General features: G+C 53.5%; 109 protein-coding genes and 2 pseudogenes (1 of these 111 running past the window's edge). 62 read left to right on the top strand and 49 right to left on the bottom strand.

The features are described from left to right. Positions 1-364: 364 nt before the first annotated feature. Together ODJ80_RS02305 and ODJ80_RS02310 are read right to left on the bottom strand one after the other, a co-directional pair. On the bottom strand, positions 365-1,669 hold the full coding sequence (locus tag ODJ80_RS02305) for a sensor histidine kinase (RefSeq protein ID WP_263040745.1): 1,305 nt from the start codon (positions 1,667-1,669) through the stop codon (positions 365-367). Next, positions 1,666-2,388, bottom strand: a complete 723-nt coding sequence (locus ODJ80_RS02310; RefSeq protein ID WP_263040746.1) for a LytR/AlgR family response regulator transcription factor — start codon at positions 2,386-2,388, stop codon at positions 1,666-1,668. The genes ODJ80_RS02305 and ODJ80_RS02310 overlap by 4 nt, the downstream gene beginning before the upstream one ends. A 177-nt stretch (positions 2,389-2,565) precedes the next feature. On the opposite strand from ODJ80_RS02310, the gene ODJ80_RS02315 reads away from it, so the two are divergent. From ODJ80_RS02315 to ODJ80_RS02330, 4 genes are all read left to right on the top strand, one after another. Then, positions 2,566-2,790: a hypothetical protein gene (locus ODJ80_RS02315; RefSeq protein WP_263040747.1), complete on the top strand. Its 225-nt coding sequence runs from the start codon at positions 2,566-2,568 to the stop codon at positions 2,788-2,790. A gap of 86 nt (positions 2,791-2,876) precedes the next feature. Then, positions 2,877-5,519: an S-layer homology domain-containing protein gene (locus ODJ80_RS02320; RefSeq protein WP_263040748.1), complete on the top strand. Its 2,643-nt coding sequence runs from the start codon at positions 2,877-2,879 to the stop codon at positions 5,517-5,519. A gap of 268 nt (positions 5,520-5,787) precedes the next feature. After that, entirely contained in the window at positions 5,788-6,150 is a 363-nt protein-coding gene (locus ODJ80_RS02325; RefSeq protein ID WP_263040749.1) for a helix-turn-helix domain-containing protein, read from the top strand. 941 nt (positions 6,151-7,091) lie between these two features. Next, the gene (locus ODJ80_RS02330) at positions 7,092-8,309 is read left to right on the top strand and encodes a tyrosine-type recombinase/integrase (protein ID WP_263040750.1); all 1,218 of its coding nucleotides are present in this window, start codon (positions 7,092-7,094) and stop codon (positions 8,307-8,309) included. A gap of 20 nt (positions 8,310-8,329) precedes the next feature. On the opposite strand, the gene ODJ80_RS02335 is transcribed toward ODJ80_RS02330, so the two are convergent. Next, positions 8,330-8,947: a transglutaminase-like domain-containing protein gene (locus tag ODJ80_RS02335; protein WP_263040751.1), complete on the bottom strand. Its 618-nt coding sequence runs from the start codon at positions 8,945-8,947 to the stop codon at positions 8,330-8,332. Between the two features lie 635 nt (positions 8,948-9,582). On the opposite strand from ODJ80_RS02335, the gene ODJ80_RS02340 reads away from it, so the two are divergent. From ODJ80_RS02340 to ODJ80_RS02355, 5 genes are all read left to right on the top strand, one after another. Then, a complete protein-coding gene (locus ODJ80_RS02340) occupies positions 9,583-9,864 on the top strand; it encodes a hypothetical protein (protein ID WP_263040752.1) in 282 nt (93 codons plus the stop codon). Between the two features lie 190 nt (positions 9,865-10,054). Continuing rightward, the gene (gene tnpA, locus ODJ80_RS02345; RefSeq protein ID WP_263040753.1) at positions 10,055-10,507 is read left to right on the top strand and encodes an IS200/IS605 family transposase; all 453 of its coding nucleotides are present in this window, start codon (positions 10,055-10,057) and stop codon (positions 10,505-10,507) included. 171 nt (positions 10,508-10,678) lie between these two features. Further along, positions 10,679-13,843 carry an S-layer homology domain-containing protein gene (locus ODJ80_RS02350; RefSeq protein WP_263040754.1) on the top strand — a complete coding sequence of 1,055 codons (3,165 nt, stop codon included), beginning with the start codon at positions 10,679-10,681 and terminating at the stop codon, positions 13,841-13,843. 321 nt (positions 13,844-14,164) lie between these two features. Next, positions 14,165-14,278, top strand: coding sequence for a helix-turn-helix domain-containing protein (locus tag ODJ80_RS14135; protein ID WP_442863886.1), 114 nt, complete (start codon positions 14,165-14,167; stop codon positions 14,276-14,278). After that, positions 14,275-14,487: a hypothetical protein gene (locus tag ODJ80_RS02355; RefSeq protein WP_263040755.1), complete on the top strand. Its 213-nt coding sequence runs from the start codon at positions 14,275-14,277 to the stop codon at positions 14,485-14,487. Before ODJ80_RS14135 ends, ODJ80_RS02355 begins: the two co-directional genes overlap by 4 nt. A 650-nt stretch (positions 14,488-15,137) precedes the next feature. Here ODJ80_RS02355 and ODJ80_RS02360 read toward each other — a convergent pair. The 4 genes from ODJ80_RS02360 to ODJ80_RS02375 all read right to left on the bottom strand — a co-directional run bounded on the left by ODJ80_RS02360 (position 15,138) and on the right by ODJ80_RS02375 (position 19,325). Further along, entirely contained in the window at positions 15,138-15,875 is a 738-nt protein-coding gene (locus tag ODJ80_RS02360; RefSeq protein ID WP_263040756.1) for an alpha/beta fold hydrolase, read from the bottom strand. Positions 15,876-16,756: 881 nt separating this feature from the next. Then, positions 16,757-17,656 (bottom strand): magnesium transporter CorA family protein, encoded by a 900-nt coding sequence (locus ODJ80_RS02365; protein ID WP_263040757.1) that lies wholly within the window; start codon positions 17,654-17,656, stop codon positions 16,757-16,759. Between the two features lie 103 nt (positions 17,657-17,759). Then, on the bottom strand, positions 17,760-18,197 hold the full coding sequence (locus ODJ80_RS02370) for an Hsp20/alpha crystallin family protein (RefSeq protein ID WP_263040758.1): 438 nt from the start codon (positions 18,195-18,197) through the stop codon (positions 17,760-17,762). Between the two features lie 228 nt (positions 18,198-18,425). After that, positions 18,426-19,325 carry an AraC family transcriptional regulator gene (locus tag ODJ80_RS02375; protein ID WP_263040759.1) on the bottom strand — a complete coding sequence of 300 codons (900 nt, stop codon included), beginning with the start codon at positions 19,323-19,325 and terminating at the stop codon, positions 18,426-18,428. 179 nt (positions 19,326-19,504) lie between these two features. On the opposite strand from ODJ80_RS02375, the gene ODJ80_RS02380 reads away from it, so the two are divergent. From ODJ80_RS02380 to ODJ80_RS02395, 4 genes are all read left to right on the top strand, one after another. Beyond that, a complete protein-coding gene (locus tag ODJ80_RS02380) occupies positions 19,505-20,779 on the top strand; it encodes a S1C family serine protease (RefSeq protein ID WP_263040760.1) in 1,275 nt (424 codons plus the stop codon). Positions 20,780-20,915: 136 nt separating this feature from the next. Continuing rightward, positions 20,916-21,407, top strand: coding sequence for a UvrB/UvrC motif-containing protein (locus tag ODJ80_RS02385; protein ID WP_263040761.1), 492 nt, complete (start codon positions 20,916-20,918; stop codon positions 21,405-21,407). A gap of 57 nt (positions 21,408-21,464) precedes the next feature. Further along, positions 21,465-23,921 carry an ATP-dependent Clp protease ATP-binding subunit gene (locus tag ODJ80_RS02390; protein ID WP_263040762.1) on the top strand — a complete coding sequence of 819 codons (2,457 nt, stop codon included), beginning with the start codon at positions 21,465-21,467 and terminating at the stop codon, positions 23,919-23,921. Positions 23,922-24,265: 344 nt separating this feature from the next. Then, the gene (locus tag ODJ80_RS02395) at positions 24,266-24,583 is read left to right on the top strand and encodes a helix-turn-helix domain-containing protein (RefSeq protein ID WP_263040763.1); all 318 of its coding nucleotides are present in this window, start codon (positions 24,266-24,268) and stop codon (positions 24,581-24,583) included. A 631-nt stretch (positions 24,584-25,214) separates the two neighbouring features. Here the strand turns inward: ODJ80_RS02395 and ODJ80_RS02400 are convergent. Continuing rightward, on the bottom strand, positions 25,215-25,547 hold the full coding sequence (locus ODJ80_RS02400) for a winged helix-turn-helix transcriptional regulator (RefSeq protein WP_022335470.1): 333 nt from the start codon (positions 25,545-25,547) through the stop codon (positions 25,215-25,217). Between the two features lie 122 nt (positions 25,548-25,669). On the opposite strand from ODJ80_RS02400, the gene ODJ80_RS02405 reads away from it, so the two are divergent. Beyond that, complete coding sequence (locus ODJ80_RS02405; protein WP_263040764.1) at positions 25,670-26,236, top strand: flavin reductase family protein; 567 nt, start codon at positions 25,670-25,672, stop codon at positions 26,234-26,236. Between the two features lie 269 nt (positions 26,237-26,505). Next, positions 26,506-27,723, top strand: coding sequence for a tyrosine-type recombinase/integrase (locus ODJ80_RS02410; protein ID WP_263040765.1), 1,218 nt, complete (start codon positions 26,506-26,508; stop codon positions 27,721-27,723). Positions 27,724-28,231: 508 nt separating this feature from the next. On the opposite strand, the gene ODJ80_RS02415 is transcribed toward ODJ80_RS02410, so the two are convergent. The 13 genes and pseudogenes from ODJ80_RS02415 to ODJ80_RS02475 all read right to left on the bottom strand — a co-directional run bounded on the left by ODJ80_RS02415 (position 28,232) and on the right by ODJ80_RS02475 (position 37,901). Beyond that, positions 28,232-28,480, bottom strand: a complete 249-nt coding sequence (locus ODJ80_RS02415; protein ID WP_263040766.1) for a hypothetical protein — start codon at positions 28,478-28,480, stop codon at positions 28,232-28,234. Between the two features lie 2 nt (positions 28,481-28,482). Beyond that, on the bottom strand, positions 28,483-28,755 hold the full coding sequence (locus tag ODJ80_RS02420; protein WP_317619852.1) for a helix-turn-helix domain-containing protein: 273 nt from the start codon (positions 28,753-28,755) through the stop codon (positions 28,483-28,485). A gap of 154 nt (positions 28,756-28,909) precedes the next feature. After that, positions 28,910-30,139: a HipA domain-containing protein gene (locus tag ODJ80_RS02425; RefSeq protein WP_263040768.1), complete on the bottom strand. Its 1,230-nt coding sequence runs from the start codon at positions 30,137-30,139 to the stop codon at positions 28,910-28,912. 62 nt (positions 30,140-30,201) lie between these two features. Continuing rightward, positions 30,202-30,954, bottom strand: a complete 753-nt coding sequence (locus tag ODJ80_RS02430; RefSeq protein ID WP_263040769.1) for a hypothetical protein — start codon at positions 30,952-30,954, stop codon at positions 30,202-30,204. Positions 30,955-30,970: 16 nt separating this feature from the next. Beyond that, positions 30,971-31,123 carry a hypothetical protein gene (locus ODJ80_RS02435; protein WP_263040770.1) on the bottom strand — a complete coding sequence of 51 codons (153 nt, stop codon included), beginning with the start codon at positions 31,121-31,123 and terminating at the stop codon, positions 30,971-30,973. 14 nt (positions 31,124-31,137) lie between these two features. Beyond that, a complete protein-coding gene (locus tag ODJ80_RS02440; protein ID WP_263041020.1) occupies positions 31,138-31,929 on the bottom strand; it encodes a phosphoadenosine phosphosulfate reductase family protein in 792 nt (263 codons plus the stop codon). Further along, positions 31,926-32,136: pseudogene (locus ODJ80_RS02445) on the bottom strand (MobA/MobL family protein); the annotation flags it as partial. The pseudogene ODJ80_RS02445 and the gene ODJ80_RS02440, both read right to left, overlap by 4 nt. 191 nt (positions 32,137-32,327) lie before the next feature. Further along, the gene (locus ODJ80_RS02450; RefSeq protein ID WP_004613237.1) at positions 32,328-32,651 is read right to left on the bottom strand and encodes a hypothetical protein; all 324 of its coding nucleotides are present in this window, start codon (positions 32,649-32,651) and stop codon (positions 32,328-32,330) included. A 292-nt stretch (positions 32,652-32,943) separates the two neighbouring features. Beyond that, entirely contained in the window at positions 32,944-34,578 is a 1,635-nt protein-coding gene (locus ODJ80_RS02455) for a recombinase family protein (RefSeq protein ID WP_263040771.1), read from the bottom strand. Beyond that, positions 34,575-35,429, bottom strand: coding sequence for a recombinase family protein (locus tag ODJ80_RS02460; protein ID WP_263040772.1), 855 nt, complete (start codon positions 35,427-35,429; stop codon positions 34,575-34,577). The genes ODJ80_RS02455 and ODJ80_RS02460 overlap by 4 nt, the downstream gene beginning before the upstream one ends. Then, on the bottom strand, positions 35,426-36,949 hold the full coding sequence (locus tag ODJ80_RS02465; protein ID WP_263040773.1) for a recombinase family protein: 1,524 nt from the start codon (positions 36,947-36,949) through the stop codon (positions 35,426-35,428). Before ODJ80_RS02465 ends, ODJ80_RS02460 begins: the two co-directional genes overlap by 4 nt. A 77-nt stretch (positions 36,950-37,026) precedes the next feature. Continuing rightward, on the bottom strand, positions 37,027-37,173 hold the full coding sequence (locus tag ODJ80_RS02470) for an SHOCT domain-containing protein (protein WP_263040774.1): 147 nt from the start codon (positions 37,171-37,173) through the stop codon (positions 37,027-37,029). A 461-nt stretch (positions 37,174-37,634) separates the two neighbouring features. After that, a complete protein-coding gene (locus ODJ80_RS02475; protein ID WP_263040775.1) occupies positions 37,635-37,901 on the bottom strand; it encodes a helix-turn-helix domain-containing protein in 267 nt (88 codons plus the stop codon). A gap of 689 nt (positions 37,902-38,590) precedes the next feature. Here ODJ80_RS02475 and ODJ80_RS02480 point away from each other — a divergent pair. From ODJ80_RS02480 to ODJ80_RS02535, 12 genes are all read left to right on the top strand, one after another. Further along, positions 38,591-39,223 (top strand): GNAT family N-acetyltransferase, encoded by a 633-nt coding sequence (locus ODJ80_RS02480; RefSeq protein ID WP_263040776.1) that lies wholly within the window; start codon positions 38,591-38,593, stop codon positions 39,221-39,223. 2 nt (positions 39,224-39,225) lie between these two features. After that, complete coding sequence (locus tag ODJ80_RS02485; RefSeq protein WP_263040777.1) at positions 39,226-40,032, top strand: class I SAM-dependent methyltransferase; 807 nt, start codon at positions 39,226-39,228, stop codon at positions 40,030-40,032. A gap of 30 nt (positions 40,033-40,062) precedes the next feature. Then, entirely contained in the window at positions 40,063-40,953 is an 891-nt protein-coding gene (locus tag ODJ80_RS02490; RefSeq protein ID WP_263040778.1) for a helix-turn-helix transcriptional regulator, read from the top strand. A gap of 202 nt (positions 40,954-41,155) precedes the next feature. Continuing rightward, positions 41,156-41,419: a DUF6110 family protein gene (locus tag ODJ80_RS02495; RefSeq protein WP_442863882.1), complete on the top strand. Its 264-nt coding sequence runs from the start codon at positions 41,156-41,158 to the stop codon at positions 41,417-41,419. A gap of 57 nt (positions 41,420-41,476) precedes the next feature. After that, positions 41,477-43,585: a heavy metal translocating P-type ATPase gene (locus ODJ80_RS02500; protein ID WP_263040779.1), complete on the top strand. Its 2,109-nt coding sequence runs from the start codon at positions 41,477-41,479 to the stop codon at positions 43,583-43,585. Positions 43,586-43,602: 17 nt separating this feature from the next. Beyond that, a complete protein-coding gene (locus ODJ80_RS02505; protein ID WP_263040780.1) occupies positions 43,603-43,863 on the top strand; it encodes a hypothetical protein in 261 nt (86 codons plus the stop codon). Positions 43,864-44,016: 153 nt separating this feature from the next. Next, positions 44,017-44,634 (top strand): TetR/AcrR family transcriptional regulator, encoded by a 618-nt coding sequence (locus tag ODJ80_RS02510; protein WP_263040781.1) that lies wholly within the window; start codon positions 44,017-44,019, stop codon positions 44,632-44,634. Between the two features lie 57 nt (positions 44,635-44,691). Continuing rightward, positions 44,692-46,485, top strand: a complete 1,794-nt coding sequence (locus ODJ80_RS02515) for an ABC transporter ATP-binding protein (protein WP_263040782.1) — start codon at positions 44,692-44,694, stop codon at positions 46,483-46,485. A gap of 16 nt (positions 46,486-46,501) precedes the next feature. Next, positions 46,502-48,244: an ABC transporter ATP-binding protein gene (locus ODJ80_RS02520; protein WP_263040783.1), complete on the top strand. Its 1,743-nt coding sequence runs from the start codon at positions 46,502-46,504 to the stop codon at positions 48,242-48,244. A 325-nt stretch (positions 48,245-48,569) separates the two neighbouring features. Further along, complete coding sequence (locus ODJ80_RS02525; RefSeq protein ID WP_263040784.1) at positions 48,570-50,330, top strand: ABC transporter ATP-binding protein/permease; 1,761 nt, start codon at positions 48,570-48,572, stop codon at positions 50,328-50,330. Further along, on the top strand, positions 50,323-52,017 hold the full coding sequence (gene cydC, locus ODJ80_RS02530) for a thiol reductant ABC exporter subunit CydC (RefSeq protein WP_263040785.1): 1,695 nt from the start codon (positions 50,323-50,325) through the stop codon (positions 52,015-52,017). Before ODJ80_RS02525 ends, cydC begins: the two co-directional genes overlap by 8 nt. Beyond that, complete coding sequence (locus ODJ80_RS02535) at positions 52,014-52,931, top strand: M14 family metallopeptidase (protein ID WP_263040786.1); 918 nt, start codon at positions 52,014-52,016, stop codon at positions 52,929-52,931. Before cydC ends, ODJ80_RS02535 begins: the two co-directional genes overlap by 4 nt. Before the next feature lie 203 nt (positions 52,932-53,134). Here ODJ80_RS02535 and ODJ80_RS02540 read toward each other — a convergent pair. Then, a pseudogene (locus ODJ80_RS02540) lies at positions 53,135-53,191 on the bottom strand (recombinase family protein); the annotation flags it as partial. A 180-nt stretch (positions 53,192-53,371) separates the two neighbouring features. Between ODJ80_RS02540 and ODJ80_RS02545 the strand changes: the two are divergent. The 4 genes from ODJ80_RS02545 (at position 53,372) to ODJ80_RS02560 (ending at position 57,071) form a co-directional block, all read left to right on the top strand. Beyond that, the gene (locus ODJ80_RS02545; protein ID WP_263040787.1) at positions 53,372-53,980 is read left to right on the top strand and encodes a TetR/AcrR family transcriptional regulator; all 609 of its coding nucleotides are present in this window, start codon (positions 53,372-53,374) and stop codon (positions 53,978-53,980) included. 87 nt (positions 53,981-54,067) lie between these two features. Then, on the top strand, positions 54,068-56,230 hold the full coding sequence (locus ODJ80_RS02550) for an ATP-binding cassette domain-containing protein (RefSeq protein WP_263040788.1): 2,163 nt from the start codon (positions 54,068-54,070) through the stop codon (positions 56,228-56,230). A 52-nt stretch (positions 56,231-56,282) separates the two neighbouring features. Then, positions 56,283-56,858 carry an MptD family putative ECF transporter S component gene (locus tag ODJ80_RS02555; RefSeq protein WP_263040789.1) on the top strand — a complete coding sequence of 192 codons (576 nt, stop codon included), beginning with the start codon at positions 56,283-56,285 and terminating at the stop codon, positions 56,856-56,858. A gap of 21 nt (positions 56,859-56,879) precedes the next feature. Beyond that, positions 56,880-57,071: a hypothetical protein gene (locus ODJ80_RS02560; RefSeq protein WP_263040790.1), complete on the top strand. Its 192-nt coding sequence runs from the start codon at positions 56,880-56,882 to the stop codon at positions 57,069-57,071. On the opposite strand, the gene ODJ80_RS14140 is transcribed toward ODJ80_RS02560, so the two are convergent. The 6 genes from ODJ80_RS14140 to ODJ80_RS02585 all read right to left on the bottom strand — a co-directional run bounded on the left by ODJ80_RS14140 (position 57,028) and on the right by ODJ80_RS02585 (position 63,721). Next, complete coding sequence (locus ODJ80_RS14140) at positions 57,028-57,207, bottom strand: hypothetical protein (RefSeq protein WP_442863883.1); 180 nt, start codon at positions 57,205-57,207, stop codon at positions 57,028-57,030. The genes ODJ80_RS02560 and ODJ80_RS14140 overlap by 44 nt on opposite strands. Then, the gene (locus tag ODJ80_RS02565) at positions 57,162-60,473 is read right to left on the bottom strand and encodes a VaFE repeat-containing surface-anchored protein (RefSeq protein WP_317619854.1); all 3,312 of its coding nucleotides are present in this window, start codon (positions 60,471-60,473) and stop codon (positions 57,162-57,164) included. Before ODJ80_RS02565 ends, ODJ80_RS14140 begins: the two co-directional genes overlap by 46 nt. Continuing rightward, the gene (locus ODJ80_RS02570) at positions 60,367-60,816 is read right to left on the bottom strand and encodes a hypothetical protein (RefSeq protein WP_076779351.1); all 450 of its coding nucleotides are present in this window, start codon (positions 60,814-60,816) and stop codon (positions 60,367-60,369) included. The genes ODJ80_RS02565 and ODJ80_RS02570 overlap by 107 nt, the downstream gene beginning before the upstream one ends. 19 nt (positions 60,817-60,835) lie before the next feature. Next, the gene (locus ODJ80_RS02575; protein ID WP_263040792.1) at positions 60,836-62,275 is read right to left on the bottom strand and encodes a response regulator transcription factor; all 1,440 of its coding nucleotides are present in this window, start codon (positions 62,273-62,275) and stop codon (positions 60,836-60,838) included. A 291-nt stretch (positions 62,276-62,566) separates the two neighbouring features. Then, positions 62,567-63,082 (bottom strand): hypothetical protein, encoded by a 516-nt coding sequence (locus ODJ80_RS02580; protein WP_140401244.1) that lies wholly within the window; start codon positions 63,080-63,082, stop codon positions 62,567-62,569. 141 nt (positions 63,083-63,223) lie between these two features. Then, on the bottom strand, positions 63,224-63,721 hold the full coding sequence (locus tag ODJ80_RS02585; RefSeq protein WP_263040793.1) for a hypothetical protein: 498 nt from the start codon (positions 63,719-63,721) through the stop codon (positions 63,224-63,226). A gap of 50 nt (positions 63,722-63,771) precedes the next feature. On the opposite strand from ODJ80_RS02585, the gene ODJ80_RS02590 reads away from it, so the two are divergent. From ODJ80_RS02590 to ODJ80_RS02655, 14 genes are all read left to right on the top strand, one after another. Then, a complete protein-coding gene (locus ODJ80_RS02590) occupies positions 63,772-64,110 on the top strand; it encodes a hypothetical protein (protein WP_143256409.1) in 339 nt (112 codons plus the stop codon). Positions 64,111-64,294: 184 nt separating this feature from the next. Then, positions 64,295-64,834, top strand: a complete 540-nt coding sequence (locus tag ODJ80_RS02595; RefSeq protein WP_007048424.1) for an FHA domain-containing protein — start codon at positions 64,295-64,297, stop codon at positions 64,832-64,834. A gap of 3 nt (positions 64,835-64,837) precedes the next feature. Further along, positions 64,838-65,770 carry a PP2C family protein-serine/threonine phosphatase gene (locus ODJ80_RS02600; protein ID WP_263040794.1) on the top strand — a complete coding sequence of 311 codons (933 nt, stop codon included), beginning with the start codon at positions 64,838-64,840 and terminating at the stop codon, positions 65,768-65,770. After that, the gene (locus ODJ80_RS02605; RefSeq protein ID WP_263040795.1) at positions 65,770-67,086 is read left to right on the top strand and encodes a trypsin-like peptidase domain-containing protein; all 1,317 of its coding nucleotides are present in this window, start codon (positions 65,770-65,772) and stop codon (positions 67,084-67,086) included. The genes ODJ80_RS02600 and ODJ80_RS02605 overlap by 1 nt, the downstream gene beginning before the upstream one ends. A gap of 6 nt (positions 67,087-67,092) precedes the next feature. Beyond that, a complete protein-coding gene (locus ODJ80_RS02610) occupies positions 67,093-67,419 on the top strand; it encodes a hypothetical protein (RefSeq protein WP_007048427.1) in 327 nt (108 codons plus the stop codon). A gap of 119 nt (positions 67,420-67,538) precedes the next feature. Further along, positions 67,539-67,937 (top strand): hypothetical protein, encoded by a 399-nt coding sequence (locus ODJ80_RS02615; RefSeq protein ID WP_263040796.1) that lies wholly within the window; start codon positions 67,539-67,541, stop codon positions 67,935-67,937. Positions 67,938-68,001: 64 nt separating this feature from the next. Continuing rightward, positions 68,002-70,302: a serine/threonine protein kinase gene (locus ODJ80_RS02620; RefSeq protein ID WP_263040797.1), complete on the top strand. Its 2,301-nt coding sequence runs from the start codon at positions 68,002-68,004 to the stop codon at positions 70,300-70,302. A 5-nt stretch (positions 70,303-70,307) separates the two neighbouring features. Then, complete coding sequence (locus ODJ80_RS02625; RefSeq protein WP_263040798.1) at positions 70,308-70,853, top strand: DUF3592 domain-containing protein; 546 nt, start codon at positions 70,308-70,310, stop codon at positions 70,851-70,853. A gap of 81 nt (positions 70,854-70,934) precedes the next feature. Then, positions 70,935-71,378: a DUF3592 domain-containing protein gene (locus ODJ80_RS02630; RefSeq protein ID WP_263040799.1), complete on the top strand. Its 444-nt coding sequence runs from the start codon at positions 70,935-70,937 to the stop codon at positions 71,376-71,378. Between the two features lie 77 nt (positions 71,379-71,455). Next, positions 71,456-71,590, top strand: a complete 135-nt coding sequence (locus ODJ80_RS02635; protein WP_263040800.1) for a hypothetical protein — start codon at positions 71,456-71,458, stop codon at positions 71,588-71,590. After that, a complete protein-coding gene (locus tag ODJ80_RS02640) occupies positions 71,587-73,737 on the top strand; it encodes a serine/threonine protein kinase (protein WP_263040801.1) in 2,151 nt (716 codons plus the stop codon). The genes ODJ80_RS02635 and ODJ80_RS02640 overlap by 4 nt, the downstream gene beginning before the upstream one ends. A gap of 35 nt (positions 73,738-73,772) precedes the next feature. Further along, positions 73,773-74,084 carry a hypothetical protein gene (locus tag ODJ80_RS02645; protein WP_087161955.1) on the top strand — a complete coding sequence of 104 codons (312 nt, stop codon included), beginning with the start codon at positions 73,773-73,775 and terminating at the stop codon, positions 74,082-74,084. 13 nt (positions 74,085-74,097) lie between these two features. Further along, positions 74,098-74,715, top strand: a complete 618-nt coding sequence (locus ODJ80_RS02650; RefSeq protein WP_087242500.1) for a zinc ribbon domain-containing protein — start codon at positions 74,098-74,100, stop codon at positions 74,713-74,715. A 68-nt stretch (positions 74,716-74,783) separates the two neighbouring features. Then, positions 74,784-75,872 (top strand): hypothetical protein, encoded by a 1,089-nt coding sequence (locus ODJ80_RS02655; RefSeq protein ID WP_263040802.1) that lies wholly within the window; start codon positions 74,784-74,786, stop codon positions 75,870-75,872. Here the strand turns inward: ODJ80_RS02655 and ODJ80_RS02660 are convergent. Beyond that, positions 75,839-75,964, bottom strand: a complete 126-nt coding sequence (locus ODJ80_RS02660) for a hypothetical protein (RefSeq protein ID WP_263040803.1) — start codon at positions 75,962-75,964, stop codon at positions 75,839-75,841. The two genes, ODJ80_RS02655 and ODJ80_RS02660, sit on opposite strands and share 34 nt — an antisense overlap. A 46-nt stretch (positions 75,965-76,010) precedes the next feature. Next, on the bottom strand, positions 76,011-76,337 hold the full coding sequence (locus ODJ80_RS02665) for a transposase (RefSeq protein WP_263040804.1): 327 nt from the start codon (positions 76,335-76,337) through the stop codon (positions 76,011-76,013). 311 nt (positions 76,338-76,648) lie between these two features. On the opposite strand from ODJ80_RS02665, the gene ODJ80_RS02670 reads away from it, so the two are divergent. The 4 genes from ODJ80_RS02670 to ODJ80_RS02685 all read left to right on the top strand — a co-directional run bounded on the left by ODJ80_RS02670 (position 76,649) and on the right by ODJ80_RS02685 (position 85,219). Further along, positions 76,649-81,358 carry a DUF6273 domain-containing protein gene (locus ODJ80_RS02670; protein WP_263040805.1) on the top strand — a complete coding sequence of 1,570 codons (4,710 nt, stop codon included), beginning with the start codon at positions 76,649-76,651 and terminating at the stop codon, positions 81,356-81,358. 113 nt (positions 81,359-81,471) lie between these two features. Beyond that, positions 81,472-81,897 carry a helix-turn-helix domain-containing protein gene (locus ODJ80_RS02675; RefSeq protein ID WP_263040806.1) on the top strand — a complete coding sequence of 142 codons (426 nt, stop codon included), beginning with the start codon at positions 81,472-81,474 and terminating at the stop codon, positions 81,895-81,897. Positions 81,898-83,024: 1,127 nt separating this feature from the next. Beyond that, positions 83,025-84,242 carry a tyrosine-type recombinase/integrase gene (locus tag ODJ80_RS02680; RefSeq protein ID WP_263040807.1) on the top strand — a complete coding sequence of 406 codons (1,218 nt, stop codon included), beginning with the start codon at positions 83,025-83,027 and terminating at the stop codon, positions 84,240-84,242. Positions 84,243-84,358: 116 nt separating this feature from the next. Next, positions 84,359-85,219 (top strand): MerR family transcriptional regulator, encoded by an 861-nt coding sequence (locus ODJ80_RS02685; RefSeq protein ID WP_317619855.1) that lies wholly within the window; start codon positions 84,359-84,361, stop codon positions 85,217-85,219. Positions 85,220-85,865: 646 nt separating this feature from the next. Here the strand turns inward: ODJ80_RS02685 and ODJ80_RS02690 are convergent. Beyond that, positions 85,866-87,098 carry an MFS transporter gene (locus ODJ80_RS02690; RefSeq protein WP_263040808.1) on the bottom strand — a complete coding sequence of 411 codons (1,233 nt, stop codon included), beginning with the start codon at positions 87,096-87,098 and terminating at the stop codon, positions 85,866-85,868. A 1,556-nt stretch (positions 87,099-88,654) separates the two neighbouring features. Here ODJ80_RS02690 and ODJ80_RS02695 point away from each other — a divergent pair. Then, positions 88,655-89,872, top strand: coding sequence for a tyrosine-type recombinase/integrase (locus tag ODJ80_RS02695; RefSeq protein WP_263040809.1), 1,218 nt, complete (start codon positions 88,655-88,657; stop codon positions 89,870-89,872). Between the two features lie 692 nt (positions 89,873-90,564). On the opposite strand, the gene ODJ80_RS02700 is transcribed toward ODJ80_RS02695, so the two are convergent. From ODJ80_RS02700 to ODJ80_RS02770, 15 genes are all read right to left on the bottom strand, one after another. Then, positions 90,565-91,293 carry a hypothetical protein gene (locus ODJ80_RS02700; RefSeq protein ID WP_263040810.1) on the bottom strand — a complete coding sequence of 243 codons (729 nt, stop codon included), beginning with the start codon at positions 91,291-91,293 and terminating at the stop codon, positions 90,565-90,567. Positions 91,294-91,309: 16 nt separating this feature from the next. Then, the gene (locus ODJ80_RS02705) at positions 91,310-91,471 is read right to left on the bottom strand and encodes a hypothetical protein (protein WP_263040811.1); all 162 of its coding nucleotides are present in this window, start codon (positions 91,469-91,471) and stop codon (positions 91,310-91,312) included. A 635-nt stretch (positions 91,472-92,106) separates the two neighbouring features. Then, entirely contained in the window at positions 92,107-92,598 is a 492-nt protein-coding gene (locus ODJ80_RS02710; protein ID WP_442863884.1) for a DUF7659 family protein, read from the bottom strand. After that, the gene (locus ODJ80_RS02715) at positions 92,558-94,192 is read right to left on the bottom strand and encodes a recombinase family protein (protein ID WP_263040813.1); all 1,635 of its coding nucleotides are present in this window, start codon (positions 94,190-94,192) and stop codon (positions 92,558-92,560) included. The genes ODJ80_RS02710 and ODJ80_RS02715 overlap by 41 nt, the downstream gene beginning before the upstream one ends. After that, complete coding sequence (locus ODJ80_RS02720) at positions 94,189-95,043, bottom strand: recombinase family protein (protein WP_263040814.1); 855 nt, start codon at positions 95,041-95,043, stop codon at positions 94,189-94,191. Before ODJ80_RS02720 ends, ODJ80_RS02715 begins: the two co-directional genes overlap by 4 nt. After that, entirely contained in the window at positions 95,040-96,572 is a 1,533-nt protein-coding gene (locus ODJ80_RS02725; RefSeq protein WP_263040815.1) for a recombinase family protein, read from the bottom strand. The genes ODJ80_RS02720 and ODJ80_RS02725 overlap by 4 nt, the downstream gene beginning before the upstream one ends. A 62-nt stretch (positions 96,573-96,634) precedes the next feature. Beyond that, a complete protein-coding gene (locus tag ODJ80_RS02730; RefSeq protein ID WP_263040816.1) occupies positions 96,635-96,781 on the bottom strand; it encodes an SHOCT domain-containing protein in 147 nt (48 codons plus the stop codon). Between the two features lie 84 nt (positions 96,782-96,865). Next, positions 96,866-97,285: a putative toxin-antitoxin system toxin component, PIN family gene (locus tag ODJ80_RS02735; RefSeq protein WP_263040817.1), complete on the bottom strand. Its 420-nt coding sequence runs from the start codon at positions 97,283-97,285 to the stop codon at positions 96,866-96,868. Next, on the bottom strand, positions 97,282-97,632 hold the full coding sequence (locus ODJ80_RS02740; RefSeq protein WP_263040818.1) for a type II toxin-antitoxin system RelB/DinJ family antitoxin: 351 nt from the start codon (positions 97,630-97,632) through the stop codon (positions 97,282-97,284). The genes ODJ80_RS02735 and ODJ80_RS02740 overlap by 4 nt, the downstream gene beginning before the upstream one ends. A gap of 465 nt (positions 97,633-98,097) precedes the next feature. After that, the gene (locus ODJ80_RS02745) at positions 98,098-98,523 is read right to left on the bottom strand and encodes an ECF-type sigma factor (RefSeq protein WP_263040819.1); all 426 of its coding nucleotides are present in this window, start codon (positions 98,521-98,523) and stop codon (positions 98,098-98,100) included. A 285-nt stretch (positions 98,524-98,808) separates the two neighbouring features. Further along, positions 98,809-98,928 (bottom strand): cyclic lactone autoinducer peptide, encoded by a 120-nt coding sequence (locus tag ODJ80_RS02750; protein ID WP_263040820.1) that lies wholly within the window; start codon positions 98,926-98,928, stop codon positions 98,809-98,811. Beyond that, positions 98,925-99,509 (bottom strand): accessory gene regulator B family protein, encoded by a 585-nt coding sequence (locus tag ODJ80_RS02755; protein WP_263040821.1) that lies wholly within the window; start codon positions 99,507-99,509, stop codon positions 98,925-98,927. The genes ODJ80_RS02750 and ODJ80_RS02755 overlap by 4 nt, the downstream gene beginning before the upstream one ends. Before the next feature lie 87 nt (positions 99,510-99,596). Then, positions 99,597-100,925: a sensor histidine kinase gene (locus ODJ80_RS02760; protein ID WP_263040822.1), complete on the bottom strand. Its 1,329-nt coding sequence runs from the start codon at positions 100,923-100,925 to the stop codon at positions 99,597-99,599. After that, complete coding sequence (locus ODJ80_RS02765) at positions 100,922-101,647, bottom strand: LytR/AlgR family response regulator transcription factor (protein ID WP_263040823.1); 726 nt, start codon at positions 101,645-101,647, stop codon at positions 100,922-100,924. Before ODJ80_RS02765 ends, ODJ80_RS02760 begins: the two co-directional genes overlap by 4 nt. 12 nt (positions 101,648-101,659) lie before the next feature. Then, on the bottom strand, positions 101,660-102,160 hold the full coding sequence (locus ODJ80_RS02770) for a hypothetical protein (protein WP_263040824.1): 501 nt from the start codon (positions 102,158-102,160) through the stop codon (positions 101,660-101,662). A 121-nt stretch (positions 102,161-102,281) separates the two neighbouring features. On the opposite strand from ODJ80_RS02770, the gene ODJ80_RS02775 reads away from it, so the two are divergent. The 12 genes from ODJ80_RS02775 to ODJ80_RS02830 all read left to right on the top strand — a co-directional run bounded on the left by ODJ80_RS02775 (position 102,282) and on the right by ODJ80_RS02830 (position 112,467). Then, the gene (locus ODJ80_RS02775; protein WP_263040825.1) at positions 102,282-102,617 is read left to right on the top strand and encodes a helix-turn-helix domain-containing protein; all 336 of its coding nucleotides are present in this window, start codon (positions 102,282-102,284) and stop codon (positions 102,615-102,617) included. A 230-nt stretch (positions 102,618-102,847) separates the two neighbouring features. After that, positions 102,848-103,951, top strand: a complete 1,104-nt coding sequence (locus ODJ80_RS02780) for a hypothetical protein (RefSeq protein ID WP_263040826.1) — start codon at positions 102,848-102,850, stop codon at positions 103,949-103,951. An 11-nt stretch (positions 103,952-103,962) separates the two neighbouring features. Further along, entirely contained in the window at positions 103,963-104,805 is an 843-nt protein-coding gene (locus ODJ80_RS02785) for a hypothetical protein (protein ID WP_263040827.1), read from the top strand. After that, complete coding sequence (locus tag ODJ80_RS02790) at positions 104,756-105,598, top strand: hypothetical protein (RefSeq protein ID WP_263040828.1); 843 nt, start codon at positions 104,756-104,758, stop codon at positions 105,596-105,598. Before ODJ80_RS02785 ends, ODJ80_RS02790 begins: the two co-directional genes overlap by 50 nt. Continuing rightward, positions 105,595-106,338, top strand: coding sequence for a hypothetical protein (locus ODJ80_RS02795; RefSeq protein ID WP_263040829.1), 744 nt, complete (start codon positions 105,595-105,597; stop codon positions 106,336-106,338). The genes ODJ80_RS02790 and ODJ80_RS02795 overlap by 4 nt, the downstream gene beginning before the upstream one ends. Then, entirely contained in the window at positions 106,331-106,978 is a 648-nt protein-coding gene (locus ODJ80_RS02800) for an ABC transporter ATP-binding protein (protein ID WP_263040830.1), read from the top strand. The genes ODJ80_RS02795 and ODJ80_RS02800 overlap by 8 nt, the downstream gene beginning before the upstream one ends. A gap of 98 nt (positions 106,979-107,076) precedes the next feature. Beyond that, a complete protein-coding gene (locus ODJ80_RS02805) occupies positions 107,077-107,460 on the top strand; it encodes a hypothetical protein (RefSeq protein WP_263040831.1) in 384 nt (127 codons plus the stop codon). Between the two features lie 129 nt (positions 107,461-107,589). Continuing rightward, positions 107,590-108,795, top strand: coding sequence for a hypothetical protein (locus ODJ80_RS02810; RefSeq protein ID WP_263040832.1), 1,206 nt, complete (start codon positions 107,590-107,592; stop codon positions 108,793-108,795). Positions 108,796-109,475: 680 nt separating this feature from the next. Continuing rightward, positions 109,476-110,579, top strand: coding sequence for an FtsX-like permease family protein (locus ODJ80_RS02815; RefSeq protein ID WP_263040833.1), 1,104 nt, complete (start codon positions 109,476-109,478; stop codon positions 110,577-110,579). 65 nt (positions 110,580-110,644) lie between these two features. Beyond that, positions 110,645-110,872, top strand: a complete 228-nt coding sequence (locus ODJ80_RS02820) for a hypothetical protein (protein ID WP_263040834.1) — start codon at positions 110,645-110,647, stop codon at positions 110,870-110,872. A 21-nt stretch (positions 110,873-110,893) separates the two neighbouring features. Then, positions 110,894-111,790 (top strand): hypothetical protein, encoded by an 897-nt coding sequence (locus ODJ80_RS02825; RefSeq protein WP_263040835.1) that lies wholly within the window; start codon positions 110,894-110,896, stop codon positions 111,788-111,790. Continuing rightward, complete coding sequence (locus ODJ80_RS02830; RefSeq protein WP_263040836.1) at positions 111,787-112,467, top strand: ABC transporter ATP-binding protein; 681 nt, start codon at positions 111,787-111,789, stop codon at positions 112,465-112,467. The genes ODJ80_RS02825 and ODJ80_RS02830 overlap by 4 nt, the downstream gene beginning before the upstream one ends. Before the next feature lie 441 nt (positions 112,468-112,908). Here the strand turns inward: ODJ80_RS02830 and ODJ80_RS02835 are convergent, their stop codons facing one another. The 3 genes from ODJ80_RS02835 to ODJ80_RS02845 form a co-directional block, all read right to left on the bottom strand. Then, positions 112,909-113,196 (bottom strand): helix-turn-helix domain-containing protein, encoded by a 288-nt coding sequence (locus tag ODJ80_RS02835; protein ID WP_263040837.1) that lies wholly within the window; start codon positions 113,194-113,196, stop codon positions 112,909-112,911. Continuing rightward, positions 113,183-115,033 carry a VirD4-like conjugal transfer protein, CD1115 family gene (locus ODJ80_RS02840; protein WP_263041023.1) on the bottom strand — a complete coding sequence of 617 codons (1,851 nt, stop codon included), beginning with the start codon at positions 115,031-115,033 and terminating at the stop codon, positions 113,183-113,185. Before ODJ80_RS02840 ends, ODJ80_RS02835 begins: the two co-directional genes overlap by 14 nt. A 305-nt stretch (positions 115,034-115,338) precedes the next feature. Further along, positions 115,339-115,343, bottom strand: the final stretch of a protein-coding gene (locus tag ODJ80_RS02845; RefSeq protein ID WP_263040838.1) for a DUF3991 and toprim domain-containing protein. Its footprint extends 937 nt past the window's final position; only the last 5 of its 942 coding nucleotides appear in the window; its start codon lies off the right edge, out of view; the stop codon is at positions 115,339-115,341.

Genomic DNA, 115,343 nt, shown 5'->3' on the forward strand with positions numbered 1-115,343 from the left:
CGAACAGGATGGGGGAAAAGTGTAGCTGTTGTTTTGATGCTTTTTCCGTTTCCGCTTTCGTTTCCAAGCAAAAAACCTGCTCTGGCTTAATTGCCGGAGCAGGTTTTTCTACAGGCTGAGGTACCGCAGAAGCGATACCTGACTTTTTTGGCAGGGGCAGAAGGACTTGAACCCTCGGCACGCGGTTTTGGAGTGGATGTGGGAGAGCGCTCCAGGGAGCAGGTGTGGGCCGGTGTTGCCCCGCTCTACCGGCCAAGTCGCCAAAAGGCGGTGCTGATTTGGTGCTTTTCGGTTCTCCCGTTCCAAAACATAAAATGAAAGTCCGTTGGAAATCTCTCTCAGAATGAATTCGCTAAAAATACAGCTATATCTGCACATACACGGAGGAGTGAAACACGTTGCCGTCTGTTTCAAAACGGGCATCGCCGCCCCGCTTCCGGGCCACCACTTGGATGGAGGTGAGCCCCACACCGAAGTCGTTCCGCTTACTGGAACGGAACTTCCCGTTCTCCTGCCTTACCTGCCCGTCGAAACTGTTGTCCATGACAATGGTCAGCAGGCCCATGTGGACCCGACTGCCCAGGTGGAGAAATTTCCTCCCCTCGCCCATGCGATCACAGGCCTCCAGGGCGTTTTCCAGTAGATTCCCAAAGATGACGCACAACTCCGCGTCTGTGGTCTGCTCTGTCCGCGTTGGAACTGACAGTCGGATATCGGTTTCAATGCCTTGCTCCCGGCACAACGCGGCGTAGTGGGAAACAATGGCGTTGACGGCTTGATTATCACAATACTCCTGGGGCGCGATGGGGATGGTGTCCAGCAGGTCATCGATGTACCTGCGTAGCTGCGGATTGCCATCACCTGCCAAGCCTCGTATAGCTGTCAGTTGATGGCGCAGGTCATGGCGTTGCTGCTTTAATTCGGCCATGTGCTCCACCATCAGCTGATTGTGCCTTTTTTGCTCGGAGATCTGTGTTTCCAGCAGATGGGACTCAAATCGCAGTTGTTCCTGGAGAACGGCTTGCTTCTGAATCCCCTCCAGAGCACTCAGAAGCACCCAATAGACCACCACTACGCACAACAGCAGGCTGGTTCGTGTCAAGATGAATTGCCAGGTTCCCACCAGGTCCTCCTGGAGGTTTCCGGTGAATATGGTAACGATTCCGCTCATCATGGCGGGGATCAGCCAGATGACTCGCCATAGCCGAGGAGCGTCGATACGATAGACCTGCTGGGCGGCGTAGCGGAACAGCCGGTACATGGGAAATCCTGCCAGTATGCACAGCGCCAGGCAGAGCACGCCGCTTTCCCAACTGCGGGGGGCGGCATGAAAGAATCGGGCTGCCAGAAAGGAAGCCGCACCCAGGGCAATGTTCTGGTAGTTGACCAGCAACACATAAGTGAACAACAATTTTGCGGGGGGCAGCTTGACATTCAAAAAATACAGCGCCAGAGAGATGGGCACCATGGCCATTCCAACCGCCATCACCAGGTCAGGTTTTCCGGCGGACATCACCCAGGCCACACCTGATAGATGAATCAGCAGATTGACCGCTACAGTGACTGCCATCCATCGCTTTCCGAAGCGCAGCAGATCGAAGAAGGGCAGGTAGGCCAGCAAATGGATGGGCAGATAAGCGCAGAATGTGTACAGAATGGTTTCCATCATCCAATCCCCCTTGTTTGGGCAAATAAGTAGTCCTCAAACTCTTTTTTTGCTGCTTTGCGGTTGGTTCGGCTGATGGGGACGTTTTTGCCGTCTGACATTTTATAGCACTGGTACTCTTCATTGATGCCGACCACAAAAGCCACATTCACGCAGTAACTTTTATGGGGGCAGAAAAAGGGCTGCCCCTCCAGCTGGGGCAGCAGGTCGGACAGCTTGCCGTAAAGTTGAATGGTGCTGCCTCCTTTTAGGAAAAGCGTCACATGGTGCCCCTGCTGCTCCAGAACCATCAATTCAGAAAGTGGGAGCTTTTGTGTCTTGCCGTTTTGCTGGATGGCCAGCTGGGGAGCGCTGTCCTTTTGCAGCTTCACCAGCCGCAGCAGGTCATCTATTTCCTTCTGCTGGACAGGCTTTTCCAGGTATTTCAGAACAGAAAGGCGGTAACTTTCCAGAGTGTGATCGGTACTGGTGGTGGTAAAGGCGATGGGGATGGCTTTGTCCATCTCCCTTATTTTTTGCACAGCCTCCACGCCGGTCATGCCGTCCATGTAGATGTCCATCAGCAACAGATCGAATTTGTCGGGGCGGAAGGCTTCCAGCAGTTCCTCACTGCTCCCGAACTGGGTGCAGACCGTGGCAATGGGGGCCTGCTCCAGCAGGGCCAGCAAGGTATCCCGCTCACCGGGTAAGTCGTCACAAATGGCTACTCGAATCGGTTCCATCCAACCCCTCCTTTGGGGATTTTCCTCTATTATATGGCCTATGCACAAAAAAGTCAATTTGTCAAGTACCAGTTATGCCGTAGGCTGCGGCATCTCTCGTACTGGAAAGAGGGGCAAAAATTCAATAAAATATACTTGACAGCAAAAAATCTGCTGCCATCGGAGAAAGGAAAAGCCATGGTCAAAGCATACTTTGCGGCCTGCGAGCCGTTTTTTCCTCAGCAGCGTGGGGAACTGCGGCGCGTTGCCTTGGCCTTGTGCCGGGGCGGTGTAGACACCATGGAGCAGCTGTGCGCCCTCCAGCGGGCCGGGCCGAAGGGGCTGCTTGCCATCCGCTCCATCGGGGAAAAGAGTCTGCCGCTCATTGCGGCGGTCTGCGCCCGGTACAAAAACGTTTTATGAACATCGCAAGGGGGTACCCCCTTGCGGCGGACAGATCTCTGTCCGCCGCAGGAATGCCCTCCTGCCCAAGCAAAAGGAGGAACCGTATGAAAAAACGAATTTTGAGTATCTTGACCGCCCTGGCCCTGTGCCTGGGGCTGCTGCCCACGGCGGCATTTGCGGTGGACGGCGACAAGGCCATCATGCTGGGGACAAACGGGATCTCGGGCTATGACGACAGCACGAACAGCTATGACTATATCTATTTTGGGAACTGGAATGCGCCGGATCAATATACCACTCCCGGCCCGATCAAATGGCGGGTGCTGGACGACCAGACCAACACAGGAGGAGACGGCCTTTTCCTGCTCTCCGACGGGCTGTTTGGACAAGGCAACAAATATGGCGGCGGTGTGTGTTTCAACCAGGACAGATCAAGCAATGTATGGCAGGGCAGCGCCGCCCAGAAGTGGTGCAACACCTTTTACACCAATTCTTTTTCCGAAGGGGAACAGGGCGCAGTATTTGCAACCACAAAAACCGATGCGGAGTATAATGCATCCAGTGGAGACCTTCCCCCCAAATATGGAGAGTCTGAATTAAAGGGGGACACGGTATTTTTCCTCTCGGCAGAGGAAGTGGAAAACAAAGCATACGGTTTTATCGATAATGCCGCGCGTCGGGCTTATTTTGGAAACACTGGCAATTGGGGTGCGTGGTGGCTCCGCTCGCCGGACAAGCAGACTTCGACCGTTGCGGGCACTATTACCCGCTCACCTACTAGCTCAGCTGGTAGTTTGAACGGCAATTATGTGGACAATAATTCCTACTCGGCTCGCCCCGCTTTTAATTTAGATCTGGACGCTGTCCTCTTTACCTCTGCCGCTAAAGACGGCAAATCCGCAAGCGGCATGGAGAGCGGATTAACGGAGGTAGGCGCTTATGACGGCAGCGAGTGGAAATTGACGCTTTTAGATAATAGCCGCAATTTTTCCATTTCCAGCGCAAAAATTGAAGAAAGCAAGATTGACTTTTCCTACTCCGGCGCACAGACGGGGGCGAATGAGTACATTTCCGTTGTAATCGAGGAAGGCGGCGCGATCACCTACTACGGGCGCATTTTGCAGCTGGACGATACGACGGGCGGCGCAAGCGGCGAGGCAAGCCTTACGCTCCCTGCGGATGTAACATTTAGCGATACGACTAAGCTGTACATATTCAACGAGCAGTACAACGGCGGAAAAAAAGACGATACCAAGCTGACCGACTACGCCAGCCAAATGATTGAAGTTGACACCACCGCCCCGACACTGACCGCTGGCACGGCAACCCGCACCAGCGAAACCGCCGCAACGGTGAAGTTTACCAGCAGCGAGGCGGGCACCTGTTACTATGCAGTCGTGGAAAGCGGCGAAAAGGCGCCGTCCATCGATACCAACGGGGCGGGAACTTCCTGCGATACCACCGAGCAGACCATATCTCTTAATAACCTTTCGGGTGCGGGCGCAAAGGATATTTACATTGTGGCAAAAGACGCGGTGGGGAACGTCAGCCAACCGCTGAAAATCACCATACCCGCCTATATCGCGCCGGTCTATGATATTTCTGCCGATACCCAGAGTTTGGACTTTGGAACCGTGACCGAGGGCTATGAAGCCCCGGCGGAACAAACTGTGACCATCATCAATGACGGTAACCAGCCGCAGACCCTGACCCAGCCTGTCTCCACCAGCAGTTTTGAGGTGGGTACTCTCTCCAAGACGGAACTGCCTGTGGGAGAAACTGTCACCTTTACGGTGCGGCCCAAGGTAGGACTGCCGGTGGGAAGTTACAGTGAGAAGATTGTTGTTTCCGGTCTTGAAAACACAACCGTGTCTGTCACTGCCAACTTCACCGTGAAACAGTTCAGCAGCGGCGGCGGTACAACCACTTATCCCGTTCAGGTGGAAGAGAACAGTCAAAACGGCGGTGTGCAAGTGTCACCTAAAAACGCCGTCCCGGGCACTTTGGTAACGGTTACCCCCCAACCTGCCCCCGGCTACGAACTGGCAACGCTGACTGTTTTAGACCAGTATGGGAATGAAGTGGATGTGAATCCCCTGGGCAACGGCAACTATTCCTTCAAGATGCCCAGAAGCAGGGTCAAGGTGGAGGCCACCTTCTACTGCACCGGCAGCGAGTTGTGCCCCACCCATCACCTTGCGGACGTCTTGGTGAAGGCATGGTATCACGACGCGGTGGACTATGTGGTGGAGCACGGCATCATGACCGGTACCAGCGCCACCACCTTCGAGCCCAACACCACGTTGAGCCGGGCCATGGTGGCGCAGATCCTCTACAACCTGGAAGGCCAGCCCACTGCGGATGGGAAAAGCTCTTTCACCGACGCGAGCGGCCATTGGGCAGCGAATGCCATCGCCTGGGCTCAGAAAACCGGTGTGGTTTCCGGCTACGGGAACAACACTTTCCGGCCCAATCAGGCTGTGAGCCGGGAGGAATTGGCACAGATGCTGTACAATTACGCCGCACACATGGGTTATGACCTGACGGCTGCTGGGAATCTCACCGCCTTCCCTGACGGGAGCAAGGTGAGCGATTGGGCACAGACCGCCATGAGCTGGGCCAACGGCTTGGGTGCCATCAACGGGTACGAAGACAATACTCTCCGTCCCGGCGGAAACACCACCCGAGCGGAAGCGGCCTCCATGATTATGGGGTTGGCCACAAAACTAGTCAGTATTCCAGCGTAATATAAGCGAAAAAAGGGCCGGGAGAGATCCCGGCCTTTTGCTTACCTCAAAGCAAGAGTGTGGTCACCTCAAAATTTGCGGGACAGGAAACAAGGAAAAGGGCTTCGCAAAAAGGTTTTTGGAGGATGCTTGCAAGAATATACCTGTGTACAAGCTGTAAAGTTTAATTTCTCTATGGACATAGGTTAGAACATAGGTGTAAAATCTTGGAAAAGATTTTGGAGGTAACACCACGGAGATTAAAAATACTTACACGAAGCGAAGCACATTGGGCCATTATTTTCTTCTGCCCAATGAAGTTTTTACGCTGGGATTAAGTCCTGGCGAACTGTCGGTTTATGCTTACCTGATGTTCTGCGAGGACAGGGAAACGCATCAATGCTGGCCCAGTATCGGGAGGATTTGCCAGCACACAGGCATGAGCGCTAACACGGTTGCAAAATACATACGGCAGTTGGAAGAGAAGCGGCTGATCGACACAGAACCCACGAAGGTAAAAACTAAGGCAGGCTTGGTGCGCAATGGGAACTTGCTCTACACGATCCGCCCCATCCAGGAGGCGGTGAATTACAAGCTGGAGAAGGACTTGTCAGCACTGCCAAACCCAAAGCGCACCAGGAAAAGACGATGAAAACCAAACTTGGCCTTGTGAGAGCCTGTGTGCGGTTTTTGGAGGCCGGGTAGGGGAACGACACCAGCGAAACGGGTTACCCGCCCTGTTGGAGCCGTGTGGGGCAGTTGTGAGCAAATCCGGGAAATAGCACTGAACCCCAGTGGGAGAAAACCGTTTTCACCTCCACTTAGGGAGAAGTGACTGAGAAAAGCTGGGATAAGCAGAAAAGGAAAAAGCAGGCCCAGCCGGGCCTGCAAGGGCAGCACATGGAAGCACGGGATGGCCTCGATAGAAAACGGAATTTTCCTCCACTTAGAGGACTGGTTTGGAGAAAGCTGAGGGCAGCGAACATAACCCAAACATTAAGCAGTGGAGAGAGGGTGTGAAAAAAGAGCAGGTTAAAGGGTGTGGGTCGGTAAACCGCCCCACACCCGGTTCACAGCGTCCGGCAGAGCCGGTCGCTACGGGATTTTTGGAAGGGGTCAAAATCTCAAAAATTAGGGGTCAGATTTCGGGCCTTGGCGTCAAACTGGGTGTCGTGAATGTCAGATTTTCCCAGTGTTGAGCCATTCTCTACGGTGTCAAGATAGGGGTTGTGACAGTTTCCTGCCTTCAGCAGGGCAAGCAGAGCGCTCGGCTGGGCACATTTCGCGGGGCTGTCTCGCCTGCCGGCTCGGTCGGCTCAGAACGGTCCCCACTGGGGACCTTCGCCCCCGAACCTCCTTTTTGAAATCCCCTTCTTTTCCTCTGCATTAAGGAGGGTACCCCACCTCAAAAACTGCGCCGCATAAACAAAGAATAGGCCAAAGAGAAATCCCCCGCCCCAGGCAGGTGTAAATCCACCAAAAGGCGGGGCGGTTTTTCTCCGCACGGTTCGAAAACTAGGGGTGGACATAGACAAACGCTATGAGGTAGTGTTGGTGGTTGAGCAAAACACCCGAAGGGAGGAACCACCAACCATGCCAAAAAAGAGATTAACCACTAACGGCAACGTCTTTCGCCGCACAGACGGCCGCTGGCAGAGTGTCATCTGGTATTTTGATGAACAGGGAATCAAGCGCCGCAAAGTGTTCTCTAGCAAAACTAAGACGGAGGCCCAGCAGAAAATCACCAACTACATCGCCCAGTTCAACGAGGAAGTGCGTAACTCGGATGAATCTCAAAAGACCATTAAAGAAAGCCTAACCCATTGGCTGCAAGTTTTCAAATATCCCTCGGTGGAGCGGACAACATACGACCGGCTGGAATGCACCGCCCAGCACCAGGTGTATCCGCTGATAGGAGAGAAAATCGTGGGGGACATTACCGCAGCGGATTTGAAATCCGTGCTCAACCATTGGATGGAGCAGGGCTACGCTTACACCACAGTGAAGAAAGTCCACATCCTGCTGAACGAGTATTTCCGCTATCTCACGGAAGAAGGCTTTATTCAGAAGAACCCCATGCAGAGCGTGCCTATGATGAAGCGCAGCAACTTTTTAGCAGCACAGGACAAAGAGTTTTTACCAGAGCAGGAGCAGGTGACAGTGTTCACTCCCACAGAGATTGCCAAATTCAAGCGGGAAGCGTTTTCCACCTTTGCCAACGGCAAACGTAAATACCAGCAAGCAGCGGCCTACATCCTCATGCTTAACACAGGACTAAGAACGGGAGAATTGCTGGGCTTGCTCAACAGCGATATCGACCTAGAGCGGCGGGTTTTGCATCTCGAAAGAGGTGTGAAAGAAGTGTGGCGCAGGGACGGTTTACAAGCCGAGCCAGGTCGGGATGTGAAAGTTGGCAAGCTGAAATCGGCAACGAGTAAGCGAACTATGCCGCTAAACGACACGGCCATTGCTATGATCCAAGACTTGCGAAAAGAAGCCTACTTCGGAGAGAACACGCCCTTGGTGCCAGACGAGCACGGTAACTTCACTCGACCAGTGAATTTTAGAAAGAGATACTATCGCATCCTAGCAGCGGCGGGAATCGAGAAAAAGGGCCTGCACTCGCTCAGACATACATTCGCATCCAACTTGGTGAATGGAATAAAACAGGAGGATGGTACCATTAAATCCCTGACACCCCGCCAGGTGGCAGACCTGCTGGGCCACAGCACCAGCCAGATCACCGAGTTGTACTATGTAAAAAAGGACACCTCTCGTCTACATGGTATCACGGACGGTTTTAATTTGTGAGCACTCAAAATGAATTAGAATTATGAGTTATACCCTAGTTCGGTCGGCAAATCATTCCAAAGTTCGGTTCTTGTCTTATGGATTCGAAACTTCTCCAAAACTTTCACATCAGGGTCGGGGTAAATCACGAATCCATCCTCTTCGCCTTTTTCCGCGCGGACATGGAATGCAAGTTGCTCTTTTTCCAACGAAAATTGTGCATTCACACCTTCTTTGTTTCCTCTTGCGTCAAGGCGAATCCATTTGTGAAACTCTTTGACATATACCCCATTGAATCCATGATATATCAAAACAGGCGCTGTTTCATCATCTAAAATCAGTTTTTGATAGCAAAATCCGGTTGGGATAGATTTATACCGCAATAACGCGGCCAGCAAATGTGACTTTGCGAAACAAATCCCATGTCCTGCCGCTAATACCTCTGATGCGGAACAAGTGATCGCATCTTCCTTGATATCCGCCGAATGTGCAATTTGATCTCTTACATATTCGTAAGCTTTTTTAATGTACTCTACTTCGTCACTAGTCCCTTGATATAACGTGTCTGCAAGCCGCCTTATATTCTCGTTCCCATAGTTAACCACGTCATCTTCTTTTAAGTATTCATCCATATTATCTGTAAATAGAATTAAATCCATAGCAGTCCCTCCTAAAATTCCGAGTTTTTATTGTGAGCCTGTCTCACTTTTTTCAGTATAACACAAACATGGCGAATTGCAATAAGCTGGTTGGACACACCTGGGAGATCCTCTCGTCTACATGGTATCACCGATGGCTTTAATTTGTAAACGCTATGCAGCAGGGTGCACAAAAACCAGGACAAAAATTTTGCAGCCAGAAAACAGCGAAAAAGAGAAAAACGCACCCGGTTTGGGCCGAAAAGGGCGAAACCGGGTGCGTTTTGGGTGCTGGAGGGGTTGAGAGCGGGTGAGAACGGATCAAACCAGGTGCGAAAAGCCGGACTTTGAACCAAAGTGAACACCAAAACCATGCAACACATGTAAAAAGAAAACCGGCGAAAACCCAGTGTTTTCGCCGGTTTTGTGGCAGGGGCAGAAGGACTTGGTCTCGGCTGCCGCCTCGGTCGGTTCGCGGCAGAGCGCCACTGGCGCTCGCTCACCCCACGACACGCACCGCAGGCAGGCCTGCGGGCGCACCTTGTTGCCAAATCCTACCGCACACTAACGAAAAAGTCAGGTACCGCACAAGCGATACCTGGCTTTTTTGGCAGGGGCAGAAGGACTTGAACCCTCGGCACGCGGTTTTGGAGTGGATGTGGGAGTACGCAACAGGGAGCGGGGAAAGACCGGTGTTGCCCGGTTTTTCCAGACAAGTTAAAAAAGGCGGTGCTGGTTTGGTGCTGCGGGGGAATTTTAAGGGTGAAAACAGGTGGGGTTCCTTTAAAATAACCCCCTATCTCTCCGGAAAAGTCACTCCCCTTTTGGTGGCTTTGAAGTCACCATCTTTTTTGAAAACGGATTACCAATGTTTCCGCAATTCTCAAGAAATATCCTTGCTTTCCTATGGTTGGGGGTGTTATAATAAAAATGCTTAATATGCTTTTAAAAAAGAGGGCATGCCCTCTTTTCGTTATTGCTTTAGCAAGAATCCCCAGCGCTTATTGCGCTGGGGATTGAAAAACCGCCCGCTATGCGGGTGGGATTAAAGCTTAAGCAAAAGAAGCAACCGAACTGGTAAAATAGAGAGTGTTCAAGCCTCTAGAAAACCAAGAAAGGAAGCTTCTTATGGCAAATAGTTTAGCACATACGAAATGGGTATGCAAGTACCATATCGTCTTTACCCCGAAGTACCGTCGGAAAAACATCTATCATGAATTGAGAAAAGATATTCAGCAGATCATCAAAGACCTATGCAAGTGGAAGGGAGTAGAAATCATAGAAGGGCATATGATGCCGGATCATGTGCATCTTCTAATAAGTATACCACCGAAATACAGTGTATCACAGTTCATGGGATATCTCAAAGGGAAGAGCGCAATGATGATCTTTGAGAGACACGCAAACCTGAAATACAAGTTTGGGAATCGAAATTTCTGGGCAACAGGGTATTATGTAAGTACGGTAGGGCTAAATACTGCGACGATCCAGAAATACATAAGGGAACAGGAAAAGCAGGATCAAATTGAAGATAGTTTGAGCAGGAAAGAGTATACAGACCCTTTTAAGGGTAGCAAGTAATCATACCACCGGGGCTTGAACAAAGTGAAAGCCAGCGTCTTTTAGGCGCCGGCTTCTCTTACGGCCTTCTAGGCCGCCCGTCATGCCACCCCTCTTAGGGGTGGTATTGACTGGGGTTCCCCAACGAAAACTACTCTGTATGTACCAAGAGGAACGGAAAGGTGATTTGAAATGGGAAAAAAATTAAGCAAGTTCTTTGGCATGTTCTGCGTGGGCCTGCTCTTTGCCTTGTGCGGTGTGAGCGCCTCGGCGGCGGAGACACAGGAAAATGTCATGTATCTGGATGAGAATGGAGAAGAAAAAACCACTTCTGCCACAGTGGTAGAGTCGGTGTTTAGTAATGCACCTGTTACTGAGGTTACGTGGCAAACGGGCTGGTACGTTGTCGTCCCTCAAGACCCAGTTACATATATTCATGGAAGAATCAGAGTGCAGGGAGATGTCCATTTGATTTTAAGCGATGGTGCATCTTTATCCGCTTATAGCGGGATTAATGTCCCTGTAGGTAGCAGTTTATCGATTTATGCCCAGAGTACCGATAGTGAAACAATGGGACAACTAGGTGGTATGCAAGAAGTAGAGACTAACAGTGGAAGAGCTTTTATTGGTGGTAATGCTAATGAGTCTTGTGGGACAATTATCATTAATGGGGGTAATATCACTGTTGGTTGTCCTGGAGAGGGAGCTGCTGGAATTGGAGGCGGTGTCAACGGCAACGGGGGTGCTGTCACTGTTAATGGTGGCAATATTCGAGGTTTGGTAAAAAATGGTGCAGCGTTTATTGGCGGTGGTGTTAATGGTGCAGGTGGAAATATTACCATTACAGGCGGCACGTTTAAGGATGAGGGTAGTAGTGGAATTGGTAGCGGCGTAAACGGTGGGCCCTGTAATATTGTGATTCGCGATGTGGAAGAGCAGACATCATATTTTGATTATTCATTTAACACACCTGGAGTAAGTACAGTTTCTTTATTCAACGCGAAACTGAATCATCTTTGGCTGGATTGTGATGGAGTTATAACTATCCAAAATTCAGAATTGATTCAAGATGGTGGGGCTGAAATCAAGTGTGATGGGAGCATCAATATTGATAACAGTACTATAGATGGTAATGCACAGATGGCTGCCATATCTGGTTCTGCAATTATTACTATAAATAATTCAGATGTGATAAATGTTAATGGAAAACAAGCGACTTTGCAGGGAGGAAAGATCAGCGGTCGGTTGTCTTTTGATACGATGATTGTGGAAAACGCTGTGGTGGATTGCTCCATTGATGCCGATAATCTAATTATTAACGGTGGAGAAATTCTTAATAAGTTTAGAGTTTATGAAACTGTTACCGTGCATGGTGGAGCCATCCACGGGTTAGAACTCCGTAACGGATTAGTGCTAGTGGATGGAGGAGCCATATTTAATGGAAAAGATGGATCGCCCGCTGTGGAATGCTATGGCGATTCTTGTGGGGTTATTATAGATCAAACACAAGAGGGAGCAGTCCAGGGAACAATGAATGCTCCCAATGCAATTTATTTCCATTATGATGATAACCAAACTATGGTTGCTGACTTTGTTGGATATTATTCAGACTTGATGGAGTTTTCCATTGAAAAAGGATGGGAACTTCGTATTCATCCAGGAGCTTGGATTCAATCTCTTAGAGTAAACAACAATGGAACAATTTTGGTGGCTGGTACGTTAGATACTGATAGTAAGATTAAGGGCAACTTCCCCTACTACGCTATTAACGCCGACTCTGAAACCGTGGCCAGTGTTTCCGCCGGGGATACTATTGTCCGGGACGATGTTACCTTTGTGCCGGAGGGCCAGGTGGTTACCTTAAAGTCCAAAGGGACCGGAGCTGTGCATTGGGCCGCCCAGCCCGCCTACCTAAACGTGACCAACAACAAGTTTTATATGCCCGATGAGGTGGTCAGCGTCAAGGCGTCAGCCCTGCCCTTAGAGGCTACGCCCACCATTCAAGCGGACGGCGAGAAGCTGACTGGTTTCACCGCCGGGGAGTATTACTCTATCTCCGATGCCATTTTCCGTCCCACAGGAACTACCCTGCCCATCCGCCCGGAGTGGTATGGCACCACGGTATCCATCGTCAAGCTTGGGGATGGCTTTGTCACCGGCGACAGCTTTGCCCAAGCGTTAGCGATTCCCTCCCAGTCCGGTGGTACGGTGACGCCTCCCAATCCAGGTAGTGGTACCGGTTCGAAGCCTGACCCTGATGACCCAGAAGAGATTGTGATTTCCGACGGTGATTGGGAGGAGGCGGAAGAGGAACTCTCCCAGGCGGACAGCGGTGATACAGTCATTGTTGAAACGGATGAAGACGACACTTTGCCGGGAGAGGTGCTAGAAAGTGCAGCGGGGAAAAATGTCACGCTGATAATCCAGGTTGGGACTATTGTTTCTTGGGAAATTGATTGCAGGGAGATTCCAAAGGCTGCTTCCCTCCAGGACATCTCCTTGCAGGTCTCTATGAACACCCAGGGGATTCCTGAAAGTGTTCTGCAAGGGCTGCCGGGTTCTCATCCTTTTCAGCAGATGACTTTAGGGCATGATGGTCCTTTCGGGTTCCCTGTGAAGCTTCATACAAATGTAGGCCGTGAAAACTCTGGGAAGTGGGCGAACCTCTATTACTACAATGAAGAAACTGAAAAAATGGAGTTCGAAACTGCGGCTCGCGTTACCGCAAGCGGTGACGCAGTGTTTACGATGACCCATGCTTCTCAGTACGCTATCGTTCTGGATGAGAAGAGCCACACCCTTTCTTTCCAAGATGTGAAGGAGGGCTCCTGGTTCCAAGGGGCTGTGGAGTATGTATATCGAGCAGGTTTGATGGCAGGCACTGGCGATACCACCTTTGAACCCAACGCCAAACTGACCCGCGCCATGACCGCCCAGATTCTCTACAATCTGGAGGGTACGCCTGAAGTGACCGGCGAGGCCACCTTTACGGATATGAACACCGCTCCGGACTGGTCTGTGGATGCCATTGCCTGGGCGCAAGACACTGGCGTAGTGGCAGGCATGGGGGACAACACTTTTGCTCCCAACCTCAAGGTCACCCGGGAACAGTTCGCGCAGATGCTCTACAACTACGCCAAATACAAGAAATACGACCTGGCCAAGGCTGGCGACCTGACCAAGTTCCCCGATGCAGATTCTGTCAGTTTTTGGGCTGAAAACGCTCTCAGCTGGGCCAATGGAAACGGCCTGATTAACGGCCATGAGGACACCACGACCATCGACCCCCAGGGCAACACCATCCGCGCCCAGGCGGCGAGCATTTTGATGAACTTTGATTTGAACCTCGTGAAATAAGAATCCATAATTGAATATCTATGCAAAGGCCGGGAACGTTCCTGGCCTTTTGCTTGCCCTGTAAGTAAGGGAAGGCCACCTCAAAAATTGCGGGAAAGTAAACAAAGAAAAGGGCTTCGCAAAAAAGTTTCTGGAAAATACCTGAAAGAATATACCTGTGAACAAGCTGTAAAATCCGATTTCTCTATGGACATAGCCTCGAACTTAGGTGTAGAATTTTGAAAAAATACTGGGGAGGTAACGCCACGAAAATCAAGAACACTTACATAAACCGCAGCCCTTTGGGCCATTATTTTCTTCTGCCAAACGCCATTTTTCACCCTGGGACTCAGCCCAGGGGAGATGACGCTCTACGCCTACCTGATCTACTGCGAGGATTGGGAAACCCACCAGTGCTGGCCTAGCGTTGGACGGATCTGCCAGCACACGGCATGAGCGCTTATACAGTTGCCAAGTACATTCGGCAGCTGGAGGAAAAGCGGCTCATTGATGCGGAACCAACGAAAGTCCGTACTAAGTCTGGCGAGGTGCGCAATGGCACACTGCTTTTCACTATCCATCCCATTCAAAAGGCGGTAAATTACAAACTGGAGCAGAACTTGGCAGCGCTGCCAGAGCAAAAGCACCCCAGAAAAAAGAAGTGAATTTCAAACTCGGGCCTGTGTGCGGTTTTGGGGATCGAGTAGAGAAATGACACCAGCGAAGCCAGTTCCCCGCCCTGTTGGAGCCGTGTGGGGCAGTTGTGGACGAATCGAAGGGCAGCGAAGAATCCAGATGAGAGAAAACCAGTTTCAGTTTCACTCGATGAGGAGTCGGTGAGAAAGATCAGAGGCAAGCAGAAAAGAAAGAAGCAGGCCCTGCCGGGCCTGCAAAGGCAACGCATTGGAGTACGGAACCCCACGATGGAGAACGGAATTTTCTTCCGCTCAAAGGTCAGCTTGGAGAGGGCTGTGGGCGGTTCACAATGCCCCAACATTGAACAGGGATCACAGGGTGTGATTTTACAGCAGGTGAAAGAGTAGGCGCCTAAGAGCGGCGCCTACTCGGGCTCACAGTGGCCGGCAGAGCCGGCCACTCCGGGAATTTTGCAAGGCGTCAATTTTCCGATTTTTAGGGGCCGGTTTTGGGGCCTTGGCGTCAAACTGGGTGTCGTGAATGCCAGATTTTTCCAGTGTAGAGCCATTCTCTACGGTGTCAAGATAGGGGTTGTGGCAGTTTCCTGCCTTCGGCAGGGCAAGCAGAGCGCCCGGCTGTGTGAGATTACCAACGGCTTCAATTTGTGAATGACAAGAAGTCACTGTGCCCTGTCAGAGATCCAATCCAGCAGTTTGCGGGAAAATTCTTGGGGATGATTCAGGCTGAAGTCCCCATGGTAATAGCCGGGCATCTCCTCCAGCACTGACCCCGGGATTGTCTCTCTCAGCAGCTTCGCAGATTTTTTCATAATTTCTCGTTCTTTCCCACCTACCAGGATTAGTGTCTTGGCGCAGCAATGGGAGAGGGAGTCTTTGACCGTATACGCAGCGTTGGCCTTCAAAAATGCAATCATGTTATCCTTTTTAATTTGGGAGCTGTCACGAAAGTAATCTTCGAACAGGGAATCCCTTATGTGCAGTGCTTTGCATTGAAGCTTTGCGTACCAGCGCTTTTTCACAAGGGGATAGCACAGGGAAAAGACAGGCTTGACCAACATGGCCGTAGCATTTGTGGGCAGTGCCAGTGTGCTTTCTATCATGGCAAATTCGCAGATATTATTTCGTTGGGACAGCATTTCCAGAAGCACTTGGCCGCCGAGAGAGAGGCCAGCAATTAAAAATACCTGCCCCTGGAATCTGGAGTCGATATAGCGGATAATCCTGGCGGCATTTTCCTCGATAGAAGTGAATTTTTGATCACTGCCATGGTGTCCGTCTAGGATTGGAATTAAAACATGGAAGCGGCCTTGCAATATCTCGGCTTCGTCCCTGAAATTCCAAAAAAGAAAGTCCACCGCCGTGTAGGAAAATAATTGTTTTAGCCCCTTGGTTTCCATATTGAACGAAATGCATAAACGGTATCCTCCTGGGGTTGTCGGGGATAAAAGTCAAGGAAATTATAGCACGTTTTTTGAAGCAAGGGAATGAGCAATAGAACGGAAAGCGAAGAGAACTATGTGAAAAAAGACACCTCTCGTCTACATGGTATCACGGACGGCTTTAATTTGTAGCCACTATAAGGCAGGATACATAAAAAACAGCCGGAAAATTTTGCGGGTCAAAAGAGGACAAAAACAAGGAAACGCACCCGGAAAAGCCAAAAAAGGCGAAACCGGGTGCGTTCTGGGTGCTGGAGGGGGTGGGAACGGTTGAGGACGGGTGAGAAAGGACGCTATAGAACAGAGAAAGGGAGGGTAACTCCTCCATAGCATGATGAAGATGGAGAGACGGACTTGTCTCGCCTGCCGGCTCGGGTGCTGCTCCCCAGTGGGGAGCGCCCGGCACCGACCGAAGCGGCAGCTGAGACCGGCGCTGGACGCAGCCCACCGGGCTGCAGGTCCCCACGACACGCACTGCGCGGGGCGCAGCCGTGCCTCGTTGCCAAGACGTTCCGCCCAATGACAAAAAACAGCGCCATTGCAAAAGCAGTAGCGCTATTTTTGGCAGGGGCAGAAGGACTTAGTCTCGCCTGCCGGCTCGGGTGCTGCTCCCCGGTGGGGAGCGCCCAGCACCGACCGAGGCGGGAGCCGAGACCGGTTCGCGGCAGAGCGCCACTGGCGCTCGCTCACCCCTCGGCACGCGGTTTTGGAGTGGATGTGGGAGAACACAATGGGGGAGCAAAAGAGGGCCGGTGTTGCCCGATTCTTCCCACAAGTCACAAAATGAGTGGTGCTGGTTTGGTGCTGTGAGCTCTTTTAGGAGAAGGATTGTGTATCGACTACCACTTCTTCCTTCGAAAGAAAAGCACTTCCGCCAGGAGGATGGCCAAGCTGGCCAGGATCACGGCCGGGTAGGCCCAGGGGGCGTCCAGCTCCGGCATAGCGTGGAAATTCATGCCATACCACCCGGTGATGAGGGTGAGGGGCATAAAAACCGTGGTCACCACCGTGAGAAACTGCATCACCCGGTTCTGCTTTAAGTCGATCTTGGACTGGTAGATCTGGTGCAGCTGCAGGGAGTACTCCCGCAGGGAGGCGGTCTGGCTGTGGAGCCGTCCGGCCCGGTGGGAGAACAGCTCGAACCCACGGCACAGCTTTTTGGAGAACAGCCCGTTGCGGTTGGCCGCCAGGGTGTCCCCCAACTCGTCCAGCTGGGCGTAGTAGGCGGAGAGCTTCAAGAGCGTCCGGCGGCAGCGGTGGAGCTGGTTTTCAAACCGCTGGGGCTCTTCCTGCTTCAGCAGCTGGTCCTCCAGCTTGTCCAGCTGGGTCTCCAGATGCTGGAGGAACGCCGCATCATCTTGAATGAGAAACTCCAGAAATTCCAACAGCAGCTCCCCGGGGGCGGCTTCCAATCCTGGCTGGTAAGAAAGCTGTTCCAACAGCACTTCTATCTGGCCGGTGTCATCCACAAAGGTGAGACGGTCCGTTGTGAGAAGAAACGCAAAGGAATGTCCAGACCGCGGCGAGTGTTCTTTCCGAGGCACCAGCAGGGCGCCGGCGGCACAGTGATCGAACAGCTCTGCCTTGCAGCTGTGGCCATGGCGCAGGCTGCGGGCCAAATAAGGGTGCTGGGTCACCTGGCTGTCCATCTCCTGTTGGGTGATTACCTCCACCCAGGGGACGCCTTCGGCAGGCTTTTCCTGGACTGCTTCAAACGTCGGTTTCAACTGGTAAAACATACACATCTCCTCCTTCCAGACCCATTGTAACCGGCTGGGACAGAAATCGCAAGCAAAAGAAAGGGGAGGCCCCCACAGCAGGGCCTCCCCTCGGCGTCAACGCTTATTCAATGGTGATGGTACGATGGTCCGGCAGCTTGGGCTTTTCAGCCTTGGGCAGCGAGAGCTTCAAAATACCATCCTCAAATTTGGCGTGCACATCCTTGGGCTGCACGGACTCGCCGACATAGAAGCTGCGGCTGCACTGGCCGGCGTAACGCTCCTGCCGGATGTAGCGGCCCTTCTTCTTTTCGTCTTTGTCCAAACCCTTGGCGGCGCTGACAATCAGGTAACCGTCCTCCAGCTGGACGTTGACCTCGTCCTTCTTAAAGCCGGGCAGGTCGATGTCCACCTCATAGGAGTTGTCGGTCTCCCGCACATCGGTCTTCATGATGGCTCTGGCGTGCTTGCCATAGAGAGCTTTCTCCATGGAACGCATGGGGCGCATCATGTCGTCAAACATCTCATCGAACAGGTTTTCACCAAAAACAGCAGGCAACATAAGTCATTCCTCCATTCCGTACAATACGGCCCGTAGCTGTGTGGGAGAGAAATTCTCACGCGGTGGCGAGCTTTTGTCACCTTGCTTTTCGTGCGCCGGAAAACCGGGTACTGGTCCAGCTCACACCTTGCAGTATAGGGCGGGGAAAAACGGTTGTCAACAAGATGGCACGATGTTGCAAAAACCTGGCGCAATCCGTTCGTTTTGCAAGAATTTAACACGCGTCCTTCATTTTCGGAATTCCCTGGGGGTCTTTCCATAGCGGGCCTTGAACAGCCGGGAAAAGTAACCGCTGCTCTCAAAGCCGCAGCCTTCCGCGATGGCGGAGATGGGGAGGCCCGTAGTCGCCAGCTGTGTGGCCGCGATAGAGAGCCGGTACTGGGTGAGGAAAACCGTGGGGCTCTCTCCCCGCAGCTCCTTAAAGCAGCGGAAGCACTCCCGGCGGCTGATTTTGGCGGCCTTGGCGATGTCGTCCACGCTGATGGGGTCCTGGTAATGATCCTGGATGAATTTCACCATCTCGCTCAGGGCGACCAGTTGTCCCTGCCGCGGCATAGCGGCTGTACCGGCAGGGGCTTTCCAGTCCACCTGTTTCAGTATGGTTCGCCAGATGCGGCACACCAGCTCGAAGGTGTGGAGCTCATAGTCCTCCTGCCGGGGGCTGAGTTTTTCAAACTGCGCCAACAGCCGTAAAAGCGGGCGGTTTTCCGGGATAGCGCCTGGGAAGAAGGCCCCGCGCACCGGGCAGTGGGTTACAGGAACAATGATGTTTTGATAGAGTTTGCCGAACACTGGGGGCGAAAAAAACGTGGGCGTCATCCCAAAGGTGAACAGCCGGGTTCCCCCTGTGACCTGCCGGCAGCCGTGGAGCACCCCGGAGTTGATAAACACCCCGTCCCCCTTTTCCAAAGTGGCGCGAGAGGTGCGGGATGAGATGGGGCTGTAGTAGTAATCCAGCGTTCCCTCCGTCACCAGGCCGAATAGGAACTCAGAGTGCCAGTGGCGGTTCAGCTCCCCGTTTTGGAAGTCGTCCAGGCGGTGCTCCCAGCGGAAGATGGGGACCTCCCCCAAGGTGTAGGCGGGGATCTCCCGCAGAGTGGCATCCACTTCGATCTTCTTGTCGCGCATAGTACCCTCCTTTCTCGAAATGAGGCACAATTTTTCCGATTTGTGGCGCAATCCTTTCTTCCATTTCCTCGTGAATATTGTAGAATTATAGGCGAGAAATGCAGGATTGTCAACGATAAATTGCAAAATCTGATTTTGGCTTACCTTGACTTTTCCCGCGCAGGAAAGGAAGCGTCACTATGGAAGTGCAAACGGAAAACGAGAAGAAAAAGGTCCCTTTGAGCACAGGGTTGAAGTGGCTGCGGCTCGTCTGCATGGCGGTGGTGTTCGGCATCATCGCCGGCGGGGTGATGGTGGGGATGAATACCCTGGGCGGCCGCATGACCGCGGAGGGGGAGAACATCCCCCAGACCAGCACCGTCAAGGTGACCGCCAAGGCGGAGGACAGCGACGCCGTGGTGGCTGTGGCGAGAGAGGCCATGCCCTCGGTGGTGACCATCTCCACCATGTCTGTGGAGGAGATGCGCAGCTTCTTCGGGGGCACCCAGGAGATCCAGGTGCAGGGCGCCGGCACCGGAGTCATTGTGAACAAGAACGAGTCGGAGCTGCTCATCGCCACCAACAACCATGTGGTGGAGGGTGCCACCCAGCTCTCGGTGGGCTTTGTAAACCAGAGCTCGGTGGAGGCCCAGGTCAAGGGCACCGACGTGGACAACGACCTGGCAGTGGTGGCCGTGCAGCTTTCCGACATCCCCGCTGAGACATTGAGCCAGCTGAAGATCGCCACTATCGGCGACAGCGACGAGCTGGAGCTGGGCCAGCCGGTGGTGGCCATCGGCAACGCCTTGGGCTACGGCCAGTCTGTGACCACCGGCGTGGTCAGCGCCCTTGACCGGGACCTGTCCCTCACCGACGAGAGCGGCACGGCCATCACCTCCACCGGGCTCATCCAGACGGACGCCGCCATCAACCCCGGCAACTCCGGCGGGGCCCTGCTGAACATGGCCGGGGAGCTCATCGGCATCAACGAGGCGAAGACCTCTTCCTCCGGCAGCGGCGGCTCGGTGGACAACATCGGCTTCGCCATCCCCATCGACAAGGCGGAGGACAGCCTGAAAGAGCTGATGAACCTGCCCACCCGGGAGAAGGTGGACCCCAGCGAGGCCTCCTACCTGGGCATCGAGGGGGAGACCATCACCCAGGATATCACCCAGCTGTACGGCATTCCCACCGGCGTGGGCGTGGTGGCTGTGGAACAGGGCAGCGCCGCCGAGAAGGCCGGCATCCAGAAGGGGGACGTGATCACCCAGTTTGACGGCCGGGCCGTGGCCAACCAGCAGCAGCTCTCCGACACCCTGCAATACTATAAGGCCGGGGAGACGGTGGATGTGACCCTCCAGCGGGCGGACAACGGCAAGTACGCAGAGCAGACCGTCTCCGTCACCCTGGGCAGCGCCAAGGAGATGCCCCAGGCAGCGGCTGCCTCTTCCGCAGCGGAGAGCTCCGATGCCTAAGCATATTTGACCGTCTCCCGAATGGCGAGAACGGGGAAGGCCAGATGAAAGCCGCTGTGCGCCCCATCTGGCTTTCCCCGCGGCGATGGAACCGTATTGTAAAACAAAATCTAGAATCTTTCTGGAGGAATGGTATATGAGATGCGAAAATTGCGGAAAGAACGAGGCCAACTTTATCTATCGCAGCAGCATCAATGGCAGAACGGAAGAACACCACCTCTGCCAGGCCTGCGCCGAAAAGTTGGGCTATACCCGGAACTTTTTTGATCAGCGGCCGTCCCTGATGGACAGCCTTTTTGGAAACAGCGGTTTCTTCGACTCCATGCCGTCCCTGATGGGCCGGATGCTGGAGAGCCCATTTGACGATTTCTTCGACACGATGCCTGCCATCGGAGCGGGTCCGGTGCGGGAGGTCCCGGTGGAGAAGAAAGAGAACCTGATGAGTGATGAAAAGCAGAGCCGTTTTTCCTATCTGCGTCAGATGAACGCCTTGAAACTGGCACAGAAGAAGGCCATCCATGAACAGGACTTTGAGCGTGCCGCTCAGCTGCGGGATGAGATCCGCGAGCTGGAGGAGGCTCATAAAGAGGCCAAAGAGAATAAAAAAGACGCTGAAGACGGCGAGTAAAGCCAGTGTCTATAAAGAGACCACACACTTCACGATCAAAAAGAGAGGGATAGCATTATGGACGAAAGTAAATTCACTCCCACTGCGGAAGAAGCCCTGCAACTGGCCCAGGAAGCCGCTGGCGAACTGGGTCACGGCTATATGGGGACAGAACATCTGTTGCTGGGCTTGATGCGAGAGGACGAGGGGCTTGCCCACACGGTATTGGCAGAGGCGGGCCTGACGGATGACCTGCTGACGGAGATGGTCTGCGAAACCGCCGGTTCCCGTCCCTCCGATACCAGCGGCTCTGCTCAGAACCTGAGCCCCAGGGCCAAGCACGTGCTGGAGATTGCCCTGGAGGACGCCATCCGGGGCGGCTATGCCTACATTGGCACCGAGCATCTGCTGGCCGGCATCCTTCGCGAGGGCAACAATATGGCAGTCCGGCTTCTGCGGTCTGCCGGTGTGGATGCCCGTCAGCTGTACACGGCGCTGATGGAGAAAGTCAGCGCCGCGCCCCGCACCCAAAACGGCGACAGCACCCCGGATGCCGGAAGCGGCGAGGGAAGCGGCAAAAACAAGACTTTATCGGAGTTTACCCACGATTTGACGGCCGACGCCAGAACAGGAAAACTGGACCCTGTCATTGGCCGTGATAAAGAGATCCGGCGGGTGATCCAGATCCTGTCCCGCCGCAGCAAGAACAACCCCTGTCTCATCGGCGAGCCCGGCGTCGGCAAGACGGCCATTGCCGAGGGGCTGGCACGAAAGATTGCCGCGGGCGATGTGCCGGAAAAGCTGTTGGACAAAAAACTGCTGTCTTTGGACCTCACCGGCATGGTGGCCGGCGCCAAATATCGGGGCGAATTTGAGGACCGCATTAAGAAGGTGATGCAGGAGGCCAAAAAAGACGGCAATATCATCCTTTTCATCGACGAGCTGCACACCATTGTGGGCGCAGGTTCCGCTGAGGGCTCCGTAGACGCTGCCAATATTCTGAAGCCGGCTCTCAGCCGCGGCGAGATCCAGGTGGTTGGCGCCACAACTCTGGACGAATACCGCAAGTACATCGAAAAGGATGCTGCGCTGGAGCGCCGTTTCCAGCCGGTCACCGTAGGCGAGCCCAGCCAGGAGGCTACACTGGATATTTTGAAAGGCCTGCGGGGGAAGTATGAGCAGCACCACGGCCTGCACATCACCGATGAAGCACTGAAGGCTGCGGTGGAACTCTCTGCCCGGTATATCAATGACCGGTTCCTGCCGGACAAAGCCATCGACCTGATGGACGAGGCTGCCAGCCGTGTACAGATGGAGGAGGAAGAGCCTTCTGAAGAGCTCATGGGCCTTGAAGAGAAGCTCAACGCCCTTGCCGCGGACAAGGAAGCCGCCATTGCCGCACAAGATTTTGAGAAGGCCGCCCAACTGCGGGATACGGAAAAAGACTATCAGAAACAGTTGGAGGCCGAGCGGGATAAGCGCCGCAAGAGCAGTCAGGAACACCGGGACGTGACCGAGGAGGATATCGCCGCTGTTGTGTCCGATTGGACTGGCGTCCCCGTGACACGCCTTACCGAGGACGAGGGCCAGCGCCTGCTGCACATGGAAGACACCCTCCACAAACGGGTCGTGGGGCAGGACGAGGCTGTGGAGGCGGTGGCCCGTGCCATTCGCCGCGGCCGTGTCGGCTTGAAAGACCCCAAACGGCCCATTGGCAGTTTCCTGTTCCTGGGCCCCACCGGTGTTGGCAAAACGGAACTGTGCAAATCCCTGGCGGAAGCCATGTTCGGCGATGAAAACGCCATGATCCGGATCGATATGTCCGAATATATGGAACGCCATACGGTGTCCCGTCTGGTGGGTTCCCCTCCCGGATACGTAGGACACGATGAAGGCGGCCAGCTGACAGAAAAGGTACGCCGCAAGCCCTATTCCGTGGTGTTGTTCGATGAGATCGAAAAGGCGCACGAGGATGTGTGGAACATCTTGCTGCAAATCCTGGACGATGGCCGTATCACAGATTCCCAGGGCCGCACCGTTGACTTCAAGAATACCGTCATCGTGATGACCAGCAACATCGGCGCCAAGGCGCTGACCAATGCCGGGGCCAAGTTGGGCACCGATGCCGGCGAAAAAGAGGACGGGGCGGATGCCGATAAGGCATACGAGGAAGTCAAGGAAACCGTTATGGGAGAGCTGCGCCGCACTTTCCGGCCTGAGTTTCTGAACCGTATCGACGATATTATTGTGTTCCGCGCTCTGACTGAGCAGGACATTGAAGAGGTAGCCCGGCGGATGCTCAAGACCGTGGCGGACCGCATGGAGTCCATGGGTATCCATTTGGAGGCTTCCGACGAAGCGGTGAAAGAGCTTGCCAGGGAAGGTTTTGATCCCCAATATGGCGCACGCCCCCTGCGCCGGGCCATTCAGAGCAAGGTGGAGGACGCTGTCGCTGAGAAGATGTTGGATGGCACCCTCAAGACTGGTGATACCGCCAAGCTGGCAGTGGAGGATGGCAAACTGGTCGTATCGTGATGAGGTTTCATCAGAACGTGGGAGAAAAGTGAATCTTTATGCGAAGGCTGGAAGAAATTCCAGCCTTTTGCTTACCCCAAAACAGGGGAGGGGCCGCCTCAAAATTTGCGGTGGAGTAAACAAAGAATAGGGCTTCGGCAAAAGAGATCTGAAGAACCCTTGCAAGAATATACCTGTGAACGAAGTGTAAAATCCGAAAACGCTATGGACATAGGCCAGAACATAGGTGTAGAACCTTTGAAAACCTTTGGGGAGGGAACGCCACGGAATTCCAAAATACTTACACCAACCGCAGCCCATTGGGAAGATTTTTTCTTCTGCCCAATGAGATATTCACGCTGGGATTGACCCCAGGCAAGCTGTCAATCTACGCTTACTTGATTTTCTGCGAGGACCGGGAAACCCACCAGTGCTGGCCCAGCATCGGGAAGATATGCCAGCACACGGGCATGAGCGCCAACACCGTTGCGAAATACATCCGCCAGCTTGAAGAAAGGCAACTCATCGACGTAGAACCCACCAAGGTGCGCATGAAATCCGGCGAGGTGCGGAATGGGACGCTGCAGTTCACCATCCGTCCCATCCAAGAAGCTGTCAACTACCACCTGGAGTGCCAGCTGGCGGGGCTGCCACCGAGAAAGGCTAGGAGAAAAAGGCGCTGAAGCAAAACTCGCCCCTGTGTGGCCCTGTGTGCGATTTTGAGAGCCAGGTAAGGAAGTGACACCACCGAAGCCCCAGACCAGCCCTGTTGGAGGCGTGTGGGCCAGTTGTGAGCGAAACCAGGACAGCGGCGAAACGGGATGGGAGAAAGCCAACCCATCCACGCAGGCGAGAGGACGGGCGGGCAAAAGAAAGGCAGAAAAGGAAAAATCAGGCTCGGGCGGGCCTGCAAAGGCTGCTCATATAACCTGAACATTGCGAAGCAAAACGGAGGTGTGAAAAAGAAGCAGGTGAAAGGGTGTGGGTCGGTAAACCGCCCCACACCCGGCTCACAGTGGCCGGCAGAGCCGGCCACTTCGGGCTTTTTGCAAGGGGTCAATTTTGCGATTTTTAGGGGTCGGTTTGGGGGCCTTGGCGTCAAGCTGGGTGTCGTGGATGACAGATTTTCCCAGTGTAGAGCCATTCTCCACGGTGTCACGATAGGGGTTGCGGCGATTTTTTGCAAGTCGAGTGGCAGGCGGATTTTCAGACCCAATAGCTGTGGATAAGGGCGAAAATTATAGCCTTTTTCCTCACATAGACAGGGATTGCGACCTGTTTAAGAAAATTTTAGCCACGTTCCCGGATAAGGACTCAAAGCCTGTTTTCCTCTCCCCATATACAGAGTTGGTCGAGAATTTTCATCAAGGATTTGCCCCGCTCGCTGAGAGAATACTCCACCTTGGGCGGGATTTGAGGGTACTCCTTGCGGAGAATCAGCTGGTCACGTTCCAGCTCTTTCAAGTTGGCGCTCAAAGTTTTATCCGCTACGGTTTTCAGGTATCGCTTCAGCTCATTGAACCGCACCACGCCAAACTCCATCAGGCAATAGAGAATCACCATTTTATGTTTCCCGCTGATGAGGGAGAGCGTATAGGCGAAGCCCGTGTCCTCAAAGTTGGCCTTTTCCATATAGTCCGAGATCATATTGCTTACCTCCAAGCTAGTATCTTACAAAAAAATCAGCACTTGTTTTCTGTTTGTTACTGGCTATAATGATAGAGGAAGGCACCCGGCGTGTCAATCCTAAAAAAGAGAGGCGCATTTCTGTGAGAAAAGAATTGAATATCACCGAGGGGATCTTCCCCATGCCCGTGCTGATGGTCGCCACCTACAACGAGGACGGCACCGTAAACGTGATGAACGCCGCTTGGGGGACGATGCAGGAGCGTGACACTGTGGCCTTGAACCTGACGGAGAGTCACAAGACCGTGAAGAACATCAAGGCCAGGGGCGGCTTTACCGTGAGCATTGCCGATGCAGCCCATGTGGTGGAGGCCGACTATTTCGGCGTGGCCTCCGGCAATACGGTAGCGGATAAGCTGAGCGCAGCCGGGCTTACCGCCACGAAATCGGAGATGGTGGACGCCCCCGTCATAAACGAGTTTCCTCTCTGTTTGGAGTGCAAATTCGTTGAATACCAGACCAACGAATATGGCTGCGGGGTCATCGGTAAGGTGGTAAAAGTCACCGCCGACGAGAGCGTTATGCGGGACGGCAAGCTGGATATGTCCCTAGTAAACGCCGTTGCTTTTGACCCTTACACCCACGGATATTACAAAGTCACCGAGCGTGTGGGCGAGGCTTTCAAGGACGGTTTGCAGCTGAAGAAATAAGAATGGGCGGGCCTTTTGAGGCCTGCCTTTTCTTTTTCATGGCCACATCTTTCTAGGTGTAAAGCAGGCTTGCCACTACCTCAAAAATTACAGGGGAGTAAACAAAGAATAGGCCCGTATAAATTTCCCCGCCCCAGACAGGTGTAAATCCACCAAAAGGCGGGGAGATTTTTCTCCGCCCCGTTCACAACATTGGGCTGGACATAGGCAGGCGCTATACGGTAGTGTTGGTGGTTGATAAAACAACCCGAAGGGAGGAACCACCAACCATGCCACAAAAACGACTCACAACGAACGGCAATGTTTTTAAGCGGACAGATGGCCGCTGGCAGAGCGTCATCTGGTACTTCGACGAGCAAGGCATCAAGAGACGCAAAGTGTTCTCCAGCAAGACGAAAACCGAGGCGCAGCGGAAGATCACTACCTATATCGCCCAGTTCAACGAGGAAGTTCGTAACTCGGACGAATCACAGAAAACCATAAAAGACAGCCTGACCCATTGGCTCCAGGTTTTCAAGTTTTCATCGGTGGAGCGGACAACATATGACCGCCTGGAATGTACCGCCCAGCACCAGGTATTCCCACTCATCGGGGACAAGATTGTGGGAGACATAACAGCGGCCGACCTGAAATCCGTGCTCAACCATTGGATGGAGCAGGGCTACGCTTACACGACCGTGAAGAAAGTCCACATTCTGCTGAACGAGTATTTCCGCTACTTGACAGAGGAAAGCTTTATCCAAAAGAACCCCATGCAATGCGTGCCGATGATGAAAAAAGCCAACTTCTTAGCAGCCCAGGACAAGGAGTGTTTGCCGGAACAGGAGCAGGTTACGGTGTTCACTCCCATTGAGATTGCAAAATTCAGGCGAGAGGCGTTCTCTACCTTTGCCAACGGCAAGCGCAAATACCAGCAAGCAGCGGCCTATATCCTCATGCTGAACACGGGACTTCGCACGGGAGAATTGTTGGGACTCCTCAACAGCGACATCGACTTGCAAAATAGGGTGTTGCACCTGGAGCGTGGTGTGAAAGAGGTCTGGCGCAGGGACGGTCTGCAAGCGGAACCGGGACGGGATGTGAAAGTTGGCAAGCTAAAGTCCGCTACCAGCAAGCGCACGGTGCCCCTCAACGACACGGCTATCGCCATGATAAAAGATTTACGGCAGGAGGCATACTTCGGGGAGAACACGCCCCTGGTGCCGGATGAGCATGGCAACTACACACGACCCGTAAACTTCCGCAAGAGGTACTACCGCATTTTGGCAGCGGCGGGAATAGAGAAGAAGGGCCTGCACTCACTCCGCCACACATTCGCATCCAGCTTGGTGAATGGCATTAAGCAAGAGGATGGGAGCATAAAATCTCTCACACCCCGCCAGGTGGCAGACCTGCTGGGCCACTCCACCTCGCAAATCACAGAGCTGTACTATGTTAAAAAGGACACCTCTCGTCTACATGGTATCACCGATGGCTTCAACTTGTAACCACTATGCGACAAAATGCACAAAAACCAGGACAAAAATTTTGCAGCCGAAAAACAACGAAAAAGAGAAAAACGCACCCGGAAAAGGCCAAAAAGGGCGAAACCGGGTGCGTTTTGGGTGCTGGAGGGGATGGGAACGGTTGGGAATGGGTAAAACCGGATGGGAAAACCCGGAAAGCTAGGAGAAAATCAAGGGACGGACTTGTCTCGGCTGCCGCCTCGGTCGGCGCTGGACGGTCGCCACAGGCGACCAGCGCCCCACGACACGCACCGCAGGAGAGCCTGCGGGCGCACCTCGTTGCCAAATCCTACCGCACACTAACGAAAAAGTCAGGTACCGCACAAGCGATACCTGACTTTTTTGTGTTTTCTTTCCAAAAATGATGCGCTCGGCTAAAAGGAAGGCGAAAAGCCCAGGTTTTATGCGGCTTTTCCTTGATTTCAGTTTTTGAATCATGCGACTTTCCAAAAAAGATGTAGAAAATGCTGGCGATTTAAGCATCGGGCGGCTACTCGGATTCAAGTGGATCGTCTGTTCCGTATTCCGAGTGAACCAGTATCAGATCTCCATCCGCATCTTTGAAGAACGTATTTTCCTCATAGAAGACGGAGCATTGAAACCGTCCATTCTCAAACCTTGGCACAGCGTAGTACAGCCGGTTGACCAGGGTGTTCCCGTCCTCCATGACATCAAAATTCCCAAGGGGAACAGCACTTTTCTGCTCTCTCGTGGGTATATACGGTGTTTTTGTCTGCATGGTCAGGCAACCTCCTGGGAATGGGCTTTTTCTACCATCTGGCCAAAGGAGCGGGTGAAAGAGATGATTTCTTGGTCGGAGAGCAGGTATAGGAATAGGATGATCATTATGGCGGACGGCTTGTGGACGCCCCGTTCCAACTTCTGATAGTTCCGCATGCTCAGACACAGCTTTTCTGCCAGTCTTTCCTGAGTGAGTTCCATTTTTATACGAAACTCCCGGACGCGGACAACCCAAAAGACGAGAAATAAGCCCTCGTGCTTTCGCAAAAGCAAGACCTCCTACCACAGCTACCAATGTTTTTGCCATCAGGAAAATCTTACCAATCCGTACAGCAGTCTACCACGTCCTATGGGACGTATTTTGTCAATTCTTGTTGAGATTCCTATACTTTTATTGTATCATAGATAAAATGGGTAGTTGCGCTTTTTAGTGTTGCTGCCCCATCCCATATTCCGCCGCCACATTTCGCTCCACATCGTTTTCAGTGGAATCTTCCTGTGGCCGCTGGGTGAGGACGAAAGTTTCCAACATCTGGATGCGCTGATTCACCGAGGCGATGATAGCCTCCACCCGCTCTTTGTCGATGAATTCCTCCGCGCCAGTGAACACCTCCCGGATGTCCTGGTCAACGCCGTCCAGCTTGGAGAGGTCAAGCCAGTCAAAAGAGGTCACCAGTCGAAGTTGATCCTGGTGGGTTTTCTTGAAGGGCTTGCAGGTGATATTTCGTCCGGAACGAATTTGGGGTGTCAGCTTGTCATAATCCAGGGAGGAACCGCTGTCATAGATGGGCGCCGGCCCAAGCCATTCCAGGGTGTCCGGGTTACGGAGCAGCCCGAAGTTGTTGAAGTGCCTGTCCTCATTGGCGATGAGGTAGTCCAGCACCATCATCTGGTCCAGGGCGTGGGCCACATTCGGGATTTCCAAAACGTTACAGCAATTTCTGTAATGCTGGTACACAGAGGTCTGGTTGTCCTTCTTCTGGACTTGCATCACCCGCCAGGCGGGGATCAGCTCCGTGTACGGGGTGACGAAATCCTCGCACACGCTGTAAGGAATGCCACCGTCCCACAGTAAGGTGTAGGGGATGTGGGGAATCCCCAGGCGATCTGCCATTTTGGAAGCAATCACCTCGTTGAAGGGTTGCTGCAAAAAGGGCGGGCTGCCTGCCTTGATAAGGCACCGTTTGTCGTCCAGAATCTTCCAGCGCTTTTTAAGGAAGCCGTCCGAGGTGTTGTCCGGAGAGCTGAAGTCGAACCCCTCCTTTTTCGCGGGGGCACCAAAGAGAGCATCGCCTACATCTTCGGAAAAAGAGTTTTCAAAGAAATTGACGCTGTGCCAGGTGAGGCCGCTGCCCACCGGTTTGATCCAATAGCGATCGGACAGGCTCAGGCCGTAGCAGCGGGTGAGAAGCAGCTTGGAGCTGGTCACTCCCATGGTTTCCAGCGCTTCCCGCAGCCCGGAACGGCTGGCAGGGATGGAGCGGTCCTCCCACCACTCGTTGAGGGCGGCCCGGTCTGCCATGCCACGACGGACAGAGACGCCCACAGGCAGGTGCCCCCCACGAAAGAGTGCGTCAATCCGCTGGATGCTGCCGGTGGTCTCATCTAAGGTCAAATCCGCAACAGGGATGTCCTTGTGCATCAGGGTGTAGTTCACGGGTGCCGCCTCCTTTCTCTTGCTTTGTAGTATACACGATGCATGGCATGGGCGCAACGAAATTACCAGGCCATGCTGGGCTGGAAGGACTGTTCTTCTTCCTCGTCCTGAGCGTCCTCCTGGTCGGTAGATTCTTCCCAGGCTTCTTCATCCTCCTGTGATTCCTCATCTTCCAAGGAGTCCTCCTGGGCTTCCTCCAGCTCGGTGTCCTCTACTTCTTCTACATCATCCAGACTATCACTTTCTAAAACCTCGCTGTCCTCGAACACTTCTTCTGTTTCTTGGGCTTCTTCCTCCCCGGTTTCCTCGGCCCCGTCATCCTCCTGGGAAACTTCCTCGGAACCGGCCTCAAAATCGTCCACGGGGGCGGGGTTCTGGTCGGCTGCGGGTTGTTCCTCCAGTTCGGTGCCGGGGCCTTCCTGGGCCTCTTGGGGGGCAAACTCGTCCTGGAGTTCTTCCTCCATTTCTTCGTCCTCGGCTTGGTCATCAGATTCTTCCTTGTCCTCCTGTTCTGCTGGGTGGCTGGCCTGATACTGGGCTTCGTCCTGCTCAATTTCCGACTCGATTAGGCCGATGACGAATTGCTTTTGTGTCATGTGGTTTCGCTCCAAGTAGGCTTTCACACGCTGAAATAGGCTGTCCGGCACTTGGAAGGCCAGGGTTCGCATACGTTCCATATTTTTGTCCTCCTGTGTAATTTGAATTTTGGGATGCAGCTCGTTGTCCACAGCCTGGGCGATGAATTCACCCATGGTCATGCCGTGGGCCTCGATGTAGGCTTTTACTTCCGCGTGAAGGTCAGCGGGGATCTTCACGGTGATCCCTTTCATTTCAGGCAAAGTTGTCACTCTCCTCTAAGTAATTTTGCATGGCCTGGAGGAGCAAGTCCTCCAGTGGGATTTCCAGCTCCGCTGCCCGGTCCAAGAGGGCGGCGTACTGGGCTTCGGTGAGTTGGATAGTGTAGGTGAAATCTATTGAAATCATCCCCTTTTCAGTTTTTAGGTGGGCAGACCAACTTCCCCGCCAAACAGGTCGAGTTGACCGGTTACATTGCGATCCTCCATCCACCAGCGGAAGACCTCGTCTGCTGAGTGCCAGGAGTTTAATTTACCCTCTGCCCATCGTCTATGGAGCATTTTGTCAAAGGCGGTCCGGTAGAGCTTTTCAAAAGCAGGCCATACGCGAAATTCCCGGTACCGGACTTTCCCCGCCATAGGACAGCCAACGCAGCCCACCCGCTGAAAACCCAGATTGTACACGGGGTTGACGTCCACCTTGGCGTCCCGCAGGAACGACCACACGTCTGAGTCACTCCAATCCACGATTGGATGAATCTTTATTTCGGCTTTCTGCTGGCAGGGGGCTACAATCCGTTCATCACCGTTGTCGAAGTCAAAGCGTTGGACCTCTCTGCGACTGCTGCCCTGCTGCTCCGCCACGGCGGAGTCCTTCCTGTTTTGACTCTCCGCGGCCCGGACGCCCAGCGCCACCGCCCGGTGCGGCGCGCCGCTCTCTTTTAGAACTTGGCAGCAGTATCGCTGTTTCCGGGTGGGGGGCCAGCCCTTCTGGACAATCAAGCTCCACATACTGGTGGGTTTTCCTCGGTAAAGGGGTTTGTGGAAAGCGCAGGCAATACCCTCCAACTCCAGTTGACGAAACACGTTTTGAACGTGATAGATGGTTTCCGGAGCGTCCGCTGTGGTCAGGTGGTGGATGACCTCCAGTGGGATGTGTGCACGCCGGCACAGCTCTAAGCAGACCTCGCTGTCCTTGCCGCCGGAGTAGGCCAATAAAGTATTGCGGTCTGCATATTCCTGTGGGGCATTTGCCGGGAGCAGGATTTCATTGTGGACGATACCACGCTTTTCCGGGTAGTGCTTTACTTGCTGGTCGTATTCACAGAACAGCTTTTCGCCGCTTTGGTAAGCAGCGGCGGCAACCGCAGACTGTCGCTGGCTGCGCTGAACAATCGTGATTTCGTTGTGTGGACAGGGCATTTCGTGTCCCTCCTTTCGCTAATTGGTGGATGGGGTGGCGTTTTACCACCTCATTTTGGGCAGAAAAAAAGCAGGATACCTTTTTCAGATTTCCTGCTCGGTGTGCCGCTGTGTGAGCGGCGGGTATTTAGTTGTAAAAGTTCGGGACAAGTTGACCCGATGTAAAGCTAACAAACTGAAATTTGACTTGCCTATTTTCTTAAAATCTCATGTGGAGCTTCTATTTCATTTGCCAAGGTATGCTCTGTTAATTCTGACATCAATTTCAATTTTTTATTAATCAATGGTCGCATACAATTAGGAACATGTTCCTGATGCGCTCTGTGGATTGCTACACATTCCTTGCAGTTTCCGTGATAACGACAGGCTTTCAGGCAAGGACAGTGATCTTTGTCTTTATACTCCTTACGAAATTCCGCTGCAAATTCTTCTTGCAGTCTCAGCCCCTCGACACGGTTTCCCTTATGAAATTCTACCATTGCATCCAGTTCTTTCTGGTTCCCTTCAATCTTCATGTTATTATAGCGCCTCCATTTCAACTATTCCTCATTTTCTGATAAATTACGATTTATTGCTGACTTTATTATTGACTTTATTATACTTTATTGCCTATCGAAAAGATAGCATATTTTATGAAACTTGTCGGCTGGGAACAGCTTGCAACGCAAGGTGTCCCCAGATGGCAAGTCCACAAAAGGGTAGCTGGCGGCAGCCAGCGCAGGGGAAGCGTAGCGTCCCCTGTATGATTTGGAGTACCTGACACTATTATTATACGAAGAAACTGTGGGTATATCAACCTCTGAGAGTTCACTTTCTCCCAGGCAATTCAACCACCTTCCGGTTCCCATCCTTGAACGTGATTTCCAGTTTTTCCGCTGATTCCACCCGGATGGTTTCCACCACCTTGCGAACCAGCAGGTCATCGAAGGAGAGGCCGTTTTCCTTGAATTTCTCCAGCAGGGCGGCGATTTCCTCCATCCGTTTTTCATCCATCGCCTGGGTCTTTTGCGTGGCCTGCACCCCCTCCAGCTGGGCCTGAAGCCCCTCCAGCTCCTGCTTGATGCGGGCAAACTGGAAGTCGTACTTGCCGTCATCGTTCTCGGCCAGGGCCCTGGCGATGAGGTCTTTTTTCTCTTTCTGCAACTCGTTGATCTTGGTGCGGATGGCGTATTCGCTGTCCGCTGTCTCCGGGGTCAGCACGGAGCGGATGCTCTGCATGGTAACTCCCAGGGTTTCCTCTTTGTGGATGTATTGCTGGGAGATGGCCTCCATGACGGCGGATTGGAGTTTGTTTTCCTCCAAGGTGGGGGAATCCGGGCAGTTGGATTTGCCGTCCAGCCGGGTGCCACAGCGCCACATGATTTGCTTTTCGCATTTCCGGTACCAAGTGACCCGGCGATAAAGCGCTCCGCACTTGCCGCACACTACCAGGGTGGACAGGGCATATTTGCCGCTGTACCGTCCAAAGGGAGTTTTCGCTTTCTCAGAAGTGGGACGTTTTGCGCTGCGCTTCGCCAGTTCTTCTTGGATGCGATTGAATGTCTCTGGTTCCAGGATACGGGGCAGCACGCCCTCTACATAATATTTGGGTAGGTCGCCATCGTTCTGCACCGCCCGGTCGGAGAACAGGCTGGGCCGGTAGGTCTTTTGGAGGAGGGCGTCCCCTTTGTACTTCTCATTGGTGAGGAGGGAGCGTAGAGTGGCGGTGCTCCAGGTGTCCTTGCCTTTGGGGCTGGGGATGTAGCGCTGGGCAAGCTTGTCCGCAATGGCGTGGAGGCTGTCCCCGTCCAGGAACCACCGGGCGATTTGTCGGATGACGGTAGCTTTTTCTTCATCGATTTCCACCCCGCCGTCCTGCCCTTTGCGGAACCCGTACAGGTTGGGGCCGATGGAGATGGTGCCGTTCTCGTAGGCTTTCCGCAGCCCCCAGCGGACGTTGCCGCTGATGGACTCCGACTCGGACTGTGAAAATGCGCTGTGAAAGGCCAGGATCAACTCGGAGTTCATGGTGCGGGTATCCACAGCCTCTTTCTCGAATAGCACCCCAATGCCCCGCTCCCGCAGGGCCCGGATGGTACGGAGCACGTCCACGCTGTTGCGCCCGAATCTCGAAACGGATTTGCAAAGGATCAGGTCGATGCGCCCCTCCCGGCAGGCCCGGAGCATCCGCTTGAAGTCCTCCCGATGCTTCATGCTGGTGCCGGTGATGCCCTCGTCGGCGTAGACGCCGGCGAACTTCCACTCCGTTTTGCTGTTGATTTTCTCGGTGTAGTAGGCAAGCTGGTTTTTATAGCTGTTGATCTGTTCTTCCGAGTCGGTGCTCACTCGGCAGTAGGCTGCCACCCGAAGCTTTTGACGGGACGCATTGCCTGGTTCCATTCGCTTTGGGGTAGCAGGAATGATGGTGACCTTTCTCGGCTCTCGTGGGACAGCGGACTTCACGGGGCGTCACCTTCTTCGATGAACACGCCGTTTTGCAGCTTCAAGAGGATCTCCCCTTTCCGTGTGAGGTGTATTTCAGAAACTGTCCGCTGGAACAGTTCTCTATCAAAAGCGGACAGCGGCCCGGCGTGGAGCAGGGTCGCTGTCAATCTATCTGTAATGTGTCGGGCGCTGCTGATCGCTTCATAGTTTTTCGCCGCACATTGCAGGGCTAAATTCACCAGCTCATCCTCAGAGAAATCGCCGCTGTCCAGCTTACGGAAAATCACGTTGGTGAGCCGCCGGGCCTCCATAGAGGTGACCTGGATTTCATCTTCCTCTTTTTCTGCCAGCAGGGGCTTGTCCGCCAGTTTTTTCTGGAGGAGGAACACCCGCTGTTTGAATTCCTCATCGGGCAGAGGAAGAAAGTAGCCGCACTGGGGGCACTTCCAGGTGACAGGGTGCTCCATGCGGGAATCCATCCGCCGCACCATGAGACCGCCGCAGTGGTGGCAGTGGGTCAGGCCCTTGAACAACTTGACGTCCTCGTCCACAGGCTGGCGGTTGGTGTTGGCACTTTCCTTTTGCTGGTGGGCCATCTGAAAATCCTTTTCTTTTATAATGGGAGGATACTCTCCGTTTCCTATGTACTTGGTGTTGTCCAGGATGCGCTTCACCCGAGCCTTGTCCCATTGCCAGCGGCCTGGGAGATATTCCACCAGCTTGGCAGTAAGGCGGGCGGCGATTTTGCTGAGAGGCTCCCCGCTGAGGTACGCCATGAACACCGTCCGCACGGTCTGGCTCTCCTGGGGGTGTACCGCCAGGACGCCGTTCTGGTAATAGTATCCGAATGGAATGCTGCGGTTTCTCACTGGGGGATCACCTCCTTCAGTTCCAGCCCGCATTTCAATTTGAAAAGCAGCTCCGTGTTACTAATGGGCACGATTTTTTCTACCAGCTGGTCGAACAAGTCCATGTCGAATTCCCAGGGGATTTCCGGGAGAGCGGCCAGTGTGTCCTGTAATTCTCTCAGTTTGTCCAGGGTTTCCAATGCCTTGCTGCCGTGGATGGCCTGGGCGCGCTGGTCGCTTAGCTTCTTCCGCTGGGACGCCAGGGCGTCGCTCTGCTCCCGGAAGTCAGCATCCTCAATGAAACCTTTGTTATGGAGCCGCTGGAGGGTGTGGGCCTTTTCATTTAAGTCCGCCAGGGCCGTGTTCAGCTCATAGAGCTTGGCGTTGCCCCGCTCCTGCCGGGCGGCGATCTCTTCCAGGAGGGAGAAGATACTTGGAATAATTACATTTATATTTGTGTACAATTTCCCCACCATGGTGAGAAAGGCCATTTGTACCTGAGTTTCTTTGCAACGAATCTTAGTGCAGGGAGAACCGTTATTTTCCCGATTCCGGCATCCCCAATAATAGGTGTTTCGAATTTTCATCCTGCGGAATTGGTTACCGCAGTCAGGACACTCCATTTTAAGGGAAACGCTTCCTCCTTCTCCTCTGTCTGTATGCACAGCACGTTGGGCGAGTAAACGCTGGGCCTGTTCAAAAACCTCTTTTGGAACAATCGGCTCATGGCAGCCGTGAATATGATACATGGGGAGTTCGCCATGGTTTATCCTGCGGGTTGTGGGGATTGTGGGAGTTCTGTACCGCTTCTGCACAATGGCGTCTCCCATGTAGCGCTCGTTTTTCAGGAGATACTCCACACTGCTTCTCCCCCACTTTCCGCCGTGACGGGTTGGGATCTGATCTGCGTTCAACTCTTTTGCAATGGACAATGCACCTCGTCCGGAGAGGAATAGAGTGAAAACCGCTTTAACTACCCTCGCTTCTTCCGGTTCGGGAAAGAGGACTCCACCTTCCAAGCGATAGCCAAATGGAGCGTAGTTCGTGACAAATGAGCCACTTTCCATCCTCTTCTGGATGCTCCACCGCATATTTTTTGAGATGGAGGTGCTTTCCTCCTGGGCGGCCATGGCCAGGAGGGTCAGCTGCATCTCCCCCAGCATTTGGGCGGTGTCGATGCCCTGCTCCTCAAAAACAACGACCACGCCCAAGTCTTTCAACTCGCGCGTGGTCTCGATGAGTTCCAGTGTATTGCGGGCGAACCGGGAAACGGACTTCACCAGGATTCGCTGGATCTTCCCAGCCCGGCAGTCTTGGAGCATCCGTTTGAATTCGTCCCGCTTCTCCAGGCTGGTGCCTGAGATGCCCTCATCCGCGTAAATGTCCACCAGCTCCCAGCCAGGGTGCTGGGCGATGAAATTGGTGTAGTACCCGATCTGGGTGCGGTAGGAGTTGAGCTGGTCCTTGGAGTCGGTGGACACCCGGCAGTATGCGGCCACCTTTTCCAGTGCGTCGCTTTGCGGTTGGTATGGTTGAATCATCTGCACTTGGGCCACTTTCTCTCACCTCCACCACGGACATTACCAGAATCCGGGGCGGAAGTCCATACCCAATGTGGCTAGATGTACTCCCTCCCCGGCTTGAAAAATTCGGCGTTGTACCTACAGATTTTGCCGTACTCATCCTCGCTGATGAGGCCCCGCTCCAGCAGGAGACGCAAAGCCAGCACAGTGTAATAGTAGTTGATTGAATTCTCCAGTTTCACAGCGGTTCCTCCTTTGTTCCGTTCAAGACACAAGGACGGGCGCAGCCGAACACGACTGTGCCCGTGTATTCTATCTTGAAATCTGATTTCGAATCGTTCGTATCACCGATATTTGCCTCGCACCCCTCAGTGGAGGGAGTGTACAACACGGGCAGCGGCTTGCCTGCCCTCATGGATTCTCACCCCGCGTGGTTCTCACCCGGCCGTCCCCATTGCGTGACTCTGTGGCTGGACGGAAGTGCTCGATGCCCTCTGCCTCTCACCGCCCAGGCGGGTGCCGCCCGCCTGCTGGGAATTCTCCCGGTGGCTCCTGGTCAGAGGGTGCCGTATGCGTACACTGACTTGTTCGGTTTTCAAGGTCCGCAGCCTTTCCTGGCTGTGATTATATTGTAGCGTATTCCGATGCGGTTTCAGAGTGCCTAGTTGTCACGGTACCGTGCAGATTTGTCACGGTTTGGGGGTTAGATGGAGTCTTTTAGCCGGCCAATCTGGCTTATGATGTCCTCTAATTCCCGCTGGACGCGCCTACTATCCGCTAGGGTTGTCCGTCCCAAGACCAAGCAATCTAAGGTCGTGTTAAAAGTGTCAGATAGAGTTACCAGCAGGTCAAGGGAGGGGTTTCGCCTGCCTTTCTCGATTCCTCGGTAATTATCCAGGCTAGTATGTAATAAGTCAGCCATTTCTTGTTGAGTTTTTCCACGCTCCTTACGCAACTTCGTAATTCTCATTCCAAATTCCTTCGGATTATATTTCACAAGGATTCCTCCAATCTGATTCTGGGTATTGGGCGACCGAAATCAGACGGGGGAGGAGAACGAGGGAGATGACGGATTATTCGTGCAGGCGATGCAGAAAAATCCCAATGGGCATACAAAAAGGCCGCAGTCATCCATACGACTACGGCCTCAATGTGTTGGGGTTGGGGAGAGATGCCTCCTGGGTGGTATTTACTTCGGTATCGCCAGTACGCCATTTACTGCCCCCGTTAGGGGCAAGCTGGCAAGGGTCACTAGTTTTCCCCAGGTTCTGAGGAAAGTATACCTAATTTCAACAGAATGTTTTGTCAAAACGGGGTTGTGAAGGTGATTTTTTCATAGATTAACTCGATTGTGTCGGTTGCCATGGAAACATTCCTGCGTTTTTTCCCCGCACCACCCTGACTTCACTTGGTGGGGCTCCTGAAGATGCGTGTGGCGGTGAAACCAGGGCTTCGAATTGTGAGAATTGAAGACCGTGTGCGCCGGTTTGTATTTGTGGGCGCGGAAACATCTGGTGGAGAGTTTCCATTTGCTGACAAGCGAGGCAAAAAGGAGTAGGGTACGCAACCATGGCTATTTTTTCTTGACAGATTAGTTACAACTAACTATAATAACACTCAGACAGAGCTTACAAAATTGCCATGGAAGGTGGTACGCTTATGTTTATAGTCCGCCCATACCAGGAGAAAGACGCGGCGGCCTGCGGCCAGTGCTTTTTTGAGGGCTTTTTTACAGGCCCGATCGATGGGAATGACCGAGCCTTTTTGCGCGATTACGCCCAGGTTCTTATTGAAAAGTGCAGCTTTTCTTATGTGGCGGTAGCATCGGACGGACAGGTAGGCGGCTTCGTCTGCGGCAAGTACAACAAATCTTTTGATAAGCGTCTTGCTGGCAGAAGCGACACCGAGCGTCATTACGGCCGGTGGCTGGCCATGTTTTTGAAGTTCTATCTAAAGGGCTACAAACTGTCTCCGGCGTTTCAAGCGCAGTTCGATGCCTTTTTCCGCCAGCTGCGGCAACGGGAAGAGGAGCCTTTCCAGGGCTGTGATTTGGAATTGGTAGCCCTCTCTTCCCGAAAGGCCTATCGAAAAGGAGTAGGTACTGCCTTAGTCACCCGATTTATCAGCCGGGCCCAGGCTGACGGTGCTGGTTCTATCCGCCTGTTGACCAATACCCTGGCCTCCTGGGAGTTTTACGAGAAGCGGGGTTTTTGCATTATCTGGGAAAAGCCATTTCCCGACAGCTCCGGTGAGCGGACAATGGTCTATGAATACCGTGGGAAGGAGCGGTGAATATGGAGGGGAGAGAAAGGGAAATCCGCTTGGGGACTCACGGGGAGGACTATGGTAGTTGGATGTCCAACCCGGTCTTTTACATGGTAGGCGCTCTGCTGGCCCTATCGGCGGCACTGGACGCCCTGTCCTTTGCGGTGTTCCGCATCGCCGCACTGGGTATCCTGTTCTCTGTTGTCGCGGCGGCGCTGCTGGCCCTGCTGGTCTGGATCACATGGATCCGGAAACAGTACGCCTTCGGGGGCGGAGGGATGATGGAGCGGGTACATCAGGTCGTCCTCTCCCATTTGGATTTCAACGGCCAGGGCAGCCTCTTAGAGGTGGGCTGCGGCTCCGGGGCGCTGTCCATCCGGGCGGCGCTTACCTGGCTGGAGGCCGAGGTCACCGGCATCGACTATTGGGGTGCGGCCTACGGCTACGGCCAGACCATGTGCGAGAAAAACGCCGGGAGCGAAGGTGTGGCAGCCCGATGCCGGTTCCAGCATGGGGACGCGAACAAGCTGGACTTCCCGGACGGGAGCTTTGACGCCGTGGTGAGCAACTATGTGTATCACAACGTCATGGGTGCGGACAAGCGGGCGTTGCTGTTGGAGACCCTTCGGGTGCTGAAAAAGGGCGGCGTGTTCGCCCTCAACGATGACATGAAGCCCCGGATGTACGGGGACATGGAGGAGTTCGCCCAGGAGCTGCGGGATATGGGCTATACGGAGGTTCGGCTCATCGACATGGCCCAGGAGGCCTTCGGCTCCCGCCGGCGTGCAGCCATGATGATGCTGGGGGATTCCCGGATGCTGGTGGGCCGAAAGTGATGGATAGCGTCAAGAAGAGGAGGCGAACGGATGTTAGCGGAATTTCTAGCTGACCGGGGAGACTGGACACCGGTAATGCCCGGCGCACGGGCCTGCCTGTTCTCTCTGGAGGAGGGGACTTTTCCCCTGCCGCTCCAACTGGAACGCCTGCGCTTTGAGACCCTGTTCTGCCTGCGGGGGTCCGTGACCTTGACCCGGCGGGAAGGGTCATTCCTGACCGCCAGCGCCCAGCAGGTGCTGATTCTCACGGACCTCTCCAATCTAGCCGGGGCCAACGTGGACGCACCCTTGGAGGGCGTTTTGGTGGCGGTGGACGCCCGGAACGCCCGGGAAAGCCTGCAAACCATTTGTGATTTACTGGGCAGGTTGACTTTGGACACAACCCGGGTCCGGAATTGGATGGCCAGCCGGGGCGGCTGCGCGGTGGTAGGCCCTACGCAATGGAGCCGGGCAGCCTTTGCCGACCTGGACAACCTTCCCAAAAGCGAGCGGGCACGCTGGTGCGTGTGGAAGTCGGTGGAGCTGCTCTATCTGCTCTCCGCCCAGGAGGAACAGAAGATAGATGCGTTTCCAGGTTCTATGCCGGAACGGAATATTGCCCGCTCGCTGGCGGAAACCCGCCGGTACATGGAAGAGCACCTGGACGAGCCTCTCACCATCCCTGTTCTGAGCCGCCGGGCTTGCCTCTCCGCCACTGCGTTTAAGGAGGAATTCCGTCGGTTGTATGGCCTACCCGTCCACGCTTGGCTGCGGCAGCGGCGGATGGAGCGGGCAGCCCAACTACTGCGGGGCTCCTCCCTCAGCGTGTTGGGGGTAGCCCAATCGGTGGGATACAGCAGCGCCAGCCAGTTCTCTGCCGCCTTTCGACGGCAGTACGGCATGACGCCGGCTGTATATCGGAAAATGTCCGAATTGGCATAACCTTGTCCGATTTAGTGATACACGGACTTCTTCCTCTGCTATAATATTTCAATACGCAAAGAGACATGTTTGTTTCCAGACAGGAGGGGATCTTGATGAAACAACATCGCTTCTGGGCCTGGGGCGCCGTGATCTGCATGGTCATGGTGATGATCACGGGCTACAAACGCAAATAATATAGAGCAGAAAGGAAGAATTCCCCATGATGAAGCACTATGTTAGACTGGCCTGCTTCGTGGGCGGCGTCCTGTTTGGCTCCGCCGGCGTAAAGCTGCTCGCCAGCAAGGACGCCAAGAAGGTCTATACCCACATTACCGCCGCTGGCCTGCGGATGAAGGACAGTGTAATGGAAACCGTTACATCTGTCCAAGAGAACGCCGCCGACATTCTGGCAGCCGCCAAGGACATCAACGAGGACCGGGCCACAAAGGAAGCCGAGGCTCAGGTAGAGGGCCAGGAGGCCTGAAAAAACGCGGAGGGGAGCCGGGAAACGGCTCCCTTTTTCCATGAGGAGAGATTTGCTATGAGAGCTACCATCGAACACGAGAGCCGGGGCAGGATGCGCCTGCGGCTCCGGCAGAAGAATATGACCATCCGGCAGGCGGACCTGCTGGAGACCTGGCTGAAAGGACAGCCCTGGACAAAAGAGGCCGTGGTCCACGAGCGCACCTGCTGCGTTATTGTGACCTATGCGGGTGACCGGGAGATGGTGCTATCCGCCATCGGCGGCTTCACCTGGGCTAAAGCGGAGGAAACAGTTACCCTGCCCGGTCACAGTGTCCGGGAATTGAACCGGGAGTTTCAAGAGAAGCTTGTGGGCAAGGTGCTTATGAAGGGGGCTTCGGCTCTGTTTCTGCCCGCTCCCTTGCGCGTCGCTCGGGTAGTATGGCACATGGTGCCATTCATCCGCAAAGGCCTTCGATGTCTGGGCCGGGGCAAGCTGAAGGTGGAACTGCTGGACGCCCTGTCCATCGGCATCTCCGCCTGCCGCCGGGACTTCGGCACCGCGGGGATGGTCATGTTCCTGCTGGAGATCGGCGAGCTGCTGGAGGACTGGACGAGGAAGAAATCCGTGGCCGACCTGGCGGAGAGCCTGTCCCTCAACGTGGACCGGGTGTGGCTGCAAAGTTCGGCCGGCGAGGTGCTCACCCCCATCGGCCAGGTAAAACCCTGCGATCGGGTGCTGGTCCGGGCCGGGGGCGTCATCCCCCTGGACGGCGTAGTGGCGGAGGGGGAGGTCACCGTGAACCAGGCCTCCCTCACCGGTGAATCCGTCCCCGTGGCCAAGACTCCCGGCGGCGCGGTGTACGCCGGTACCGTAGTGGAGGAAGGTGAGTGCGTCCTGGAGGTAAAGCAAGTCTCCGGCCAGGGCCGTTACGACCAGATTGTGGAGATGATCCAGCGGTCCGAACAGATGAAGTCTGCCGCCGAGGCCAAGGCGTCCGGCTTGGCGGACAAACTGGTGCCCTACACCTTCGCCGGGAGCCTGCTGAGTCTGGCGCTCACCCGAAATGTGACCCGGGCCCTGTCGGTGCTCATGGTGGACTTCTCCTGCGCGCTGAAGCTGGCCATGCCCCTGTCGGTGCTCTCAGCCATGCGGGAGGCGGGCCGGGAGCACATCACCGTGAAAGGCGGCAAATTCCTGGAAGCGGTTGCCAAGGCTGACACCATTGTCTTTGACAAGACTGGCACCCTGACCCACGCCTGCCCCCGGGTGGCCCGGGTCATTCCCTTCAACGGTATGGAGGAGACGGAGATGCTGCGCCTGGCCGCGTGCCTGGAGGAGCACTTCCCCCACTCCATGGCCAACGCCGTGGTGGAGGAGGCCCGCCGCCGTGGGCTGAATCATGAGGAACGCCATGCGAAGGTGGAATACCTAGTGGCTCACGGCATCGCCAGTTCGGTGGATGGGGAGCAGGTGCGTATCGGCAGCGCCCACTTCATCTTCGAAGATGAAATGGTGACCATCCCGGAGGGCGAACAGGCTAAGTTCGACTCCCTGCCCCCGGAGTATTCCCAGCTCTATCTTGCCATTGATGGAGTGCTCTCCGCCGTGATCTGCATCTCCGATCCTCTGCGGGAGGAGGCGAAGGACGTGCTTTCCGCCCTGCGGGGCCTGGGCGTGAAAAACGCGGTCATGCTTACCGGGGACAGCCCCCGCACCGCCGCCGCCATCGCCGAGCAGCTGGGGGTAGACGACTTCCGGGCCGGGGTGCTTCCCTCAGACAAGGCGGACTATGTTGCCGCCCTGCGGCGGGAAGGGCATACCGTCCTCATGGTGGGGGACGGCATCAACGATTCCCCAGCCCTCTCCGAAGCGGACGCGGGCATCGCCATCAGCGACGGAGCGGCCATTGCCCGGGAAATCGCCGACATCACCATCGCCGCCGACAGTCTGTGGGAGCTGGCGCGCCTGCGGCAACTGGCCATGGCCCTGATGCACCGCATCCAGAACAACTACCGTTTCGTCATCGGCTTCAACGGGGCGCTCATCGGCCTGGGAGTATTGGGGCTGCTTCCTCCTGCCACCTCCGCCATGCTCCACAACCTGTCCACTCTGGGGGTGAGCCTTCACAGCATGAGCGCTCTGCCGGTGGACGGGCAAGAGATAAAGGTAGTGAAGGAGCTGTAAAGCTCGGAAAACCCCGCATGAGTTTATTTCGATTATCGACCGAACGGAGGGCGAAATATGTAGAAGGATGTATTCTATCTGATCGGCGCTGTGGTCGGCGCATTGTTGGTGCTGCTGGCAGTAACGCCTATATTGGAAATTATCTTTCGATATATGGCGGTATGGATACCCAGAGCTATGTGCTGCTCATGCAGAGCGCAGTAACTGGCTTTCAGATTCTGGGCGGTGTTCTTCTGGGCCTGTTCGGCGCGGCGTATCTTTTCCGGCGCAAACCGTAAACGGCGATTTTATATGCGAATGGCCCGGCGTGCGACAGTACGCCGGGCATTTTTCATCCTGCGCCGTAGAAAATTTTCCTGCGCCTCTTGACAAATGAGCCTGGCGGCTGTACTATAACAATGTTATATAACGGCGCTATAAGGAGGAGCCCCATGGAAGAAAAATCTGGCACAACATTGGAGAAAATCCAGGAGGCCGCTCTGACGGAGTTCCTGGAGAAGGGCTTCCAGGGGGCCTCCCTGCGGCAAATCGTGAAGAACGCCGGGGTGACCACTGGGGCCTTCTACGGGTACTTCTCCAGCAAGGAAGCGCTGTTCGCCTCCATCGTGGAGCCCCACGCCAAGGTGCTGATGGGCCGGTTCATGGAGGCACAGACCTCTTTTGCCGAGCTGCCCGAGGAGGAGCAGGCGGTTCACATGGGGGAGGAATCCGGCACCTATGTGAAGTGGATGGTGGACTACATCTGCCAACACCGGGAGCCGGTGAAGCTGCTCCTTTGCGGGGCGGAGGGCACTGGGTACGAGCACTTCGTCCACAACATGGTGGAGGTAGAGGTGGAATCCACCCTCCGCTATATGGAGGTGCTGCGGCATCTGGGTCGGGATGTGCCGGAGCTGAGCCAGTCCCTTTGCCATATCATCGCCAGCGGTATGTTCAGCGGACTCTTTGAGATTGTGGTCCACGATATGCCTTGGGAACAGGCCATGCGGGACGTGGAACAGTTCCGCCAGTTTTATACCGGAGGATGGCTGAAATTGATGGGGGAATGATCCCTGTCTTTTTTTGAACATTGGTTAGTATAAACTAACTTTTAAGGAGGTTTTTCCATGAAGCAAAAGAAACAAAGCGATATCGCGACCCTATTGGACTACGCGGGGAGCCACAGAAGGCTGACCTTTCTGGGCCTGGGCCTGTCAGCGGTGTCCATGGTGTGCAGTATGGTTCCCTACCTTTGCGTCTGGCTGGCGACCCGGGACCTGATTGCCGTGGCCCCTAACTGGGCCCAAGCCCAGAGCGTTGCCCGGTACGGGTGGCTGGCCTTCGGGGCCGCGTTCGGCGGCATCGCGCTGTACTTTTTGGGGCTGATGTGCACCCATCTTGCGGCTTTCCGCACGGCGGCCAACATCCGCAAGCGGGGGGTGGCCCATGTGATGGACGCACCCCTGGGCTGGTTCGACGCCAACGCCTCCGGCCTCATCCGGGGACGGCTGGACGCGGCTGCCGCAGACACAGAGACCCTGCTGGCCCACAATCTGGCGGATATCGTGGGGACCATCGTCCTGTTCGTGGCCATGCTGGCGCTGCTGTTCGTCTTTGATTGGCGGATGGGCTGCGCCTGCCTGCTGGCGGCGGTAATCTCCATTCTCACCATGTTCGCCATGATGGGGGGCAAGAACGCCCAGATTATGGCGGAGTACCAGGCGGCCCAGGACCGCATGACCAAGGCGGGTACCGAGTATGTCCGGGGCATCCCGGTGGTGAAGATCTTCCAGCAGACGGTCTATTCCTTCAAGGCCTTTCAGCAGGCCATCGAGGAGTACAGCGCCAAGGCCGAGCATTACCAGGCGGATGTGTGCCGGACGCCCCAGTCCATCAATCTTACCGTCACCGAGGGCGCTTTCGTGTTCCTGGTGCCGGTGGCCCTGTTCCTGGCCCCAGGGGCTTTGGCCGCCGGGGACCTGGCTGGGTTCATCACCAATTTCGCCTTTTACGCGGTGTTCTCCGCCATCATCTCCACGGCGCTGGCGCGGATTATGTTCGCCTCCTCCGGCATCATGCTGGCCAGCACCGCCCTGGGCCGCATCTCCACGGTCATGGACGCCCCAGAGCTGAAAGCGCCGGAGCGTCCCAAAACGCCCCAGGGCAGCCGGGTGGAGTTTCAGGACGTGAGCTTCACCTACGACGGGGCGGAGACGCCCGCCCTGTCCCACGTCTCTTTCACCGTGGAGCCGGGGCAGACCGTAGCGCTGGTAGGCCCCTCCGGGGGCGGCAAGACCACCGCCGCCAGCCTGATTCCCCGGTTCTGGGACGTGTCCTCCGGCGCGGTGACGGTGGGCGGCGTGGATGTGCGGGACATGGACCCCCACGCGCTCATGGAACAGGTCGCTTTCGTTTTTCAGAACAGCCGGCTGTTCAAGACCTCCATCCTAGAGAACGTCCGGGCCGCAAGGCCGGAGGCCACCCGGGAGCAGGTGCTCGCTGCCCTCATGGCCGCCCAGTGCGGAGACATCCTGGAAAAGCTGCCAAAGGGCATGGACACTGTGATCGGCACGGAGGGTACCTACCTCTCCGGCGGGGAGCAGCAGCGTGTGGCATTAGCCCGGGCTATTTTAAAGGATGCCCCCATCGTAGTGCTGGACGAGGCCACCGCCTTTGCCGACCCGGAGAACGAGGCCCTGATTCAGAAAGCCTTCGCCCAGTTGACGAAGGGCCGCACGGTCATCATGATCGCCCACCGCCTGTCCACCGTGGTGGGGGCGGACAAGATTCTTGTCCTGGACCAAGGGCGCGTGGTGGAACAGGGTACGCACGGGGAACTGGCCGCCGCCAGCGGGCTGTACGCCAAAATGTGGGCGGACTACAACCGGGCGGTCCAGTGGAAAATCATCAGCGAGCAGTAAGAAAGGGGCGAGGGAAATGTTCGGCAAAAAATTCCAGCGCAAATACGCCCTGACCGACCAGGGCCTGAAAAACACCAAGAGCGGCGCGTTCTGGACTGTCATTACCAACCTGGTGGTCATGGGCGGCATGGGCATCCTGTACCTGCTGATTGGGGGCTTCATGGATACCCTGACGGACGGCGCGCCCCTGCCGGGGGCGGCGCTGCCCCTGGCCCTGACGTTGGGGTTCGTCCTGCTGTCCTTTGTGACGCACCTGCAGCAGTACCGGGCCACCTACGGCCTGGTGTACGGCGAGGTCAAAACCACCCGCCTGCGCCTGGCGGAGCGGCTGCGGAAACTCCCCTTGGGCTACTTCGGCAAACGGGACCTGGCGGACTTAACTGAAACCATCATGGGGGACGTGAACCGGATGGAACACGTGTGGAGCCACGTGCTAGGCTACCTGTACGGGGCCTACATCTCCACCGCCATCGTTGCCCTGTGCCTGCTTTTCTACGACTGGCGGCTGATGCTCGCCTGCCTGTGGGGGGTGCCGGTGGCATTTGGTCTGCTGTTCGGAAGCCGGAGGGTCGCGGCCCGGAGCTCCGAGATAACAAAGAAAGCCGCCCTTCGGGTCTCCGACGGCATCCAGGAGGCCTTGGAGAACGTCAGGGAGATTCGGGCCTCCAATCAGGAGGAGCGGTATCTCTGCGGCCTCTATGAGAAGATCGACCAGCACGAGAAGGTCACCATCCAAGGCGAGCTGACCACCGGATTGTTTGTCAACGCCGCCAGCGTCATCATGCGCCTGGGGGTGGCCACCACCATCCTGACGGGAGCCAGCCTGATCCTCTCTGGGCAGATCAACTTCATGGTGCTGTTCCTGTTCCTTCTGGTCATCACCCGGGTGTATGCCCCCTTCGACCAGAGCCTGGCCCTCATCGCGGAGATGTTTGTTTCCCAAGTGTCCGCCGACCGCATCAACGAGATCTACGAAACTCCCATCGCCAAGGGAGTGGAGACTTTCCGTCCACAGGGCCACGACATTGTTTTCGACCATGTGGGCTTCGCCTACGACAAAAAGCAGGTGCTCCGGGACGTGAGCTTCACCGCCAAGGAGGGGGAGGTCACAGCGCTGGTGGGGCCCTCCGGCTCTGGCAAGAGCACCTGCGCCCGGCTGGCCGCCCGGTTGTGGGATGCCACTGAGGGGACCGTCCGGGTGGGTGGTGTGGACATCGCCTCTGTGGACCCGGAGGTGCTGCTCACCGATTACTCCATGGTGTTCCAGGATGTGGTGCTCTTTGATGACACTGTCATGGAGAACATCCGCCTGGGCAAACGGGGGGCCACCGACGAGGAGGTGCGCGCCGCCGCCAAAGCCGCAAATTGTGATGAGTTTGTACAGCGGCTTCCCCAGGGCTACGACACCTCGATTGGAGAGAATGGCACCAAGCTCTCCGGTGGGGAGCGGCAGCGTATCTCTATTGCCCGGGCGCTCCTAAAGGACGCCCCCATCGTCCTTCTGGACGAGGCCACCGCCAGCCTGGACGTGGAGAACGAGACAAAGGTGCAGGAGGCCCTGTCCCGGCTCCTCCGGGGCAAGACGGTGCTGGTCATCGCCCACCGGATGCGCACCGTGGCGGGAGCCGACCACATCGTGGTGCTGGAGGACGGCCATGTGGCCCAGCAGGGCAGGCCGGCGGAGCTGATGGAGCAAGGCGGCCTCTACCGCCGCATGGTGGAGCTTCAAAGTGAGAGCGCTAGGTGGCAAATTAGATAAACGGCTTCCATATACAGTAGAGACATTGCGGATTCATAAAGAGCGCATTTATAGAAACGCCGGTCAGAGGAATACCTCTCCCTGCGTTTCTTTTTTCGCCTGTATCCAGTATTGTATTTCTTTAGCCAGCCCATCCAGAATGGTACGCATCCAGTATATATTCCATATATCCTATTCCTGCATGAAAAAATAAAGGGAAACGTTCTGCTTGTTTCCCCACCTTGACAAAGATGGAGGGGAGGGCGTATACTAATTTCTGCGATTAGCTGCAACTAACCTGGCGCTTTTCTAGGCGAAGCGCAATTTCTGGAAGGTGGAAGAAACTATGCTCTTACTCAACAAAACCCTCTTGCGGATGGCGAAAGGCCTGTGGGGGTGGATTTTTCTCATCGCGGGGCTGAAGGTGGCGGCCCTGGTAGGCACGGCGGCTTTTGCCCAGATTATTTCCGGTTTTTTGGGGGACCTGACAAGCCCCCAGATGACGGCGGCCGCCGCGGGGCAGGCTGTCCTTTCGGCGCTGCTGACGGCTCTGCTGCTGCTGGGGGCGGAGCTCCTCACCGGCGAGGCGGAGTACCGCTGCACCGCTAAAGCCCGGCTTTCCCTGCGGCGGGCCATTTTCTCCAAAGCGCTGGAGCTGGACGTGGGCAATATCGAAAGGATCGGCCCCGTTTCCGCCATTACCTCCGCTGTGGACGGGGTGGAGGCCATGCAGGTCTATTACAGCAAATACCTGCCGGGGCTACTTTACTGCCTGGCAGCCCCTTTCTACCTCTTCTGGAGGATGGGCCAGGTGTCCTTTCTCCCGGCGGCGGTACTGTTTGTAGTTTCTCTGGTGCTGCTGCCGGTGAACAACCTGTTCCGGGGGCACATCGAGAAGCTGAAATCCGGCTATTGGGCCTCCATGGAGGACCTGACCGGCACCTATCTGGAGAATGTCCGGGGGCTGAGTACCTTCAAGCTCTTTGGCAGGGACGGGGACCGCCAGCGGCTTTTAGAGGAAAAGTCCCAGGACTTCAACCGCAAAGTGATGGGGGTGATGAAGGTGAACTTCTCCTCTTTCCTCCTGACGGATGGGCTCATCTACGCTTCGGTGGCGGTGGCGGCGGTGCTGGCCGCTGGGCAGCTGCTCACCGGGGAGCTGTCCTTTTCCGGCGCGCTTATGGTGCTGCTTCTGTCCTTTGGATTCTTCGGCTCTGTGCGCCAGCTGATGAACGCAACCCACTCCGCCCTGGCCGGGGTCTCCGCCGCGGACAAAGTGGAAAAGCTCTTGAATATCGACACCGCCCGGCCCTGCCATCCCGACCTGCCCCGCCAGAACCGGCCCTTTGACGGAATCCGCCTGGAGCACGTATCTTTCGGTTACCAGGGGAGGCAGGCGGCTCTGCGGGACGTGTCCCTGGACGTTCCCCGGGGGAAAACAGTGGCCCTGGTGGGCCTTTCCGGCAGCGGGAAGTCCACCATCGCCAGCCTGCTCATGCGGTTTTACGACCTGGAACAGGGCCGCATCCTGCTGGAGGGCTGGGACTACACCTCTTTCTCGCCGGAGGAGCTGCGAAAACGGGTGATTTTGGTGCCACAGTCAGTAAGCCTGTTCTCCGGCACCATCGCGGAGAATCTTCGTATGGCCGATCCCAACGCCACTAACGCGGACTTACTGGAGGCCCTGGACCAAGTGCGGCTGGGGGACTGGGTTCGCGCCCAGCCTCTAGGGCTGGAAACCCCGGTGGGGGACTCCGGGGGCAAGCTTTCCGGAGGCCAGCGGCAGAAGCTGGGCATCGCCCGGGCGTTGCTGAGCAGGGCGGAGTACCTCATTTTTGACGAGGCCACCTCCAGTGTGGACATGGAGAGCGAGAGGGAAATCTGGAACTGCATTGAGGAGTTGGCCCAGACCAGGACGCTGGTTCTCATCTCCCACCGGCTGTCCACCATTCGCAGCGCCGATGTGATCTATGTGCTGGAAAACGGCGCCATTGCCCAACAGGGCAGCCATGGGGAGCTGATGGAGGAGCCGGGCCTCTACCGCCGCCTGGTAGAGGAACAGGCCCAGCTGGAACGCAAAGGAGAGGAGGGGTTGTGCCATGTCTAAGCGGTTTTCCTATTCCATCCCCCAGATGACGGGCCGGCTGCTGCGTATTGCCGCCCCGGTGAAAGGGACGCTGGCGGTGTCCACCCTGGCCAGCATCCTGGGGAACCTGGCCCAGATGGGGATTATGGGCTTTGGCGCTTTGCTGCTGCTCCGGTGCGCCGGGTGGGTGGAGGGCTCCCTCTGGGTGTTTGCCGGGCTGATGGCCCTCTCCGCCCTGCTCATTGTGCTGGGACGGTATGTGGAGGGTGTGGTCTCTCACGCCGGGGCCTACAAGCTGTTGGCCTCCATGCGGGTCACCCTGTTTGAGAAGATCCGAACCCTGGCCCCTGCCTGCCTGATGGACAGGCAAAAGGGGGACCTCCTGAATATCGCCGTGTCCGACATCGAGACGGTAGAGTTTTTCTTCGCCCACACCATTGGCCCCCTGTTCACCGTGGTAATCCTGCCCTGCGTCACCCTGGGGCTGGCGCTGTGCTTTCACCCCCTGTTCGCCGCCGTGCTGCTGCCGGTGTACCTGGTAGTCAGCGTGGTGTTCCCGCTGATTGCCGTGAAAGCGGGCCGTGGCGTGGGGCTGCGCTACCGCACCCGGCTGGGGGAGTTGAAATCCTTGGTACTGGAGAGCGTTTACGGCCTAAAAGACATCCAGATTTTCGGCTTTGGCCCGGCCCGCCTGGCCCAGGTGGAGGAAAAGAACCGGGAGATCAACAAAGCTGCCCACGGCCTGACCCTCCACCGGCAGACGGTGTCCAGCGCCCCCACCTTCTTTGTGTACCTGGCCAGGATTCTCATTATCGCCACGGCCTCCTATTTGGCGGCCCAGGGCAGTCCCCACCCGGTGGGGACGGTGGTGCTCTCCTTTGTGGCGGCGGCCTCCTTTTCCTCCACCCAGTCGCTGACCATGGTGGTCTCCAGCCTGCTGGAAACCTACGCCGCCGCCGAGCGTTTGTTCCAAATCGAGGACACCCAGCCCCAGGTGACGGAGCCTACCCACCCCAAGGCCTGCGGCCCCATCCGGGAGATCTGCTTTGACCAGGTGGGCTTTTCCTACGGAGGGAATCCCGTGCTGCGGAACTTCTCCCTCACCCTGTCCGGCCGGGAGAAGGTGGGCGTCATGGGGGAGAGCGGCGTGGGGAAATCCACCGTGCTGCGGCTGCTGCTGCGGTTCTGGAACCCCCAGCAGGGGCAGATCACTGTAAACGGCATCCCAATCCAGGAGATTTCCCTCGACGAACTGCGCCGGCGCATCGCCCTGCTGGAGCAGGAGACCTTCCTCACCAGCGGCAGCCTGGGGGAGAATATCGCATTGGGGAAGTCTGATGCTACAAGGGAGGAGATACGGGAGGCCGCCCGGCAGGCTGGGTTGGCGGACTTTATCGAAACCCTGCCCCAGGGCTACCACACCCCCATGGGGGAGATGGGCGCCCGGCTCTCCGGGGGAGAACGCCAGCGGGTGGGCATCGCCCGTGTGCTGCTGCTGAACCCGGATGTGATTGTGATGGACGAGCCCACCAGCAGTCTGGATGTGCTCCACGAAAAAGAGCTGCTGCAAACGCTGGAGGAAGCCTGCCGGGACAAGCTGCTGCTCCTTGTGTCCCACCGGCCCTCCACCCTCACCGGCTGCGGCCGCATTGTCCGCCTGGAACAGGGCCGGGCCGTAGAACAACACGTTAGGAGGAATGAGAAATGAAAGCCGCAAAATCCCAAACCATGCTGCCGGTGGCGGGCACGGATATGCTCCTGCCCGTGACAGAGCTCACCGGGGAGAAGAAAGGGGAGACCATCACCCTTTCGGCCGGGGTCCACAGCCGGGAATACGCCGGGGTGCAGGCCCTTACGGAGCTGGCGCAGGAACTGGACCCCCGGCAGGTGCGGGGCACAATCCGCCTCCTCCACTGCTGTAATTATGAGGGGTTCCTCCGGCGCAGCGCCGATGTGGTGCCCCAGGACGGAAAGAACCTAAATCGGGAATTCCCCGGCGATCCTGGGGGAACCCCCGCCCAGCGGCTGGCCGCCTTTTTGGAGCAGGAGTTTATCGAACGCACCGACTATCTGGTGGATTTTCACTCCGGCGGCTTTTGCGAAAGCCTGACGCCCCATCTCTACTTCCACGGCACCGCCGCCCCGGAGGTGCGGGCGGTTTCCCGGCGGATGGCGGAGCTCACCACGGTGCCCTACCTGGTGGAATCCTCCGCGGAAAACGGCTTTTACAGCTGGGCGGGACAGCGGGGTGTGCCAGCCATTCTGCTGGAGCGGGGCGGCTGTGGCCTGGTAGAGCCCGGCGCCATCGAAGGCCATAAAAGGGACGCGCTGCGCTTGCTCAGGGGCCTGGGTTTCCTGGAGGACGGCGAACCGGTGTCCTCGGCAGCCCACCAAGTCATCACCACCGCCTTTTACGTGGACGCCCCGGAGTCCGGCTGCTGGTACCCCGCAAAAGCGGCTGGGGATTTCATCCGGGAAGGGGAGATGCTGGGGGAGATCCGGAATCTATTTGGCAAGGTTTTATGCCGGGTCACCGCCAAGGCGAGCGGGGTCATCCTCTACCAGACGGCTTCCCTGGGCATTGAGAAAGGCGCGTCGTTGGTGGCCTATGGGAAGCTGTGAGGTTCCCTATATGAATCAAACCTTTAGAAAGTGGAACGCCGCCGGTTCATCCTGGGCTTCAACGGGTGCCTCGTCGCCCTGGGTGTCCTGGGTCTGGTACCTCCCGCCGCCTCGGCCACGCTCCACAACCTGCCCACCCTGGGGGTGAGCCTCCACAGCATGAGCATACCGACCTTGCCTTCGTCCACAAGGGTCATAAGGCGTTGCCAGTCGGGTCTGTCGAAGTTCGTGCCGGAGAAACCATCGTCCACAAAGAACATGGTGTTTCCGAAGCCATTATCATCCGCGTACTTCTGGAGGATGGCCTTTTGAGACGAGATTTGTCAAGGAGTGTTTTTGCAAAGCAGTGTGCAATTCGCATTGACAAGCAGCAAAAAGAATGCTATAATAATATCGTTATCGATAATGATGTTATTGTTTAGGCGCAGAGGAGTGAAGACATGGCCAATAGGGATCATTCCCTGGATGATGGGATCATTCAGGCTGCTTATTCGGAATTTCTTGCTTACGGCTTTCAGAAAGCCTCTCTGCACAAGATCGCCGAAAAAGCCGGTGTTACTACGGGGGCAATCTACACAAGGTACAAAAACAAAGACGCGTTGTTTGCCAGTCTGCTTCAGGATTTTTTTGAGACGATGCAGGTTCTCTTTACCCCCGTCGCAGAAGAATACGAAAAAGCAAAGTGCAGCGCGCAGCCGGAGGATATCCTCCGCGCCATAAACGCCGAAGAACAGGTATATTTTCAACTGCTGACCGAGCACTGCAATGACTGCACTTTATTTTTCTGCCGCAGCGATGGCAGCTCCATTGAAACCGTGCTGCATGAACTGATGAACCGTAAAGCGGAACAAACGGTGGAATTCTTTTCACACATCTATGGAAAAGCACCAAATGCCGATGCGATCCGTCTTTTGATGGGCTCACAGTTCTGGTACTTCCGCCAACTGCTGGATCAGCATATGGAGGAAGGCAGAATGCTTACCTGCTTACAGGCAGTCCTTGATTTCACCAACGCTGGCTGGCGGCAGCTATGCGATACCTTGCAATAAATCCGAAAAGATGATTCGGACGGTCCATCCGTCCGTTTCTTACGACTGTTGGTTAGAGATGGCTAACTAATAAGAAAAGAGTTTGCGATGATAGATTTTGAATTTGAATTCCAATATGCGGAGGCAAAGCTGCCCATCCTCCGACAGGTCGGCGGCGGCATCCCGGCGGGACGCTGCGTGGTGCTCTGCGGCGGCAGCGGATGCGGAAAATCCACGCTGCTGCGGTGCATCAACGGACTGATACCGCAGTTTTATGAGGGAGAGCTAAAAGGCTTTTGCCGCCTGAACGGGCAGGACACCGCCGGAATACGTATCGGCGAAATCGGCGAACTGGCCGCCTCGGTATTTCAGGATCCGCGGAGTCAGTTTTTTACCGTAAACAGCTCCAATGAAGTGGCCTTCGGTCTTGAAAATCACGGTCTGCCGCAAGATAAAATCCGACGGCGGGTAGATGAGGCCTTCCGGATCTTTCATCTGGAGCGGCTGAAGGATCGCAATGTCTACGAGTTGTCCAGCGGCGAGCGACAGCTCATCTCCATCTTGTCCGCGTGGGCAATGGACACAGATATTTTTCTGCTGGATGAGCCCACGGCCAATCTGGACTTTGCAGCCACGCAGCAGTTAAAAGAGATTCTGCTTGCCCTGAAAAAGCAGGGCAAAACGCTGCTGCTCAGTGAGCACCGGCTCTATTATCTTGCGGATATTGCCGACGAATTTTGGGTCATGGCAGACGGCGAGATCAAAGGAAAATACACTGCCACAGAGGCAAAGGCGTTCTCGGCGGAGCAGAGACAAACACTTTCTCTGCGCACGCTCGACCTTGCGGAGATCACCGTGCCGGAGAAAGAGCCGCTGCCGAAAACCGCGCCGACGGCGCTTGCCGTCTCAGATGTCTGCTATACATACGGCAGGAAGGCCGGAGATACCCTCTCTGGTGTCAGCTTTTCCGTCCGTGAGCATGAGATCGTCGGCCTTGTGGGCGCAAACGGCTGCGGCAAAACGACCATCGGCAAGCTGATTGCAGGGCTTTACCGCCCCTCCGGCGGCAGGATAATGCTTTTCGGAAAGTCGCAAAATCCAAAGCAGCTGCAAAAGCAAGTGCTGTTCATCCTTCAGGAGGCGGAGTTCCAGTTCTTCACAGGCTCCGTCCTGCACGAACTGCAATACGGCCATGCGGTGACACCGGAGTTTGAAGCAAAAACGGAAGCGCTGCTGAAAAGTATGGATATGTGGGACTGCCGCAACCGGCATCCCTTTTCCCTCTCCGGCGGGCAGATGCAGCGTCTGACGCTGATGATGGCGTATCTATCCGACAAGCCGATCGTCATACTGGACGAGCCGACAGCAGGACAGGACGCGGAAAGTCTGGAGCGGTGCGCAGCGCTGATCCGGGAGATGCGGGAAGAAAAGACTGTTCTCATCATCACCCACGACCCTGAGCTAATTGCAGGTGCGTGTGACCGCTGCATTGGGCTGTCAGATGGGCATGCAGAAATAGAATTTCCCGTTCATTCGGAACGAGATTTGCAAGCGGTACGGCAATATATGGAGCGCTTCCATCTTTCCAATGCTCCTGCGAAAAAACAGCATAAAGAACGATTCCACCCGGCAACGAAGCTGCTTTACTGGCTGGCCCTGCTGGTCGTGATCTCCACATCCAACAACCACTTAGTTTATGCCGTATATACGGCACTGATCCTGCTGACCGCAGCGGACGGCTGGCTCGGAACGGCGCTGACAGGCGGGATGAGCTTTGGGCTGCTGTGGGCGGCAAACGCTCTGCTGCCGGGCACGGTGTTTTCCTTTATGCTGGTGCTGTTCCCGCGGATCATTGCCGTTGGCATTTCCATGCGGACGCTGATTGGGCGGAATGAAGCCAGCCGCACCCTGGCAGCGCTGCGCAATCTGCACCTGCCGGAGCGATTTATCATGATCGTGGCAGTGATCTTCCGCTTTTTCCCGGTGCTGTCCGGGGATATGAAGCTGCTGCGGCAATCCATCCGCACCCGGGGCGTGTTCACATCGCCGCTTCAGAAGCTGCGAGCGCTGTCATCCTATATCGAAATACTGACCGTGCCGATGGCTTTGCGCGTTATCCGCATCGCCGAAACGCTGTCCGCCTCCGCCGAAACACGGGGCATCGACTTAACCCGCCGCAAAAGCAACTATCTGTCGCTTCGGTTTTCTGCGTGGGATGTTGTGTTCTGCGTCCTGCTGGCAGCATCGATCGCCGCCGGCCTTATCCAGTGATCGCCGTCTCTGCGACGTTCAACCATATTTCATTCAAAAAGGAGTCTTTACCATGAGTACTGCAAACCCCAATAAACTGAAAGTCAAGGACATCATCACCGTTGTCCTGATGGCCCTTATCAATGTGGTCATTTTCTTTGCCAGCTCCGTCCTGTACGCAACGCCCATTACCATCATTCTGATGCCGGTATTTTTCTCCCTGCTGGAGGGCATCGTCTACTTCATCATCGGCACGAAGGTGAAAAAGCCCGGTGCGATCCTGATTTACAGTATCGTCCGTGCCATTATGGGCGGATACCTGCCGTACATCATCCTCTTTATTCTCTCCGGTGCCATTGCCGAGCTGCTGCTGTGGAAGATGGGCTACGGCAACGCGAAGGCGCTGACCGTCAGTTATGTCATCAATCAGGTGCTGGCTGCATTCGGCAGCACCATCATTCCCTACGCCATCGCAGCCAAGGCTATGGCGGATCAGATGGTCACCGATGGCCGTCAGGACGCCATCCTTGCCGCATCCCAGATGCTGCAGTCCTGGGTATCCGTGGCACTGGTGGCCGGTGTGATCGTGGCCGCATTCATCGGAGCAGCTATCGGCAAGGGCATCGTGAAGAAGCATCTGGCTGCCTGATCTGCCTTGGAGGAATTACCCATGAATCAGAACACGAAGCAAAAGCGCTCCGCCGCCTCGTGGCTGGCAGAGCTGGCAAAAGGGGGGTACGGCGAGTACGCTTTGAGCGTCCTTACGGCGCTGCTGGGCGTTGCCTGCTCGCTTATTCCGTATTTCATCATCATCCGGCTTATTTCGCTTCCTTTTCGGGCGTGTACCATTTGGCGTATTTGACAACGCTCTTTTTGTTCTCCGCCTTGCCCTTGTCGGTATTCAAGTCGGTCTTTGCAAAATACCACTTGATATGATAGAGTGAGCGGCGCATCATTTCCTGCACGGCCGTTGGCGGAATTTTCTTTTCGCTTGCCACATAGGGCGCAACGAAGGCAAGGGCGAAAACTCGTTGTATGCCATAGGGTTAAACAAGACGTCCACAGTGCCATTGGATTCGGCAGGGATGAACGTGGCCTCAGAAGTCACCTGCTGGTCGTTCACCTGGAGAGGTTCGCCTGTGGATTTGTCCATGAGCACACCCTTTAATGTATATTCCTGGCCCACAGTCAGCCCGCTGTACTCCACCGTGTCGGTTATGGTCACCTGTTCAGAGGGCTGGGCGGTCTTTTCGCCATCGATGGTGGCGGTGGTTCCAATCTCAGGCTGACCGAAGGTGACAGTCTGTCCTTCATCATTGATATCGGAGTGAGATGCCACCACATTTTCGTCCTGGTACAAGTCCTCGAACACCACCACGGACTTGCCCGCCAGGGCGGAGGCATTGAAGGTGTAGGCCAGCTCCACCGACCCCTCTGAGCTAGTGGGAGTGAACTCTACCTCGGCTGTGACCGGCTGCTCGTTCACTAGCAGCGGCTCGCAGGTTTCTTTATCCATCAAAATACCGCTCAGTTTATAGGTCTGGCCCACCTTCAGATTTTTATAGGTGACCGTGTCCACCAGGGTAATTTCTTCGGCAGGCTCAACAACGTGTTCTCCATCCACCGTAGCCGTGGTGCCGATTTCGGGGATGCCCTCAAACTGGTCATCGATGGTGCCCAGGTAGATGGTGGTATTGTTTCGAGAAATCGTAATGTTTGGCACCTTCACCAGCTCGTACCCCTGGTTGCCCTCGCAGGGCAGTTCCTCCAAGGTATAGGTATCAAAAGGAAGGGCGCAAAGGCCGTCCTGAACATCCACCATCCAGCCCTCGGTGGTCAATCCGAACCAGGTGCCGTTGTGGTCATCCCACAGGGTTTCATCAGTGATTTCATCGTTGCCGTTGGTGTTCTGACTGTGGGGATTCCACTCTGTGGTAGTCCGCACTTCGCCATTTTCGTCGGTCACAACGATGTGGGATTCCCCAGTGGTCTGGCTAGTGAGCTTAAAGGCCACGTTGGCGAACCGCCCCATGTTGGCTTCGCCGCCCTCGCCAACTTTCACGAACTGGAGGTCGCCACGGATGACCTGGTTATAGGCTGCATCGCCATCCCGGAACTCGATGACTTCTCCATCCTTGCGGATTTGGAAAGAGCGCACGGTCTGATCGGTATGGAGGTAACCCTCCCCGGGCTTGCTTTCCACCATTTGGTAGGTGCCGTAGGGGAGCGCTCGGGGGTCTGTCTGGGCGATTCCATCCACCACCTCAATGGTAGCGCATACCTCACCGGGCTGATAGAGAGCGCCGCCCACATACACCGCATTGACACTCTTGTTGGTGATTTCGAACAGGGTGCCGTCCAAGCTGGCGCCGCCCAGGGGAGTGAGCAGCCGGGATTCCAAGTCGCGCTTTTCAATCAAGATGCCGCCTCTAACGACTTCATTGGCCATGGTGAATTCATAGATTATCCCATCATCTTCCACCAAGACGGTCTGGTCAGGGGCCGTCAGCAGCATACTTTCATTGGTGGTACTTTCATGGAGGATGTATTCTCCATAGGGGAGCAGGTCATGCGCCGTGCTGGCCTTTCCCTCAGAGTCGGTGACCAAAGTCTTGACCACCTCGCCGGGCTGGTATTTCTGGCCCTCCACCATGACCGGGTTTCGGCTGTTGTTGATGACTTCAAAGGTGATACCGGAAAAATCAGCATCCCCCTGGGGAGTGGAACCGGTGATAGTGTCCTGCTTCTCCACGCTGAGGCCGCCCCGCTCTACCTCATCCACGGCGGTGACGGAGACCGAGTGACCATTCTGCCGCACCTGGACGGTTTCGCCCTGCCAGGTCAGCAGCATAGATTCGTTTGTGGAGGATTCTTTCACTTCATAGGTGCCGTAGGGCAGCACGTCATTGCCGGTACTGGCACGGCCCGACTCGTCCGTGGTGATGGTCATAACAACGTCGCCCACAGCGTAGGTCTGGCTGCCCACCACCACGGGGTTGGTGGAACGGTTAACCACCTCAAAGGAAATCCCCGCAAAGGAGGAATTGCCTTGGGGTGTTGTCCCCATCTCGCTGTCCTGCTTTTCAATGTCAATGCCGCCCCGAACTACCTCGTTTTCAACTTCGTACTCCAGCATTTGCCCGTCCTCCGAAATGGTGACGGAGATTTCCTCCGTGAAAGTCTGGAGCATGGAGTCGTTGGTGGAAACCTCCCGGACGGTGTATTCACCGTAGGGCAGCGCGTTCTCGCCAGTGGTGGCCACACCGCTGGCATTGGTGGTGATGGTCATGGCCACCTGGCCGGGCTGGGCCGTGCTGCCGTTCACGACCACGGGATTGGTGCTCTGGTTGACAATTTCAAACTGGATTCCCTCCAGGCTGGCATCGCCCTGGGGAGTTGTCCCTGTCTGGGAATCCAGCTTCTGGATGGTGAGCCCGCCCCGCATTACATCCTCGGTAAGATCGTCTACCTCAAATGTGTAGGTGTCACCCACCAGTTGGGAACCGTCCACCGTGTAGGTATGCACCTCGGTGTCCAGGCGGTACCCCTCCGGGGCGGTGAGTTCTTTCACAGTGACGGTGCCAAAGGGGATGCTCTCCAAAGTCCCCAAATTGCCGGAGGAGTCAGAGGTCAGTTCCTCTGTCATCGTCTGCCCACCTTTCTGGTAGCTCACCTGGTACACCGCCCCGGCCAGCGAGGCGTTGCCCTGGGGCGTGCTGCCGGTCTGGGAGTCCTTTTTCTTCAGCTTGAGGGTCAGGGTGCCCGGCTCGTCCTCCACCGACAGGCTGGTGTCCCCGCCATTGATGGTGAACGTATAGATTTTCTCGTCCAGTTTGTACCCTTTTGGCGGCGTCACTTCCTTGACGGAGTAAGTCCCATCCTCCAGAGGTGTGGACAGGGTGGCGTGGCCCGCCTCGTCTGTCGTAAAGGTAGACACCACAGAGCCGGTGCCACTGGTGCCTTTGTAGACATTGTAAGTAGCCCCGGCCAGAGAGTAGAGGGTTGAGTTTTGTGTGGAAGGGGAAAGCGAACAAATGAAGCCAAACCCGAGGCTCCCTCTCGTTTGAAAAACGAATATAAATAAACCGGGCGTTCCCTGCTTACGCGGCCTTAGCTGCATACAAGCAAGGAACACCCGGCTTTTTCGATCTGCCTTTTTACTCCATCGCTTCCCTGTATTCCGGATATGTTTCCTGAATTTTCCGCGCCAGATCCCAGATCTCCTCGTCGCCGGAAAGCACATAGGATGTTCCGCCGGCGCCATGGAACCGGTTTTCATCAAACCAGAAGAGGCAGGTATCCCCATCCGCTGTCTCAAACTCCAGGATCCGGCTGTCTGTAGAGCCGCTGAAAGCTTTGGATACAATGGTCGTTTCCCGTAATGCCTGCAGGATTTCGGAGATGATTTCTTCATCCGTCGTTTCGTAGCGTCCCAGGATGTTATCGTTGTGATGATAGGTAAGCGCGACCGGCAGCTCTTCCAGCGACTGATCCAGAAATTCCTGCTGGCTTTCGGTGCAATAGGCCCGAAGCGATGTGTCTTTTGGGGAACACCCCGCCAGTACGCACAATAAAATCAGCAAAACGGTAATTTTAATCCTCTTCATCCGAGTCCCTTTCTGACTGTCATAGCCTGCGCTGTTTTTCTATGTAGAGCTGGTACAATCCCATGCGTGATTTTACACCCGCTTTCTCATAGATCGCCGCGATATGCCGCTGACAGGTTCGCCGGGATAGATACAGTCCATCTGCGATCTCCTGAATACTTTCCTCTGAATTGACCAGCTTGTCAAATACTTCGGTTTCCTTGGGCGTAAGGATAAACAGCTCCGACAAAAGACGGAACGCTTCCTGAGGGTCCAGGTCTGTCGGGATATCCTTGGGGGTGCCGGATGAAACCGGCATCCAGGCCGTATAAAGATAGATGACTACGCTGACGGCCACAAACAGGACCAGTGCCAGAATGATGGATGCCATGCCATTGCTGTCAGAAACAAGCAACGCTACAGAGGCGTTGGTAAGCAAAGCGGCGCTCATGTTATTCATGGCGCGCCCCATACCGGCCCACAGCGCTGGCGTGGGCATATGGCGGGCAAAATCCAGAAAGCTGGTGGTGAAGAATACCACAAAAAATCCAGCCGAAAGATAAAATACGATCAGGCCGATCAAAAACGGGCCGCCCAGCTTGAGTACTACCACACAGATGACGGACATCAGCATGACGCAGTACATCATCATGGCCATAAATTTCCGCTTTCGGATATCAAAAAGAAAGCCGGCAGAAAGGCCGCTTACCGCCAGCAAAAGCCGCGGCCATTGCCCGATGTCAGTGCCTGCTGCATGATGCATGGTGACCGCGTTGTCCAGCGTACTGAAGATACATGCCATCAGGATGACAAGCAGTGCAAGGAGTCCGCCGGCGGCGATCTTCTTTCGGGTTCCCTTCCCATCATCCTCTATGGCGGGGGACTGGAGTTCTTCCGCTTCTGCGTTTTCCTGGCGGCAAAGCCTTTCTGCCTTCAGCAACAGCGCTAACGCTACAAGGGCAAAGAGTGAAAGTATCAAGGCTTCCGCAGTTTCCAGATCCACAAGATTGTTATTTAGAAACTGCAGGAAGATCCCAAGGGCATAGGAGACACCAACCATACGCGCCAGATGGGTGCGATCCCTCGCCAGTTTGAAAAACAGGTAGTGGGCCGCGCTTCCCAATATCCCCAGAAACAGGAACAATGCCATTCCGGAGAGCAGAGTGGACGAATAAGAAACATGTTTTTGAACCAAAAAATTGCATACTGACGCTGCTAGTGCAAGGATAAAAAGTCCAACGATTTGTACCCGCCTTTTCAAAAGGCGATGAAACAGCGGATAGAGCAAAAAACCGACAGCGCTTATTCCTAACGCGTAGTTTTGCGTAATCACCGTTTTTTCTTCCCCTGCCGTAAGCGAGATCATGTTTACATATAGGTACTCGGCTCCAAGAAATAGAAAAGTAAAAACACTAAGCAGCAGAATCGCATAAATGGATTTTGGATTTGTGAAGCTTTTCTTTATTACCATACGTCCCATTCCACCCCCTTTCTCCGCAATGGTACAGTTATAGACTATTATACTATAAACGGCATGGATTTTCAACGATTTCGGTCGGTTAGAGACTTTTTTTCGCTGACGTTTTTGCGGAATATACAATCCTTCCTGTTTGACCTAAACCAGGGATTCTCCTGGATAAAACCGTATATTTTTGGAGCTGCGTTCCGCATCCGGGAACTACCGGTTTTTTGCGCCCGCACATGCCGTTTTACCGCAGCCACACGGTGCAGCCGCGGTAAACAAGGAAATATCCTGAATGAGAGAAGCTGTCTAGTAGGTGATATTGTGGACGTAAAAATAAATCAGCAGGCCACCCAGCCCAGCGCCGCTTATCAGGCTTGCCCACGTCCAGAATAAAGACAGCAGAAGCCCCAGGAAAATAAACACGCAGAACACCACGACAAAAGCGTCTCTCTGGAAGAGCATGATGAATTTGATACAGGCGATCACAACCCCTGCCATCATAACGAGAGCCCCAAGAAGAGCCAGAACAAAAACGTACACCCCCGCCATCTGGAGAATTGAGATCAGGACATTAAAACCAAGACCTATCCCCGCGATCAGGCTGCCTACTTTGATGAGGCTGTCACGGGAAGCGCTGAACGCGCCAAAGAAATAAGTTGCGATTAACCCGTTGGAGCCAATGAGCAGCATGTTTACAATAATGACCCATTCCGCGCTTATGTAGTACGATGTGGAAACTGCCAAGCTGATAATAGCGGTGAGAACAGTGAGGAACCCCCCGATGGCGCCAATGAGATGGTACGGCCTTAACCTTGCATACATACGATATATCCCCTTTCTGATCCTGCGTTCCGAAAAGGCCAGCTGAAGCTTTTTGGACATTCTGTGTCTTGGCCGACCTTCCATCATGCGAACTTTTCGTTTTTTATCATAGCAGGAAGCCGGTGTTTTTGATAGGCCGCTTTAGCGCCAAACTAAAAAACACTGTGGCGCACCTGCGCCATTTTGAGAAACGAAGCTTTGGAGCCAGAAAATTGAGGCCATCCACCCTGTATAGAGTGTAACACTTCTTAAGTTTACAGGATGTAACAGGCCGCTGTCATGATCGGCAATCCCTTTTGCACAATCAAGGTGTTTTTGAATTTTCACACAAAAAATAGATTGGCGCAGGTGCGCCATGCGTTTTTTGATAAATTGGCACGAAAGCGGCCTGCACAGATCCTTAAAAAAACGATACAGTAAAACCATAAAAGGACAAAAAAGAGTTTGGATCGCCTTTGGCGTTACAGGCCGAGCAGCAAAGCGATTCATGAGACCAGGACAGAAGAAAGGAGGCACGAATGAAAAAAAGAGGGGCAGCGGCACTTCTGGCAGCCATCTGTTTGCTGGCGGGGTGTGCAGCATCAGATCCTGCGCTTCCGGCAGAGACTCCGACCCCGACAGAGACTTCGTCCCCGGCATACCAAGGGGACTCCCTTTTTGCTTACTGTACCGAAAGGCAGCGGGAGCTTTTGGAGCTGCCCCATGAGGAACTGCCGGTGGAACTGATCTTTCACCATTGGACGGAGACGGCGGCGGACTACGAGACAAGGGACGAAACGGTGATCGCCGGGGTCTTGCAGGCGCTGCGGGATGTGTCGGTGGAATCCGAGTCACCCATCGTCTCTACAGATAACCGGGGGCTTACATTTGTGACGGCGCAAGGGGATACCTACAGTTTCTGGTTTGATAAACGCCGGTTCGAAGGGGTGGATGGCAGGTGCTATGTCCTTTCCGAAGATGAAAAGCTTTGGGAATTGGTGTGGGGGATTCGGGCGGCAGACCCAGACTATCAGGATCTGATGAGATAAGCGGTATTTCCCCATGATTTCTGCGAAAAATGCGGATTGGCGCAGGTGCGCCACATAATTTTTGGGAAATTGGCGCTAAAGCGACCTGCACAAATCCCGAAAAAGGCGCTACAGTAAGAACAGCAAAAAACCAGGGATGGTTTTGGATAATCCTTAAGATTTCTTTATCAGGAGGAAAACAATTATGAGACAGTGTGACAATGGCCATTTTTACGATGAATCCAGATTCGATAGCTGCCCCTACTGCCAGGAGGGCGCCGGGGTCGGCAAGACGGTTGCGGCCGGAACGGTAGGGAAGACCGTGGCTGCTGTGCCGGGCGGCGCTGCGCCGGAAGCAGACAGAGGCAAGACGGTGGGCATTATTAAAAAGAAGATCGGTATTGATCCTGCAGTAGGATTCTTGGTCTGTGTTTCCGGTCCCCATCGCGGCGCAGATTATAAGCTGGTAGCAGGCAGAAACTTCATAGGAAGGGCGGCGGCGATGGACGTGGCCCTGGCGGATGACGATACTGTATCCAGAGAAAGCCATGCATTGGTTACATATGACGCCAAGCATAACAGCTTTTCCCTTTCTCCCGGCCAGGGCAGGGGCATCACTTACTGCAACGACGAGCAGGTGGAAATGGTACGCCCCTTAAAAGCCTACGATGTGATCGAGGTGGGAAAGAGCCAGCTTCTCTTCCTGCCCCTGTGCGGCGAGCAATTCCAGTGGAATGAGGAGTAAAGGATGGAGCGTGTACTTTCATGGTTAAACCAGCCGCTGTTTCCGGATACCGTCATCCGCGTCTGGATGGCGGTTGCGGCGGGCGCAGCGCTTCTATTGGCGCTGATTCTCGCCTTTTTCCTGATACGGCGGAAGAAGAAAAAGAAGCGGGGTGATCAGGCGGTGGAAGAACCGATTACGGAACGTCCGGAACCGCTGCCGGAACTGGAGCTTGCCAACCTACAGGGCGTTGGCAGCCGGGAAGAACAGCAGGACGCTTTCGGCATCTCCCGCATGGATCGTTATGAGGAAGACGGGCTGCTCGCTGTGCTGTGCGACGGTATGGGCGGTATGGCGGAGGGCGGCATGATCGCTGCGGAAACTGCCTCCCAGTTGGTGGGGATCTTTCCTTGGGCAGATGACAGCGATGTGCCCGGCTGGGTATACCAGCGAAGCGCCAGAGTCTACCAGCAGTTTCGCGGGCACGGGGGGACTACCCTGGTGGCGGCCCTGCTCAAAGAGAATCGCCTCTCCTTCTGGTGCGTAGGCGACAGCGATTTGTTCCTGCTCAGGGAAAACAAACTCTATGGGTTAAATGCCCGGCAGGAATTTAAGAACGATTTGATTTTGAGGACACTGGACGGGGCGTTCCCCGTGGAGGAAGCGTTTCAAGATCCCCAGGCAGGGGCCCTTTCGGAGTACATAGGCAAAGAAGATGTAACATGCGACTATACCCGTATGCCCTTTCTTCTCCAGCCGGAGGACGCGCTGCTGCTCTGCTCGGACGGGGTGAGCGATACACTGACCTTGAAGCAGATTCGGGAAGCCATGGCGCTCTCTTCCCAGGCGTGCTGCGACAAGCTGGAGGAGGAAATCCTGGCCGCCGGAAAGCCGGGCCAGGATAACTATACGGCCATCGCATTGAAATACCATGGAAAAAATGAGGAGGAATCATAATGGAAGCGAAAAAGTCATCGGGCAAGCAGGTTGTTGCTATCCTGCTGCTGGTTATTGGCCTGGCCGCCGGTGTGTTCGGCGTATTGGGCCTGGTAGGCGGGGGCGGCATGGATCCTTATGAGGCCCGCAACGGAGTTGTATATATATATTCAGTAGCTTATAACGATCAGGGGCAAAGCGAAGCAGGCTGGGGAACCGGCTGGGCAATCGGCAAGCCGGGAGAGCCGGTGCAGTATATTGTAACCAACGGCCATGTGGTGGAGAGGGCATATGCATATCCCAAGCAGTACGCCAATATTACCGGAGACCTGAAGGTATACTTTTCCGCGGCAGAAAACGATTTTGTTGCCGGGCAGGTCGTCTACTATTCCGGATTTAACGAAAAGGATATTGCCATCATCAAACTCCCCTCCGCAACGGATAAACGGACGGCGCTCAGGCTTCGCAGCTCCTCCGATGTGAAGGTGGGCGAAACGGTCTATGCCCTGGGCTATCCGGGTACGGCTACCGTAGGGCAGGATTTTAAAACCTTCGATCAGGATGATATTACCCTGACTAAGGGCGTAATCAGCAAAAAAATGACGCCGAGTTTCTCTACATATGACGCATTCCAAATGGACACCTATATTTCCGGAGGAAACTCCGGCGGTCCGCTGGTAGATGAGAACGGTTTTGTGGTAGGCGTCAATTCCGCAGGAATAGAAGCCTCCGGAATCGACATTGGTATGAACTACGCAATCGTCGCGGATGAACTGATTAAAATCCTAGACAGCGAAAGAATCGAGTATACCATGGCGGGCGGCGGGGTTTCCTGGGCGCAGCCCTGGTTTGCCTATGTGTTCCTGCCCATCGGCGTGCTGGCGCTGGCCGGCGGCATCATCCTGCTGGTAACGTCCCAGAAGAACGGTCAGGGCGCCCCAGTAGCTGCCGGCGCTGCCGCAGGTATGGGATCTGGAAAAGCGCCTGCAAGAGGCGGCCGCGGCCCTGTGGAAAAACGGGCTGTGCTGCGCGGCGTGACAGGAAAATACTCTGGCCAGAGCTTTGACCTGTTAAAGGGCAAGGTGGTCATCGGCCGAGACCCGGCAACCTGTAACATCGTATTCGATAAAAACACGCCGGGTATCAGCGGGCGGCACTGCCAGGTAGTCTACGACCCGAATGAAGACTGCTTTATCATCACCGATCTGGGATCGTCCTACGGCACGTTCCTGGGCAACGGCAAAAAGCTGACGGCGAATGTGGCGGAAAAATTGTCGACCGGGGACACCTTCTACCTGTGCGACAACGCCAACCGGTTTGTGGTGAGCAAGGAGTAACCCGTTATGGCAGGGTATTGTTTAAAAAACGGAAGAATCCAGGAAGCGTGGGGAGAGGACGCCGCCGGCCGGGAACTGGCGGCTGTCTTCCACCTGACTGCAGACGGTGAAATGAAAGAACTCCACGAGTTCCCGGCGCTGTCGGAAGGTGAAGGGGCGCTGGCGTATGCAGGTGAGTTCTACATTGAACCCCTGGAAGTACAGATTGAATTTCTAAAAGCGGCCAATGCAGAAAAATGGCTGGAGGCGCTGCTCTTGCGGCATGTCGACCGGGTGCGGCAGGTATCGGAGGAACTCTTTGTCATAGCTGAGATAAAATCGTTTGGAGCATGAATGCAACGGACGCGATGGGGGATATTTTGTTCTTTGCCCTTGGAGTATGTTTGTTTCTCTTCGGAATCATTTTGGCATTCTGTCGGACTGTACGGTCAAAGCGTCGCTGCCGGAGAAGAGTGAACGCCGTCATCTGCGATGTGGACGTCAGCTGGACAGACGACGATTTCACCGATTTCTTCATTATCAACTATAAATACCATCCGGTCTACCAGTACACATTGGATGGACAGGAGTATCGGGTAGTATCCCGGGTAGAGTATTCCAAAAAGGACGAAATCAAAGTCGGTAGTTATGAGGTGCTCTTTGTGGATGAAAAGAATCCCCGGTACTTTTCCTGCCCCTCTGAGAATAGGGAACGTGTAATCAGCGCCCTTATCTGGTCTGTGCTGGGAGTTGCCTTTGCACTTTTTCCTTTAGTGGGCTGGGGCGGGTGGATCGGGTTTCTGGTGGCGCTGGGATTGCTCCTGCTGGGTGATCTGTGTTACGATGCCTGGTCCAAAAATCGGAAGGAGTGACTGTATTTTGCTATCAAAATACATCGTTTTATACTTAAAATACATTGCTTGAGGAGGTGGGAGAATGAATCCGGAACGTGTTTGTTATGGCTGTTTCGCGGAAAAAGAACCGGGGATTCCATGCCCCCGATGCGGATTTAATGAGAACGACGAGCAGCCCTATCTTGCGCTGCCCCTGGGTACGATCCTAAACGGGAGATATCTGGTAGGAAAGGTGCTTGGCATTGGCGGGTTCGGTATCACCTATCTGGGATACGACCTGACACTGGAGATCAAGGTTGCGATTAAAGAATATATGCCCTCCGCCCTGGCCACAAGGCATCCGGACCACTATAGTGTGGCGCTGACCGGACGGGTGGAGGAGGATTACCAGTACGGTATGGAGCGCTTTTTGGATGAAGCGAAGATCCTTGCCAAGCTGCAAAACACCCCGCATATCGTATCGGTGCAGAACTATTTCAAAGAGAACGGCACCGCATACTTTGTGATGGAGTACATAGACGGTATGAGCCTGAAAGCCTACCTGGCAAAAAACGGGGATAAGATCCCCTATAACCAGGCGATTGCCATTCTGCAGCCGATCATGGAAGCGCTGGTTCAGGTGCATGCGCTGAACCTCCTGCACCGGGACATCAGCCCGGACAATATCTATATCACATCCAAAGGCGAAAGCCGTCTGCTGGATTTCGGCGCGGCGCGGTTCGCACTGGGGGACGGCAAGAGCGTGTCGGTCATCTTAAAACATGGCTACGCGCCGGAGGAACAGTATTCCAGCCACGGCAATCAGGGACCGTGGACGGATGTTTACGCCATGGGCGCTACCCTGTACCGCTGCATTACCGGGCAGCTTCCGCCAGATTCGGTGGGACGGATCCATGGGGATACCATGAAAAGGCCGTCGGAGCTGGGGTTCCGTATTCCGGCTAATGTGGAAAACGCCATCATGAAAGCGTTGGCGGTAAAAACCGAGGATCGTTTCCCCAATATGGAGGCATTCATCGGGGCACTGAACGGGCGCGTTTCCGTACAGGATCAGGTGGCGGCCAGTATCAGCCAGCGCACCCAGGCTACCGCTTACAGGCAGGAAGGCTACGGGCAGACTGCCTATCAGCAGCCCGCCTATAACGGCGGGGGTGCTGCGGCAGGAAAGCCCTCTGCGTTCTCCCGGTTCCTTTCCTATATGAAAGCCAATCCGGTGGTTGCCTGGGTTTCCGGCGGTGGGCTGCTGGCGGTGATCGCCCTTTGTATTATCCTTCCTATCGCGCTTTCCGGCGGAGGGGAAAAAAGGCCGACAGGAGGGGGCGGCGGTGGGAATACGCCTGTCATCAGCCAACCTACGCCTATCATCAGCCAACCGCAGACGAGTAATCCGGAACCGACAACAGACCCAGAGCCTACTACAGAACCTCCAGCGGAAATGGTGGCGCAGGATCTTGGCATCCTCAACGCTACGATTGAGATCCCGTCGGATTATACGAGGGTTGAGGAGGAGACGGTTTTTATCAATGAGGCTAAAGGCTGCGGTATGATGATGGATTATCTTTGGAACATTGACGGACCCATCTACTCCCTTGCCGATGTGGAATCCCAGAGAGAAGCTATTGCCGCCATCCTGATGCAGAACCTGTTTGAAGTTTCGGATTATCAGATCCTTGCTGCCGGACCCGATCAGGTGGGAAGCGCAGGCGCCTATCAAATCTATCTTGAAGGCACCGACAGCGAAGGCGTCTCCAACGAAGTGGTCATTATGGCGGTGGAGGGGTATGATTTCGGCTGTTATTTCATCATCACGAGCTATCCCAAGGGGGACAAAGCCGCCGAAGCGGAAATCCATTCCATTATTCAGTCCTTTAAGAGCAACGGTGCGCCGGAGACAACGTACAAGATGTACTATGGCTCTAAGAGCGGCGTCAAGGTGATTGTGGACGATGCCGTGGCAGCAGGACGCGTGATGGACACGACTGTTAACCTGGGAGAGGCCGGAGCGGTGGCCGAATTGGTTATTTACCCAACGGACGCGGCAGTGGAAGCCGGCTTTGGGAGCGCTACGCCGGACAGCGGGATTGTGGAAATAGGGAATGCCGGCCAGCTGGGAATGAGCAGCCCGGAGGAGGTCTTGCAGTTTCAGAGAGACGTGGCGTCTAGCGCGGGCGTTTCCGTAGGTGAAACATACACGTCGCAGTCGGGCGGTGTGGAATGGCTGTGCATGGATTGGACCATGAATGAATTTACGTTCAGTGTTGCCTCCGCCATGATCGACGGCAAGTGTTACGCTGTTAGCTGCATGTTCAACAGCTCCAACAAAGATGCGGTTGTCGCTTTGCATCAACAGGCCATGGCGTCCGTCCGTGCATGGGAGGGATAACCAGCATGGAAGATCTTATTCTAATTCTCGTTCTGAGCGGCATCGGCCTTGTCACGCTTCTGGTTTCCGTCTGGCTGTTCTACAGGAAGAAAAGAAAAACGACGGAGAAGAAGAGAGCCTGCACGGCGGAATGCCGGGCGGCCATTGTGGACGCAGTAAACTATCATGTCAAAAGTAAGTATCGTCTGGCAAAGGCCGCGGGGGCTGTTTCCGTGGCTCATCTTCTCAGCGGTGCAGGCGGCTCCGTTGGGAAAATGGCTTCCCTGGGGGTGAAAACGGCGACGCTGGGACTCTATTATTATCCCGTGTACCGGTATACCTACCGGGGAGAGACCTATGAACAGATCGGCGATGTCCCGGCAATGGAGGAACAGGCCCGGAAAAAGGTGGGAACGGAGCTTACACTTTTTATCGATCCGGCCAAACCTACCAGCTTTTACTGCCTGGAGGAGGAAAAGGGTTACTTTCAGCAGCGCCTTGCTTACCTGATCGTCGCTCTTCTCGTCATTGCGGTTTTGATTATGATTGGAGTCATGTGGCTAACAATATAGCTTCAGTGCCTGCCGCAGCGAAACCTGCGGCAGGCGGTTTCCCTAAAAAAGATTGGTGCGGGCGGAAAGGAGGTGAAGCGTATGAATTTTGCAGAGGATATTGCGTTTATTCTGATTGTATGCGCGATAACATATCCGCTTTTCGCGATATTTTTCGTGCTTGCCCACTTTTACAAGAAAAAGACGCAGAGAGGGAGCGGCTGCACGGTTTTTCTAAAAGCGACCGTCATCGAACCGCTGAGGATTCGGATCAAGCATTCCTACCATTATTTTATGATATACCAATACGAGTATATGGGCTACGTCTATCAAAAAAACACCGGCATCGATTTGGCCTATCATCAGGCGCAGAAGAAGATCGGAACTGAGGTGGAGATTTACATTGACCCATCTGATCCGGAAAAATACTTCTGTCCCGCCGATGTCAAGATGTATCGGATGATTCAGATCTGCCTTCTGTGCTGCGGGTGGCTTTTTATTGTGGGAACGCCCATCGCCTGTTTTATATTAGAGTATTTATATTAGAGTTATAGATTGCGACGATCCAAGACGCTGGGGCCGTATTCTGTTCGGTTTGTCTGGAGGAAAGGGAGAAACAGCCCTTGATTGAGGAGATGATGAATGTCTTTCCGTTCATTCTGGAAGAGCTGGGTATGATCGCGTTGATGGAAGTGGTTTTTCTGCTGTTGCGGGTGAAAGGCCGGGGCGCAAGTACAAAGAAGAGGAGTGAAACATGAACTTGGAACATATCTGCTATGGCTGCTTTCAGGAAAAGCCGGACGATTCCCCTGTCTGCCCCCACTGCGGGTTTAATGCGGAGGAGGAGCAGCCGTTTTTGGCGCTGCCCATGGGCGCACTGCTGAACGGCCGCTACATGACCGGAAAGGTCCTGGGCGTGGGCGGGTTCGGCATCACCTATCTGGGCTATGACCTGACGCTGGAGATTAAGGTAGCCGTCAAGGAATATATGCCCTCCGGTCTTGCTACCCGGCATTCCGATAAGTACAGCGTGGCACTGACCGGACGGGGCCAGGAGGATTATCAAAACGGCATGGAGCGCTTTTTAGAGGAAGCGCGGATCCTTGCCAAACTGCAGAATACGCCGAACATCGTGTCGGTGCAGAATTATTTTAAGGAAAACAACACGGCCTATTTCGTGATGGAATATATCGACGGCATGAGCCTGAAGGCATACGTTGCATCCCAGGGCGGGAAGATTCCCTATGACCAGGCGCTGACCATCCTGATGCCGGTGATGCAGGCGTTGACGCAGGTTCATGCCCTGAACCTGACCCACCGGGATATCAGCCCGGACAACATCTCCATTACCTCCAAGGGAGAGAGCAAGCTGCTGGATTTCGGCGCGGCCCGGTTTTCTATCGGAGATGAAAAAAGCGTGTCGGTCATCCTGAAACATGGCTACGCGCCGGAGGAGCAGTATTCCAGTAAGGGGAACCAGGGGCCGTGGACGGATGTATACGCCATGGGCGCCACCCTGTACCGCTGCGTGACCGGGGAGCTGCCGCCGGATTCCATCATGCGGGTCCATAACGATACGCTGAAAAAGCCCTCGGAGCTGGGCGTTCCCCTGCCTCCGCAGGTGGAACAGGCGATCATGAAGGCGCTCGCGGTAAAAGCGGAGGATCGTTTCTCCACCATGGAGGCCTTTATTGAAGGGATTACCGGGAAAACCCCGGCGTCTTTCCATCACCGTACCATGGCTGTGCCATCCGGTCAAACGGCTGCAGGTTTCGATGGAAAGCCGGGGCTTTGGACCAGATTCCGGCGGAGCCATATCGGGGTACAGATCACGGCGCTGGTGCTGTGCGTTGCTGTGCTGGGTCTGGGCGTCTGGGGAGCAGTAGCGGGGATCGGTGCGCTGACCGGCGGGAAAGCAGAGCCGGGTTCTTCTGACGGGCCATCTGGCACTCCTTTCGATATAACAGTGCAGGAACCCGAGGGCGTAGACGATGTCGCCTTGCAGGACTACGCTCAGGAGTATCTGAATATCACCATGGGGATCCCCCAGGGGTATGCAGAAACAGAGTCCGGCAGCGGAGCTTTTGCTTCATCGGATGGGAGCGCTACCCTGCAGGTGGGATTTTACGATAAGGCCGCCGGTTTTCCGGTGTATACCCTTTCTGATGTGGAGGAGAACGCGGAGAAATATGTCCAGTATTATATCGGCCTGCTGGAGAGCACCAATATCACAAAGCATGAGATCCTCAGCCGGGGTTACCGGGAGGGCAGTTCTTTGGACACCTACTTGATCCAGTTTTCTGCTACCGAAAGCGGAGGCACAACCATGGAATTTTTGGCGGCGTTCATCGAATGCCAGAATGGGTTTGGCTGCTACAATCTTATCGGCTCCTATCCTCAGGGGGATGAGAAGGCGCAGGCGGAAATCTTTGCAGCAATGGATTCCTTCCGAAGCAACGGTCCGGCGGGCACAATTTACCAGCGATTTTATGATGAAAATCTCCCGTTTCAATTCCTCTATTGGGAGGACGAGAGCGAGATTCAGTTTACTGTGCTCGAAGAAAGCCGGCTAAGGATGGAGAAAAGTACGGCTGCGGTTGGTGTGGAAGTGCAAAGTCAGCAGATAAGCGATACTTTCAATAAGGAAATCTGGATGGATGGTATTGCGGAAGTACTGGTCAAAGAATCTTTTCAACCGCGAAAAGAACGTTGGCAATACAAGAGCGGCGGAATTGACTGGATTGTTGATGAGTACACCTATACTGAAGATGACACCTATCTCAGCGTTTACGGCGGCGAGTACGGCGGCTTGGCGTTTGTGATTCTTATCAGTGCAGCAACAGAAGACGAGCTTTTCGACGGAATGCTGTTGGATGTGACCAATACGATTCGACCTGTGAAATAGATGACAGCCCCGTTTCCGGGGGAAAGGAGAAAAAAGTGCTGAGTCTAAAAAGAAATGTCAACTGTCCCCGCCGCATGGCTGTGTACGCCGTCTTTGACGTGCTGGACCGGATGGGCTGCCAATACGAGCAGGCGCTGGTCGGCGATATCAAGGCGGAGGCGAAGGTGCTGGGGCATACCAGTGAGTACGCCTTTGCCGTGACGGAACAGACCATCAACACATCGATCCTCCATGTTTCCATGCTCCGTCCGGCAAGCGGCCTGAGTGAGGAGGAAAAACAGCTGGCAGTACGTTATCTGGCAGACAGCGTACTGCAGCATATCGATGAGGTACAGGCTTTAGAATGAGGAGGAAGACGAGATGGCAAATGAATCGAGAGTATTCCGGCTGCCTGCCGGCATGAGTACCCAGGTGGTGGCAAACGCGGTGGAGGCGTTCCTTTCATCCGCTAAGGGGATGGAGGTACAGAGTGCCGAAACCACAGAAGGCTATGTGGTGCAGGGCCGTCAGGAAAAAGACGGCTGGAAGACCATTGCCGGCATGAGGATGGCTACGACGGTGCAGATGATCCGGATGGATGACAACTTAAACGTCACCGTGGGTCAGGGCGAATGGTCGGATAAGATCGGCGCCGGCGCGCTGGGATGGTTTATCGCATGGCCGCTGGCGGTGACTGCCGGTGTGGGCGCCTACAAGCAGAAAAAGCTGCCGGAAGAGATTTTCCAGGTGATTGAGCAGTGCATCGTCTCCGGCGGCCGCTCGGTGGTGGTGCGAAACGCCGGAGCGGAACTGAACGCGGGTATGGTGGTTTGCCCCGCCTGCAAAACCCAGTGTGCGGCCGGCGCCAAATTCTGCAACAACTGCGGGGCGAAGCTGGAAAACAAATGCCCCCAGTGCGGGGCGGAGATACCGCCCGGAAGCCGCTTCTGCGGAGCATGCGGAGCACCGCTTTCCTCGCAGGGCGCTCCGGTGCGATAAAGGGAGGAGATTGCGTATGCGCAGGGAAAAAACCGCCGGGGCGGCAAAAAGGCGCATGGCTTTTCAGTATGCTGCTGGCGGTATGCCTGATGATCGCGGCCCTTCCCCTGTCCGTTTCGGCGGCGGGGGAATATGTGCCAGGGAACCCCCGCTGGTCGGGCTACCAAAACCAGGTGCAGTGGGGCCGGCCGGCAGGAGCGGCCTCCGGCGATAGCTTTGAATACGAGGCACAGCTGCTGCTGGGCGACGATGTGGTCGAGTCCAAGGCAGTGGAAATCGACACCTATTTGTTTTTCACAAACGATGTGGTGACGCGGCCGCAGGAGGAGTACACCATACGGGTGCGTGCCAGATGGATCATGATCGTGGGCGACCCGGACGGCCAGTATATGGTGGCGGACGTCGGAGAAGCCGAACCGCCCCATGAGCACAGCTATACCCAAAAGCACGACGCGGCACAGCACTGGCAGGCGTGCTCCTGCGGCGAAAGGCTGAATGTGGCAAACCATATCTACGGCGATTGGAGAGAGACGAAGCCGGCCACCGAAACCGAGGCTGGTTCCAGAGAGCGTGACTGCACGGTCTGCGACTATGTGCAGACCGAAACCATTCCAATGCTTGAACATGAGCACAGCTACGGCGACTGGCAGAAGGATGAAACCCAGCACTGGAAGGAATGCCGCTGCGGCGAGAAAACTGAAGTGGGCAACCATACTTTCGGTGATTGGACGATAACAAAGGAGCCTACCACAACCGAAACAGGTTCCAGAGAACGTACCTGCTCCATCTGCAAATATACGCAGGAAGAGACGATTCCGGTTCATGAACACAGCATCCATGATGAAGCATGGAAATATGACGATACCGAGCACTGGCAGGAATGCTCCTGCGGCGAAAGGTTGAATGTGGCCACCCATACCTACGGCGATTGGAAAGTAACCAAAGAGGCCACCGAGACCGAAGAAGGTTCCAGAGAGCGCGGCTGTGCGGTCTGTGAATATGTGCAGACTGAAGCCATCCCTGCAGCGGGAACCGGCAGCCCCCAGACTGGGGACAGCAGCGATATGGCGCTGTGGATCAGCCTGATGCTGGCCTCCTGCGGCGGCGTGCTGGGAATGCTGTTCTACAGGCGGAAAAAGGCGGTGGCCGGGAAATAAGGCTGAGTAATAAACAAAACCGGCAAAAGCGCCTGCGGGCGGGCTTCGTGCAAAATCCACAGCCCGCCCCGGCGCAGCCGGTATTTTTTCAAGAAGGGATATCCCTTCTATCCTTTGGTGGATAGCGGTACTTGTCCTCTACGGTTTGGAAATTATGCCGATGGATTTTTTTAGCAGCTCAATCACCTCGTCTTTCTCCGCCAGTTTTTTACGCAGCGCCCGCACTTCTGCCTCTAACTCCCGTTCCCGCCGGGCGTTCCGGTTTTGCCGGTCTGCCTGACCCATCTGTACTCCAGCGGCTTTCAGCCAACTGCGCAGCGTGTCAATGCAGATGCCAAGCTCCTGGGCCACCTCTTTGCTGGGCCGTCCCTGCTCTGTCACCATCCGCACTGCCCCTGCCCGGAACGCCTCATCATAGCGCGGCGGCGCTGCTCTCTTTTTGCTGTTTTTGTCGTTTGTTTTCATCTTCTTTGTCTCCCTTCCTTTCCATTATATCTCGTTTCTTTCTGTCCATCAATTCGGGAAGGGGGCCATGGCCTTTTCTGTTGGTAGTTACCAACAGAATTTTAGCCGATTGAGAACGAACACACACCTACACCCCCACCGGGGTACCCAAAGGAGGCAATTCATGCGGCGATTTACATGGAAATTGAAAACAAAGATATATGGCAGCTTCGTATTGACAAAAGCCCCGAAAGGGGAAGCAACGGCTATTCCGGGCGAAACGCCCGAGAACGCATAAATGATGTGAGAAAAGGACAGGAGGAGGACACACAATGAAACCAAAGCGAATCATCAGTTTTCTACTTGCAATCTGCCTTGTTGTAGGACTTATGCCAACGGCGGCATTTGCGGCAGGAACAGACACAGGAAAGGCGATCCAGCTTGTGGACAGCGGAACCGCTGCAAATATCAGCGGCGGACAGGCAGACAACATTTATTTTGGTACATACCAGCAGAGCAGTGACGGAAACAGCGGCTACAACATCGACCCGATCAAGTGGCGGGTGCTGGAAAATGCCAATGGACAGCTGTTCCTGCTTTCCGACCAGAACCTGGATGTATTTCAGTATCACACGGATAGTGAAAGCGTCACATGGGAAAAGAGCACCATGCGCTCCTGGCTCAACGGGTACAGTGCGGAGCAAAATACCGGCGGCAGCAGCGGGATTGATTATACAAGCGATAATTTTATCGGTACCGCTTTTTCGGAGAAAGAGCAGGGGGCGATCGCGGATACAACCGTTGTCAATGACGATAACCCGGACCATAACACAGAGGGCGGCAACAACACCACCGATAAAATCTTTCTTTTGTCGATTGCGGAAGCAAACAACGGCAGCTACTTTGCCAATGACAGCAGCCGTATCGCGACCAATACTGCCTATGTAGCAGGCGGCGGGGAAATCGGTGGCAATATGTTGTACGGTGTCGGCGAAGCCGACTACTGGTGGCTGCGCTCCCCCGGCGACCTTGATCACCGCGCGGCGGGTGTGAGTGTCGACGGCGGCGTGGGTGGATACGGCTATAGTGTGCGCATCGCTTACCTCGCCGTTCGTCCCGCTTTTAATTTAGATCTGACATCTGTCCTCTTCACATCTGCCGCCGCAGGCGGCAAATCCGCAAGCGGCATGGACAGCGGATTAACGGCGGTAGGCGATTATGACGGCAGCGAATGGAAATTGACGCTGCTTGACGAAACCCGCGAGTTTGCCGTGACGGAACAAACCGTCAGCGGGGCCCCCGGCGGTACCATTACGCTGAATTACACCGGGGCGACCACCGGAGAAAATGAATATATCTCCGTTATCATTGCGGACGAAAACGGCGCACAGTATTATGGCAGAGTGGCGCAGCCGGACAGTGCAGACGGACAAGTGAAAATAAAAATTCCGGATTCCCTTGCAGCCGGGGAGTATACCCTTAATGTGTTCAGCGAGCAGTATAACGGCGACTACAAGACCGATTATGCCAGCGCCTTTGCAGAGGTTGCTCTCACCGTTGAGGAAGCTGCTGCACCGGGAATTGACACCGGCAAGGCCATCCAGTTTGTGGACAGCGGAACCGCTGCAAATATCGGCGGCGGACAGGCAGACAATATTTATTTTGGCACCTATCAGCAGAGCAGCGACGGAAGCGGCGGCTATAACACCGACCCGATCAAGTGGCGGGTGCTGGAGAATGCAGACGGGCAGCTGTTCCTGCTTTCCGACCAAAATCTGGACGTATTTCAATATCATACAGATATTGAGAGCGTAACATGGGAAACCAGCACCATGCGCTCCTGGCTCAACGGGTACGACGCGTCGCATAATACCGGCGGCGATAGCGGGATTGATTATACCAGCGATAACTTTATCGGCACCGCCTTTTCTGCCAAAGAGCAGGCGGCCATCGCAGATACAGAGGTTTTCAATGACGATAACCCAACTAATGGCACAGAGGGCGGCAACAACACCACCGATCAAATCTTCCTTTTGTCGATTGCGGAAGCGCAGAACAGCAGCTATTTTGCCGATAACAGCAGCCGTATTGCGACCAATACAGCCTATGTAGCAGGCGGCGGGAAACTCGGTTCAAGCTATATGAACGGTGTCGGCGAAGCCGACTACTGGTGGCTGCGCTCCCCCGGCGACAATGATAACCTCGCGGCGGCTGTGTATGGCGTCGGCGGCGTGTCTAGCTTCGGCGGTATTGTGGACGACGGGTACTACGCCGTTCGTCCCGCTTTTAATTTAGATCTGACATCTGTCCTCTTCACATCTGCCGCCGTAGGCGGCAAATCCGCAACCGGCATGGACAGCGGATTGACGGCGGTAGGCGATTATGACGGCAGCGAATGGAAATTGACGCTGCTTGACGAAACCCGCGAGTTTGCCGTGACGGAAACGGAAGTCAGCGGGATCTCCGGCGGCACCGTTACGCTGAATTACACCGGGACGACCACCGGGACAAATGAATATATCTCCGTTATCATTGCGGATAGCAGCGGCGCACAGTATTATGGCAGAGTGGCGCAGCCGGACAGTGCAGACGGACAAGTGAAAATAAAAATTCCGGATTCCCTTGCAGCCGGGGAGTATACCCTTAATGTGTTCAGCGAGCAGTACAACGGCGATTACATGACCGATTATGCCAGCGCCTTTGCAGAGGTTGCTCTCACCGTTGAGGAAGCTGCTGCACCGGGAATTGACACCGGCAAGGCGATCCAGCTTGTGGACAGCGGAACCGCCGCAAATATCGGCGGCGGGCAGGCAGACAACATTTATTTTGGCACCTATCAGCAGAGCAGCGACGGAAGCGGCGGCTACAACATCGACCCGATCAAGTGGCGGGTGCTGGAAAATGCCAATGGACAGCTGTTCCTGCTTTCCGATCAAAATCTTGATGTGTTTCAGTATCACGTGGACTATGAGAGCGTAACGTGGGCAACCAGCACCATGCGCTCCTGGCTCAACGGGTACAGTGCGGAGCAAAATACCGGCGGCAGCAGCGGGATTGATTATACAAGCGATAATTTTATCGGTACCGCTTTTTCGGAGAAAGAGCAGAAGGCTATCGCGGATACAACCGTTGTCAATGACGATAACCCGGACCATAACACAGAGGGCGGCAATGACACTACCGATCAAATCTTCCTTCTCTCTATAGAAGAAGTACAGAATGCGGACTATGGCTTTACCGATGACAGCAGCCGTATTGCTACCAATACTGCCTATGTAGCAGGCGGCGGGGAAATCGGTGGCAATATGTTGCACGGTGTCGGCGAAGCCGACTACTGGTGGCTGCGCTCCCCCGGCGACCTTAATCACCGCGCGGCGGGTGTGGCGGCGGGTGTGAGTGTCGACGGCGGCGTGGGTGGATACGGCTATAGTGTGCGCATCGCTTACCTCGCCGTTCGTCCCGCTTTTAATTTAGATCTGACATCTGTCCTCTTCACATCTGCCGCCGCAGGCGGCAAATCCGCAAGCGGCATGGACAGCGGATTAACGGCGGTAGACGATTATACCGGCAGCGAATGGAAATTGACGCTGTTAGACAAAAGCCGCGATTTTTCTATTTCCAATGCAGCGATTGAAGGAAGTACCGTAACCTTTTCCTACTCTAATGCGAAAACCGGGGAAAATGAATACATTTCCGCTGTTATCGAGAATAACGGCGAAATTACCCATTACGGGCGCATTTTACAGTTGGACGGTACGACGAATAGCGCAAGCGGAACGGCAAGTCTTACGATCCCTGCGGGTGTAACGCTAAGCGATACGGTAAAGCTGTATGTATTCAACGAGCAGTACAACGGCGGCGAACAAGACGATACCAAACTGACTGATTACGCCAGCGCGTTTGAAACGGTTGCACTTACCGTTTCCAGCGATACCACCGCGCCTACGCTGACACCGGGCAGCGCGACCCGCGACAGCGAAACAGCCGCGACGGTGAAGTTTACCAGCGACGAGGCGGGCGAATATTACTATGCAGTCGTGGAAAGCGGCGATACCGCCCCGACCATAGACACCACCGGGGATGGGACTACCTGTATTAGCGGAACGAATACCATTTCCATCAGCGATCTTACAGATACAGCAGCAAAGGACATTTACATTGTGGCGAAAGACGCGGCGGGGAATGTGAGCCAAAGTCTGAAAATCACCATACCCGCCATTTATACCCTCACCGTCAACTTGAACGGAGGCAGTGGAAACACGACCGGCGGCGTATATCCTGCGGGCGAAGAGGTCAATATCGACGCGGGCAGCCGCAGCAATTACCGCTTTACGGGCTGGACTTCCTCAAACGGTGGCACCTTTGCCGACGCTTCCAGCGCAAACACCACCTTTACCATGCCCGCAGCCGATACGACCATTACGGCAACTTGGAGTTATAACGGCGGTGGCGGCGGTTCCAGCGATGATGACGATGAGCCTGATCAGCTCGCCGACCCTGACGACACCGGCGTCTCCGACCTGCTGAACACCAAGGACCACATCCAGTACCTGTTCGGCTACCCGGACGGCACCTTTGGCCCGGAGAACAACATGACCCGCGCCGAGGTGGCGCAAATGTTCTACAACCTGCTCCTGGACCAGGATGTGGAGATTACCAAGACCTTCGACGATGTTCCCGCCAACGCCTGGTACGCCAAGGCCGTGAATACGTTGGCCAGCTTGGACATCATCTCCGACGTGGACGAGGACGATTGGTTCTACGACGCGGTGGTGAACTCCATCCAGTACGGCTGGATCCACGGCTACGGCGATGGCACGTTCCGTCCGAACAACCCCATCACTCGCGCGGAAGTGACGGCCATTGTGAACAACATGCTGGGCCGCGCCGCTGACGAGGACTTCGTGGACGAGCACGCCGAAGAACTGACCCAGTTCTCTGACATTGAGAAGCATTGGGCCTACTACCACATCGTCGAGGCCACCAACGACCACGACTATACCAAGCCCTCCTCCGGTGAGAACTGGACGAGGCTCAACTGATCTTCTATTTCAAAACGCAAAAATATCCCCAGGGCATTGCCCTGGGGATCAGCCTGTCGAAAAAGTCCAGCGAAAGCTGGGCTTTTTCGCATGTATAAGATAGGTGTAAAATCGTGAAAAATCATCGGGGAGGGAACGCCACGGAATTCCAAAACACTTACACCAAGCGCAGCCCATTGGGCCACTATTTTCTTCTGCCAAATGAGGTCTTCACGCTGGGATTGGCCCCAGGTGAGCTGTCAATCTACGCCTACCTGATGTTCTGCGAGGACCGGGAAACCCACAAGTGCTGGCCCAGCATCGGGAAGATATGCCAGCACACCGGGATGAGTGCCAACACGGTTGCGAAATACATTCGCCAGCTAGAGGAGAAGCAACTCATCAACGTGGAACCCACCAAGGTGTGCACCAAGTCCGGCGAGGTGCGGAATGGAACCCTACAGTTCACTATCCGCCCCATCCAAGAAGCTGTCAACTACTACCTGGAGCGCCAGCTGGCGGGGCTGCCGCAAAAGAAGCGTACCAGGAAAAGACGGTGAAAACCAAACTCGCCCCTGTATGCCCCTGTGTGCGGTTTTGAGGGCCAGGTAGGGAAACGACACCAGGGAAGCAGCAAACCCGCCCTGTTGGAGCCGTGTGAGCCGGTTGTGGCCAGCGGTTGCCAAAGGCAACTGCCAAGGAGAACCCGAAACCCTAAAGATGAGCAAAATCCCGCCCCTCCCCCTTTAGGGGGAGGGGTGAGCTCGTTCTGGAGAGAAAACCCAAACTCGCCCCTGTGTGGCCCTGTGTGCGATTTTGGAGGCCAGGTAAGGAAACGACACCAGCAAGACGGGTTACCGGCCCCGTTGGAGTTGTGTGAGCCAGTTGTGAGCGAATCGGGGAGCAGCGGCCAACCCTAGGTGAGAGAAAGCTGGTTTCGTCTCCACTCAGAAAGAGGTGGCTGAGGGAAACTGGGGATAGGCAGAAAAAGAAAAAGCTGACCCAGGCGGGCCTGCAAAGGCAGCGCAGTGAGGCACGGGATGGCCCCGATGAAAAGCGGAATTTTACTCCACTCAAAGGCTGGATTGGAGAAGGCTGAGGCAGCCTGTATTGCCGAAACATTAAGCAGTGGAGATAGGGTGTGAAAAAAGAGCAGGTTAAAGGGTGTGGGTCGGTGAACCGCCCCACACCCGGCTCACAGCGCCCGGCAGAGCCGGTCACTTCGGGCTTTTCGCAAGGGGTCAAAATCTCAAAAATTGGGGGTCAGATTTCGGGCCTTGGGATCAAATTGGGGGTCACGGCAGGGGTCGGGAATATGGATAAAGCCCAGTGCAGAGCGATTCCACTATGGGTTACGGCGGGGGTCACGATAGGGGTTGCGGCAAATTTCGGGTGATTTTTCGCAAGTCGAGTGGCGGGCAGCTTTCCGGCCCCAATAGCGGTGCATGAGAGCGAAAATTATTTCCTTTTTTTCTGATCATAACCAGCCGGGGCCACCTCAAAATTTGCGCCGCATAAACAAAGAGTAGGGCCGAAGAAATTTACCAGCCTGGCGGTAGAGGTAAAACCACCAAAAGGTGGGACAATTTTTCTCCGCCCGGTTTGAAAACTAGGGGTGGACATAGGCAGGCGTTATACGGTAGTGTTGGTGGTTGAACAAAACACCCGGAAGGAGGAACCACCAACCATGCCAAAGAAACGACTTACCACCAACGGCAATGTTTTTCGCCGCACAGACGGCCGCTGGCAAAGCGTGATCTGGTATTTTGACGAACAAGGAATCAAGCGCCGCAAAGTGTTCTTCAGCAAAACCAAGACAGAGGCCCAGCAGAAAATCACAACTTACATCGCTCAATTCAACGAGGAAATCCGTAACTCGGATGAGTCGCAGAAAGCCATAAAGGACAGCCTGACCCACTGGCTCCAAATTTTCAAGTTCCCCTCGGTGGAAAGGACAACATACGACCGGCTGGAATGTACAGCCCAACACCAAGTGTTCCCGCTGATTGGGGAGAAAATCGTGGGGGACATCACTGCTGCCGACCTGAAATCCGTGCTCAACCATTGGATGGAGCAGGGCTACGCCTACACCACCGTGAAGAAGGTACACATCCTGCTGAATGAATTTTTCCGCTACTTAACGGAGGAAAATTTCATCCAGAAGAACCCCATGCAATCCGTGCCGATGATGAAGCGGGCCAACTTCCTGGCCGCTCAGGACAAGGAATGTGTCTCGGAGCAGGAGCAGGTAACCGTGTTCACTCCCACGGAAATCGCCAAGTTTAAGCGGGAAGCCTTTTCTACATTTTCCAACGGCAAGCGCAAATATCAGCAGGCATCAGCCTACATCCTCATGCTCAACACAGGACTAAGGACAGGCGAATTACTGGGCCTCCTTAACAGCGACATCGACTTGCAAAAAAGAGTTTTATGCCTGGAGCGTGGCGTAAAAGAGGTGTGGCGGCGGGACGGCCTGCAAGCCGAGCCGGGCCGTGACGTGAAAGTTGGCAAGCTGAAATCAGCCACCAGCAAGCGAACTGTGCCTCTCAACGACACGGCAATCGCCATGATCGAGGACTTGAGAAAGGAAGCCTACTTCGGCGAGGACACACCGCTGGTGCCGGATGAGCATGGGGATTTCACTAGGCCGGTAAACTTCCGCAAGCGTTACTACCGCATTTTAGCGGCGGCGGGCATTGAGAAGAAAGGCCTGCACAGTTTGCGCCACACGTTCGCATCCAACTTGGTGAATGGCATTAAGCAAGAGGACGGCACCATAAAATCCCTGACGCCAAGGCAAGTAGCTGACTTGTTAGGCCACTCCACCTCACAGATTACGGAGCTGTACTATGTCAAGAAAGACACGTCCCGACTGAGCGGTATTACGAATGACTTCAACCTGTGAAGTGTAACCTTTTGGACCATATGAAATACCAGAGAAGAGTAGCTGGATTATAAATTTCCTATTGACTATTGACCTTCACGGAACGTCATAGAGTAAAATGAGGACGTCGAAAGGAGATGGCAGCTGTGAGAACGGTAAAAGAAATTTCTGATTTGACGGGCATCAGTGTCCGTGCACTGCACTACTATGATGAAATTGGGCTTCTCAAGCCAACGGCTAAAAGCTCAGCAGGATATCGGCTATATGATGACAAATCGCTGGAAATCTTGCAGCAGATCCTGTTTTTTCGTGAACTGGATTTTCCACTCAAAGAAATCAAAGATATGCTCGGGAAATCATCTCTTGAAACTGACCGGGTCTTGCAGATGCAGAGAGCCTTGTTAATTGCAAAGAAAGAGCGACTCGAGCGGTTGATTGCGCACATCGACAGAATATTAACTGGGGGTCAAACAATGAATTTTGAAGCGTTCAGTAAAGCAGAGTTAAAGAAACTTTATCAGACCATGATAGAAAACATGACTGCTGAACAAAAGGCGGAGTTTCTTGAGAGATACGGTAACGTGGAAACGGGGAGAGAAAAGTTTTTGGAAAAGGCTGAAACCGAAGCCGCACAGCAGAATTTTCAAAAAGTTGTGGAATGGTATGGGGGTGAAGAAAAGGCAATGAATGCCAGCAAAAACGCTAAGGGTGCAGAAAGTATTCAGGATTACCAAAAACAACTCGATGAAATAATGCGGAAACTAGCCGAGAAAAAAGAGGAGTCTGTAGATTCTCCTGAAGTAACTGTATTGATGGAAGAATATGATTCTGTGGTCAAGGAGATGTTCCAAATGGATGATGCCAGCAGAATAATGTTAGATATGGCCGCATCCTATCGTTCAAACCCGGAAATACAGGCGGTACAGGATGAGATGTATGGAGAAGGCGTAACGGTGTTCTTGGCAAAGGTCATGGAAGCCTTTTATCGGAACAGATGATCTAGTGCGATTTGTTAAGTGGCAGAGTGCACAAAAACGAAGCCGCAAATTTTGTGGGTCAAAAGAGGACAAAAATGGAGAAACGCACCCGGAAATGCCCGAAAAAGGCGAAACCGGGTGCGTTTTGGGTGCTGGAGGGGATGAGAACGGTTGCAGGCAGGTGCAAACGGATGCAAAAAAGCTATAACATTTAGCGTGGACTCAGTCTCGCCTGCCGGCTCGGTCGGGCCTGGACGGTCGCCACAGGCGACCAGCGCCCCACGACACGCACCGCAGGCGGGCCCGCGGGCGCACCTTGTTGCCAAATCCTACCGCACACTAACGAAAAAGTCAGGTACCGCACAAGCGATACCTGACTTTTTTGGCAGGGGCAGAAGGACTTGAACCCTCGGCACGCGGTTTTGGAGTGGATGTGGAAACACAACAGCGAGAACAGGAAAGAGGCAGTGTTGACGGGTTCTCACGAAGAAGCCACAAAAGAGTGGTGCTGGTTTGGTGCTGCGAGGGATTTTCAAGGTCAGAGTGCTCCCAAAAGACGGGGTAAGAATCATAAAAGCACATTTCAATTAATGCCCGATTTAAGAAGATGGGAGAAAAGAAAGCCGGTACGCTTCCAATGCGCACCAGCTCTTTTCAAATATCCGATTTATTTTGCTTTTGTTTTGCTGGCCTTTGCCGCTACCGGCACCAGAAACAGGGCGGGTAGTAGCAGGAGGGCTGTGCAGGCCAGCCCACAGGGAACGGAGACCTGCTGGGCCACTAGGCCCACGATAGGCCCGCCGATGATCTGCCCGAAAGAGTCCAGCTGGCCGCTGGCGGAGAACATAGTGGCGCGCATCCGCTCCTCCACGTGATCGTTCATCCAGGCGGCGAGCACCGGCTCTTTGAGGGTACGCATCAGCCCAGCCAGCAGGAATATCAGGAGCAGGAACCAGAAATTCCCTCCAAAGGCGAACAGTAGCAGGCACACGATATACCCGGCGCTGGTGAACAGCACGACTCCCGTGCGGCTGACGCTGCTCCGCTTTTCCATTCGGGCAATGAGCACTCCCGAAGCGAAAATGCCCAGCCCACTTCCCAAGAGGCTCATAAAGCCGAACCAGGTGACGCTGTTCAGCGGCCCGAAAGTAGGCATCGCTGTGTCGTTTAAGAAGTGGGCAGTGGAAAGTCGGTCAAAGCCCTCGCTGGCAAGTCCGCCGCAGAAAGTGATGAGCAACAGCGCCAGCAGCACCGGCGCCCCCTTCACAAAGCGCAGGTTCAGCCGAAAGAGGTTGATAAAATCATTTAGCAGCCCCTGGCGGTCCTCCAGGGCGGGGGAAAAATGCTCCTCCGGCATGACGCGCAGGAGGACAATCCCCAACACAAGGCACAGAGCTCCGGCCAAGATGATAGGAAGCTGCAGGTTCAGGTTCCCCAGCAGGGTGCCGATTATCACACCGAGGATGCCCCCGGTCTGGGCAAGCTGCCCACCCCGCAGGAACACCTTGTCCATGGGACGGCCCCCCTCTTCCGAGGCGATCCAGGCCTCCAGCGCCCCGGTGAGGAAAGTGTCCCCGCAGCCCCAGACCACCTGGGCCAGCAGCACGGTCCCAAACCAGGGCAGGGAGCCCTCCATGAGGAAACCAGCCCCATAGAGGAAGATGCCGATGAGCACCGAGCGCCGGCGGCTGTACAGGTCGGCCACCACGCCGGTGGGCACCTCAAACAGGAAACATGAGGTCTCTAAAACAGTCCCCACCAGCACCAGCTGGAAAGGGCCCAGCCCCACCACTTCCAAGTGGTACACCATAGAGAGCACGGTGGCCATGGAAAGCAGCAGGGAAAAACAAAAGCGGAAAAACAGATAGACAGAATAAGCCTTGGGCTTTTTAGAAAACATGAACGACTTTCTCCTTTACGAATCAGTGGGTCTTTCGGCGGCTCGAAAAACAAGCGCCCCAAGCTCCTCGGCTCTCTTTACGCCGTCAGCGGCAAAGGGCCTCCAAAGCTCCCATAGAACTCAGGGTGGACTTGCTGGTTTTGCAGACTGACATGATAGTACCTCCCAAAATAAACTTGATAGATAGACGGCCATGCCGCCTTGCCTATCATCATAGCTGCGGTGTTTCTTTTTGTCAAGGGGGAAGAAAATGTGGTCAGGAATCGAATTTTTATGGATAGTCCGGGAGAAATCCAAGCCTTTTGCATACCCAAAAGAGAGGGAGGGCCACCTCAAAATTTGAGGTGGAGAAAACAAAGAAAAGATCTTTGCTAAAATGACCCATCCAAGAGGCGGTAGATTACAACCTGAAGCGGGATTTTGAGGCTCTGCCAGAACAAAGACACGCGAAGAAAAATCGGTGAAACAAGACTTGCCTCTGTGTGGCCCTGTGTGCGGTTTTGAAAACCGGGTAGGGAAACGACACCAGCAAAACGGGTTCCCCGCCCTGTTCGAGCCGTGTGGGGCAGTTGTGAGCGAATCCAGGAAACCGGGACAGGCCAGATTCGGGAACAGGTTGGCCTTTCCCCGTAGGGTAAAGGCCAGGAGAGAATGAGCGTGAAAGAGAAAAGCCCTCTGTGGCCCTGCGTGCGGTTTTGGAGGCCAGGTAAGGAAACGACACCAGCAAGACGGGTTACCGGCCCCGTTGGAGTTGTGTGAGCCAGTTGTGAGCGAATCGGGGAGCAGCGGCCAACCCTAGGTGAGAGAAAGCTGGTTTCGTCTCCACTCAGAAAGAGGTGGCTGAGGGAAACTGGGGATAGGCAGAAAAAGAAAAAGCTGACCCAGGCGGGCCTGCAAAGGCAGCGCAGTGAGGCACGGGATGGCCCCGATGAAAAGCGGAATTTTACTCCACTCAAAGGCTGGATTGGAGAAGGCTGAGGCAGACTGTATTGCCGAAACATTAAGCAGTGGAGATAGGGTGTGAAAAAAGAGCAGGTGAAAGAGTAGGCGCCTAAGAGCGGCGCCTACTCGGAATCACTTCGCCCGGCAGAGCCGGTCGCTACGGGCCTTTTGCAAGGGGTCAAAACCTCAAAAAATAGGGGTCAATTTTCGGGCCTTGGGGTCAAGCTGTGGGTCGTAGATGACGGATTATCCCAGTGTAGAGCCATTCCCTACGGTGTCAGGATAGGGGTTACAACAATTTCCTGCTATCAGCAGGGCAAGCAGAGCGCTCGGCTGTCCGCCGAGCACAATTGGCGGGGCTAAGCCCCAAACCCCCTTTTTGAAATCCCCTTCTTTTCCTCTGCATTAAGGAGGGTACCCCACCTCAAAAACTGCGCCGCATAAACAAAGAATAAGGCCAGTGCAAATTTCCTCGCCCAGCGGTGAAGGTAAAACCACCAAAAGGCGGGAAGATTTTTCTCCGCCCGGTTCGAAAACTAGGGGTGGACATAGGCAGGCGCTATACGGTAGTGTTGGTGGTTGATAAAACAACCCGGAAGGAGGAACCACCAACCATGCCAAAGAAACGACTTACCACCAACGGCAATGTTTTTCGCCGCACCGATGGCCGCTGGCAGAGTGTCATCTGGTACTTTGACGAGCATGGAGAGAAGAAACGAAAGACCTTCTCCAGCAAAACCAAGACGGAGGCCCAGCAGAAGATCACTAACTACATCGCTCAGTTCAACGAGGAAGTGCGTAACTCGGACGAATCGCAGAAAACCATACAGGACAGCCTGACCCATTGGCTGCAAGTTTTCAAATTCCCATCGGTGGAGCGGACAACATACGACCGCCTGGAATGCACAGCCCAGCACCAACTGTTCCCGCTGATTGGAGACAAAATCGTGGGGGACATAACAGCAGCCGATCTAAAATCCGTGCTCAACCATTGGATGGAGCAGGGCTATGCTTACACCACGGTGAAGAAGGTGCATATCCTTCTCAACGAGTACTTTCGCTACTTAACCGAGGAAGGGTTCATCCAGAAGAACCCCATGCAGAGCGTTCCCATGATGAAGCGTGCCAACTTCCTTGCCGCTCAAGACAAGGACTATGTCCCAGAGCAAGAAACTGTCACGGTGTTTACGCCAACCGAAATCGCCAAGTTCAGGCGGGAGGCCTTCTCAACTTTCGCTAACGGCAAGCGCAAATACCAGCAAGCCGCTGCCTACATCCTCATGCTGAACACAGGCATGCGGACGGGTGAGTTGCTGGGCCTCCTCAACAGCGACATCGACTTGCAAAACCGAGTTTTGCACCTGGAACGTGGCGTGAAAGAAGTTTGGCGCAGGGATGGCCTACAAGCCGAGCCGGGGCGAGACGTGAAAGTGGGCAAGCTGAAGTCCGCCACCAGTAAGCGAACCGTACCGCTGAACGACACCGCCATCGCCATGATACAGGACTTGCGAAAAGAAGCCTGCTTCGGGGAGGAAACGCCTCTGGTACCGGATGAGCATGGCAACTACACCCGGCCCGTGAATTTCAGAAAGCGTTATTACCGCATCCTGGCAGCAGCTGGCATAGAAAAGAAAGGCCTACACTCACTTCGCCACACATTTGCCTCAAACTTGGTCAACGGCATTAAGCAAGAGGACGGTAGTATAAAATCGCTCACACCTAGGCAGGTGGCAGACCTGCTGGGCCACTCCACCTCACAGATCACGGAGTTGTACTACGTTAAAAAGGACACCTCTCGTCTAACTGGGATCACCAACGACTTCAATCTGTAAACGCTATGCGACAGGATGCACAAAAACGGGCCCCAAAATTTTGCACGTCCAAAAGGGCGGAAAACACAAAAATACACCCGAAAAAGCCTGAAAAAGGCAGAACCGGGTGCGTTTTGGGTGCTGGAGGGGTTGGAAGCGGTTGGGAACAGGTGCAAACGGAAGCGACAACCCACTGTCTGAACCAACGTGAACCACATAACCATGCGACACATGCAAAAAGAAAACCGGAGAAAACTCAGTGTTTCCGCCGGTTTTGTGGCAGGGGCAGAAGGACTTGGTCTCGGCTACCGCCTCGGTCGGTTCGCGGCAGAGCGCCACTGGCGCTCGCTCACCCCACGACACGCACTGCGCAGGGCGCAGCCGTGCCTTGTTGCCGAGTCCTTATGCGCGCTAACGAAAAATAGAGAGGCAAGCATAGTGCTTACCTCTCTATTTTTGTGTTTTCTTTCCAAAAATGATGCGCTCGACCAAAAAAGAGGCGAAAAGGCCAGGAGTTAAGCGGCTTTCAAGCATTTTTGCTTTTTGAAATCGGTCACTTTTCAAAAAAGATGTGGAAAACTAAGCGGGCAAATTCAAAGCGAAAATTAAAAAATTAGAGCTGCTGTCCCATCCCATACTCCGCCGCATCCTGTTCCACATCGTTTTCCGTGGAATCCACTGGGGCTGCTGAGCGAGAATAAATATTTCTAAAACTACATTGACATAGAGTAGGAGTAATCCTCCTGTTCTTCCTCGTCCTGAGAGTCCCTCTGGTCATAGGATTCTTCCCAGGCTTCTTCATCTTCCAAAGAATCTTCCAACTCGCTATCATTTATATCATCTAGCGCATTGGATTCCTCTACTTCTTCGCTGTCCTCGAACACTTCTTCCGCTTCCTGGGTTTCTTCCTCCCCGGTTTCCTCGGCCCCGTCATCCTCCTGGGGCACTTCCTCAGAACCGGCCTCAAAACCGTCCACGGGGGCGGCGTCCTGGTCGGGGGCGGGTTGTTCCTCCATCCCGGCATCGGGGCCGTCCTGGGCCTCCTGGGGGGCAAACTCGTCCTGGGATTCTTCTTGGATTTCTTGTTCTGTTTCTTCGTCCTGGGCTTGGTCATCGGATTCTCCCTCGTCCTCCTGTTCCTCCGGATGGCTGGCCTGATACTGGGCCTCGTCCTGTTCCAGCTCGGCCTCGATCAGGCCGATGACAAACTGCTTTTGGGTCATGTGGTTTCGCTCCAAGTAGGCTTTCACCCGCTGAAATAGGCTGTCCGGCACCTGGAAAGCCAGGGTTCTCATACGTTCCATATTTTTGTCCTCCTGTGTGATTTGAATTTTGGGATGCAGCTCGTGGTCTACGGCCTGGGCGATGAATTCTCCCATGGTCATGCCGTGGGCCTCTAGGTAGGCTTTCACCTCTGCGTGAAGGTCAGCCGGGATTTTCACGGTAATTCCTTTCATTTCAGGCAAAGTTGTCACTCTCCTCTAAAAAATTTTGCATGGCCTGGAGGAGCAAGTCCTCCAGCGGGATTTCCTGCTCCGCTGCCCGGTCCAGGAGGGCGGCGTACTGGGATTCGGTAAGTTGAATGGTGTAGGTGGTGTCGATACGATCACGTCCCTTCATTTATTTTGGAAATAGAAAAAGCCCCCGCTGAGTGAAACAGCGGAGGCAATCCTGTTGCATTGTGTTCTTTTTTCTGTTATGATGATGTTGCGTGGGAAACCACGCGGGAGTCTGCCAGAAAACGGTAGGCGGTTAGCCCTCCCGTAAGCGGAGGGGTCGTCCTCCATAAACCGAGAACGAAATTCTTTTGGCTGGAATCGATCAGAGGTATTCCGTCTCGCCTGCCGGCTCGGGTGCTGCTCCCCGGTGGGGAGCGCTCAGCACCGACCGATGCGGCAGCGGAGACCGGCGCTTGACGGTCGCCACTGGCGACCAGCGCCCTCCGAAAGGGGGGATTCCCATGTACATGACGCTCGCTGACTTTTGCCAGGTGATGCTCATGCTCATCGCGCTCGCAGGGTTTCTTTGGACCCTGTGGACGTACTGGAACAAAGGAAGATGACCGCCCCTCTAGCCAAAGGATTGCGGTCATCTTCTTGACTTAAAACCTGAGGGCTAAACCGTCTTACCGGCAGGCTCTCTTTCTATCTCTATTATAGCTCCAAATCGGGGCAATGTCAACCAGCACCGGCCCAATTGGGATGGTGCTTTTTCTTTGGTCAGTATATCAATTCATCGGGGCATTGTCAACCTATTCACATCCCCATTATTTGCTGCTGTTCCAAAATCTCTTGCTCCGCCAAATCCAGCCCACGGGCCAGCCTGGGGTTTGCCACCACATCCTCGAAGGAGAGCCCCAGGGAGTCCAGGGCATCTTCCACCGTGCCGGTGTAGCTGTACTCGTGGTTTTCCAGCTCATAGAGGAACATATCCTTGATGAATCCCTCTCCAGTGGGGTCTGCGTCAATAGCGGCTTGGAGTTCCCTGTGGTGCCGGGCAAATGTCTCGTGCATCAGGGGAGCGTCCTTTTTCTGGATGAATCCGCCCCAAGGGATACGGGTAATTTTGTCCAAATCCTTTTTCGGATCAAGGCCCCACTCCTTCATAACCTCGTTGAATTGCTCCTGGCTGAAGGCAAATCGCATGGGGAGGGCGTTCACCTCCCTTTGTTGGCGGTCCCTCATGACTTGATATTGGTTGATACTTTCACCCCCTTTCCAGCAAGGCAACCACCTTCCGGTTCCCATCCTTGAATGTGATTTCCAGCTTCTCCGCCGATTCCACCCGTACCGTCTCCACTACCTTGCGCACCAGGAGGTCGTCAAAGGTGAGGTCGCTTTCCTTGAATTTCGCCAGCAGGGCGGCGATCTCCGCCATCCGGGCTTCGTCCACCGCCTGGGTCTTTTGCACCGCCTGGACACCCTCCAGCTGGGCTTGGAGCTGCTCCAACTCCCGCTTGATCCGGGTGAACTGGAAGTCGTACTTGCCGTCATCGTTCTCAGCAAGGGCTTTGGCTAGGAGGGCTTTTCTCTCCTTCTGCAGTTCATTGATCTTGGTGCGGATGGCGTACTCGCTGTCCGCCGTCTCCGGGGTTAGCACCGAGCGGATACTCTGCATGGTAACTTCCACGGCTTCGTCCTTGTGGATGTATTGTTGAGAGATGGCCTCCATCACGGCGGCTTGAAGAATGGTTTCCTCGATGGTAGGCGAGTCGGGGCAGTTGGCTTTGCCGTCCAGCCGGGTGCCGCAGCGCCACATGATTTGCTTTTCGCCCTTGCGGTACCAGGTCACCCGCCGGTACAGCGCTCCGCACTTGCCGCACACCACCAGGGTGGACAGGGCATATTTCCCGCTGTACCGGCCAAAGGGAGTTTTGGCTTTTTCGGAAGTGGGACGCTTAGCGCCCCGCTTCGCCAGTTCCTCCTGCACCCGGTCGAACACCTCCTGCTCTATAATCCTGGGGAGCACGCCCTCCACATAATACTTGGGCAGGTAGCCATCGTTCTGCACCGCCCGGTCGGAGAACAGGCTGGGCCGGTAGGTCTTTTGGAGGAGGGCGTCCCCTTTGTACTTCTCATTGGTGAGGAGGGAACGCAGGGTGGCGGTGCTCCAAGTATCTTTCCCTTTGGGGCTGGGGATGTGCCTCTGGGCTAGCTTGTCCGCAATGGTGTGGAGACTGTCCCCATCCAGGAACCACCGGGCGATTTGTCGGATGACGGTAGCTTTTTCTTCATCGATTTCCACCCCGCCGTCCTGCCCTTTGCGGAACCCGTACAGGTTGGGACCGATGGAGATGGTGCCATTCTCGTAGGCTTTCCGCAGGCCCCAGCGGACGTTGCCACTGATAGATTCTGACTCAGATTGGCTGAATGCCGAGTGAAAGGCCAGGATGAGCTCCGAGTTCATGGTGCGGGTGTCCACACCTTCCTTCTCGAACATTACGCCAATGCCCCGCTCCCGCAAGGCGCGGATGGTGCGGAGCACGTCCACGGAATTTCTACCAAACCGGGAGACGGATTTACATAATATCAGGTCGATGCGACCCTCCCGGCAGGCCCGAAGCATCCGCTTAAAATCCTCCCGGTGCTTCATGCTGGTGCCGGTGATGCCCTCGTCGGCGTAGATGCCGGCGAATTTCCACTCCGTTTTGCTGTTGATTTTCTCGGTGTAGTAGGCCAGCTGGTTTTTGTAGCTGTTGATCTGTTCTTCCGAGTCGGTGGACACCCGGCAGTAGGCTGCCACCCGCAGTTTCTGGTTGGCGGCTCTGCCTGGTTCTACTTGTTTTAGAGCAGCGGGAATGATGGTGACCTTCCTCGGCTCCCGTGGGGTTGTTGACTTCACGGGGAATCACCTTCTCCCACGAACACGCCGTTTTGCAGTTTCAAGAGGATCTCCCCTTTCCGTGCGAGATGTATTTCAGAAACCGTTCTTTCGAACAGTGTCCTATCAAAGGCAGACAGCGGCCCCGCGTGGAGCAGGGTCGCTGTCAATCTATCTGTAATGTGTCGGGCGCTGTTGATTGCTTCATAGTTTTTCGCCGCACATTGCAGAGCAAGGGCAACCAGCTCATCCTCGGAAAAATTGCCGCTGTCCAGCTTGCGGAAGATTTCATTGGTAAGCCGCCGGGCCTCCATGGAGGTCACGGGGATTGTTTCTTCTTCCTTTTCTGCCAGCAAGGGTTTGTCTGCCAGTTTTTTCTGGAGGAGGAACACTCTGCGCTTGAATTCCTCGTCAGGCAGAGGAAAGAAGTATCCACACTGAGGGCACTTCCAGGTGACGGGATGCCCCATGCGGGAGTCCATCCGCCGCACCATGATGCCGCCGCAGTGGTGGCAGTGGGCCAGGCCCTTGAACAGCTTGATGTCCTCGTCCACCCGCTGTCGGTTGGTATTGGCGTTCTCTTTTTTCTGATGGGCCATCTGAAAGTCCCTTTCCTTAACAATAGGAGGATACCCCCCGTTGCCTATGTATTTGGCGTTGTCCAGGATACGCTTCACCCGGGCTTTATTCCATTGACAGCAGCCGGGGAGGTATTCCACCAGCTTGGCGGTGAGGTGGGCGGCAATCTTGCTGAGAGGTTCCCCGCCGAGGTACGCCGCGAACACGGCCCGGACGGTCTGGCTCTCCTGGGGGTGTGCCGCCAGGACACCGTTCTGATACTGATAACCGAATGGGATGCTGCGGTTTCTCACTGGGGGATCACCTCCTTGAGTTCCAGTCCACACTTTAATTTGAAGAGCAACTCTGTATTGCTGATGGGCACGATTTTTTCTACCAGCTGGTCGAATAGGTCCATGTCGAATTCCCAGGGGATCTCCGGGAGAGCGGCCAGTGTGTCCTGTAATTCTCTCAGTTTGTCCAGGGTTTCCAGGGCCTTGCTGCCGTGGATGATTTTCCCGCGCTGGTCACTTAGCTTCTTCCGCTGGGAAGCCAGGGCATCGCTCTGCTCTCGGAAGTCCCTGTCCTCAATGAAGCCCTTGTTGTGGAGCCGCTGGAGAGTGTGGGCTTTTTCGTTCAAGTCCGCCAGGGCGGTGTTCAGCTCGTAGAGCTTGGCGTTTCCCAGCTCCTGCCGGGCGGCGATTTCTTCCAGGAGGGAAAGGGACCCTTGCAAGATGCTTTCTTGATTGGTATACAGCTTCCCCACCATGGCGAGAAACGCCATTTGTATATCCGATTCTTCTAACCGGGGAGATTGGCAATGGCTTTGTCCGCGATTTCGCAGACTGCATACCCAGTGCTCTTTTCCGCGGGATTTTACTTTTCGGTATTTGTACCCACATTCGGGGCAGACAATGGGCAGCTCCGCATGGAGACGTGTTCTCTGTCCATTGTCCCTTTTTTTGATTAATTCTTGCGCGGCCCGAAACGTAGCTTCGGAAATGATGGCAGGGTGAGTGTCAGCGGCGTAATACTGATTTACCTGCCCGTGGTTTCTCTGCTTTCGTGCCGGAAAACCTGAAGTGAAAGTCTTTTGAAGCAGTGCGTCTCCACAGTATCGTTCATTGGCTAGAATGTAGTGGATTCCTGCGATATTCCACTGGGTGTTTCCAAATCGGGTGGGAATCTCACGTATTGTCAAGTCATCAGCGATTGCCTGTTTTCCTTCTCCGGCAAGAAAACGCTCAAAAATCTCTTGAATAATGAGCGCCTGTTGCGGATGTGGAAGAAGTTTTCCATTTTCCAGAGTGTAGCCAAAGGGAGAACGGCACCCTAAAAACGTCCCGTTTTCCATCCGCTTCTGATAGCTCCACCGCATATTCTTGGAGATGGAGGTGCTTTCCTCCTGGGCGGCCATGGCCAGCAGGGTCAGCTGCATCTCTCCCAACATTTGGGAGGTGTCAATGCCCTGCTCCTCAAAAACAACGACCACGCCCAAGTCTTTTAACTCGCGCGTGGTTTCAATCAATTCTAGAGTATTGCGGGCGAACCGGGAAACGGACTTCACCAGGATGCGGGAGATTTTTCCAGCCCGGCAGTCTTGGAGCATCCGCTTGAACTCGTCTCGTTTTTCCAAGCTGGTGCCGGTAATGCCCTCGTCCGCGTAAATATCCGCCAGCTCCCAGCCAGGGTGCTGGGCGATGAAGTTGGTGTAGTAGCCAATCTGGGTGCGGTAGGAGTTCAGCTGATCCTTGGAGTCGGTGGACACCCGGCAGTAAGCCGCTACCTTTTCCAGTGCATCGTTTTGCGGTTGATATGGCTGAATGATCTGCACTTGGGCCACTTTCTCTCACCTCCACCACGGACATTACCAGAATCCGGGGCGGAAGTCCATACCCAATGTGGCTAGATGTACTCCCTCCCCGGGCGGAAAATTTCGGCGTTGTACCTACAAACTATTTCGTACTCGGTTTCGCTCAATAGACCCTGTTCCAGCAGAAATCGCAGGGCTTTTTTAGCGTAATAGTAGTTGATGGAATTCTCCAGTTTCACGGTGGAACCTCCCTCCAAGGTTCAATTAAAAAGAAAGACATCTATCCCTCAAACGGAATAGATGCCTTTTTTTCTGCTGCAAATTTACTCGTCCACATTCCCCAGGATGATGTCCAGCATCTGCCTGGGGGTCACGATATAGGGTTTTTCCGGGAAGTGGCGGATGCTGCCGGTGACAAGGTACGCATCCTCTGATTTTCGCTGTTCCATCACCACTTCGAAAAATACCCGGTCTTTGGGGTCGGGGAGTTCTGCGTCCAACTCTGGGGCGTCAACAAACACACCACATTGATGGATCTCCGCCAGGATATCGTGGATCACGCTTTCGGGCAGATGAAATTTTGGCCGGCTCAATACAGCTTGGTATTCACCCATGATAGCCTCATTCAGTAAGGGGACGATTACCCCGCTGAAGGCAAGCTCCAGGACATTCCCAGGTACCGAGTCCCACTTCAGCATGGCGGACACCAGGACGTTGGTATCAATGACAGCGTAGTATTTCACGACAGCTTCCTCGTCTCTGCGATTTCCTCGTTGATCTCATCCAGCGTCATGTCTGCGATGCCTTCCGCAGCGGCGATCCGGCTGGCTTCTTTCATCGCCGCCATGCCTCGGTTCTCGGAGATATCATCCACTTTCATACTGAAGGGGATGCCATTTTCCTGAACGAGCCGCGAGATGCACATCCGCAGATAGGTTGCAAGGTCGATGCCCAGCTTCTCGCAGATCCCCACTGCTTTGATGCGGGAGGTTTCATCCGCTCGAAATTGCACTAAAGTGTTGGCCATAGCAATTCCTCCTTCTTTTTTGGTACTACTATTATACCACAATGTGTTTGCAAATGCAATCATTTGATTACTCCTTTTCTTTGCTTCAAGACACAAGGACGGGCGCAGCCGAACACGCTGTGCCCGTTTGTTCTATCTTGAACTCTGATTTCAGTCTTATACCAGTATTTGCCTCGCTTCCCCTGGCTGGGAGTGTACAACACGGGCAGCGGCTTGCCTGCCCTCATGGTAATCTTAACCCCCAGCGGTTCTCGCCGGGCCGCCCCCATTGCGTGATTCTGTGGCTGGACGGAAGTGCCCGATGCCCTCTGCCGCTCGCAGCCCAGGCGGGTGCCGCCCGCCTGCTGGGAATTCTCCCGGTGGCTCCTGGTCAGAGGGTGCCGTATGCGTACACTGACTTGTTCGGTTTTCAAGGTGCGGATGATAAGTGAAAGGACTCCGCCCGTTCTTTTTTCTGCCTGTTATTCGGCGCAAGGAAAAGGGCGGATGATTTGTCCTTTCACCCTCTAGGCAGCGAGAAGGGCGATTTTATAACCCCCTTTTTAAAAGTTTTTGAAATTTGTGCAGATGCTTCAAAACTGCAACTTGTGAAATGTGCAATTTCACGGCGATTTCGGACTGTGTATAGCCGGCGACTGCCAGCAGGAGGATCTCCTTATCCCGCATGGACGCCCTTTGGGACAGGCCTGGTAAGATGTTCTCCAACTGGGTGTCCAGGTCTTTCTTGGGCTGGGAAAAGTATTCCACGGGGTTGTCCAGGCGGGGATCGTCCCAGTATTCGATCCGGGAAGGAGTTTTGTCCTGGAAAGTGCGCTCCTTGCGGAAAACTTCCTCATCGAACTCCCGCATGGCGGCGATGAACTCCGGGCTCATGCCGGCCTCTATGTACAGCTTGAGGTTTTTGGCCCACTCTTGTTCGAATTCTTTTTTGAGCTCTGTATAGCTTTTTCCCATGATGGGTGCCTCCATTCTGATTTCAGGTTTTTGGGTGACCGAAATCAGAATGGTGGGGAGCGGCAACGGGAAAAAGAAAAGTGTTTTCTATATGAGGTTTTACTCCTATATAAAAAAACCGCAGCCCAGCGGACTGCGGCATAAGGACAGTATCGTGCGGCGGGGGCAGCGGCTTCAGAAGCACAAGCCACACCCGTCGTAAATCGTTACACAGAAAAAGGACCTATCCCCCTGTCTGCAAATTACAGGCAGGAGGGCAGGCCCTTTTCCTTGGGGGATCGTGGTTTACTTGCGCAGCTCTTCGGGCAGTTCGGGTTCATAGCCAAAGCCAATAGAAGCTACCCCAGCACCGGCGGAAGCAATCATCTCAATGATAGATGCCAGGAATGCGAACAAAGATGTCATTGTTTTACTCTCCTTCCATTTAAGGTGACTAGCATCATAACAGCAACCGCTGCTAACGACATGGTGGAGACGATCACATAAGGCGGAAAGATCCGCCAAAAGAAAAGAAGCAGAAAAAGCGAACTCTCTATGGAAACCAGAACAACAGCGATCTTTCGGTTCTTCCGGTAGGTTTTCTCGAACAACGGATGGCGTTTGTTTCGAATCGGAGAAAGAACCATCACGACTACACATGACGCCACAACGATTACAGGGAGCAGATGATACAGCTGAAAGCGCACGATCCAGTAGCTTGCTCCCACCACGGCGAGGTAAACGGAGTTTGTGAGCAGGAAACAACGGGCATAGGTAGGGGCGTGGTATCCGCCGCCAAAGAGGCGAAGGAAGAAGAATACACCCAGGAACAGGAAAGCGGAGGGGGCATCCCCCAACAATATCCCTAAAAGTACAATGGAACACATGGACGCCAAAGTGGACAGGCTTAGCTGGATGCCGTAGGTGTATATCACCTTTTTTCGCTGGTCAAGGGGACAATGTAGGTAAAGCTGGTCAGTTAGACGAGATGCGATATTTTCTAACATTGAATCACCTCTCTTTTGTATGATGATATTCTAGCAAACATGGATAAAAAAATCAGCAATTTTGCGCGAACTGCTGATTTTTATGTATTAAATTGTAGAAAAGCAGAGAAGAGCTTCCGAATGGAACGTATGGTCTTCATAGGAGTTGGTCAGGTAGCCATTGTACTTGTCTACCGTATCTTGGATGCTCTTCAGCCCCAGCCCGTGGAACTCGGGATCTTCTTTATTGGTAACGAGCCGGCCATCTGCCGTAAAGGGGTTTCGATAGGCGGAGTTTGTCACCTGGATCACAACAAAACCCTTATTCTGGTGGATGGACACCTGAATAAACCGGCGCTGAGAGTCGGGGATCTTCTTGCAGGCGTCCAAGGCGTTTTCCACTTGGTTTCCCAGAACTGCGCACAGATCTATGGGGGCGATCTGCGAAAGGTTGGAAGAAAGCTCCACATTGTATTGGAAGTCGATCTTGGAGCGGGTCGCCTCCGCTGCGGAGCAGTTGATGACAGCGTCAATGATGTCGTTTCCGCAGCTGCACATTCGGACGTCTCGATAGGAAACATCCAGAAGGGACTGGACATATTCCTCAGTTTTCTGATCCCCGGCCTGTTCGGCAAGCCCCAATATCGCTTGGAGGTGGTGGTGAAAATCGTGGATGCGCTTGGCGTTTTCCTGCAGATCCTGGTGGAGCGTCTGATAATTCTTCTCCATAAGGCGGTCTGTTTGCTGCAGCACCAGGCGCTGCGCCCGCTCCTGATCCCTGGCTGAGATCGTCAACAGCAAGAGGGAAAATACCAGGAAGAACAGCAACAGAACCAGAAACGATACAATAGACGCCTGACGCATGGTATGGATATCATGAGAAAGGATGGCGTTCATCAAATATTGAGTAACCCCGTAGGCAAATGCACTGCCAATGAGGAGAGAAACAAGCCATCTGTTCTTCAATGCGGACAATCGATGAAGGCGCTTTCGGAAGATGAGATAGATAGCAATATCAGTGGATTTGTCCAAAGCCAAATAAAGGCAGCGCAATGGTCCCGGCGTCATGAAATCCAAAAATGCGTCTTCAAATCTGCCGCCATGGAGAATACAGACGAAAATCATCCAAATGTAGCCAATCGCCAAGATAATGAACGATACCATAATGCATGAAGCAGCCCGCAAAATTAGTTTTCCCGTAGAAAGGAAAAATGAAACACAGAGCAAAAATACAATGGAGATCACTGGGGTGACAAAAGAGAAAGTTTGGATAGAGTTGAGAAAAGCCACCAAAAGGGCACCACACAAAGCTGTCAGGTATATGAGAGCCATATATCCGTGGCTTTCCTTCTTGTTCCCGCTGATAAGGATAATCGCAAACAACATCACTAGACTTTCAATGTATGTTGCAGCCCAATCCACCATTTGATAGATCATTTTTTCCGTTTCCCTCCCCACAAGGCAATCATGGCCTTCTTTACACTGGGCATCATAGGGCGGCTGATGGGAACCCGATCCTCGTTGGTCAACACCAGCCAGGAACCATCCAGCTCCTGGACGTAGTCGAGGTTTACAAAATAGGCCCGGTCCGTAAAGATAAAGCGGGGATCATTGATTTCGGAAAACAGCTCTTTGATCCCACGGTTGTCCTTAAAGTTCCCCTGCCGGTCCGTGACGATCTGGATGCTGCGCTGCATTTTCTGGACATAGAGGATGTCCTTGTAGAGAATACGGGTATAGTTCTGATAGTGCTGCACCATAATAGAACGGGTATCCGTTTTTTCCAGGGTCGCAAGGGCCTGCTCCAGAGCCTCTGGCAGAGCGTTCTCTAAGTCCAGCTTGGGGACGTACCGCAGAGCTTGTACCTTATAGCCCTCTGTGGCATAGCTGAGGTGGGAGGATAAAAAGAGCAAGGGAGCGTTTGGCTGGAATTCCCGGATACGCTTCGCAACCTCCAGGCCGTTTTGTTCTGGCATCTCTACGTCAAGGATGTAGACATCGTATCGCTCTCCATCCGAGATGGCGTCCGTAAGTGTCGTTGGGTTGATGTAAGTGGTAATGACCGGGGAATCAGTGCCGTCTTGAAGCAATGACTGAATCAGTCCGGTGATTTTGCTGACGAACTGGCTGTCGTCATCGCACAGGGCGATTTTGATCAAGAGTATCTCCTCCTACTCGATGATGAATTGGTAGGTGCTCCTTCGATTGATATCATACCACCAGATGTCGTCCCCATCAATAACCATCAGGTAAAGATCGTTGAGGCTGCGGCGGTTTTTGGGATTGAGGTTGCTGTTATAGGCGTGAATCCCCTGCTCTTTCTCCGCCATGGTGATCTGGATCTCCTTCACCACTTCATCGATGGGGCCGGTGTGGTATTTTGTGGGCGTCCACCGGGGCATGGCCATGCGGATGTCCTTCGAAGTCGGGCGCAGGGCAGCTTTCGGCGGAGGCGACATCTGAAGGATCACGTGGATCTCTTCCTCAGAAAACCGCTCCAGTTTGGCGTAGAGCTGCAAGACCTGGTAAAAGTCAAACCCCATCTCGCAGAGCAACCGGAAGAGGGAAAACGCCTGATTCCTTAAAATAGGCTGGCATTCTTGGTTGCACGTAAGAATCAGTTTTCGTACCATGCTTTCCACAGGGATGTTAAGGTGCAAACAGGGTTCCATAGCCAAAATCCTTTCTTTTTGGGTCTATTATAACCCGCCAAACCGTATATGTAAACATATATAGCGTTTTGCGCAATGGTTTGGAACTCTATTTGCTGATACAATTTCCTGGGGTGATTCTGTGGAAAATGATTTTGGTAATCGGATTAGGGAAATCCGAAAAATGAGAGGGAAAACCCAAGAGAGGGTTGCCGAAGATTGTGGAGTTTCCACCTCCACCATAGCCCGGTGGGAGGCGGGTTCTTTGCGCCCCAATCAGGAGAACCAAAAGCTGTTGGCAAATGCTCTGAGAGTAAAAGTGGATGAGTTCTATGTTGACTCAGAGCTGCCCGTTCCCAGGAATGTGTTGCTTGCGGAAATTCTTGATACACTGGAGAAGCTGGATCAACCGTTTCAGCTGCATATTCTTCGGGTAGCGCAGGATTTGGTTGCTCTGACCCACCCAAAATCAGAATAACACAGTGTATTTTCTTTTTTGCTAAAATCGCGCAAATTGTCGTTTTTTATGTATTGAATTGCAGAAGGCCTGCTTCCTCTGGGAAGCGGACCCTTTTTCTGTCTGCTGTCAACAACAGATTAATCAACAAAAACGACAGTTCGTGCAAAACTCCTGATTTTCAAAAAAGAAGATGCTAAAATATAGCCATGTTTTAGTGACCCTCAGGACCGATGAAAAGGCATACCATTTTGCGCGAAATTTGTTTTGAGAAGAAGGAGGAGGAGGAAAATATGAACCGAGGCAAAAATCTAATCCAGCTAGTTTTAGTTGGAATATTGTCGCTTATGCTTGTATCTTGCGGCACACCTCCGGTCAGGGATAACGGGGATAGTTCATTGGTATCTGATGGTTCTTCATTGTCTTCCGGTGCACTTACAGAAGCGACTATATCCCCCGAAGCGATAGACAATAGCCATCTATCCGTAATGCCAGAGAGGGTCGAAGATGTTTACAGCCAGGGAAAGTTATCGTTAGTGCTTGATGCACAAGTTGTTCCAGTAAAGCAGGAGCAGGTATACACGTGGAAATCCGAAAATTTCAATATTGGGGATGAGAGTTTCCAGAAACAAATGGCTGACGAATTGCTTGGTGTATCCTATGATATTGAGCCTAATGCAAACGGGGGAAGTAATTATATCGGTGATAGTGGAGTGTTGAGTTTTAATCCGGATATTGACTTCACCAGCTATAGGACTCTTGAGACGGTAGAGCTAGACACAACTTTGAACAATCTTGTATCTGACGAAGATCTTAATAACCAGTATGTTGACAAAATGAATGACATTCTGGATAGCATTGGGGTTCATCATTTTGCCCCAGCCTTTTGTGCGAAATACGGGAGTGGCAACACCGGCTTTTTCTATGAGATAGCTTGTCAGCCAATCATAGAGGGACTGCCCATAGTGAATTCAGGTGCCCAACCCACTTCCATAGAGGAGGTTCCCCCCTATGAAGAAGTCCGTGCCTGCATAGGAGAAGATGGACAATTGCTTCTTCTCAATTTTCGTTCTTCACAAATAGAAGAGGAAAGCAGACAAGAAGTGAAAGTTATTTCTTTAGAGGATGCGTTGAATATTTTACGCCAGGAAGGCATGGCTGTTCTCAGCAGAGCTTTGTCTGACGCTCAGTCCCTCACTGTGCAAATGATAAATCTGGCGTATGCCCACCTCCCCCAGGACGGCGGGTTCGTATTGACCCCTATCTGGATGTTTGGGCTGGAGAGAGTAGATCAAGAAGGAAATATAAGCAGTGTCACGTTTGCTGTAAATGCCATCACAGGCAAAATAGTGTAAGGGCGTAACGTATGAAATCGGATATGTATAGGTTGAGCCGGAATGTGGGACTGTATGTTTCTCCCCTTATGGCCACATTCCTGATAGCTCAAGAGGCGTTCGGCATTGGTTTGGTTGAGATTATTTCTGGAGAGGCTAAAAATCACTGTGTAGAATTCTTTAACATGACCGTTTACTTTTCCCCGCTCATGCTTCTCACTCCTTTTCTAGCCTCTATCCCATATGCAGCTGTGTTTTGCGAGGATACAAACTCGGGATACCTTCAGTTTGCCTTGCACAGAAACGTTTACCTTAAAGCATATACGAGAACAAAATACTTCGCCGTGTGGACCAGTGGCTTTTTGGTAATATCCATACCTCTAATGGTTTTTGGAATTATCTGCGTTGCTTTTGCGGCCCCTTATACGGAACTGTATGTTTTGGAGAACGGTAACCAGCTCCAAGACACAGCATGGGAGATACTAGGAACGGTGTTCGACGGGAAAGCGGTGATCTTTAGCCAAATATTCTTTTTTTCCTGCTTCAGTGCTTCTTGCTCAGTCATTGCGTTGGCTGCGTCAGCTTACTTGCCTAACCCCTTTTTTACCTGGTGTTTTCCTGTAATCTTGGCGTATGGTGGGAACTTTCTCTTTAGTAAATTACATTTGGGATTTTTGAACCTGTATTACAGTTTCGATCCTGTATATGATGTGCTGCATTTCTCCTCGGACACAGCGGGTATTCTCTATATGTTGGCATATCACGCAACTGTGTTCCTAGTGTGTTACGTGCTGTTCTACTTGGGCGTGAAAAGGAGGGTAGGCGGTGGCGAGCTTCGTATTTGCGTGGATGCAAATAAAAAAATGGAAGCGTAATCCCAGAGTGATTTGCGCATTTCTTGTGTTGCTGTTGTTATGCCTGACCATGACTAGCGAGTATGTAGATTATAGCAAGGAGATCGGGCTATCCATACAGGTATTTGAGCCGTTTATCCTTATGTTTACGCAGCGATATTCACTCCTGTTTATCATGCTGATTCTCCTTCTGCTGTATCAAGATGTCCCTTTTATTGACGATTGTACGCCATACCTTCTGATACGGAAGACCCGGTTTTCATGGGCAATGGGCCAAATCCTGTACATTTGTTTTTCCACTTTACTGATTCTTATTTTTGCATTATTGGTTTGCGTTCTATCGGGTTTTTCCGTAGGCTACTTTCAGAATATTTGGAGCGACACAGCATGGTTCACCGCCTATGGTGGGGCCCTGAACGAGAGTGCTCCGATTGAGATAACTTTGATTGAAAACTTAAATCCCTATGTCTCGGTAGCCTGTATAATGGCATTGTTTTTCTTTGGGACACTGGCATTAAATACAATATTGTTCTCCCTGAACCTATGGAAAGGGAAGTTTGTTGGTTTGTGTGTAGTAGCTAGCTTGATATTTATGGGATATCTGTTTTCAGCAGATCTTATCCTGAAAGAATGGAGTGGCTGGCTGTCAATCGCTTGTCATGTTAATTTGGCACAGCATCAGTTGACTGGTACGGGGTCAGACCCTAAAATTGGTCAATCCATTCTGTTGCTCCTGTCCATATCTCTTTGCTCTTTCGCGTGGACTTGTAAACTAGCAAAGAATTTCAACTTCTTCATTGGAGAAAAGGAATGAAGATCAGTGGATATAAGGGACTTTTTTTCCCTACTCTTATCAGCTATATTGTATTATGCTTTTTGCTTGCTGGGAACCAATGGGAAGGAAAGACAGTCTTCGAGTTTTATTGCGGGATATTCGGTGGAATTCGCGCCGGTATCCTTTCCGACAATTTGATGAAACTCATGCAATGGCTGCTCTCCTTTTTACCGCTGCTAGTTTTCTTGGGAATGCAAATTTCGGAGGAATTGTCAGGTAGGCTGTACATCACCGTTATCCGCTTGAAGTCAATACGGCGATGGTGGAACTCATGGGTTCGTTTTTCGCTGCTACTTGCGGGGAGTTTCTCTTTAGCTGTGTTTCTTGCAGCCTTTTTAACTGGAGTCATTTTAGGGGAAGGCACCGGGCTGGGATCAGAAGTGGGGATGCTTTTCCAGGTGTTCTGCGTAAATGCTATCTATAATTGCACGCTCTCAGTAGTGCTGGTGAGTCTTGGCCTGTGGCTCAGAAACCTTAAATGGTCTATGGTGGTAATACTGGCGATTGTTATGACGAGTTATGTCTTGGGTAAGTTTTTTCCAGCGATGACTCCTTTCTTAGTAGGGACATATTCGATGGCAAATCGGTTGCGTATAAGTGACAATTGTTATGGCGTGGATGGCTGGATTGCTGTAACTATCCTTTTGCTACTTGCCGGTATTGCTTATTTTGTGGGAATCATTGGAGCAAAAAAAGTTCTTTATCGAATGAATGATTGAGGTGAATCGGATGATTTCAGTTAAGGACCTCACGCTTACGTTAAACAATACCATCGTACTGGATCATGTGAGCGCAGAATTTGCCGAAGGCACCGTTACTGGGCTAGTGGGTAGAAACGGATCAGGGAAAACAGTACTAATGAAATGCATCTGTGGTTTCTTTAAGCCGGATAGCGGTTCGGTTTCCGTGGGGGGAAAAATAGTTGGTAGGGATATGGACTTCCCTGAAGACTTGGGGATTATCATTGAGGCACCGGGCTTCTTAGGCCATTTCAGTGGGTATGAAAATTTGAAGCTGTTGGCGATGATCCGCCATAGAATCGGTAAAAAAGAAATTTACGATGCAATGGAGCTCGTAGGACTCGACCCAAAATCTAAAAAGAGAGTGGCTAAATATTCGTTGGGGATGAAGCAAAAACTAGGCATTGCCCAAGCAGTCATGGAAGATCCTAGCATGATCATACTCGATGAACCAATGAATTCCCTGGATTCTTCGAGTGTGGAAGATGTTCGAAAACTTATTTTGCAGTGGAAATCTCAAGGAAAAACGATTATCCTTTCCAGCCACAACCAAGAGGATATCTCTACGTTGTGTGATAAAACATATTACATGAAGGATGGGAAAATTATAGACGGATAAGCTCAAAAACCAATTGTCTAGCCAATTGGTTTGAGAATAATAAAACAGGAGGTATGATTATGAAGTGAAAGCTGGCAGCGTTCCTGGCTACAATCGTTATGCTCACTGCAATTGCGATTCCGGCCAGCGCTAGGGAAGTGGTTTATTACTACTTCACGCTCTACGAAACCAACGAGACCGATCAAACTGGTTGCTTTGACTGGGCTAACGGGTATCTGGTAAAAGCAACCTCGTATCGGGATGCTGCTATTCGTGTTGACACAAACAGTGGTAATTACAGCGTAAGAACCACCATCAATGCGAACCAGTATACCCGTGCGACGGATTGGGCATGGATCGATGCGGGAGGAAGAGCAACACCTTCTTATCTCAGCGGTCATGGGGTTAAAGGCAGCCCCTATATCCTCTGGGTGAGAAGGAACGCTGCGGAGTCGGCATATTCAACTGCAATTTCTGGCTCCTGGAGTCCTGATGAATACTGAGTAGTCCATAATGAGGTAACGCATATTAAGGCTAGACTTAATATGCGTTACCCGTGTTTTTACATGATCGTCTATAAACAAATGGAAAGGATATGCGGAATAGGGAGTTGTGTTCCGCAGGGTGACGATATGGCTAATGATACAGTGAAATGGAGGCAGATTAAATTCCTTGTATACCCAGTATTTGTGGTGCTTGGGGTTTACATAATCTTGTATTTATACTGCGGGGAAATATTTACCCACAGCCCATATAATTCATATACGAAGCAATGTATCGCATGGCTGAATGGCAGATTGGATTTAGGACAGAATTACTCCTGGCTTGAATTAGCCATATATAATGGGAAATACTATGTTAGTTTCCCGCCCTTTCCTTCGTATGTACTTTTGCCATTTGCCTACTTTTTAGGAGAGAATACTCCTGAGAGCTTGATTAACCTTCTGGTGGCATTAATCGGCGTAGCATACAGTTCACTGACAGTGTTGGAGTATAAATGGAATGAATGGTATGCAGTCTTGCTTCCTATTTTCTTATATGTAGGAGGGGCCGTACTTCCACTTCCCCTCTCTATAGGCGTGTGGTTCGTGGCGCAAAATATGTCTTTTACACTTACCCTAATGAGTATTTACTATGCAAAGAAAGGACGAAAGGGGCTTTCACTGTTTCTTTTATGCTGTGCGTCAGGCTGCAGGCCATTCCAAGTGGTATATATGCCATTGATCATCTATATCTACACTCACCACTCTCAATCCACGGTAATCAGGCTAAAGACCTACTTGCTGAAAAAAATGGTGGTCTTCACTCCTACAGTGCTATTAGCTGCATCCTACCTCCTTCTGAATTATTTGCGGTTCGGGAATCCCATGGAGTTTGGGCATAATTATTTGCCAGAATTCACGAACTCGGAGAACGGACAATTCCATCCCAGCTATATGATTCAAAATCTCTACAATCTTATTCGATTGCCTGATTTTAGCCCTGAAACTAAGATGAGTATACCGCAATTTAACGGAATGAATATTATTATCTGTTTCCCGATTCTCGTTTGGTGGCTGTATGTGGTTGTGACTTCAAAGTCCCCTACTGTCATAGATCTATTGGTGCTGTGTTGCGTAATATTACATATCCTTATGTTGGTGAGCCACAAAACGATGGGAGGATACCATTATGGGAACAGGTACATCGCGGATACAATGCCTGCCGTTTTTACAGCCATATGTAGCAGTAAGATAAATTTAAAATATCGAGACTTTCTGTTTTTGCAACTACTGCTTCTGTTAGGATTGGCTTTCAACGGTATTGGGTATAGCCAGTTTCTACAAGGTACGACTTAATTTGAAATAGCTCCCAGTTGTGAGAAGACTGGAAAGGAAAAGGTAGGGATATACCCAATAATTCAGTTTGCGCAAGTACCAAATCGAGCTACCGCATACAGGGAAAGTAGAAATGAGGCAAAGAGAATATGCCGGTAAAAGAGAGCTTCGAGGGGATATAACAGGTGGTGGAATAGTGACGGTCTGCCGCTCTTGCTAGAAGGCAGTTGAGTTTGGACCCGTTCTTCAGAGCGCAATTTCTATTCCGGAGAATACGCGGAGGCCAGCTGGGATGTTTCACAAGGAAAGAGCCAAATCGCTCACAGAAGATAGCACCAACAAAATAATCAACAAAAACGACAGTTCGTGCAAAACTCCTGATTTTTGGAAAAAGCTGTGGTAAGATATAGGCAAGATAAAGGTACGAACGGTGGCCACCGTAAATAAAGGGTTAAACTGGAGAGCTCTTCTGGATACGCCAAGGTAAGCCTTGTGGGGGAAAACGGTGGTAGAGCAAGTAAGAGCGATTATAACGCAGACAGCTCTGGTTGGCTGGATTCGTTATGGGCGACTGTTGAAAGTACTGATTATGCCACTTCGGCAACCCATTCGGGAAGCACAGGGAGTACTAGCCACTACTATACGGCCGGATAAAATGTTGGGGTGGGTGTCTCTCATTTGAGAGGCACCCACCTATATCCATGGAGAATACTATGTTTAGAAAATATATTTCTTTAGCATCATCACGAATTAAACATTATGCTTTCCATAATGCCCTAATATTTGCAATGTTTATGTTTGGAATTACCATTTCAGCTATTGCATTTATTTTCTTTTACGGGAATTCTATGGTGGATAAACAAAATGAAGCCAGAAATGCACTGCAATACAGAACATTTATTATTCATTCTACAAACCAGTTGAATCAAGAAATTCTAAAAAAACTAAGTAATCTCTCAACTTCTGTTTTGGATGTAAGGGTAAAATGTGAAATAGAAAATCCATTTATTTCGCACGTCCATGAAGCCATGACTCCGCAACCACTTAATATTATCTCTTTGGTCAAGAACAACAATGCTATCTACTCATATCAGGGTAAAAATAGTTTCACAAAAGAAGAACTACATCAGAATGTTGCCATTATTCCTATGGACTACGGTGAGGTTTCTTCCATCTTACTCGAGGGAAATAAATTTACTGTAGTTGGAAGAACTACAAATTTTGATCTTAATATTGTCTTCATTCCGCTCCACGCTTTCCTAACTAATGGATTTAACCAAAGTAGTATAGAGGTAATTTTAGATTCAGTTCCTTCTCGTCATACAAACAACAAACTTCTTCGTCAAATTTCCGAGTTACTCCCGGATGCTGTAATATCAGACCCGTTTGAATTGATACAAGCTGATCAGTCTAAAAATCTTGAGGGTATTGTGCTTTCGAGCGGAGTATTTCTAATATCAATCTTATCATTTCTAAGCTTATTTCAATATCTAGTTTCAGAAAACAGTTATGAGAATGCAGTATATTCAATAGTTGGAGCTGACAATAAATCGGTAATTATAATTACGTTATTTGAAATAATCATTCTAAGCAGCGCAGCAGCTTTTATTGCCTGTATTGTTCATGTTACTTGTTATGATCTCCTTTTCGTTAAAATTAATATATATGGTAGTATTCGGTACTCTATCTATGACTATTTAGTCTGCTTCGTTCTGGAAATACTAATTTCCTTTGCTGCAGTACTTCCATTCGTATGTTATTCTTCAACCCATTCCTTGGTCGAGATGGAACGACGTTTTCGATAACAGGAGGGATTTATTTGAAAAAGATATGTCTAATTTTAGAGTGCTATAAAAAGAACATCATTTCTGTGGCCATTTTACTAGTGGTTCTTATTTTTGCTCTGCTCCAGTCTGTTTCGTTTCTAGGACGAGTAAAATATATGACATACACAAGGGATTTTTTGGTTGGTTCAAATTTAAACTTTAATAATACTATTTACTTTATGCCAATGATATTTGAAGGAGATCCTCGTTCTGGAATTGCATTTGAGGAAATCAAATACGGCAATATTCCTGGTATTGAGTCGTTAATCTGACCCAAAACAGCTACAGTCAAAATGACGGGCAAATATATTAATGTATTACTATGCGATGATAGTTTTATCTCGACGTTCGCTCCCATTGATCAAGGAGATTGGTTTACAACTCCCGGAATAAAGCAGGATGACATAGTAGCATGTGGATATCTCTTTGAAGATTACTCCCTCGGTTCTCAAATTACAGTCGATTTTGGCTGGGACACTCCTCTGCCCTTTACTTTTACTATAGTAGGCAAAAAAAATGAACCATCATATCTTCCCTCGTTTGGCATGCAAAGTAATAATGTCACTGCAATGGATTTGTTTTCACAGGGACACAACACTATTCTAGTTCAGGAATCAAAAGAGATCGATGCCTTCCTTGAAGACTCAAATCTTTATCATGAAAATTGTATGATTAAGCTGAGAGAGGATATAATTGCAGCAGAACGCCAAGAGGTGGAAGAGTTTCTTTTATCTAAAGGGAGTTTTTTGTACTTTAACACGATACTTGAGAATACCGAAAAAGAAATTCTTAATGAAATAAAGCGAAATCTTCCGTTGCCCCTTTTCCTGCTTAGTGTTTCTCTTGTGTCGTTAGTTTCTGTTTCTGTAATTATGGTTCAAAAAATGTTGCCTGCTCACAGTATCTACAGGTTGTGTGGATGTAGTCGTGGCAGTAGTCTCAGAATATTATTTTCGGGGGTAGGGTTAATTGGCATCATGGGTGGGATTATTACGACCTGTTATGTCATCATGTATCCAACTTTGCTGAAATATGGAGTTGTGCTCCCTGAGGCATCTATTATCAACACAGATTTAATACCCGCTGTTATGGGAATTGTGACATTGGCAATCTTTGCTCCTATTTTGGTGATATGGGTTCAAACTCGTCGATGGTCACCCTTAGAAGAATACAGGAGAGAGCAAAAATGATTACTTTGAATAAAATTAAAAAAGTTTATGGAAGTGGCCAAAATTGCGTCATCGCTCTGGATGATATAAATTTACATATCGACGAAGGGGATTTCGTTGCAATATTGGGAAAATCCGGATCTGGAAAATCCACCTTATTACACATACTAGGTGCTTTGGACAGGTATGATGAGGGAGATTATTTTCTAGATGGTCAGGATATGAACCAGTGTTCTGACAAAGAACTTGCAAAGATTCGGAACGATTCAATCGGTCTTGTTATGCAGGACTTCGCTTTACTTGGAGATAAAACGGTCATTTTTAATGTTATGCTTCCCATGTTTTTTGATCATACTCCTTTTAAAGATATGAAAAGGTTAGCAGAAATTGCATTACAGGAAACAGGAATATTCAATCTCAAAAACAAGAAAGTTAACCAGCTGTCAGGGGGACAGAAACAGCGGGTATCAATTGCTAGAGCAATCGTAAAACGTCCCATGTTAATCTTGGCCGACGAACCGACAGGTGCGCTAGACAGTAAAACGGGGATTGAAATTATGGATATGTTGTCCAACCTAAATAAAGAGGGTATTACAATTATCGTCGTAACCCACGATAGAGATATTGCCTCATTTTGCCATAGACAAATTACTCTTGCCGATGGAAAAGTAATTAGCGATATTACAGATGATGAATAGAGCTTTCCAATGCAACTATGGTATTTCTGCAATTATCCCTCCTGCCATATATACCGCATATATTTTTCTTGAATCACAACGATCTATATAGGCCTATATTATCTGAATTCGTTGAGGTGATTAAAGCGACAGATTTGCGATTATTGAAACAATCTGAAGCTGGTTCTTTCTGCTATCGTAGGTTTCTGGCCAGTTTTTGTTATACACATAACTCTAGTTATCCGTGACTGCTGATAGTAATAGCAGATACCACTGTTTGTTATGAAGAGGGTTGGCCGCCATGGTGATTCGCTGCCGTTCCTCGTTTTGGTCTTTACTGGATACCCGGATGTACCCGTATTTTGCGCTTTCGATAGTCTCGACCCCTTTTGAAATGTGAAGCTATCCTACCACACTCCCAATGGAAAGGCCCTCCCGGTTCGTTCCGGGAGGGCTTAGATTTTACTTGCTGAGAAGCTGTTTTTCGGATGATTGCCCCACGAGCACATACAAGTTTGACGAATCCGCCTTATTCCACCGAAACCTTTCCTCCACAGAGAGGAATCCAGCCTTTTCCAAATCCCGCACACCCCGGCGTACGGTACTCTCCGACATCTTCAGCTCCCTGGCCATGGTGGGAATGGCCGGCCAGCACACGCCCTCCCGGTTGGCCCTGCCCCGCAGGTAGAGGTACACGGCAATGGCCCGGCTGGGCAGGTCGCTTTGATAAATCCGCTTAAGGTCTGTCATCTTCTCTTTCCTTTCCCGGTTTTGTCTGTCTTCTGCCAGGTGAGCTGGCGTGGAGTTTCTTGTCCTCCGGCCCCGGCTGGGGTGGCTGCTCCTTCGCCTTTGGCTGCTGGGGTTCTTCCTGGGGCGGGTACTTTTCCTGGATGGCCTGCACCAGGGCTTCCTTTCCGGCATAGGCCACAGGGCGGTTGCCCTTATCCGGAACCGTGTACGGCGCCCCAAAGGAAATGCCCCACTGGAAGAACAGCTTCAGCTTCACCTTCATGGGGTGGGTCCCTGTTTTCATCACGATAAACTGGCCCTTGGGCATGGACTTCAGTTCATCGGCGGTCATGAGGGGCCGCTCCATCATCTGCAGGGACTGGGACCCGTTGTCTTTCCCCTTGCTGATGTAACCCGTCTGCACAGTCCGGCTGCCCAGAGATTTGCTCATCGCCTGAGCGGTCTCGCTGTTGGGGGCGAACCCGCCGAAGATGGTGAGCTGCACATTATCCACGATGATCTCCGCCCCCTCCTTGCCGTAATTCTTCTCCAGCTGCCCCAGGCTCTGGATGATGGGCACAATGGAGAGCCGCCGGGAGCGGCTGGCGGAGAACATCATCTCGGCGGACTCAATTTTCGGCAGCGTCCCATACTCGTCAGCGTAGAACACCGCCCGGTTGGGCAGCTTCCCGCCGTTCTCATCCGCCACAGAGAGAATCTCCCGGTACAGTTGCTGGATGATGAGGCTCACCATGAAGAATTTATTGGGATCTTCCTCCGGCATCACCAGGAACAGTGCGGACTTCTTCTTGCAGAAAGTCTCCGCGTCTACAGCGGTGTCGAAGCACAGCAGCTGCTCCATCTCGCTGTCCAGAAAGGCGTTGAGCCGGGCCAGGGTGGTGGACATCACCGAGGCCATGGCCTGGTCGGCGGTGGAGGTGGCCGCCCCGGCGAACCATTTTGCCTTGTGGGTCTCCGGCAGCATAGAGAGCAGCACCTGGAACTGGGTCTGGCCCTTGGTCTGGCTGGGGGCCATGAGCTCCTGGATGATCTTAAACACGGACACGATGTGCCGCTCCGGGGGAGGGCAGAATTCCGCCACCAGCAGGATGGTGGCGGTGAGCAGTCCCTCGGCGGCGTCGTAGAAAAACTGGTTCTGCCCGAAGTTCTGGCCGTCCATCCCTGCCGTGATGATGGTCTTGGAGATGATTTTGGCGTACCGCTCGGCCTTGGCCTTGTAGAGCAAAGTGTCCGGGTGCTCCCGGTAAGCGTCCATGTACTTGTTCACCAGGTGCAACAGGTTGAAGCCATCCGACTTTGTGGGGTTGCGCAGGTCGATGACCCCTACACGGTAGCCGTAGCACTCCTGGGCGATCCTGCCGTAATTCCGCACCACGTCGCCCTTGGTGTCCGTGGAGAGGAAAGACATCCCGCTGGCCAGGGCGTACTCTAAACAGGGGTACAGCCAGTAAGCCGTCTTGCCCACACCGGCGGCGCCGATCATAACAGCGTGGACATCCCCGGTGTCCACCAGGGCCGTGGTTTCGTCAGCGGTCTTGGGGATGGGATGGGAACGACGCAGCAGCTTCACCACCAGGACGTTCCACACAGTGCGAAAGCCATTGCCCAGACGGTGGCGTCTTGTCAAGCATCCCACCACGATGCCCTGTGCGGTAGGTAGGTGCTCCCCTTTTCGCCACAGCTCTGGCTCGAACCGCACATGGGTGTACGTCTTTTTGATTTCCCTCTTGGTAGCCCACCGGGCGGTTCCATGCTGCCCGTGGCCTACGGTCTTGGCCCTAATGTTGAGGCTGTACATTCCGGACAATCCGGCGATCAGCCCCAGGGTGGCGAACATGGCCGCCCCAGCGATCACCAACTTCACGATTGGCTGCAAACAATCAACTCCCTTCTGGTTCTCAGCGATTCTCCAAGCAGAAAAGAAAAAAGGGTGCGAATCTTCCGCCCTGTGGAAAACCCGAAGCCTGATTTCTTCTCTCCAACTTGTTTTCTGGCTTACCGGTAATCTTCCGGTAACTCTCTGTGATTTTTTCTTTTCTGCTTATCCTTCACCTGGTATAGTTCCCCTTCCCCTGTCACCATGACAGGGGGCCGGTGTCACGGAACAGGCGTACTTCCCCCTTGTGAGTCATGTTTTGAATTTCACA

It is taken from the genome of Acutalibacter sp. LFL-21 (assembly GCF_025630755.1).
Taxonomy (GTDB): domain Bacteria; phylum Bacillota; class Clostridia; order Oscillospirales; family Acutalibacteraceae; genus Acutalibacter; species Acutalibacter stercoravium.

What these genes read in the sequence shown, in the direction of transcription:
- ODJ80_RS02305 (WP_263040745.1), bottom strand. Translation starts at nt 1,669, where the DNA reads ATGATGGAAACCATTCTGTACACATTCTGCGCTTATCTGCCCATCCAT.
- ODJ80_RS02310 (WP_263040746.1), bottom strand. Translation starts at nt 2,388, where the DNA reads ATGGAACCGATTCGAGTAGCCATTTGTGACGACTTACCCGGTGAGCGG.
- ODJ80_RS02315 (WP_263040747.1), top strand. Translation starts at nt 2,566, where the DNA reads ATGGTCAAAGCATACTTTGCGGCCTGCGAGCCGTTTTTTCCTCAGCAG.
- ODJ80_RS02320 (WP_263040748.1), top strand. Translation starts at nt 2,877, where the DNA reads ATGAAAAAACGAATTTTGAGTATCTTGACCGCCCTGGCCCTGTGCCTG.
- ODJ80_RS02330 (WP_263040750.1), top strand. Translation starts at nt 7,092, where the DNA reads ATGCCAAAAAAGAGATTAACCACTAACGGCAACGTCTTTCGCCGCACA.
- ODJ80_RS02335 (WP_263040751.1), bottom strand. Translation starts at nt 8,947, where the DNA reads ATGGATTTAATTCTATTTACAGATAATATGGATGAATACTTAAAAGAA.
- ODJ80_RS02340 (WP_263040752.1), top strand. Translation starts at nt 9,583, where the DNA reads ATGTGGGAGTACGCAACAGGGAGCGGGGAAAGACCGGTGTTGCCCGGT.
- tnpA (WP_263040753.1), top strand. Translation starts at nt 10,055, where the DNA reads ATGGCAAATAGTTTAGCACATACGAAATGGGTATGCAAGTACCATATC.
- ODJ80_RS02350 (WP_263040754.1), top strand. Translation starts at nt 10,679, where the DNA reads ATGGGAAAAAAATTAAGCAAGTTCTTTGGCATGTTCTGCGTGGGCCTG.
- ODJ80_RS02355 (WP_263040755.1), top strand. Translation starts at nt 14,275, where the DNA reads ATGAGCGCTTATACAGTTGCCAAGTACATTCGGCAGCTGGAGGAAAAG.
- ODJ80_RS02360 (WP_263040756.1), bottom strand. Translation starts at nt 15,875, where the DNA reads ATGGAAACCAAGGGGCTAAAACAATTATTTTCCTACACGGCGGTGGAC.
- ODJ80_RS02365 (WP_263040757.1), bottom strand. Translation starts at nt 17,656, where the DNA reads ATGTTTTACCAGTTGAAACCGACGTTTGAAGCAGTCCAGGAAAAGCCT.
- ODJ80_RS02370 (WP_263040758.1), bottom strand. Translation starts at nt 18,197, where the DNA reads ATGTTGCCTGCTGTTTTTGGTGAAAACCTGTTCGATGAGATGTTTGAC.
- ODJ80_RS02375 (WP_263040759.1), bottom strand. Translation starts at nt 19,325, where the DNA reads ATGCGCGACAAGAAGATCGAAGTGGATGCCACTCTGCGGGAGATCCCC.
- ODJ80_RS02380 (WP_263040760.1), top strand. Translation starts at nt 19,505, where the DNA reads ATGGAAGTGCAAACGGAAAACGAGAAGAAAAAGGTCCCTTTGAGCACA.
- ODJ80_RS02385 (WP_263040761.1), top strand. Translation starts at nt 20,916, where the DNA reads ATGAGATGCGAAAATTGCGGAAAGAACGAGGCCAACTTTATCTATCGC.
- ODJ80_RS02390 (WP_263040762.1), top strand. Translation starts at nt 21,465, where the DNA reads ATGGACGAAAGTAAATTCACTCCCACTGCGGAAGAAGCCCTGCAACTG.
- ODJ80_RS02400 (WP_022335470.1), bottom strand. Translation starts at nt 25,547, where the DNA reads ATGATCTCGGACTATATGGAAAAGGCCAACTTTGAGGACACGGGCTTC.
- ODJ80_RS02410 (WP_263040765.1), top strand. Translation starts at nt 26,506, where the DNA reads ATGCCACAAAAACGACTCACAACGAACGGCAATGTTTTTAAGCGGACA.
- ODJ80_RS02415 (WP_263040766.1), bottom strand. Translation starts at nt 28,480, where the DNA reads ATGCAGACAAAAACACCGTATATACCCACGAGAGAGCAGAAAAGTGCT.
- ODJ80_RS02435 (WP_263040770.1), bottom strand. Translation starts at nt 31,123, where the DNA reads ATGATTTCAATAGATTTCACCTACACTATCCAACTCACCGAAGCCCAG.
- ODJ80_RS02450 (WP_004613237.1), bottom strand. Translation starts at nt 32,651, where the DNA reads ATGAAGATTGAAGGGAACCAGAAAGAACTGGATGCAATGGTAGAATTT.
- ODJ80_RS02465 (WP_263040773.1), bottom strand. Translation starts at nt 36,949, where the DNA reads ATGATTCAACCATACCAACCGCAAAGCGACGCACTGGAAAAGGTGGCC.
- ODJ80_RS02475 (WP_263040775.1), bottom strand. Translation starts at nt 37,901, where the DNA reads ATGAGAATTACGAAGTTGCGTAAGGAGCGTGGAAAAACTCAACAAGAA.
- ODJ80_RS02480 (WP_263040776.1), top strand. Translation starts at nt 38,591, where the DNA reads ATGTTTATAGTCCGCCCATACCAGGAGAAAGACGCGGCGGCCTGCGGC.
- ODJ80_RS02485 (WP_263040777.1), top strand. Translation starts at nt 39,226, where the DNA reads ATGGAGGGGAGAGAAAGGGAAATCCGCTTGGGGACTCACGGGGAGGAC.
- ODJ80_RS02490 (WP_263040778.1), top strand. Translation starts at nt 40,063, where the DNA reads ATGTTAGCGGAATTTCTAGCTGACCGGGGAGACTGGACACCGGTAATG.
- ODJ80_RS02495 (WP_442863882.1), top strand. Translation starts at nt 41,156, where the DNA reads ATGATGAAGCACTATGTTAGACTGGCCTGCTTCGTGGGCGGCGTCCTG.
- ODJ80_RS02500 (WP_263040779.1), top strand. Translation starts at nt 41,477, where the DNA reads ATGAGAGCTACCATCGAACACGAGAGCCGGGGCAGGATGCGCCTGCGG.
- ODJ80_RS02505 (WP_263040780.1), top strand. Translation starts at nt 43,603, where the DNA reads ATGAGTTTATTTCGATTATCGACCGAACGGAGGGCGAAATATGTAGAA.
- ODJ80_RS02510 (WP_263040781.1), top strand. Translation starts at nt 44,017, where the DNA reads ATGGAAGAAAAATCTGGCACAACATTGGAGAAAATCCAGGAGGCCGCT.
- ODJ80_RS02515 (WP_263040782.1), top strand. Translation starts at nt 44,692, where the DNA reads ATGAAGCAAAAGAAACAAAGCGATATCGCGACCCTATTGGACTACGCG.
- ODJ80_RS02520 (WP_263040783.1), top strand. Translation starts at nt 46,502, where the DNA reads ATGTTCGGCAAAAAATTCCAGCGCAAATACGCCCTGACCGACCAGGGC.
- ODJ80_RS02525 (WP_263040784.1), top strand. Translation starts at nt 48,570, where the DNA reads ATGCTCTTACTCAACAAAACCCTCTTGCGGATGGCGAAAGGCCTGTGG.
- cydC (WP_263040785.1), top strand. Translation starts at nt 50,323, where the DNA reads ATGTCTAAGCGGTTTTCCTATTCCATCCCCCAGATGACGGGCCGGCTG.
- ODJ80_RS02535 (WP_263040786.1), top strand. Translation starts at nt 52,014, where the DNA reads ATGAAAGCCGCAAAATCCCAAACCATGCTGCCGGTGGCGGGCACGGAT.
- ODJ80_RS02545 (WP_263040787.1), top strand. Translation starts at nt 53,372, where the DNA reads ATGGCCAATAGGGATCATTCCCTGGATGATGGGATCATTCAGGCTGCT.
- ODJ80_RS02550 (WP_263040788.1), top strand. Translation starts at nt 54,068, where the DNA reads ATGATAGATTTTGAATTTGAATTCCAATATGCGGAGGCAAAGCTGCCC.
- ODJ80_RS02555 (WP_263040789.1), top strand. Translation starts at nt 56,283, where the DNA reads ATGAGTACTGCAAACCCCAATAAACTGAAAGTCAAGGACATCATCACC.
- ODJ80_RS02560 (WP_263040790.1), top strand. Translation starts at nt 56,880, where the DNA reads ATGAATCAGAACACGAAGCAAAAGCGCTCCGCCGCCTCGTGGCTGGCA.
- ODJ80_RS02565 (WP_317619854.1), bottom strand. Translation starts at nt 60,473, where the DNA reads ATGGCGCCGGCGGAACATCCTATGTGCTTTCCGGCGACGAGGAGATCT.
- ODJ80_RS02570 (WP_076779351.1), bottom strand. Translation starts at nt 60,816, where the DNA reads ATGAAGAGGATTAAAATTACCGTTTTGCTGATTTTATTGTGCGTACTG.
- ODJ80_RS02575 (WP_263040792.1), bottom strand. Translation starts at nt 62,275, where the DNA reads ATGGGACGTATGGTAATAAAGAAAAGCTTCACAAATCCAAAATCCATT.
- ODJ80_RS02580 (WP_140401244.1), bottom strand. Translation starts at nt 63,082, where the DNA reads ATGTATGCAAGGTTAAGGCCGTACCATCTCATTGGCGCCATCGGGGGG.
- ODJ80_RS02585 (WP_263040793.1), bottom strand. Translation starts at nt 63,721, where the DNA reads ATGCCGGGGACGAAGTCTCTGTCGGGGTCGGAGTCTCTGCCGGAAGCG.
- ODJ80_RS02595 (WP_007048424.1), top strand. Translation starts at nt 64,295, where the DNA reads ATGAGACAGTGTGACAATGGCCATTTTTACGATGAATCCAGATTCGAT.
- ODJ80_RS02600 (WP_263040794.1), top strand. Translation starts at nt 64,838, where the DNA reads ATGGAGCGTGTACTTTCATGGTTAAACCAGCCGCTGTTTCCGGATACC.
- ODJ80_RS02605 (WP_263040795.1), top strand. Translation starts at nt 65,770, where the DNA reads ATGGAAGCGAAAAAGTCATCGGGCAAGCAGGTTGTTGCTATCCTGCTG.
- ODJ80_RS02610 (WP_007048427.1), top strand. Translation starts at nt 67,093, where the DNA reads ATGGCAGGGTATTGTTTAAAAAACGGAAGAATCCAGGAAGCGTGGGGA.
- ODJ80_RS02620 (WP_263040797.1), top strand. Translation starts at nt 68,002, where the DNA reads ATGAATCCGGAACGTGTTTGTTATGGCTGTTTCGCGGAAAAAGAACCG.
- ODJ80_RS02625 (WP_263040798.1), top strand. Translation starts at nt 70,308, where the DNA reads ATGGAAGATCTTATTCTAATTCTCGTTCTGAGCGGCATCGGCCTTGTC.
- ODJ80_RS02630 (WP_263040799.1), top strand. Translation starts at nt 70,935, where the DNA reads ATGAATTTTGCAGAGGATATTGCGTTTATTCTGATTGTATGCGCGATA.
- ODJ80_RS02640 (WP_263040801.1), top strand. Translation starts at nt 71,587, where the DNA reads ATGAACTTGGAACATATCTGCTATGGCTGCTTTCAGGAAAAGCCGGAC.
- ODJ80_RS02650 (WP_087242500.1), top strand. Translation starts at nt 74,098, where the DNA reads ATGGCAAATGAATCGAGAGTATTCCGGCTGCCTGCCGGCATGAGTACC.
- ODJ80_RS02655 (WP_263040802.1), top strand. Translation starts at nt 74,784, where the DNA reads ATGCTGCTGGCGGTATGCCTGATGATCGCGGCCCTTCCCCTGTCCGTT.
- ODJ80_RS02665 (WP_263040804.1), bottom strand. Translation starts at nt 76,337, where the DNA reads ATGAAAACAAACGACAAAAACAGCAAAAAGAGAGCAGCGCCGCCGCGC.
- ODJ80_RS02670 (WP_263040805.1), top strand. Translation starts at nt 76,649, where the DNA reads ATGAAACCAAAGCGAATCATCAGTTTTCTACTTGCAATCTGCCTTGTT.
- ODJ80_RS02680 (WP_263040807.1), top strand. Translation starts at nt 83,025, where the DNA reads ATGCCAAAGAAACGACTTACCACCAACGGCAATGTTTTTCGCCGCACA.
- ODJ80_RS02685 (WP_317619855.1), top strand. Translation starts at nt 84,359, where the DNA reads ATGGCAGCTGTGAGAACGGTAAAAGAAATTTCTGATTTGACGGGCATC.
- ODJ80_RS02690 (WP_263040808.1), bottom strand. Translation starts at nt 87,098, where the DNA reads ATGTTTTCTAAAAAGCCCAAGGCTTATTCTGTCTATCTGTTTTTCCGC.
- ODJ80_RS02695 (WP_263040809.1), top strand. Translation starts at nt 88,655, where the DNA reads ATGCCAAAGAAACGACTTACCACCAACGGCAATGTTTTTCGCCGCACC.
- ODJ80_RS02705 (WP_263040811.1), bottom strand. Translation starts at nt 91,471, where the DNA reads ATGAAGGGACGTGATCGTATCGACACCACCTACACCATTCAACTTACC.
- ODJ80_RS02710 (WP_442863884.1), bottom strand. Translation starts at nt 92,598, where the DNA reads ATGGGAACCGGAAGGTGGTTGCCTTGCTGGAAAGGGGGTGAAAGTATC.
- ODJ80_RS02740 (WP_263040818.1), bottom strand. Translation starts at nt 97,632, where the DNA reads ATGATTGCATTTGCAAACACATTGTGGTATAATAGTAGTACCAAAAAA.
- ODJ80_RS02745 (WP_263040819.1), bottom strand. Translation starts at nt 98,523, where the DNA reads ATGGGAAAAAGCTATACAGAGCTCAAAAAAGAATTCGAACAAGAGTGG.
- ODJ80_RS02750 (WP_263040820.1), bottom strand. Translation starts at nt 98,928, where the DNA reads ATGACATCTTTGTTCGCATTCCTGGCATCTATCATTGAGATGATTGCT.
- ODJ80_RS02755 (WP_263040821.1), bottom strand. Translation starts at nt 99,509, where the DNA reads ATGTTAGAAAATATCGCATCTCGTCTAACTGACCAGCTTTACCTACAT.
- ODJ80_RS02760 (WP_263040822.1), bottom strand. Translation starts at nt 100,925, where the DNA reads ATGATCTATCAAATGGTGGATTGGGCTGCAACATACATTGAAAGTCTA.
- ODJ80_RS02770 (WP_263040824.1), bottom strand. Translation starts at nt 102,160, where the DNA reads ATGGAACCCTGTTTGCACCTTAACATCCCTGTGGAAAGCATGGTACGA.
- ODJ80_RS02785 (WP_263040827.1), top strand. Translation starts at nt 103,963, where the DNA reads ATGAAATCGGATATGTATAGGTTGAGCCGGAATGTGGGACTGTATGTT.
- ODJ80_RS02795 (WP_263040829.1), top strand. Translation starts at nt 105,595, where the DNA reads ATGAAGATCAGTGGATATAAGGGACTTTTTTTCCCTACTCTTATCAGC.
- ODJ80_RS02800 (WP_263040830.1), top strand. Translation starts at nt 106,331, where the DNA reads ATGATTGAGGTGAATCGGATGATTTCAGTTAAGGACCTCACGCTTACG.
- ODJ80_RS02805 (WP_263040831.1), top strand. Translation starts at nt 107,077, where the DNA reads ATGCTCACTGCAATTGCGATTCCGGCCAGCGCTAGGGAAGTGGTTTAT.
- ODJ80_RS02810 (WP_263040832.1), top strand. Translation starts at nt 107,590, where the DNA reads ATGGCTAATGATACAGTGAAATGGAGGCAGATTAAATTCCTTGTATAC.
- ODJ80_RS02815 (WP_263040833.1), top strand. Translation starts at nt 109,476, where the DNA reads ATGGAGAATACTATGTTTAGAAAATATATTTCTTTAGCATCATCACGA.
- ODJ80_RS02825 (WP_263040835.1), top strand. Translation starts at nt 110,894, where the DNA reads ATGACGGGCAAATATATTAATGTATTACTATGCGATGATAGTTTTATC.
- ODJ80_RS02830 (WP_263040836.1), top strand. Translation starts at nt 111,787, where the DNA reads ATGATTACTTTGAATAAAATTAAAAAAGTTTATGGAAGTGGCCAAAAT.
- ODJ80_RS02835 (WP_263040837.1), bottom strand. Translation starts at nt 113,196, where the DNA reads ATGACAGACCTTAAGCGGATTTATCAAAGCGACCTGCCCAGCCGGGCC.
- ODJ80_RS02840 (WP_263041023.1), bottom strand. Translation starts at nt 115,033, where the DNA reads ATGTTCGCCACCCTGGGGCTGATCGCCGGATTGTCCGGAATGTACAGC.